Origin of the sequence: Variovorax sp. H27-G14, from assembly GCF_046156345.1 — a bacterium.
Taxonomy (GTDB): domain Bacteria; phylum Pseudomonadota; class Gammaproteobacteria; order Burkholderiales; family Burkholderiaceae_C; genus Variovorax.
This window is the reverse complement of the sequence record NZ_JAYLVN010000019.1, coordinates 1-110,633: the sequence shown is the minus strand read 5'-3', so window position 1 is coordinate 110,633 and position 110,633 is coordinate 1. Positions and strand designations below refer to the sequence as shown.

Genomic DNA, 110,633 nt, shown 5'->3' with positions numbered 1-110,633 from the left:
AACCGGTATCTTGAGGTGCGACGGCTGGACGATGTCGTGCTGTTGTAGCAACATCGCGCCTATGCCGAAGTTTCGATGGTCATGTCTCGCTTGCGGAGAGACCAATTCGAGTGAGATTGAGTTTTGCGCTGCTTGCCAGTGCTCTGCCCGACCGACGTCTGCACAGGTCACCGCGAACCGAACTAGACATGTTGCGCGAGGTGGTCAACTTCTGGGGGAGGCGGCGGTCAGCGCTTCAGGAGATCTCTCTGCTGTTGAGGTACTCGTCAAGCCGCTGATCTTCTTCCTCTTTGGTTGGTGGCCGGGCAAACGGCCTTAGCCTCAGCTTGGCACCCAGCGATGCGGAAGTAGTTCGTCGATGCGGCTGTTCAGCTGCGTTGGCATGCGCGTGAGCACCTCTTTGAGGTAAGCCCACGGGTCATGTCCGTGCAGCTTGGCCGACTGCACGAGGCTCATCACGATCGCAGCGCGTCGGCCCGCCAGCTCGCTGCCCGCGAACAGCCAGGCCTTTCGTCCCATCGCCCAGGGCCGCACAAGATTCTCGATGCTGTTGTTGTCTATGCTCACCTCGCCGTCGAGCAGATGGTGAGTGAGCGTTGCCCAGTGGTTGAGGCTGTAATCGATCGCCTTGGCCGTGGCACTCCCATCGGGCACGCGACCTCGCTCCAGCCCAAGCCACACATGCAGCCCCTCCCACAGCGGCCGCGTGCCGTTGCGCCTTCCTGCCAGCCGTTCCTCTGCTGTCATCGACGCCAGCTCCCGCTCGACCCTGTAAATCCTGGCGATGTGCTGCAGGGCCTCGGTCGCGACGGCGCTCTTGCCGCCGTCGCGCAGCAACTCATCGAACTTGCGCCGCGCATGCGCAAGGCATCCGGCCGCGAGGCGATCGGGCGCCGCGCTCATCACGCTGTCGTAGGCCTTGTATTCGTCACGCACAAGCGTGCCACACCAACTTCGCCCGCCATCTTCCGCTGCGCCGAGGAACACGATGGGGAACCGCGCGCCTCGCCCGATGCAGAAGTCGTAGATCACACCGGGTACCGCGTCGAAGGCGCCGCGGGCATAGGCCCAGACGTAGGCACGCCGGGTCTTGCCCGCGCCCGGGTCGAGCATCGCTACCGGCGTCTCGTCGGCATGCAACACGCGCGCAGACAGCACGAAGCGCTTATGGGCTTCGTAGAGCGGCTCCAGAGCCGCGCCGGCCTGACCGGACCAGCTCGCCAGCGTCGAGCGTGGCGTGTGCACATTGGAGCGCGCATTGATCGCTTCTTGCCGGTAGTAAGGCAGGTGGTCGACGAAGCGACTGATCAACGTGTGCGCTACGAGTCCGGCCGCAGGCATGCCACCATCAATGACCTGCGGCAGAGCACCTTCCTGCACCAGGCACTGGCAGCAACGGCACGCCCACTTGCCGTAGATGTGGCGGTGCACGAAGAACTCCGCGGGCACGATGTCCAGGCGCTCGCTGATGTCCTCGCCCACGCGCGTCATCAGCTTGCCGCACTCCACGTTCGGGCAGTTCGTGTTGTCGGGCTCGTGGTGGTGCTCTACGCGGCGCAGGTGATCGGGGAGCGGCCGACGACGTGGCTTACGTTGGTTGTCGCTGGCCCCGGGCGGTGGCGCCGGCTCGCCCCTGGCTTGCTCCAGTTGCGCTTGCAGGCTGGCCTCGTCCTCGGCCAGCGTCTCCTCGAAGAGGCGACGCTGCTCGGCGCTCATCGCCTCGGTCTTTGCGCCGAACTTCCAGGCTTTCAGCCGTGCGAGCTGGAAGGTGATCTTCTCGATCTTGGCATCCCTGAACCTGATCTCGCTGTCCTGCTGGCGCAGGCGCTGAAGCATCTGCTGTGCGAGCGCTGCGACAGCCTCGGGACCCAGACCTTGCAGGTCTTCGTCCTTCAGATCGTGCAACGCTTGCATGCATGAATCATGCAGATTCCAGCGGCCTGTCGCCACTCGGGGATGCGCTGTCAACGCACCCGCCGCAGGCTCATCGTCAGAGCCGTGTGATTGTGCTCATCTCGGGCAGGCGCTGCCATGGCAGTCCGACCACGAGGGCGTCGAACTGCGCTTGCGTCAACGCGATTGGTGGATGCTTTACCGTACCGACCTCTGCATCGATCTCGCGCGGCCACACGAAACGTCCGACGTTCAACCTTCTCGCAGCACACCATACGCCGAAGCCGTCGTGCACGATCATCTTGATGCGTGTCGCTCGTGCATTGGCAAACATGTAGCCGTGATGGGCGTTCGCGCTGCCCAGGGCATGAACCACATGCGCGAGCAGGCGCTCGGCGCCAGCGCGCATGTCCACGGGCTTCGTGCACAGCCACAGCGCGTCGATGCGAATCATCGCAACACCTCGCGCAGCCACGCTGCGCAGTCGGCGGCGGCCGAGACCGGCCAGGTCACGCTCACACCGAGCGCACCGCGCTTGAATTCAAGGCGGATCGCATCGGCAGCGACAGGAGCAACCGCTGGCGCCGGCGCTGAGGGCGGTGCTGAAGGCGGCGGTGATGGCGGGGGCAACGACAGCGCGATGAACTGGGGCGCCGACTCGGCAAGCGTCGTCGATGTTGCCGATGAGGCTGGACTCGCCCCGCGTCCGCGGCGCCATTGATGCACCAGGTTGTCGTTCAACTTGAACGACAGCGCGACTGCGGCAACAGATGCTCCCGGCTCTGCGCAGGCAGCAAGGACTTGCGCCTTGAACTCTGCGCTGTGACGGCGCCGTTGCTTCGGGTTGACGTCCATTGATGCTGTCCAGCTAACTTAGATGGACAGCATCGTCTCCGGCTTGGCCTCAGTTCTCAAGGTGGGGTGGCTGGCCGCTTACGATCCAAATTCCCGCTGCGACACCCATTGGCGGTTGTTGGCCGGCCACTGAAGCCTAGCCTACGAGTCGTAGCTTTCACACGGCAGATTTGGCATGACTGCTCACGGACAAGAAACCTGCCCTCAGAGGCCTCGAAAGCTCCCTGCGTTGTGGGTCGTCCCGCCGGAAACCCCTCAAAACTTCTGCGAACGCAGCGGAACAGCCTCGTTGACTGGCATCCCTATTCAACGCGGCAATTCGCCTGAGCGCGAATCCCGATTGACCTCGACGATTCCGCCGACACCCGGCCCATCGGGAAAGAAGAAGGCGTAGCGGTTGCGCCCCGCGGCCTTGGCGTTGTAGAGCGCCGCGTCAGCCCGCGCCAGCAGTTCAGCCGCGCTGATGGCCGTATCGCGCGCGCGCTGGTAAGCAATGCCGATGCTGGTCGAGACTTCGATACGCGCGCCCTCGACCATGAAGGGTGGTGCGTTGATCTGCTCGACGATCTTTGCCGCCACAGTGGCGATAGCGTCGGGTGAACCGATGTCTTCCATCACGAGCACGAACTCGTCGCCGGCCAGCCGCGCCACCATGTCGGTGCCGCGCACGTTGGCCTGTAGCCGGCGCGCGTATTCGACCAGCACGGCGTCGCCATGTGCGTGGCCGAGCGTGTCGTTGATCGCCTTGAAGCGGTCGACGTCAAGGAACATCAGCGCGATCGACGCGCCGTCCTGGCGCGCCCGCGCGACTGCGGCCGGCAGGTACTCGTTGAAGGCCAGGCGATTGGGCAGGCCAGTGAGCGTGTCGATGCGCGCGAGCTCGAACAGTTGCCGCTCCACCACCTTGAGCCGCGTGATGTCCAGGGCGAGCGAGAAGATGCCGTGCGTGACGCCGTCGGCACGTGTGTCGGGCACGTAGATCACCTGCGTGACGCGGTCGTGGCCCGGGCTCTGCGTGCTGGTCTCAAATTCGACGCGCTCGCCGGCCAGAGCGCGCGCGAGCATGGGCTTGCGCTGATCGTACACCTCGGTGCCGGCCACATCCCTGAAATGGCGACCCAGTATCTTGGAGGGCGTCTGACCGAACCAATCGCCGCTGGCCGCGTTGATAAAGGTGATGTTCTCGCTGCGGTCGATGTACGTGATCAGCGCCGGCATGTTGTCGGAGATGGAGCGCAACCTCAACTCGCTCTCGGCCAAGCGCAGCTCCGTCTCCATCCGAGTCGTGATGTTGAAGCTCATCAGATAGAAGCCCAGCACCTCTCCCTGCACATTGCGGTCAGGCACGATGTTGACTTGGAAATGGCCCTGCTTGTCGCGCAAAGGCGCGCGGACCGGGAAGTGCACCGGCTTGCCGGCCATCACCTCGGGCAGGTGCGGGGCGATCTGCTCGTAAACCGAGTCGCCTAGTGACGAGCGCAGGGTCACACCTATCATCGGTCCGTCGCCCAGCTGTGCCATCTGACGCGCGCGGCTGTTGCCGTAGTGGCAGTTCAGTTCGCGGTCGAAATAGCCCACCAGCGCCGGCATGTTGTCGGTCACGTCGCGCAGGCGCCGCTCCTGCTGCGCCAGCGCGCGTCGCATGTTCACTTCCTCTGTGACGTCGAAGGTCATCGCGAACACCCCGCGCACCACTCCCTGGGCGTCGATGTCGGGGATGTAGTGCGCCTTGAAGATGCGATCGCCGTGACCGCGTGCCGCATCGCCGGCCTTCTCGACGATGCAGGTCTCGCCGGCCAGCGCACGGCGGTAATAGGGCTCGACCAGCGCGAAATCGGCCGCGCCTCGCGCATCGGGCATTGACTTGCCGACGAGGGCGTCGCCCTGCAGGACGCCGCGGACGTGCGCATTGGTGAACGTGTAGTGCAGCGACGCGTCGACGTGCGAGACCAACGCCGGGATGTTGTCGGCGATGGTGCGCACCTGCGCCTCACTGTGCGCGAGACTCTGCTCGACGCGCCGTCGTTCGGTGATGAGCTGGTCGAAGGTCCGTGACAAGTCGCCTATCTCGTCGTTGGCGTAACTGCGCGGGCGCGCGGGGCCTTCGAGCCCGGCCGGTCGACTCTGCGCAAAGCGCATGTGCTCGTGGAGTTCGCCCAGCGGATTGAGTTGACGCCGCACGACAACCAGCGCGAGCGCGCCGGCCGCGAGGCCAAGGATCAGCGCGCCAATCCAGGTGCCGCGTTCGATCGCCTTGATGCTCGCGAAGGCCTCGTCCTGCGGGTACATCGCGCCGACCACCCAGTCGGTCTGGCGGATGTGCTTAAACGCAAAAAGAGCAGGCCGGCCGGTCTCATCAATGCCATAGGTCGAACCCTCGAAGCCGGTGCTCACAAGCCGCGTCTCAGCCCTGTCGCTGCCGTACTCTCCAACGTTGTGAAGAATGCGCGCGGTCAACGGGTGGTCGACCACAGTGCCGTCCGTGGTGGCGATGAACAGGTAGCCGCTGTGGCCGAACTTCACGTCGGCCAGTGAGCCCAGGATATTGCGATCCTGCAGGTTCACAGCGCCTGACATCACAAACCTGACTTGCCCGGTGCTGTCGAACAGCGGCTCGGTAATTGCCACCTGTGCGAGGCCATTGATGCGATTGCGATAGGGCTGGGACACAACACCGACTTTGGTGGCGATGGTGCGCAGGAAATAGTCGCGGTCCTTGAGGTTGACCGCGCCGATTTGCTGCGAGCCGTTGAGGTTGGCGACCAAGTTGCCGTTGAGGTCTATCACCGCAACGTTGTCGAATGCCTGCTTGAGCGGCGGATGCTTTTCCAGGAACGGCTGGATCTGCGTGGCGTCCTTGAAGCCCTGCGTCTCGATGCTGTCGCCGAAGGTCTGCAGCAGCGTGCGGCGGCTGGCAAACTTTTCGTCGATCGCTTCAGCGATGTTGGTGACGCTGGCCATTTCCTCGGCACTGATCGAGGCCTGCATGCGGTTCTTCACTAGCTGCAGAGCGACTGTCGCGATAGTTAGCGTCGCGGCCATCACCACCGCGGCCACACCGAGGCTCATGCGAGCCTTGAGCCCATAGCGGCGCTGTCGAGTGGTGGCCTCGACGGATGGGTGATCAGGCAAAGGTGTGATGTGTGGCAACAGTGAAAGATCCATTGTGGAACAGCATCCGGTTGGAACACTGCCGAAACACGAACGACGCAGCCCAGCGAATCGATTAATGCACAACGCAGCGCCTCGACCGTCGCTGCCGTACGTCTACTCTGAGCAAAATCTCCGATTTCCGTCGTGCTATCAGTCGATCGGAGGTTGGGTAGTGCCAAATTCCGGCGCGAATTTTTAAATTTTTAGTACCTCTTGGACAGCGGGTCCAGGCTGCAAGCGGAACTGCCAGTTGGTCAATACGTGATGGCTTGTCGCTTAACCGTCCAGCGCAAGGTGTATGGGGCGCTGAATGAGAATTTCACGGCTGGTCCTGGAGCGCGAATCTGATGTGCTGTTTTGTGCGTATTCCCAAGTGCGTCGCCAAATCCGCCTTGCTGCAAAATCATGCTCCCCTTGACCTTCCTTCTTCGGCTTAACCATTCGACCCTCCCTGCAATCGTCGATTGCGGAGAAGACATACGGTTCGTTTCAATCCTCAAGGCGACTGGTCTGATTGAGGCCAAGATCGCGCCGGCACGCGGTGCAACGGGGAGCTATATGCGCGCTCCTGAGGCCGTCGTCATGTGCATAACCGAAGAGGGCTACGCTGAAATCGCCAGAATTCATTTTGAGGCGGCGCGAGCGTCTATCGCAGCGTCATCCTTCGTTTCGGGTTGATGGCTCGGGCGCGACCAGGCAAAGTCGGCTTGAAGGATCAGTCCCGATGTTTTTGGTTCAGCGCGCAGGGCGAGGCTCTATGGGAAACCGTCTGGGCTCGCTCGACTCCGCCAGTATTGCTGGGCCACATCGTTGACTGCAAGGCCAACAAGCACTTGCTTCGCGAAGCGCCGAGGTACGTTACGGGTAGGTAATCTCATGCGGGTGAAATGGCAGCCCGGCCTCCCTATCCCGCAGCCTGACCCGTACAAAATCACCGCTCATGCCCGTGATGATTCCTGGTTGTCCATCGATTTTGACCGCGCGGCCCCGTCGTGCTGGCACGCCAAACTTTTCGCGAATCGCACTCAGGTTGTCAGTTTTTTTCATGTTGTCCAATTTTTATGGCTCGGGAACAGCTGAACCTTTGAGTCCAGGTCTCCCGCAACTCTTTCTTAATAATTGAATCCAAAGTACTACTATTCGTGACTACCCGGAGTCAGACAAGCACCTGTTGCGATGTGATTCAAATTGTCCGAGCTGGAGCCACTTCTCCATGAACCGCCGGCAATGACTCGTACGTGCTTCTTGATGTCTGCGGGTACACGTCGTCAACTCGGAAGCCAGCGATACGCAAACGAGTAAGTCGAGGCACCTTGTGGCTCCGGAGGTGCTCAGCGCGAGCGTGCGAAGTAGTGCTTGAACTCACCCAAGCGGTCGGCCCAGCCTATGGCTGCGCAGCCCACCGCCGCGGTGGCTCTTTCAGCGGCGCCGTCTGTTCGCGCCTCCCGGTACAGTAGACCCCCGATTTCCCCCAAGGCTACCCAGTCCTCAGAGGGCCGATTGCGTGCCACGTTCATCCACGCGGCCAAGTTGGCAATCGCATCGTCAAGACGTTCGCTGCTAGCCTGGATGTCGAGCAGCTCTGCTCTCTGTTGGAAGAGCTGGATGGTGGTGAATCATCCGTGGACTGTGCGCTATGGCGATGGCAGATGCAATGCGCAAACTTCGTCTCGCAGTCCAGGATGGGCTTCTTCGATGCTGCTCGTAGCGCAACCGATCTAGGTCGTGATGCCTTGCAGCCAAGAGCGGCATTCGGAATGTTAGAGCCACCCTTTGGACCACATGCTTTCCAGGTCCGTATCGCGTGTGTGGGGACGCGTGTACGAGCCTGCAATCCACGCGTTGCACAGAGCACGAAGCACGGCGATCACATCCCAGTCCCGTGGCCGATGCTGAGTGATCAGCGTTTTGTAGAGCAAACAATCCGCAAGGCGGACTTCCGCCGAGCCAGTGACGTACCCGTCTTGATCTCGTGAAACAAAATAAGAAATGTCCCACACGTCCAGCGACTTTTGGTGGGCGGCATTCGGCTTGTAAATCACTTCATTTAAGCATCGGCAGCTAGGACAGGCGGCATTGACCCGTGATGCGCGGGTCGACCGACTTTACGCGTCCGTTAGTGGCGATGTGCTCGCGAAGCAGGGTCGCCTTGACCGCTTTGGGCGAGGCCTAGCTGTCGGTGGCGTGAGTAGGGTTGGACCTTCGCGCGTGCTTTCATGGGGTTATTTGTATGCCGAGCAAGCGCAACTATCTATAGACCTACTATCAACTCGCGCGACGACCGTGTGTGTAGGACATCGGCTATCCGCCGTGGAATTTGGCCAACGGATTCCACGGACCCATCGAACGATGAGCTCGTTGACGCTCGCCGAATCGCGTTCCGCTAGAGCATCTGAGCATTGGTAATGCTGAGACCTCGGCGTTGATCAACTCGTGCGACGTCATACCCTTTCTTCGCGTGCAAAATAGTTTTGGCGCGCGGGAGTTGGGAGGAATGGATTCGTTCTCACCAAGTCGCCGAAGAACTCCAACGCAGAAGATTGGCGTACATCGGTTGGGTTGTCGCGTGACCAAATTTAGCTGAGCGTCGTGTTCAGAAAAATTCAAGGCTTACTCAGATGACCTCTCAACACGGGATCCGCTATGCCACCAGCCCCTTGCTCGCGAGCAAGACGCCGGTGTGGCGCAGCAAGTTCATCGTTGCCGGCATCGCGCTGGGCTTCGTCATGCTGGCGGGCCGGGCCGCGTACGTGCAGGTGCTCAACAACAGCTTCTTCCAGCGCCAGGGCGAAGTGCGCTTTGCGCGCACGCTGGAGCTGCCGGCCAACCGCGGCCGCATCCTGGACCGCAACGGCCTGATCCTCGCGTCCAGCGTGGTGGCACCCAGCATCTGGGCCATTCCCGAAGACATCGAGCGCGACGACCCCGAGGTGCGCGCCAAGCTCAAGCAGGTGGCCAAGCTGCTCGAGATGCCGCAAAAAGACTTCGACAAGAAGCTCGAGGACGAGGACAAGACCTTCGTGTGGGTCAAGCGCCAGGTCGACGAGCCCATTGCCAAGCAGATTGCCGCGCTGGGCATCAAGGGCATCTACCAGCGCCGCGAATACAAGCGCCAGTACCCCGAAGGCGAGGCCGCCGCGCACGTGGTGGGCTTCACCAATGTGGAAGACAGCGGGCAGGAAGGCATCGAGCTCGCATTCAACAAGGACCTGGCCGGCAAGGCCGGGTCGCGCCGCGTCATCAAGGACCGCCTGGGCCGCGTGGTCGAGGGCGTGGGCGACACCGTGCCGCCGCTGGACGGCAAGGACATTCAGCTCAGCGTGGACAGCAAGGTGCAGTTCTTCGCCTACCAGAAGCTGCGCGACGCCGTGACGGCCCGCAAGGCCAAGGCCGGCAGCGTGGTGGTGCTCGACAGCATGACCGGCGAAGTGCTGGCGCTGGCCAACTACCCGAGCTACGTGCCCGACAAGCGCCAGAACCTCACCGGCGAGCAGTTGCGCAACCGCGCGCTCACCGACACCTTCGAGCCCGGCTCCACCATGAAGCCCATCACCGTGGCCATGGCGCTGGAAGCCGGCCGCGTGAAGCCCTCCACGCTGATCGACACCAGCCCCGGCCGCCTTCAAATGGGTGGCTTCACCATCAGTGACACGCATAACAACGGAACGTTGACGGTCGAGGGTGTCATCCAGAAGTCGAGCAACATCGGGGCGTTGAGGGTTGCGCAGCGCATGACCCCTAACGAAATGTGGGACACCTTCGCAGCCATGGGCTACGGACAGAAGCCATCCATCGAATTTCCCGGCGCCGTCACCGGCCGGCTGCGCCCCTGGAAGACCTGGAAGCCGGTCGAGCAGGCCACCATGGCCTACGGCTACGGCCTGTCGGCGTCGCTGTTCCAGATGGCGCGCTCGTACACGACATTCGCACATGAGGGTGAAATCATCCCCGTGACCATGCTTAGGTCAGATGCAAGAGCCACCGGTGTGCGTGTGTTCTCACCGGAGAATGCACGGGCGGTTCGCAAGATGCTTCAGATGGCCGCAGGTCCTGGAGGAACTGGGCCTTTGGCACAGACGGCTGGCTACTCGGCCGGAGGAAAGTCTGGTACGGCGCACAAGCAGGTCGGCCGCGGCTACGCCAGCAACAAATACAGGGCTTGGTTCACCGGGCTCGCCCCGGTCGAAAACCCTCGCATCATCGTTGCCGTCATGATTGATGAACCAAGCGATGGCAAGTACTTCGGTGGGATTGCCGCAGCTCCTGTGTTCAGCGAAGTCGTCCAGCAGACTCTTCGGCTGATGAACGTCGTGCCTGACCTGCCGGTCAAGGCGTTGATCCTGACCAACGGTGTTGCCGAAAATCTATGAAAGTTCGGCGCAATCTACAGCCGAACCAATACCAGCACCGAGCCACTGCCGAGAGGCAGGCTGGGTGAGCTGAGCGAATTCAGAAATCCGTGTAGGAGTTTTGCGGAACGATACCGCTGCAACCTTCGTCGTGAATGCGGTTCGCTAGGAGCACGCGCTGGGTTTCAAACGCTAAACCAAGACGAATGAACTCCTTCGAGCGGGGCTGCACGTGCGCGACGCAGTTGCCAACGGCGTCCGTGCGCGCGAACATTCGCGGAGACACTTGTCGTTCGCGCAGTGAAAAAAGATCGGGCTGCTCTGGGCCCAAGACATCGGGGTGTGCGAGATGGCTCGCCGTATCGGACGCAGCCCGTCACCGGTCTCAAGCGAGCTGAGACGTAACGCTGCAATTCGTGGCGGAAAGCTCGAATATCGGGCTTTGGTTGCGCAGTGGAAGGCGCAACTGGCCAGAAGACCCAAGCCGGCGAGGCTGTTGACTAACTCGCAGCCGCGTGCGTACGTCCAAGACCGCTTGGGCAAGATGCGTCAGAGGTTGGTGGAATCCAGCAGGTAGTTGAAAGGGCGAATGGAAGCATACGAGCATGACGCACATCTAGCTTTTCTGTACCTGTATTGTGATCAGCGCTGATGAAGTGTTCCCGAAATGATCGAACATTCGTGAAGCGCTCTACCTATGCAAGAGCCACGCCAGCAGTTCCGTTGCCCGCACCGCAATCAAATGCGGCAGATCTGGCCATTGCGCGAGCACGACGAGCATAGCAACCACAATAAAGACTACATGGACTGCCCCGCGGATTTGCGCCAATACACGCTTCTGACGCCGCACCCGCGCCTCGAGTTCTTGGAAAAGGCCGAGTACGCCCTCGGAGATTTCTGACGGCTGATCAGCAAGCTTCTTGCGACGCAGTTCGATCTCCCCAGCAATGGCGTCGATCGAACTCTGCTGATTGGCGACGAGTTGTCTGATCACCCACATGAAAATTCCGACGCCCAACAAGACCGGCAGATTTGTGCTCCAGCTGTTCCCTTTAATAGCGGCGCCCGCTGCCAGCAAAGCAGCCGGCAGGGCTAGCAGTTGATTCTGAATATCTGAGAAAGTCTTGTTCAGGCGAAGAGTGTCTTCTCGATTCTGTTTATCGACCTCAGACCGCAATTTCTCAAACGAGAAACCCTGCGTGTACAACGTGTAAGAACTGCGCACGCGGTCAGCAAAATCGATGAACGAAAAAAGAAGTTCGGCGAACCGGACACTCGGCTTGTTCTTGAATACCTCGAGAAGCGCTGCGCGCACAATATTGCGCTTCTGGTCTTTGTGGTGATCGTCCTCGAAATATTGCTTCGCGAAGTCCTTCAGCCTGGGAAGCAACTGTAGGTCGGCGGCGACATAGTCGGCAGTAAGCCAGAGCTTTGAGTCGAATGCCTTTATGAATAGCAGGTGGGATCCGCCGTCCCTCTCGTGATCGGCGAAGCTTGCCATGCACTTCCAGAGTTGAACCGCATCAAGATAGTACTGAACCACTGGCGGTACCTCTTGTGCCCGCCCATGGGTATATCCCAGCTCTCTGACCGTGAAGAGCGAAGGAACGTTGCGTTTGCGGGGTCCATCGACCAACTCTTGAAAGGTCTGATAAACCGACCCGTTCTTCGGCTTGAACTCGATCCTTCGAGTCGCGCCGTCCACCATCGCCTCAAGCGCTGGGGGTATCGTCTGCGTGATCGCGTTGAAACTCCATTCGTCCGGAAGCCTGCCCTCCCAGTTTGGCCCGACATTCTGAAGTCCCTGCAGCCGCTCCAGCAGCCACACGGCCCAGTCATGCGGGTTCGTCGGCAGGTTGTCCATTTTCCTTTAGAGTTTGCTTCAAGCTTTCAGGGGGGTTCAAGAGCACAACGGCGTCCAACTGTTCATCGTACCGGACACGCTCTTCGCGCACATCCTCGACGTCGAATGCAACCTGCACTGTGCCGAATCGCGCCTTGACGCGATGCAGCCTTTGGAACGTAGGTCGATGGGGTTTGAACCTGTCATCGATGTGGTAGCCCCCGTCTGCGGCCTTAACCCTGATGTGATCAACGAAATTCTGCGGGTCGTTGGGGTGGACCGCGGCCGCAACCGTGATCAAAGGAACCTCGACCAAATTGACCGAGAGGCAATCGTAAAGCCGCTGACGCATGGCGATCCGCTCGACTTGTTTTCCTCCTATGTCGAGATCTGCCCTTGCATTAACAAATTCATCGGCCGCCCGCAGGACAGCTTCGGTGTGGTGCTTGGAATCAGTGAAGCCAGTGCACGCCAGAGCCTTGCGAAAGTACTCGCTGACGTCATTTGCACTAGACCGACCTTTGATGAACGTTAGATAGGGCTGCTGCCCGCCTAGCCACCGAGTGACATTGATACGTGCCGCCTCGTGCAGATGATCAAGATCGATGTTGAGCGTTTTCGTCAGGCTCAGGGTGGCGGCATCAATTCCGGCTCCGGCTTTCAATTTCAGCATCACCACCAGCAACATATCGTACTCGTCTATCGAGTATCGGAGGAAGAGCGCATACCCGCCTGTCGAAAGGAAAGACTCTTGCATCTGGGCCTTCAGAATGCCCAACACGTCGTGCGTGAAAGGAATGAATTTAGTTTGGCCCTCGACGTAGGACTTCAGGTGCAAAGGAAAGCGGTGCTCTACGGGATCTTGCCCCAGCGTGCCATTGCTGTTGGCGTGGCGGGTGTACAGATCGATGAGCGCCTGGCACAGGTTAGCCAGCACTTCGTCCTTCGGTAAACACTCCTGCCGGGCGTTGAGCGTGACACTGTCCTCATCCTTCGTCTGGGCTGCTTTGTTGATCTGGTGAATGGTGGCGTCGGTTATCTGAATGGGCATAGCTGGCCAGTCTCGACCTCGATAGGAGTTGGGCAAAAATCATCCTCCTCCTACCCGCAGCGGGTGCCATTCATGCCGGGGTGCACCGCGCGTGCTCTAGAAGAGCAGATGGAAATGTGACAACAGTAACAGAAGCGAGCTCGATCGCCGCCCCACACTTCCCCCGAGGCGGAGAAAATACATCCGCGCTAATTTCGTGAATGCTCGCGGAGTAGATTGATCGATTTTGGATGCCCGCTCCGTCGCGGACTGCATGCGCGCATTCGCTCGATCACCGGGGCAGCCACTTCATTCGACCGACCCGTCCACTTATCTCAAATGGGCGCCTCAAGCTTCGACGATTTGCTTTCCAAAAACAAAGCCGCTGCTCGGACGAGCGGTGGCTCTATGTGGGTTTTTATGTGGGACTAAAACAAAAAATCGGCTTAAGCTGTTGATTTTTATAGAGAATCGGCGGAGAGTGTGAGATTCGAACTCACGGACGCTTTCACGTCGGCAGTTTTCAAGACTGCTGGTTTAAACCACTCACCCAACTCTCCGGAACCGCCGATTTTATGCCGACGGCGCTGCCCTACTCTTCATCGGGCAGGAACATCGTCTGCAGATCGCTCAAAAAGTCCAGCCCGCGCTCGGTCGGCCACACGCGAAACAGGTCGCGCGCCAGCAGCCCCTTGCGTTCCGCCTCTTCCATTCCGCGCTGGATGGCGGTCATCGCCAAGCCGGTGCGTTCGCTGAACTGGGGCAGCGTGAAGCCCTGCTTCAGCCGCAGCGCGTTCAGCATGAACTCGAACGGCAGGTCGGCCAGCGACACCTCGTCGCTCTGCGACACCGCGGCGCCCGCGCGGGCGTTGTCCATGTACAGGCGCGGCTCGCGGTAACGCACCTGCCGCACGATGCGGTGCGCAAAGCTCAGCTTGCTGTGCGCGCCGGCACCAATGCCCAGGTAATCGCCAAACTGCCAGTAGTTCAGGTTGTGCTGGCACACGTGGCCGTCGCGCGCATAGGCCGACACCTCGTAGCGCGACATGCCCTGCACGCCGGTGCGCTCGGTGATGCGGTCGAGCATGGCGTAGGCAATGTCGTCCTCCGGCAGCGTGGGCGGAAACTTGGCGAACCACGTGTTGGGCTCGATGGTCAGGTGGTAGATCGACAGGTGCGGCGGCGCCAACGCCAGGGCCTGGGTCAGGTCGGCGTCGAGGTCTTCCATGCGCTGGCCCGGCAGCGCGTACATCAGGTCGAGGTTGAAGGTGTCGAACGCGTGCGCGGCCTCCTCCAGCGCGGCAATGGCCTGCGCGCCGTCGTGCACGCGGCCCAGGGCCTTCAGGTGCTCGTCGTTGAAGCTCTGCACACCCACCGACAGCCGGGTGACGCCGGCGGCGCGGTAGGCGCGAAAGCGGTTGCGCTCGAAGGTGCCGGGGTTGGCCTCCAGGGTGATCTCGCAGTCGGGCGCAAGCTTCAGGCGCGCGCGCACGTCGCCCAGCAGCCGGTCGATGGCCTGCGGCGAGAACAGGCTGGGCGTGCCCCCGCCGATGAACACGGTGTGCACGGTGCGGCCCCAGATGAGCGGCAGCGCGGCGTCCAGGTCGGCAATGAGCGCATCGATGTAGGCCTGCTCGGGCACGCCGTTAATGTCGGCCGCGCTGGTGGCGCGCCATTCGTGCGAGTTGAAGTCGCAGTACGGGCACTTGCGCAGGCACCACGGCAGGTGGATGTACAGCGACAGCGACGGCAGCGCCGACAGTTGCAGCGGCCCGGGCCGCATCCAGTGCAGCACGTCGTTGGCCTGCACGGCATTGGCTTGGCCCGTGGGCTGCGCCGGCTGAATGGGGAAGACGGTGGCCATTACAGCCAGCGCTCGCGCATCAGCGCCAGCATGGCCTGCGCGGCGCGGCCGCGGTGGCTGTTGGCGTTTTTCACTTCGCTCGGCAGCTGGGCAAAAGTCTTGCCGAAGCTGGGCAGGTACATGACGGGGTCGAAGCCAAAGCCGTTGTCGCCGATGGGCGCGCCGGCAATTTCGCCGACCACGCGGCCCACGGCAATGAGCGGCTCGGGGTCGTCGTGGCTGCGCAGCGCCACCAGCGTGCTGACCAGCGCGGCGCGGCGGTTGACCACGCCGCTCAGTTGTTCGAGCAGCGCGCGCACGTTGTTGGCGTCGCCCTTGTCGTAGCCGAACTGGGTGGCGTAGTAGGCGGTGTCCACGCCCGGCAGGCCGCCGAAGGCATCGACGCACAGGCCTGCGTCGTCGGCCATGGCGGGCAGGCCGGTGGCGGCGCTGGCGTGGCGCGCCTTGGTGAGCGCGTTTTCCACGAAGGTGCGAAAGGGTTCTTCAGCCTCGCCCACGCCCAGCGCCGACTGCGGCACCAGCGTGACGGACAGCTCGGCAAATAGCTGCTGGAGTTCGGCGAGCTTGCCCGCGTTGTTGGAGGCCAGAACCAGTTTCATAAACAATCAAAAAGTGGCTGTAACGCACGCCGGGCGCGCGCCATTGGCTGTGGGTCAGTTCGAGGCCAAGGCCTGCTGCTGCAGGACGACGAGTTCGCCGATGCCCTTCTCGGCCAGGCCGAGCAGGAGGTTCATTTCTTCGCGCGTGAAAGCCGCGCCTTCGGCAGTGCCCTGCACTTCGACGAAATGGCCGGCGCCGGTCATGACGACGTTCATGTCGGTGTCGCAAGACGAGTCTTCGGTGTATTCGAGGTCGAGCAGCGGCGTGCCCTTGACGATGCCCACTGAAATGGCGGCCACGTGGCCCTTGATGGGCGAAGCCTTCAGGGTGCCGGCGGCCAGCAGCTTGTTGACGGCGTCCTGCGCGGCCACAAAGGCGCCGGTGATGGCCGCGGTGCGCGTGCCGCCGTCGGCCTGCAGCACGTCGCAGTCGAGGTGGATGGTGCGCTCGCCCAGGGCGCGCAGGTCGAAAACGGCGCGCATCGAGCGGCCGATGAGGCGCTGAATTTCCTGCGTGCGGCCGGTCTGCTTGCCCTTGGCGGCTTCGCGGCTGCTGCGGGTGTGGGTGGCGCGCGGCAGCATGCCGTATTCGGCGGTGACCCAGCCTTCGCCGCTGCCCTTCTTGTGCGGTGGCACTTTTTCTTCGACCGACGCGGTGCACAGCACGCGCGTGTCGCCAAACTCGATGAGCACCGAGCCTTCGGCGTGGATGGTGAAGCCGCGGGTGATGCGCACCGCGCGCAGCTGGTCGGCGGCACGGCCGCCGCTTCGTGTGAAAGCAGTCATTGTTTTCTTGAAAACCGGAAAGAGAAAAAGGGAACGGGCGGCGCGCTCAGCTCTTGCGTGCGGCCGAGCGGCGAATGGCTTCGTTGATCTCGGCGATCGAGCGCTCGATGGCGTCTTCGTCGAGGTCGTCGGTCTCGTTGTCGGAGGGCATGCCGGCCTGGATGGTGGAGGCGAACACGCCGTCTTCGATGGTTTCGGTGGACACGCCGCTGCGGTCGTCGCTGGTGGCGCTGTCGGGCATTTCCCATTCGAGCGCAATGAGCGTGACGTTGTCGCTGTGGGCGCCGCCCTTGCGCAGCGCCATTTCGGCAAGGTCAGGTGCGGCGTCGGACACGGGCTTGCCGGAGGACAGGGTGTGCACGATGAGCTCGTCGTCCAGCACGCCCCACACGCCGTCGGAGCACAGCATGATGCGGTCCCCGCGCTGCAGCGCCATGGGCGGTGCGACGTCGAACAGCGGCGTGGTCGGCGAGCCGAGGCAGGTCAGCAGCAGGTTGCGGTTGACGGGCGCGTCGGAGGCATTGGGCTTGGGGCGCTCGGCATGCGAATGGTCGCGCGTGCGCACCAGCAGGCGGCCGTCGCGCACGACGTACAGGCGCGAGTCGCCACAGTGCATCCAGGTGGCGGTGGAGTTCTGCAGCACGGCCGCAACCACGGTGGTGCGCGGGGTGTCGAGCATGGCCTTGTGGCTGGCGTACCGCATGATTTGCTGATGCGCGGCCATGGCCGATTCGGCCAGGAAAGACTTGACGTCCTTCACGGTGGGGCGTGCCTCGCGCTGGTAGAGCGCGGCAATGGTCTGCAGCGCCAGCTGCGCCGCCACCTCGCCTTCGGGGTGGCCGCCCATGCCGTCGGCCAGCACGAACAGGCCCGACTCCCGCGTGTAGCAATAGCCCATGCGGTCTTCGTTCTTGACGCGACCGCCCTTGCGACTGACCTGGAAGACGGAGAATTTCATGATGTCATGCGGGGCGCGTGGTGGGCGCGGCAGCCTTGGGCAGGCTCTTCTTGTCGAAGGAGCGGATGTTGTCGATCGACAGGCGCACTTTCTCGCCCACCGTGAGCTTGGTGTAGCGGCGCTCGCCTTCGCGGCTGAGCTCTTTCTGCAGCGCAAAGACCGATTGCGGGCGCGACAGCGGGTCGAGCGACATGCACCACTCGACCACCTCGATGAGGTTGTCGGAGTACACGCCGCGCAGGCGCGACAGCGACAGGCTGAGCCGGTCTTTCTCGATGCGCCGCGGCGCGTCGTTGGGCGGATAGCCCTGCATGCAGGCGTAGATGCAGGCGCCAATGGCGTAGATGTCGGTCCACGGGCCCATGGACGAGTCGCGCCGGTACATCTCGGGGGCCGCGAAGCCGGGGGTGTACATAGGGCGGATGAAGATGCCTTCCTTGCTGAGCACTTCGCGCGCGGCGCCAAAGTCGATCAGCACGGCGCGGTCGTCGTCGGTGACGAAGATGTTGGCCGGCTTGATGTCCAGGTGCAGCATCTTGTACTGGTGCACGATGCGCAGGCCGCGCAGGATTTCGTCGAACAGCGAGCGAATGGTCGACTCGCGGAACACCTTCTGCTTTTTCAGGTCGCGCGCCGTGACCACAAAGTCCTGCAGGGTCGCGCCCTCCAGGTAGTTCATGACCATGTAGACGGTCTCGTTCTCACGAAAGAAATTGAGCACGCTGACCACCGAGGCATGCGAGATCTGCGCGAGCGAGCGGCCTTCTTCGAAGAAGCTCTTCAGGCCGAGCCGGTAGAGCGACAGTTTCTCGGGCGGCACCTGCGGCGCAAGCTCGCCGGGGCCGCGCGTGGCCAGCGACGAGGGCAGGTATTCCTTGATGGCAACCTGCTGGCCGTTGGAGTCGATGGCGAGGTAGACCACGCCGAAACCGCCGGCGGAAAGTCGGCGAATGACGCGATAACCGCCAATGGCCGTATCGGGCTGCAGGGGCGTAGGCTTGACCTTTGACATAATCCGGGAGTTTCGCCCGAAGGCGATGGTGCGGCAAGCGAACGCCGTGCCGACGCCTCAGTGCATGCAAGCAAAAACCACAGTGAGGCGCAATGCCAGTTTACAGCATGACCGGCTACGCCAGCGGCCAAAACGGGTCCGCAGGCAGCCACTCCGAAGCCGAGGCACGGCCTGCCGCCGCAGGCCGACTCGGGGTAGAAATCCGCTCGGTCAATAGCCGCTTTCTCGACCTGACTTTCAAGCTGCCGGAAGAACTCCGCCAGCATGAAACCGCCCTGCGCGAGCTGCTCACGGGCAAGCTCAAGCGCGGCAAGGTCGAAGTGCGCGCGGCCATCGAGAACACGGCCCAGGCCGGCGTCGTCGAGCCCTCCGTCAAGCTGCTCCAGCGGCTCAACGGGGTGCAGGACAGCGTCAAGGCCTGGTTGCCCGGCGCCAGGGAGCTCAGCGTGGCCGACGTGCTGCGCCTGGCCGGCGGCGACAGCGCAGCCCGCGGCGACTGGGGCCCCGACCTGCTCGAGGTGACGGGCAAGGCGCTCGACGCCCTGATGTCGGCCCGCCAGCGCGAAGGCGCCCGGCTGGCCAAGATGCTCGACGCCCATCTGGGCCAGTTGCGCCTTCTGGTGCAGCAGGCCGGTCCGCTGGTGCCACAGCTGGTCGAACAGCAGCGCACCCGTTTCCTGGAGCGTTGGCAGGAGGCCATGGGCCTGACCGCCGGCACGGGCGGCACGCTGCCCGAAGCCGCCCAGGACCGCGCGCTGACCGAAGCCACCGCCTTTGCAATTCGCATCGACGTGGCCGAGGAGCTGACTCGGCTGAACTCGCACCTCGACGAAATCGAGCGGCTGCTCAAGAAGGGCGGCGAGATCGGCAAGCGCCTCGACTTCCTGATCCAGGAGCTGCACCGCGAGGCCAACACGCTGGGCTCGAAGTCGGCGGCGCTGGAGCTCACGCGCATCGGCGTGGACATGAAGGTGCTGATCGAGCAGATGCGCGAGCAGGTACAGAACATCGAATGACGAGCCCAAGAATGGACTACCCCGGCAATATCTTCGTGGTCGCGGCGCCCAGCGGCGCTGGCAAATCGAGCCTGGTGAAGGCGCTGATGGAGCTGGATTCGGCCGTCCAGCCGTCGGTGTCGCACACGACCCGGTCGCCGCGCGGGCAGGAAAAGCACGGCCGCGAGTACTTTTTTGCCTCGCCGCCGGAGTTCGACGCACTGATTGCAGCGGACGGCTTCGTGGAATGGGCCAATGTGCACGGGCACCGCTACGGCACCTCGAAGCGGGCCGTCGAAGAGCGCATCGCCCAGGGGGCGGATGTCATTCTGGAGATCGATTTCCAGGGTGCGTTGCAGATCCGCAAGACGTTTGCCAACGCGGTGATGATCTTCATCCTGCCGCCGAGCTGGGAAGAGCTGCGCTCGCGGCTCGAGCGCCGCGGCGAGGACAGCGCCTCGGTGATCGAATTGCGCCTGAAGAACGCCGCCGAAGAGATGGCTCGGGCGGGGGAATTCGACTTCGTTATAATCAACGAGTTATTTGAGCGCGCGCTTTTCGATCTCAAGGCGATCGTCCACGCTCAGCGGCTTCGGTACTCTGCACAGCGCCGTGCACGTGCCGACACATTCGCCGCACTGAACATCCCCTGATATCCGAGTTCATCGCTCACTGACAGAAAGATTCTCATCATGGCCCGCATCACCGTCGAAGATTGTCTGCTTCAGATCCCTAACCGCTTCCAGCTCGTGCTGGCCGCCACGTACCGTGCGCGCATGCTGAGCCAGGGCCACGCACCCAAGATCGAGAGCAAGAACAAGCCCGCCGTGACCGCCCTGCGCGAAATCGCCGAAGGCAAGATCGGCATTGAAATGCTCAAGAAGGTGCCGGGCTGATCTGACGCAGCCCTGCAACGAAAAGGCACCGCAAAGCGGTGCTTTTTTTATGCCCGGACGCGTCCATACAGCGGTCACGCTAAAGTGATAGACATGAGCGCGGTAGCCAAACATCAGTCCCAAGCCCCCAAAGGCCCGCCGAAGCCGAGCCCGGCGGCGCTGAACGCCGCAGCAGCAAGCTTTGCCGCATTGACGGCGCGTCTCGATTACCTGAGCCCGGAAGACACCGAGCTGGTGCGGCGCGCGTACCGCTTTGCCGACGAGGCCCACCTCGGCCAGTTGCGCAACAGCGGCGAGCCCTACATCACGCACCCCATTGCGGTGGCGGCGCAATGCGCCGAATGGAAGCTCGACGCGCAAGCGTTGATGGCCGCCCTGCTGCATGACGCCATCGAAGACTGCGGCGTCACCAAGCCCGAACTCATCGAGCGCTTTGGCGCGCCGGTGGCGGAGCTGGTCGACGGCCTCACCAAGCTGGACAAGCTGCAGTTCAACACGCGCGAAGAAAACCAGGCCGAGTCGTTCCGCAAGATGCTTCTTGCCATGGCGCGCGACGTGCGCGTCATTCTGGTCAAGCTGGCCGACCGCACGCACAACATGCGCACGCTGGCCGATGCGCCGCGCGAAAAATGGGCTCGAATTTCGCGCGAAACGCTCGAAATCTACGCCCCCATCGCACACCGGCTCGGGCTGAACCAGACCTACCGCGAACTGCAGGAGCTTTCGTTCCGGCACATGAAGCCCTGGCGCTATGCCACGCTCTCAAAGGCGGTGGCCAAGGCACGCGGCCGTCGGCGCGACCTGATCCAGAAGGTGCAAAAAGAGGTCGAAACCGCTTTCTCGGCCGCCGGCATGACGCTGCGGATCGCGGGGCGCGAGAAAACGCTGTATTCCATCTACCGCAAGATGGAAGACAAGCACCTGAGTTTTGCGCAGGTGACCGACATCTACGGCTTTCGCCTGATCGTGCCGAACGTGATCGCCTGCTACACCGGCCTGGGCATCCTGCACCAGATGTACAAGCCGCTGCCGGGCAAGTTCAAGGACCACATCGCCATTGCCAAGCTCAACGGCTACCAGTCGTTGCACACGACGCTGGTGGGCCCGGCGGGCGTGAGCGTCGAGTTTCAATTGCGAACCGAAGCTATGCACGTGGTGGCCGAATCCGGCGTGGCGGCGCATTGGCTGTACAAGGCCGCCGAACCGAATGCCGCCAGCAACGACCGGCTGGGCACCAAGTGGCTGCAGTCGCTGCTCGACATTCAGGACGAAACACGCGACGCCGCGGAGTTCTGGGACCACGTCAAGGTCGACCTGTTTCCAGACGCCGTCTACGTGTTCACGCCAAAGAGCCAGATCATGGCGCTGCCCCGCGGCGCCACGGTGGTCGACTTTGCGTACGCCATTCACAGCAACATCGGCGACCACACCTCGGCCGCGCGCATCAACGGCGACCAGGTGCCACTGCGCACCGAGCTCAAGAACGGCGACGTGGTCGAGGTCATCACCGCGCCGGTGTCCACGCCCAATCCGGCGTGGCTCGGTTTCGTGCGGACCGGGCGCGCCCGCTCCAAGATCCGTCATTACCTGAAGACCCTGGCGCATGCCGAATCCGAAGGCCTGGGCGAAAAGCTGCTGGCCCAGGCGCTGCGCGCCGAGGGCCTGAGCAAGCTGCCCGACAACGACGACGAACATCAACCGCTGTGGGAGAAGCTGCTGCGCTTCACCGGCAGCCGCACGCGCTCCGAGTTGCTGACCGACATCGGGCTGGGCAAGCGCATCGCCAGCATCGTGGCCAAGCGGCTGGTCTCCATGCTCTCCGAACTCGGTGAGCGACCCGACGCCCTGCTGCTGAGCCGCGAGCGCTTCATTTCGCATGAAACGGTGTCGCAAGGCGCGGTGACGCTGGACGGCAGCGAGAACTCGTCGGTGCGCTTTGCCCTGTGCTGCCGCCCCATTCCAGGGGACCAGATCGTCGGCTATCTCGGGCACGGCGAGGGCCTGGTGGTGCACACCGAAGACTGTGGCGTCGGCCAACGCCTGCGGCACAAGGACAGCGAACGTTTCTTCGCGGTCGAGTGGGCGGACGAACCCACGCGCTCCTTCGAAACCGGCGTGGTCATCACGGTGCGCAACGACAAGGGCGTGCTGGCACGTGTCGCGGCCACGCTGGCGGATGCCGAGGCCGACATCACGCATGTGGAAATGGCCGACGAAACACCGCAAGACTCGACCGACCTGCGCTTCGTGATCGCTGTGCGCGACCGCGCCCATCTGGATGCGGTGCTGCGCGCTGCCCGCCGGACCTCTTCGGTGCTGACCGCCTCCCGGACGGTGCCCGCGCCCTGACGCGTTCAGCCTCTAGGTTGGTGCGGGGCGCGGTGTGGGATAGCTCACCGACAGAATCTCGACTTCGTGCGCGCCACCCGGCGTCACGAGCTTCACAACATCGCCTTCGCGCGACTTGAGCAGTGCCCGAGCGATCGGGGAAATCCAGCTGACCTCGGCCTTCGCGCTTTCTGCCTCGTCGATGCCGAGAATCGTGACGCTGCGCTCGTCGCCCGTTTCGTCGACATAGCGAACTGTGGCGCCAAAAAAGATCTGGTCGCGACCGTGGTGCACCGACGGGTCGGTGATTTCAGCGATCTCCAGGCGCTTGGTGAGAAAGCGGATGCGCCTGTCGATTTCGCGCAGGCGCTTCTTGCCGTAGAGGTAATCGCCATTTTCGGAGCGGTCGCCGTTCTTGGCGGCCCAGTGCACCGTTTCGACGATCTTCGGGCGCTCTTCGTCCATCAGTTGCAGCAGCTCGTCGCGCAGCCGCGCGTAGCCGTCGGGGGTGATGTAGTTCTTGCTGCCCGCGGGGAGTGGAGGCAACGCGCCGTCGGCGCCGTCGTCATCCCCATCGGAATCCGTTTCCTTGGTGAATGCCTTGCTCAACGCAAAATCCTCCAAAAAAAGAAAAAGGCCCGCAACTTTCGTTGCGGGCCTTTTATGTAGTGGTGCGGCTGGCAGGAATTGAACCCACGACCCCTTGGTTCGTAGCCAAGTACTCTATCCAACTGAGCTACAGCCGCACAGCTTGCAATTATAGCCCGCTTTTTTCGGCCATTTAAATTTAACTGGCCGAATGCAGGCGGATGACTCACGAAAGACCAAAAGAAAAATGCCCGGGAGACGAATCTTCCGGGCATCTTCAATGTTGGTGCGGCTGGCAGGAATTGAACCCACGACCCCTTGGTTCGTAGCCAAGTACTCTATCCAACTGAGCTACAGCCGCTGAGCCTTCGATTATATCCCGTTTCAAGCAGCATCCCCAAAGCGATGCAAAAAACTTGATTCGGCATGAAGCAGTGGTAGGCCGTGATGGGCTTGAACCATCGACCAACGGATTATGAGTCCGCTGCTCTAACCAACTGAGCTAACGGCCCACGCGGCACGATTCTATTCGCGACGCGCAGCCTACTTGCGATGACTCAGCGCGTTGCCCACCAACCGCGACGTGATGTCGACGATCTGGATCATGCGTTCATAGGGCATGCGCGTCGGGCCGATCACGCCCAGCGTACCCACCACCTGCCCGTCGACCTCGTAGTTCGCGCTGACGATGGAGAGCTCCTCGAAGGGCACCACCTGGCTTTCGCCGCCGATGAAGATGCGCACGCCCTCCGCCTTGCTCGACACGTCGAGCAGCCGCATGAGCTGGGCCTTCTGCTCGAACAACTCGAAGGCGCGGCGCAGCTGGCCCATGTCGCTGGAGAAGTCGCTGACCGCGAGCAGGTTGCGCTCGCCGGAAATCACAACGTCGTCTTCCTGCGCCTCTGTCAGCACGTCGGAGCTGGCCTGCACCGCAGCCTGCATCAGCGCGGCAATTTCGCCGCGCAGCGTCTCTATTTCAGACTGCAGCTTGTCGCGCACCTGCTCGATGGTCAGGCCCGCATAGTTCGCATTGATGTAGTTGGAGGCTTCGACCAGTTGCGACTGCGAATAGTCGGCCTCCGGAAAAATCACCCGGTTCTGCACGTCGCCGTCGGGCGCCACGATGATCACCAGCAGGCGCTTGTCGGACAGCCGCAGAAACTCGATCTGCTTGAACACCGACGCACGCCGCGGCGCCATCACCACACCCACGAACTGCGACATGTTCGACAGCAGGTTGGCGGCGTTGGCAATCACCTTCTGGGGCTGGTCGGGCGGCAGGCTCGGCGTGGTCATGTGCTCGCGCTGGGCGGTCAGCATGGTGTCGACGAACAGCCGGTAGCCGCGGTGGGTGGGAATGCGGCCGGCCGAGGTGTGCGGGCTGGCAATGAGCCCCAGTGCCTCGAGGTCGGACATGACGTTGCGGATGGTCGCGGGAGACAGGTCGAGCCCCGGGGCGCGAGACAACGTGCGTGACCCGACGGGTTGCCCGTCGGCGATGTAGCGCTCGACGAGCGTCTTGAGCAGCAACTTGGCACGGTCGTCCAGCATTGCAAGATTTTAGTGTTGTAATTTGTGAAATATGACCTCTCGCTTTCGTCACGTCGCCCTGATCGGCAAATACCAGGCTTCCGGCGCCAGAGCGCAGGCGGATGCACGCGACGGTGCAATGGAAGGCATTGGCGCCTTTCTGGAGTCGCAGGGCTGCACGGTGTTCGTCGAACGCTCCACCTGCAAAGAGGACGAGGAAGACGAAGGTGCCCCCGCCCATCCGCGCTATGAGGCCCTGTCGGTCGAAGAAATCGGCCAGCGCTGCGACCTCGGCCTGGTGGTCGGCGGCGACGGCACCATGCTGGGCATTGGCCGGCAGCTCGCCAGCTACGGCATTCCGCTGATCGGCATCAACCGAGGCCGGCTCGGTTTCATCACCGACATTCCGCTCGACAACTACCAGGCCACGCTCATTCCCATGCTGGCCGGTGAGTACGAGGAAGACCACCGCAGCCTCATTCATGCGCGCGTCATGCGAGACGGTGTCTCGGTGTTCGACGCACTCGCCATGAACGACGTGGTGGTCAACCGCGGCGCCACCTCCGGCATGGTCGAGCTGCGCGTGTCGGTGGGCCGCCACTTTGTGGCCAACCAGCGTGCCGACGGCCTGATCATTGCCACGCCCACCGGCTCGACCGCGTATGCGCTGTCGGCCGGCGGGCCGTTGCTTCATCCGGCGGTGCCGGGCTGGGTGCTGGTGCCGATCGCGCCGCACACGCTGTCCAACCGCCCGGTGCTGCTGCCCGATGCCGACGAGATCGTCATCGAGCTGGTGGGCGGGCGCGACGCCAGCGCCAATTTCGACATGCAGTCGCTGGCCTCGCTCGCAATCGGCGATCGCGTGGTGGTGCGCCGCTCCGACTTTCGCGTGCGCTTTCTGCATCCGCGCGGCTGGAGCTATTTCGACACGCTGCGCAAAAAACTCCATTGGAACGAAGGGGGCTCCTGACATGGCGCTGAGACGCATCGCACTGCGCGACTTCGTGATCGTGCGATCACTCGAACTCGACCTGTCCGGCGGCTTCACGGTCTTGACCGGTGAAACCGGCGCGGGCAAATCCATACTGATCGACGCACTGCAACTGGCACTGGGCAACCGCGCCGACGCAGGCGCGGTGCGCGAAGGCGCCGAGCGGCTCGACGTGAGCGCCGAGTTCGACGCCGACGCGGCCCTGGCCCCGTGGCTCGACGAAGGCGGCTTCGAAGCCGGCGACGCCCTGCTGCTGCGCCGCACCGTCGACCTGCAAGGCCGCAGCCGCGGCTGGATCAACGGCAGCCCCGCCACCGCCACGCAGTTGCGTGAACTGGGCGACCACCTGCTCGACATCCACGGCCAGCACGCCTGGCAAAGCCTGACGCGGCCCGAGGCCGTGCGCGGCCTGCTCGACGCCTATGCAGGCGTGCGCACCGATGCGCTCGATGCTGCCTGGCACGGCTGGCGACAAGCGCTCTCTTCGCTCGAACGCGCGCGTTCCGCACAAGACTCGCTGCAGCGCGAGCGCGAACGGCTGCAGTGGCAGATCTCCGAAGTCGCCAAGCTCGCACCGGGCGTGGACGAATGGGAAGAGCTGTCCGCCAACCACTCGCGCATCTCCAATGCGCAAGCCTTGATCGACGCGGCGCACGGCGCCAGCCAGGCGCTGGAAGACGACGACAACGGCGCCCTTGCCGCCCTCACCCGCGCGGCCACGCTGCTGCAGAACTGCGAGCACATCGAACCGGAGTTTCGCAACCTGGGCGAGGTGCTGGCCTCTTGCGTGGCACAGGCCTCCGACGCGGCGCATTCGCTGCACGGCTATCTGCGCGACACCGATGCCGATCCACGCGGCCTAGCCGACCTGGACGAACGCATGGGCCTGTGGATGTCGCTCGCGCGCCGCTACAAGCGCACGCCGACCGACCTGCCGGCATTGCTGGCCGGCTGGCAGGCCGAGCTGCAGGCGCTCGACGCGCAAAGCGACCTCGAAGCCCTGGAGCGCGCGGAAGAAGCCGCGCAGCAGGTCTACATGAAGGAGGCCAAGTCGCTCGGCAAGCTGCGCAAGCAGGCAGCGCCGCGCCTCGGGCAAGCCGTCACGCAAGCCATGCAGGGCCTGGGCATGCAGGGCGGGCGCTTCGAGGTCGAGCTGCAGCCGCTGGCGCAACCCGGCCGCGCCGGGCTGGAAGAAGTGGCCTTCCTGGTGGCGGGCCACACCGGCAGCACGCCGCGCGCCATCGGCAAAGTCGCCTCAGGCGGCGAGCTGTCGCGCATTGCGCTGGCCATTGCCGTCACCACCAGCCAACTGGGCGCCGCGCAGACGCTGATCTTCGACGAGGTCGACGCTGGTGTGGGCGGTGCAGTTGCGGAAACGGTCGGCCGCCTCATGAAGCAGCTCGGCCGCGACCGGCAAGTGCTCGCCGTGACCCACCTGCCCCAGGTGGCCGCCTGCGCCGACCATCACCTCGTGGTTGCCAAGCGCCAGACGGCGGCCAGCGGCAAGGACGGTCCGCGCACCGAAAGCGGCGTGTCGCGCCTGGACGACGACAGCCGCGCCAAGGAAATCGCGCGCATGCTGGGCGGCGAAAAGGTCTCGCAGACCTCGCTGGCCCACGCACGCGAAATGCTCGGCCACAAGACCTCGGCAACCGCCTCATGAACCTCGATCTTGTGCTCATCACGGGCATGTCGGGGTCCGGCAAATCGGTGGCCCTGCATGCGCTGGAAGACGCGGGCTACTACTGCGTCGACAACCTGCCGCCCGAGCTGCTGACGGCGTTCATCGCCTTGCAGCACGAGCAGCAGACGCCGCGCGTGGCCATTGCCATGGACGTGCGCACCGGCGTGTCGCTGCCGATCGTTCCGCAGCAGCTCGAGGCGTTGCGGCGCGACGGTGGCATCTCTCTGCGTTCGCTGTTTCTCGACGCAACCACCGACGCCCTGCTGCGCCGCTATTCGGAAACCCGGCGCCGCCACCCGCTGTCGCGGCAGGAAGGCCGCACCGACGTGCCCGAGCAGCACCGGGTGCTGATGCAGGCCATTGAGCTGGAGCGCGAGCTGCTGGCCGACCTGCGCGACGGCGCCGACGTGATCGACACCAGCCTGATTCGCCCGGCGCAGTTGCAGAGCTACATCAAGTCATTGATCTCGGCGCCGCAGAACGCGTTGACGCTGGTATTCGAGTCTTTCGCGTTCAAGCGCGGCGTGCCGCTCGATGCAGACTATGTGTTCGACGTACGCATGCTGCCCAACCCGCACTACGTGCCCGCGTTGCGCCCGCTCACGGGCCGCGACGAGCCGGTGATCGAATGGCTGCGCGAGCACGACGACGTGGCGCGCATGTACGACGACATCGAGCAGTTTCTGTCGCACTGGCTTGATGCGCTGGCGCGCGACCACCGCAGCTATGTGACGGTGGCGATCGGTTGCACCGGCGGGCAGCACCGCTCGGTGTTTCTGGTCGAGCAGCTGGCGCGTTCTTTCGGGGCGCGCTGGGGCGCGCTCAAGCGGCACCGCGAACTCGACGCGAACTGACGCGCGGGGTTCGCGGGGTTCGCACGGTTCAGGCCTCGCTGCCTTCCAGCAGCTTGCGCATCGGCGCCGGCAAACCCAGTTGACGCCATTCCTGCGCCGCAACCCAGCGCGCGCCCTCGCCTTGCGGCTGGCCGCCCTGGAGCTGCATGGGGTGCAGGTGCAGGTCCTTGTGGGTCAGCACATGCATGAAGGCCGGCAGGTCCTGAACACCGCCTTGTGCAGCGGCAGGCAAGGCGGCCAGCAGTTCTTCACGGCTGTCGAACACGGGCAGGCAATACAGCCCCGCCCAGATGCCCTTGGCCGGGCGCTTCTCCAGCCAGACACGTCCCTGCGAATCGCGCGCCAGCAGCACCCAGAGCGACTGGGCGCTGCGCTTGAGCTTGCGGGTCTTCACGGGATAGCGCTCGGGCGCACCCTCGCGCAACGCAATGCAACTCTTCTCGACCGGGCAGAGCATGCAGCTGGGCTTGCGTGGCAGGCACACGGTGGCGCCCAGGTCCATCAGCCCCTGGGTGTAGTGCGCAATGGCTTCGCGCTGCTCGGCCGGCGGCAGCAACTGCGTCGCCAGATCCCAGAGCGCGCGCTCTTGCGCCGTCGACGACATGTCGCCCGCAAAGCCGAGCACGCGCGTCAGCACGCGCTTGACGTTGCCGTCGAGGATGGCCACGCGCTCGCCGAAGCAGAAGGCGGCAATCGCGGCAGCGGTCGAGCGGCCGATGCCGGGCAGGGTCACGAGGTCGGTGGCAGTGCGAGGAAACTCGCCGCCGAAGCGCGCGACCACGTCCTGCGCGCAGCGGTGCATGTTGCGCGCCCGGCTGTAGTAGCCCAGGCCGCTCCACAGGCCGAACACCTCGTCTTCGGTGCCGGCGGCCAGCGCCTTCACGTCCGGAAAACGCTCGAGAAAACGCGCGAAATAACCGAGCACGGTGGAGACCTGCGTCTGCTGCAGCATCACTTCGGACAGCCACACGCGGTACGGGTCGCGCGTGTTCTGCCACGGCAACTGGCTGCGCCCGTGGCTGCGCTGCCAGGCCACGATCTGCGCGGCGAAATCGGGAGGCAGTGGCGGGGCTGCAGCCGCCACCACGGCGGAACGTTCAGGCCGCACGCAGTGCGCCGGCAGCAACCGGTACCTCAGCCGCGCCCGAGGGCGTTGGCTGCGGCGCAATCAGCGACGTGAATTCGCGCAGGCGCACATGCAGCTCGGCCATGTCGCGCTCCTGCGCGGCCAGCTCGACCAGCCGCTCGTCCAGGTTGCCCGCCGCGCTTTGAATGCGCTCGATGGCCTCGATGCGCTTGCTGAAGTTGCGCCGACGCTCCTTGAGCTGTGCGTCGATCTGCGCGCTCGCACCTTTGCTCCAGCGCTCCACCTCGGTCATGGCGGCTTCGTTGACCAGGCGCAGCCGGCTGGCCAGCGCGCGCACCAGCTTGTCGCAGAAGTCGGCCTGCGCCAGCTTCAGCAGGTTGCCCACGCCCAGGTAGTGGATGTGGCTGCGCTCGATCTGGCTGAGCTCCTGCTCGAAGCCGGTGAGGTCGGGCTCGGCCGGCGCCTGCAGCGTGAAGCCCTGCTCTGCGTTGAGCTGGCGGAAGGTGGCGTGCAGCATCGACTGGATCTCGGCCGTGGTCGCCTGCACTTCGCGCAGGTTGTTGCGCAGCGAGTCGAAGGTCTCGGCGTACACCTTGCGCACGTTGAGCTTGATGCCGGGGCGCTTGAGCGCGGCCGACAGCCGCACCATGTCGGCCTTGAGCGCGGTGCGCCCGAGCACGGCATACACCTCGCGCAGCAGCTTGCCCTGCACCGAGCGCAGCGCCAGGATGCGGGTGTTGCTGCCCTCGAACTCGGCATGCTCCTGGTCGATTCGCGCACGCATGTGGCGAATCACGGAAACGTTCTTGCCGCGCAGCCCCTGCAGCTCGAGCGCCTGCTCGGACAGGTCGCGCTGGCGCACCTTGAGGATGCGCTCGGCCTCGGCGCGCAGCGCGGTCATGCCCGCGTCGACAGCCAGGCGCAGCATGGTCTCGCGCTTGCCGAGCACGCCTTCGCCCAGCAGTGCTTCGAGCGCCGGCAGGCGGCTGGCCTGCAGCAGTTGCGCGTCGCACTGGATCTTCGCCTGCAGCCCCTTCTGCGCGGACACGGGCAGCACCTGCGCGAGCGGCACTTCGAGCAGCCGCGCCGCGCCTTCGCGCTGGCGTTCGATCTGCTGCTCGATCTGTGCGGGCGTGCTCAGCGTGTCCCACATGGTGTCGATCTTGTTGAGCACCACGAAGCGCGTGTCGCTGCCTTCGTCTTCGGTGATCAGGTGTTCGCGCCAGATCGACAGGTCGGAGCGCGTGACGCCGGTCTCCGCGCCCAGGATGAACACCACGGCATGCGCTTGCGGAATCAGGCTCACCGTGAGCTCGGGCTCGGCGCCAATCGCGTTCAGGCCGGGGGTGTCCAGAATGACCAGCCCCTGCTCCAGCAGCGGGTGCGGCATGTTCAGCACGGCGTGGCGCCAGCGCGGAATTTCGACGCGGCCTTCGCTGTCCTGCACCGGGTTGTCGTCGGGCGTGTCGTCGTTCCAGAAGCCCAGCGCGCGTGCTTCTTCCTTGCTGACCCAGCGCACCTCGGCCACCTTGCCCATGGCCTGGGCGAGCTGCTCCGCGTTGCCGACATCGATGGCGATCTCGGTCCAGCGGGTGGGCTTTTCACGCCAGTGGGCCAGCGAGTGCGGCTCCAGACGGGTTTCGATGGGCAGCAGCCGCAGCTTGGGCGCCAGCGCGGCGTCATAGCCCAGCTCGGTCGGGCACATCGTGGTGCGCCCGGCGCTTGCCGGCATGATGCGCCGCCCGTAGCCGGCAAAGAAGATGGCGTTGATCAGCTCCGACTTGCCACGAGAGAACTCGGCCACGAAGGCGACCATGACCTTGCTGGTACGAATCTGCGTTTCAAGCCCGCGCAGCCGCTCGGCCACGGACTGGTCGAGCAGCTCGTTCTCCGTCAGCCAGCGGGACAGCCACTGCAGCCGGCGAGCGAAATTGCTTCGCCACGCGCCGTGCTGATCGAGTTGTTGGTTGAAAGAGCGGCTCAAGGGAAATTTGTAAGTAATAGCTTACAAATATAGCATCGGGAGGCCCGCAACAACCGTTTCGCGGGTATTCCGTTCACGGTGTTGGCCGCGACCCACGCTTACGCCTACTTCTGGCACTGGGGACAGTAATAGGTGGAGCGCTGCCCCTGGCGCAACAGCCGGATTGGCGTTGCGCAAACCCGACACGGCTCGCCGGCACGGCCGTACACCGTGGCCTCTAGCTGGAAGTAGCCGCTCTTGCCGTCCACGTTGGAAAAGTCGCGCAGCGTGCTGCCGCCCTTCTCCACTGCGCGCGCCAAAATCTCGCGCACGGCCGCATGCAGCTTGGCCGCGCGCGGCCGGCTGATGCGCGCCGCCGACAGCGTCGGGCGAATGCCCGCCTGAAACAGCGCTTCCGACGCATAGATGTTGCCCACGCCCACCACCACGTCGCCCGCCAGCAGCACCTGCTTGACGGCGCTCTTGCGCTTCTTCAGGCCGGCATGGAACGCGTCGAGGTCGAAGGCATCGCCCAGCGGCTCCATGCCCAGGCCGCCGAGCAGCTTGATGGCCCAGGGCGCGTCTTCGTGATCGACATAGACCACGGCGCCAAAGCGGCGCGGGTCGTTCAGCCGCAGCGTGCCGCGGTCTGTCACCAGGTCGAAGTGATCGTGCGTGCCGGGCGGCGGCAATGCCAGGTCGAAGCGCAGGCTGCCCGACATGCCCAGGTGCAGCAGCAGGATGCCCCGGTCGAGGTCGATCAGCAGGTACTTGCCGCGGCGGCGCACCTGCAGCACCTGGCGCCCGACCAGCGCCTCGGGCAGCACCATGAGCGCCCAGCGCAGCGGCTTGCCGATGCGCACCGCGTCGATGCGCGCGCCGGCAATGCGGTCGGCAAAACCGCGCCGGGTGACTTCGACTTCGGGTAATTCGGGCATGAAAAGTAAATCTCCTGCAAACACCCGCGGCGGCGAAGCCCCCGCGTGGCGCTCGTTCAAAAGCCTGGATTATTATGGTCAGATGAATCTTTCGCCCCGCCGACACCGCCTTGCGGCGGCCGCGTCTCTTGCCTTGCTGGCTTGTGCCGCGCACGCACAAACCTCCGATCCCGCAGCCCCCACCAGCCCCGCGCCGGTCATCGAGCGGTCCGCGCCGCCCAAGCCCGCGGCCAGGCCCCGGGTGGCAGCAGCCAAGCCGGCAAGCGAGCCCGACGCACTGGCGCAGCCCTCGGCGCTCACCGCCGACCTGTTCTACGAAATTCTGATGGGCGAGCTGACCACCCGCACCGGCGACCCCGGCTCGGGATACGCGCTGGTGCTCGATGCCGCCCGCCGGCTGCGCGACGGCAAGCTGTTTCAGCGCGCGGTCGAGATCGCCCTGCAGTCGCGCTCCGGCGACGCCGCGCTCGCCGCGGCCCAGGCCTGGCAGGAAGCGCTGCCGACCTCGCGCGATGCACGGCGCATCGAGCTGCAGATCCTCATTGCGCTGAACCGCATCAGCGAAACGGTCGAGCCGTTGCGCGCCGAAGTGGCGGCCACGTCGCAGATCGAGCGTCCGTTGCTGATGGCCGTGATTGCGCGCAACTACTCGCGCGCCGCGGACAAGAAACTCGCCGCCTCGGTGGTCGAGCAGGCCCTGGTCGACGAACTCAAGAGCCCCACCACCGGCGGCCTGGCGTGGGCCACGGTCGGTCGGCTGCGGCTGAACGCGGGTGACGCTTCAGGCGCGCTGGAAGCCGCGCGCAAGGGCCAGGAGGTCGATCCGGCTTCCGACGCACCGGCTGCGCTGGCGCTCGAATTGATCGACCCCGGCCAGCCGCTGGCCGAGCCGATCGTCACGCGATTCCTCAACAACAACCCCAAGGCCTCCCCCGACCTGCGCGTGGCCTACGCGCGCGTGCTGGTGGAGAACCGCCGCTTCAACGACGCCAGCACGCAATTGCAGGCCGTCACCACCTCGCGGCCCGACCTTGCCGAGCCGTGGCTGCTGCTCGGCAGCCTGCAGATGCAGGCCAAGCAGGACGCGGCGGCCGAGGCCTCCATCAAGCGCTTCATCGAACTGTCGGGCAGCCAGGCCAACAAGGACACGGATGCCGCCGACCGCAAGCGCAGCGTGGCGCAGGCGTACTTTGCGCTGTCGCAGCTGGCGGAACGGCGCAAGGACTACGCCGCCGCCGAGCGCTGGCTCTCGCGCGTGGACGGTGCCGACGAAATGGTGGCGGCGCAAACCCGCCGCGCCGCCTTGTTGGCCCGCCAGGGCAAGCTGCCGCAGGCGCGCGAGGTCATTCGCAACCTGCCGGAGCGCACCGCGGAAGACAAGAAGCAGAAGTTTCTGGCCGAAGTGCAGCTGCTGCGCGACGCAAAGCAATACCAGGCGGCCTACGACATGCTCGCCCAGGCCTCCGCGGCGTCGCCGAACGACAGCGACCTCGTCTATGACCAGGCCATGGTCGCCGAGAAGCTCAATCGCCTGGACGACATGGAGCGCCTGCTGCGCCGGCTGATCGAGCTCAAGCCCGAAAGCCAGAACGCGTACAACGCCCTGGGCTATTCGTTCGCCGATCGCAAGATCCGCCTGGACGAAGCACGCACGCTCATTCAAAAGGCCGTGCAGCTGGCGCCGGAAGATCCGTTCATTGCCGACAGCCTGGGCTGGGTCGAGTTCCGGCTCGGCAACACCGACGAAGCCATTCGCGTGCTGGAAGCCGCCTACAAGACGCGCCCCGATCCCGAGATTGGCGCGCACTTCGGCGAAGTGCTCTGGAGCGTTGGCCAGAAGGACCGCGCGGTAACGATCTGGAAAGAAGCGTTGCTGAGCGACGCCGAGAACGAGACCCTGCAGGAAACGCTCAAGCGCCTGCGGGTCAAGCCGTAGCATGGCGCGGGCAGGGGCGCTGGTGCCAGCGCCGGCAGTGGTCGACCACGGGCGCCGCACCCTTCTGGCAGCAGGTGGCGCAGCGCTTCTCTTGATGGCGGGTTGTGCCCAGCTGTCAGGCGGCTCGTCCACACCGAAGACATCGGACAGCTGGAGCGGGCGCATGTCGCTGCGCATCGAGAGCGAACCGGTGCAGACCTTTGCCGCGCTGTTCGAGCTTCGCGGGTCCGCCGAAACTGGCGACCTCACGCTCACCACGCCGATCGGCAGCACGCTGGCCCAGCTGCATTGGGCACCCGGCGAGGCCCTGCTGAAAGACGGCAGCCGCACGCGGCGCTTCGATTCGGTCGACGCGCTGATCGAGGCGGCCACCGGTGCCGCCATTCCAGTGGGCGCATTGTTTGGTTGGCTCGAGGGCCGCAACGACCCCGTGGCCGGCTGGAAGCCCGACCTGGGGCAGCTCGGCAACGGGCGCCTGCAGGCCCTGCGCGAATCGCCGAGCCCGCGCGCGGACCTGCGCATCGTGTTCGAGCGGTCATGAAGGCCATCTACGACCTTCCCGCGCCAGCCAAGCTCAACCTCTTCCTTCACATCAACGGCAGGCGCGACGACGGCTACCACCTGCTGCAGTCGGTCTTCATGCTGATCGACTGGTGCGACACGCTGCACGTCGAACTGCGGCGCGACGGGCAACTGAGCCGCGAAGACCTGACGACCGCGCTTCCGGCGGACGACCTTGTCCTTCGCGCTGCCAGAGCCCTTCAAATGCATGCGGCGCCCGGCCAGGGCGCGCACATCGGTGTGGCCAAGCATGTGCCGGCGCAAGCGGGCATGGGCGGCGGATCTTCTGACGCGGCCACTTGCCTGCTCGCGCTCAATCGGCTCTGGGGACTGAATCTTTCACTGTCGCGCCTGGCTCACATCGGGCTGAAGCTTGGCGCCGACGTGCCTTTTTTTCTGGGTGGACACAATGCGTGGGTCGAGGGCGTGGGAGAGCAACTGACTGCGGTTACACTGCCCTCCGCGCTTTTCGCGGTGGCCAAGCCCCCCGAAGGACTCGATACCGGATTAATTTTTTCAGCAACAGATCTTGAACGTTCAACTCCTGTTGCTATAATCACAGGCTTTGCTGCAGAGAGCGAATCGCTCGAAGCCACAAACCTGAAAAGCTCGGTTCTGAGTGACTCGGTTTTCGACTTCGGCCACAACGATCTGCAGCCGGTTGCCCAGCGACTTTGCCCCGCGGTCACCGACGCCATCGAATGGCTCGGCGCCCAAGGACTGAAGGCACGGATGACCGGATCAGGAAGCGCGGTGTTCGCAAGAATGCCGCAAGCGCCGCAAGAAGCGGAACTGCTGAATGCCCCCAAGGGCTGGCAGGTTCGTCAATGCAGCAACCTGGAAGTTCATCCACTGTGTGGATGGGCAAACTGAAGATAGTCGAACGGTTCATTCGGTTCGACGCGACATATATCGGTTGATGGTGAAAACCATCGACCCGTGTAGGGGAGTCGCCAAGCTGGTTAAGGCACTGGATTTTGATTCCAGCATGCAAAGGTTCGAATCCTTTCTCCCCTGCCAAATCTTCAAAGACTGCGGCCCAACGGCCGCAGTCTGCATTTGCAGCCCACCCGCTGCAATAATCGGCGGCTTACCGGCCGCCACGCATCACCAACCTTTTGGCGGCTTCCTCAGCCAATTCGCTCAGCCGGGACGCGCTCATGCAGGCTAATCACCCTGACTTCATGGTTTTCACCGGCAACGCCAACCCTGGCCTTGCAGCGGAAATCGCGCACAACCTCGGCACCTCGCTGGGTGCTGCTCGCGTCGGTCGCTTCTCGGACGGAGAAGTCACCGTCGAGATCAACCAGAATGTGCGGGCGCGCGATGTGTTCGTGGTGCAGTCGACCTGCGCTCCGACCAACGAAAACCTGATGGAACTGCTGATCATGGTCGACGCGCTCAAGCGCGCTTCGGCCGAACGCATCAGCGCCGTGATCCCCTACTTCGGCTATGCCCGCCAGGACCGCCGCCCGCGCTCCAGCCGCGTGCCGATCTCGGCCAAGGTGGTGGCCAACCTGCTGGAAACCGTCGGCGTCGAGCGCGTGCTCACGATGGACTTGCACGCCGACCAGATCCAGGGCTTCTTCGACATTCCGGTCGACAACATCTACGCCTCGCCCGTGCTGCTGGGCGACCTGCGCGCCAAGAACTACGAAGACCTGATCGTGGTCTCGCCCGATGTGGGCGGCGTGGTTCGTGCCCGTGCGCTGGCCAAGCAACTGAACTGCGACCTCGCCATCATCGACAAGCGCCGCCCGAAGGCCAACGTCAGCGAAGTCATGAACGTGATCGGCGAGATCGACGGGCGCAACTGCGTGATCATGGACGACATGATCGACACCGCAGGCACGCTGGTCAAAGCGGCCGAAGTGCTGAAGGAGCGCGGCGCCAAGAGCGTCTACGCCTATTGCACGCACCCGATCTTCTCGGGCCCGGCCATCGAGCGCATCACCCAGGGCTCGGCCCTGGACGAAGTGGTCGTGACCAACACCATTCCTCTTTCCGATGCGGCCCTGGGCTGCGGAAAGATTCGCCAGCTCTCCGTGGCACCGCTGATCGCCGAAACGATCCAGCGAATTGCCAAGGGCGAGTCGGTGATGAGTTTGTTCTCGGACCAGGACAACCTGTTCTGATCTGAGCAAAAAGTGGGCGCCCCTCCCGTTGCGGACCGGCGCCCTTGTTGAACCGGAGTCGCACTGGTCGCGGTGGACTCTTACAGGAGCTAATTATGAAATTCGTCGCTTTTGAGCGCGCCAAGCAGGGCACGGGTGCGAGCCGCCGTCTCCGCATCTCGGGCAAGACCCCCGGCATCGTCTATGGTGGTGACACCGAGCCGCAAATGATCGAAATCGATCACAACGCGCTCTGGCACGCCCTGAAGAAGGAAGCCTTCCACGCCTCCGTGCTTGAAATGGACCTGGGCGGCAGCGTCAGCAAGGTTCTGCTGCGCAACGTGCAATACCACCCGTTCCGCCAGCTGGTGCAACACATCGACTTCCAACGCGTCGATGCCAAGACCCGCATGACCATGAAGGTGCCTCTGCACTTCAAGGGCGAGGAAGAGTCCGATGCCGTCAAGCTCGAGCACAACCTGGTCAACCACGTCACGACCGAACTGGAAGTGAACTGCCTGCCCGCAGAACTGCCTGAGTTCATCGAAGTCGACCTGTCGGGTCTGAAGAAGAACGGCACCGTCACGCTGAAGGACATCAAGCTGCCCCGCGGCGTGAAGTGGGTCAGCCACGGCAAGGTCAACCCGGTGCTGGCTTCGGCCGTCGCTCCGGCCGCCGAAGAAGTCGAAGTGCCCGCCGAAGGTGCAGTTGCTGCCGACGCAGCAGCGCCCGCAGGCAAGGGTGGCAAGCCTGCCGCCAAGACCCCGGCCGCCAAGACCCCTGCTGCCAAGACCGCCAAGAAGTAATCAACTTCCTTGCGTTTGTCGGTATGAAGGCCCGCCCCGTGCGGGCCTTTTGCTTTTGGCGGACGGGATAATCCATGACCATGATCAAGCTGTTCGTCGGCCTCGGAAATCCGGGCCCAGAGTACGAAGCCACGCGCCACAACGCGGGCTTCTGGTGGATCGACGCCCTCGCGCGCGACTGGAAACTCAACCTCGTGCCAGAGCGCAGCTACCACGGCTTCGCGGCACGCACCACCGTGGGCGGCCAGAGCATCTGGCTGCTCGAGCCGCAGACCTTCATGAACCTGTCGGGCAAGTCGGTGGGCGCCCTCGCCCGCTTCTTCAAGATCGCGCCCGAAGAAATTCTGGTGGTGCACGACGAGCTCGACGTGGTGCCCGGCCAGGCCAAGCTGAAGTTCGGCGGCAGTCATGCCGGCCACAACGGCCTGCGCGACATCCACGCGCAGCTTGGTACCGGCGACTACTGGCGCCTGCGCCTGGGCATCGGGCACCCCGGCGTGAAGTCGGAGGTCGTCAACTGGGTGCTGAAGAAGCCGCTCAAGGAACAACGTGAAGCCATCGACGACGCCATCGTGCGCACCCTGCATGCGGTTCCCGCGCTGATCGCGGGTGAGATGGAGAAGGCGACGCTGCTGATTCACACGAGCAAACCGCCCCGGCCCAAACCGCCGCGGCGGGAGCCCGGCGACGGGGGCACGCCTGCCGCCACCTAGCCGGCCACCGGAGTGCAGGGAGGGAGAGAAATAAAAATGAGCAACAGCAAGAAGAAAACGGCAAGAACGAATGCCGCAAAGAACGGGGTCGCTATTCTTTTAGTAGCGATTTCCACTTGTTCGACGGGCGTGTTTGCCCAGCATGGCGCGCAGACCTGGCGTTGTGGCAACACCTACGCCGATCGCCCCTGCGAAGGCGGCAAGACGGTCAAGGTGGACGACCCGCGCAGCGAGCAGGACCGCCGGGCGGCCGACGCCGGCGCACGCGGTCTGCAAGCCCAGGCCGACCAGCTGGAGCGCAACCGGCTGTCGCAGGAAAAAGCCGCCCACGACCGCGACCACCGGGCCGCACGCGAAGCCCGAAGCGACGCACTGGCCGAAAGGCGCCTCGCCATGTCGGAGCAGAGAGAGCGGGAGCGCGCGCGCAAGGCGGCCAGCGAGCCGCGCAAGTCCAGCATGAGTTTCAGCGGTGGCCCGAGCGCGAAGGCGGCGGGCGATGCGCCGGAGCGCAAGAAAAAGAAGCGAAAGCCAGCCGCGGACTGAATGTGACCTAGACGCCGGTGGGGGGCACCGTTGCGGCAGCCGCCGTCGTCACCTTGATTGCCGTGAGCCGCTCGTACTTCTGCATGAGCGTCTCACGGCTTTCCGCATGCTCGGGGTTCAGCGGAATGCACGCTACCGGGCAAATCTGCACGCACTGCGGCTCATCGAAGTGGCCCACGCATTCGGTGCACTTGTGCGGATCGATCTCGTAGTACTCCGCGCCCATGTAGATTGCATCGTTCGGGCACTCGGGCTCGCAGACATCGCAGTTGATGCATTCGTCGGTGATCATGAGGGCCATCTCCCGATTATCGCGGGGCCGCACGCGCAGCCCGCCGGTGAATGACAAAGGCCACATTCAAGGCACATTTGTTGCACGAGTCAGTTATGCTGCGCCCCGCCCCATGAGTCTGTTTCTACTAAAGCGCCTTGCCACGCTGATCGGCACGTTGATCGGCGCCTCGGTCATCGTTTTCCTCGTCCTCGAGATACTGCCCGGCAATGCCGCGCAGATGCTCATGGGCCCCGACGCCTCGCCTGACGCCGTCGCAGCCCTGGCCACGAAGCTCGGCCTCGACCAGCCCGCCTGGACGCGCTACTGGCACTGGATAGGCGGCCTGCTCACCGGCAACCTCGGCGACAGCTATGCCTACAGCTCGCCCGTGCTCGACCTGATCCTGGAGCGACTCGCGCTCACCGTGCCGCTCGCCATGATGGCGATGGCCCTCACCGTGGTCATTGCGCTGCTGGTGGGTGTGACCGCCGCAGCGCGCCACAACAAGCTCGGCGACGTGGGCTTGATGGGCATGGCCCAGGTCGGCATTGCCATTCCGAATTTCTGGTTCGCGATTCTGCTGATCCTCGTGTTCTCGGTGAAGTTGCAGTGGTTCTCCGCGGGCGGCTTCGAGGGCTGGGGCGAAGGCTTCTTCGCGGGCATCAAGTCGCTGCTGCTGCCTGCGCTTTCGCTCGCTGTCGTTCAGGCCGCGATCCTCGCGCGCATCACGCGATCCGCCGTGCTCGAAGTGATGCGCGAAGACTTCGTGCGCACCGCGCGCGCCAAGGGCGTGTCGCAGCGCATGGTGCTTTGGACCCACGTGCTGCGCAACGCCATGATTCCCGTCATCACCGTGATGGGCATGCAGTTCTCCGAGCTGCTCGCCGGCACCATCGTGGTGGAGAACGTGTTCTACCTGCCGGGCCTGGGCCGGTTGATTTTCCAGGCCATCAGCAACCGCGACCTGATCGTCGTGCGCAACTGCGTGATGCTGCTCGCGGCCATGGTGGTCATCGTGAACTTCGTGGTCGACGTGCTCTATGCCGTGATCGACCCGCGCATCAAGGCCAGCGACATATGAACGCCACCACTGCAACTGTCGCTCCCAGCGCCGCCGCGCTCCAGGTGCCGGGCTTCTGGCGCCGCGCGCTGCAGCACCGCAGCTTTGTGCTGGGCGGCGTGCTCACGCTGCTGCTGCTGCTGGCCGCGGGCGTCTCGCTGGTGTGGACGCCCTGGTCGCCCTACGACATGGACATGGCCAACAAGCTCAAGCCGCCATCGGGCGCGCATTGGCTGGGCACCGACACCTACGGGCGCGACGTGGGCTCGCTGCTGCTGGTGGGTGCGCGCGCCTCGATTCTTGTGGGCATGATCGCGGTCGGCATCGGCCTGGTGGTGGGCACCGCGCTGGGCCTGCTGGCCGCGGCCCGGCGCGGCTGGATCGAAGAAACCATCATGCGGCTGACCGACTTCACGCTCGCATTCCCCGCGATTTTGTCGGCCATCATGCTGACCGCCGTGTTCGGCGCGGGCATCGTCAACGCGATCATCGCGATCGGCATCTACAACATTCCGACCTTCGCGCGCATCACGCGCGCATCGGCCAACGCCATCTGGTCGCGCGAGTACGTGGCCGCCGCGCGCGCCTGCGGCAAGGGCAGCTTCGCCATCACCATGCAGCATGTGCTGCCGAACATATCGGCCGTGCTGATCGTGCAGATCACCATCCGCTTCGCCATCGCCATCCTGGCGGAAGCCGCTCTCTCGTACCTGGGCCTGGGCACGCAGCCGCCGCAGCCTTCGTGGGGCCGCATGCTCAGCGAGGCGCAAACGATGATGTTCCAGTCGCCGCTGCTCGCAGTGTTCCCCGGCATGGCGATCGCGTTCGCGGTGCTCGGGTTGAACCTGCTGGGCGACGGGCTGCGCGACCTGCTCGATCCGCGCCTGGCCCGCGCCCGGTGAACGAGGCAAGCCGAATGCCCCTTCTCCAAGTCAAAGACCTGCACATCGAGCTGCAAACGCAGCGCGGCCCCGCCGAGGCCGTGCGCGGCATCGACTTCACCCTGGAGCGCGGCGAAACGCTGGGCATCGTGGGCGAGTCGGGCTGCGGCAAATCGATCACCGTGATGTCGCTCATGGGCCTGCTGCCCTCCACCGCCAAGGTTACGGGCAGCATCCGCTTCGACGACACCGAGCTGATCGGGCGCGACGAAAAGCAGATGTGCCAGATCCGCGGCAACCGCATCGGCATGATCTTTCAGGAGCCGATGACCGCGCTGAACCCGGTGCACACCATTGCGCGCCAGGTGGGCGAGCCGCTGCGGCTGCACCGCGGCCTGTCGAAGGCCGACACGCGCAAGGAGGTGCTTGCGCTGCTGGAGCGCGTGGGCATTCCCGACGCGGCCTCGCGCCTCGATGCGTATCCGCACCAGTTCTCCGGAGGGCAACGCCAGCGCATCGGCATTGCCATGGCACTCGCCTGCGGGCCCGACCTGCTGATTGCCGACGAGCCCACCACCGCGCTGGACGTGACCATCCAGAAGCAGATTCTGGAGCTCATCCAGAGCCTGGTGGCCGAGCGCGGCATGGCGCTGATCCTGATCTCGCACGACCTGGGCGTGATCGCGCAGACGGTCTCCAAGATGCTGGTGATGTACGGCGGCAGCGTGGTCGAGAGCGGCCCCACCGAGGTCGTGTTCGCGCGCCGTGCGCACCCCTACACCCAAGGCCTGTTCGCCGCGCGCCCCGCCATCGGTGCGCCGCGCGGCCTGCGCCTGGCCACCATCCAGGGCAGCGTGCCCGAGCTGGTCGACCTGCCGCCGGGTTGCCCGTTCGCGGGCCGCTGCAGCTACACGGTGGACGCCTGCAAGATCATGCGGCCCCTGGCCACCATGCTGCCGAACGACCACGCGGTGCGCTGCATTCGGCTCGAAGAAATTGCCACGCAAGGGGCCATCGCACCATGAGCGAGACGACCACGCCGCTGCTGCAGGTCACGGACCTGGTGCGCCACTACGCGTTGCCGCGCGAAAAACTCTTCGGCCCGCCGCCGACCGTGAAGGCGCTGAACGGCGTGAGCTTTCAGGTCGAGGCCGGCAAGAGCCTGGGCATCGTGGGCGAATCGGGCTCGGGCAAGTCGACCATCGCGCGCCTGGTGATGGCGCTGGACACGCCCACCTCGGGCAACGTGCGCCTCGAAGGCCGCGACCTGCACACGCTCTCCAAGGCCGAGCTGCGCACCGCGCGGCGCGACTTTCAAATGGTGTTCCAGGACCCGTACGGTTCGCTCGACCCGCGCCAGACCGTGTCGCGCATCGTGGCCGAGCCGCTCGAAGCCCTGGCCGAAACCAGCCGCGCCGAACAGCGCGAACGCGCGTCGGAAGCACTGGCCGCCGTCGGCCTGCGCACCACCGACATGGGCAAGTACCCGCACGAGTTCTCGGGCGGGCAACGCCAGCGCATCGCCATCGCACGCGCACTCATCACGCGCCCCAAGCTCATCGTGGCCGACGAACCGGTGAGCGCGCTCGACGTGTCGGTGCAGGCGCAGGTGCTCAACCTCATGCAAGACCTGCAGCAGCAGTACGGCATCAGCTACCTGCTCATCAGCCACGACCTTGCGGTGGTCAACCACCTGTGCGACGACGTGTGCGTGGTGTGGAAGGGCAAGATCGTGGAGCAGGGCCCGCCCGCCGAACTGTTCCAGCATGCGCAGCACCCCTACACGCGCACGCTGCTCGACGCCGTGCCACGCACGCCCACCGGTGGCACGCTGCTGCCCGTCTGACACCGAAGCGTCGCCTGCCGTCCTTAGGATGAGTGGGTCATAAGCATCTGGTTGCGCGCGCACCCCGGTCTCGCGGATGATGCTTGCCCCTGGTTCGGAGGACCTCGCTTCATGCTCAAAAGACGCACCCTGCTCGCCACCGGCGCCGCAGCCCTCACCCCGCTGGCCCTGCCGACCTCGGTCTTCGCGCAGCGCAAGAAAGACGCGCTGGTGATCGGCCTCACGCTGGAGCCGACCGGCCTCGACCCCACGGCCAAGGCTGGCGCCGAGATTGCCGAGGTGGTGCTTTACACCGTCTTCGAGACGCTCACCAAGATCAACTCCGACGGCAGCGTCACGCCGCTGCTGGCCGACAACTGGGACATCTCGCCCGACCTGAAGACTTACACCTTCAAGCTCAAGCGCGGCGTGAAGTTTCAGAACGGCGAGCCCTTCAACGCGCAGAGCGTGAAGTTCTCGTTCGAGCGCGCGGCCGCGGCCAACAGCACCAACAAGGACAAGCGCACCTTCACCAACATCGCGACGCAGGTGCTAGACGAACACACGGTGGTGCTGATCAACAAGGAGATCGAGCCCGACCTGCTGTTTCTGCTGGGCCAGGCCTCGGCCATTCTGGTGGAGCCCAAGACGGTCGACACCAACGCCACCAAGCCGATGGGCACCGGCCCCTACAGGCTCGACAGCTGGGCCAAGGGCTCGAGCATCGTGCTGGCCAAGTGGGACGGTTATCGCAATGCCGACACGGTGCAGATCCGCAAGGCGAGCTTTCGCTTCATCTCGGAGCCGGCCGCGCAGACCGCCGCGCTGCTGTCGAACGACGTCGACCTGTTCCCGCATGCCTCGGTGTCGCGCAGCCTGTCGCAGTTTCAGAACGACAAGCGTTTTCAGATCGTCTTCAACGCCTCGCGCGGCAAGACCATCCTGGCCATCAACAACAAGCGCAAGCCGCTGGACGACGTGCGCGTGCGCCGTGCCATTGCCGCGGCCATCGACCGCAAGGCCGTGATCGAGGCTGCGGCGGACGGGCGCGGCGTGGCCATCGGCAGCCACTACGTGCCGGGCGCGCCGGGGTTCGTCGACACCACCGGCATCAACCCCTTCGACATCGAGAAGGCGAAGAAGCTGCTGGCCGAGGCCGGGGTGAAGACGCCGCTGGAGCTCGACCTGGTGCTGCCGCCCCCGCCCTATGCGCGCCAGGGCGGCGAGCTCATTGCCGCGCAGCTGGCCAAGATCGGCATCGTCGCGAAGATCCAGAACGTGGAGTGGGCGCAGTGGATCAGCGGCACCTACGGCAACAAGAACTACGACCTGTCGCTGATCCTGCACGTCGAGCCCTTCGACCTGGTGAACTACACCAAGCCCGAGTACTACTGGGGCTACCAGTCGGCCAGGTTCAACGAAGTGTTCGACAAGGCACGCAACGCCGCGCGCCCGGCCGACCGGCTGCGCTACCTCGGCGACGCGCAGCGGCTGCTGGCGGAAGACGCGGCCAATGTGTTCCTGTTCCAGCCGCAGTTCATTACCGTGGCGTCGCGCAACCTGCGCGGCCTGTGGAAGGACACGCCGATCTTCGTGAACGACATCGCGGCGCTGTCCTGGGGCTGAGCCGGGACTGACCCGCAACTGAAGCTCGACTGAAGCAAGCCAGCGCGCGCGCAGCGCCGCGCCCTACGGGAAGCTCCCGAGGAAAAACCGCCTCGGCCCCCGTGCCGCGGCCGTTTCGCTGCGAGAGAATGACCGGCTGTGCACGTGGCATCTTTCGTGCTGCGTGTGGTGTCTCTCGCGGCGTTGCGCCTCCCTTCGGGGCACGGTGCGCGCCGCAGCAGACATTCGACCCAGGCCCCCCGTTTTTCCGGAGATCACACGTATGTTGAACCGCCGCACCCTCCTTACCACCGCTGGCGCCACCGTTGCGCTGGCCACCCCGCTCGCCGGCATGGCGCAGGGCAGGAAGGACGCCATCGTGATCGGCATGGCGCTCGAACCGCCGGGCCTGGACCCGACCTCGGGCGCCGCCGCCGCCATTGCCGAGGTGGTGCAGTACAACATTCTGGAAACGCTCACCAAGATCAATTCCGACGGCAGCGTCACGCCGCTGCTGGCCGACAGCTGGGAGGTTTCGCCCGACCTGAAGACCTACACCTTCAAGCTCAAGCGCGGCGTGAAGTTCCAGAACGGCGAGCCCTTCAACGCCGCCACCGTCAAGTTCTCGTTCGACCGTGCCGGCGGCGAGAAGAGCACCAACAAGGACAAGCGCACCTTCGCCAACCTGAGCACGCAGGCGGTGGACGACTACACGGTGGTCGTCATCAACAAGGAGATCGACCCCGACCTGCCCTTTGTGCTGGGCCAGGCCACGGCCGTGATCGTCGAGCCCAAGAGCGCCGACACCAACGCCAACAAGCCCGTGGGCACCGGCCCCTACAAGCTGGACGCCTGGGCCAAGGGCTCGTCGCTCACGCTGAGCAAGTGGGAGGGCTTTCGCAGCCCCGCCACCGCGAAGATCAACAAGGTGACGTTCCGCTTCATCTCCGACACGGCCGCGCAGGCCGCGGCCATGCTGTCGGGCGACGTGGACGTGTTCGCGCGCATCGGCACGCGCGTGGTGCCGCAGTTCAAGATGAACCCGCAGTTCCAGACCATCCTGGCCGGTTCGCGCGCCAAGACCATTCTGGCGATCAACAACCGCAAGAAGCCGCTGGACGACGTGCGCGTGCGCCGCGCCATCCTGGCGGCCATCGACCGCAAGGCGGTGATCGAAGGCGCGGCCGACGGTTTTGGCGTGCCCATCGGCAGCCACTATGTGCCGGGCGCGGCGGGCTATGTGGACACCACGGGCATCAACCCGTTCGACATCGAGAAGGCGAAGAAGCTGTTGGCCGAGGCAGGCGTGAAGACGCCGCTGGAGCTGAAGATGACCTTGCCGCCGCCGCCGTATGCGCGCCAGGGTGGCGAGGTGATCGTGGCCCAGTTGGCCAAGATCGGCATCGTGGTGAAGGTGCAGAACGTGGAGTGGGCGCAGTGGCTCAGCGGCACGTACGGCAACAAGGACTACGACCTGTCGATCGTGTCGCATGTGGAGCCTTTCGACCTGGGCAACTATGCCAAGGCGGATTACTACTGGGGTTACCAGTCGAAGGCTTTCGACACGTTGTTCGACAAGATCAAGAGCACGGGCAACGCGGCCGAGCGCAACAAGCTGTTGGGCGATGCACAGAAGCTGCTGGCCACGGACGCAGCCAACGGTTTTCTGTACCAGCCGCAGTTTCCGACGGTCGCGAAGAAGAACGTCAAGGGGATCTGGAAGGACAACCCGATCTTTGTGAACGACCTGTCGGCGCTGTCCTGGGGCTGAATTGGCTGGCCCTGAACGGTGGGTTTGTTCAGGGCTTGCTGTTTCAGGGCGCCTTGTTCGAGGCGCGCTGTTCAGGGCGACGCTCACGAGGGCGGGGTACCTTGCTCCGCGAATGTCCCCCGGGGCTGCGCCCCTCCTCCTTTATTTCGCTGCGCAAGGCACCCCACCCTCGTGAGCGTTTTCAGAGCAGTGGTTGATCGCGCGATCACCGACAGCGTGCCCAGGTGCACAGGGCGTCGGGTGCTCCCCGCAGCGAAATAAAGGAGGAGGCCGCAGGCCGGGGGACATTCGCGGAGGGGAGCACCCGGCGGCCTGTGCACACGCCCTGAACAACGGCAGCCGAAACGGCAGCCAAACAAGGCTCAAGTAGCAGCGTACCGCCCCGGCTTGTGATTGACCCACAAGAACAGCCCCATGACCACGGCGGCTACCACGGACCACCCCACACGCTCCGGTGGAATCACGAACAGCGCGAAGAGAACCACCGTGCAGTCGATGCCGATCTGCACCTTGCCTGCCGGCCAACCGCGCTTCTCCTGAAGGTACAAGGTCAACACCGTCGCACCACCCAGGCTCGCCCGGTGACGCGCCAGAAAAAGACAACCCGTGCCCAGCATCAGCCCACCCAGCACCGCCGCAAACGCCGGGTGCAGCAACCCGATCGACAGATAGCGCGGCGCCCAGTCGGTCATCACCGACAACAACGCAATGGCCGAGAAAGTCTTGATGGTGAACGCGCGCCCCATGTGACGCCACGCGAACCAATAGAACGGCAAGTTGACCAGGAAGAACAGCTTGCCGAAGCTCACGCCGGTGGCGTAGTGAAGGATGAACGCGACACCCGCCGTGCCGCCCGTGAGCAGCCCCGCCTGGGCAAACAACATCATCGCAATGGCGACGAACAGCGTGCCAGAGAAGATCGCCTGCGCATCGTCGAAACGGGAATGGCGCAGCCAGTTGGGGGGCGAAGCTGCAGAGTCGGGGGGTGGCGCCTCCATGGAATGACTGACGCAAATCTCGCGCCAACCGCACCAACCGCGCCAACCTCACCACTCCGGCTCCAGGCTTATGCCAACTGCGTGGCGAGCAGCTCCCGCGCCCGGGTCACGAACGCCGTTTCGCCCCGGCGCCCGGGCAAAAACTCGAAGGCGACACGCGGCAAGGCCGGCAGCCCGTGCGGTGTGGTCAGCCGCGCCACGCCCTCGCTGACCGCCGACTCGTTCAGGCAGGCCACGCCCAGCCCCGCAGCCAGCGCCGACTGCAACCCCGCCACGCCAGACGCCACATGCGCCAGCGTGTACGGCACGCGCCGGCGCCGCAGCAGCGCCACCGTGAACTGGTGCAGGGAGCAGGTGTCCGGCAGGGCCAGCAGCCGCAGCGGCTCGCCGCGCACGGGCCGCATGCCTGTTGCGCCGAGCCACGCCAGCGACTCCCTGCGGATCACCGACGCGCGCGGCTGAGCGGCGGACACGCCCGCGATGTTCATCGCCAGCCCCACGTCGAATTCGCCCTGCGCATAGGCCGCGCGCATCGCATCGCTCTTCAAGATGCTCACGTGCAACCGCACGCGCGGATAGCTCTCGCCCAGGCGTGCCAGCAGTTGGGTCAGATCGCCGGGCCGAAAGTAGTCGGTGACGGCCAGACTCAGTTCGCCCTGCAGTGTTTCACCATGCAGGTCGCGAAACGCCTCGTCGCTCATCGCCAGGATGCGCCGCGCATAGGCCAGCAAGCGCAGCCCCGCTTCGGTGGGCGCGACGCCCGCCTTGCTGCGCGTGAGCAGCGACTGCCCCGCACGCGCTTCCAGCTTGCGAATCTGCTCGCTGACCGACGACTGCGACAGAAACACACGCGGCGCGGCGGCCGTGAGGCTGCCCGCGTCGACAACCGCCACCAGCGTGCGCAGTTGCTCCAGATCGAAACCTTGCATGACACATCCATCCGTTTAATCGATGGAAGCCATCATATCTTCCCGCTTTTCCGATGGTGGCCGAGTTCCCACAATCACCCCATCTGCCACCCATTCATTCATTCAGGAGCCACCATGCCGCACATCGTTGTCCACCTCTCCGGCGAGCCCGACGCCGCCCTCGCCCGCCAGACCGTCGACACCGTCGCCGAGCTCACGCAGCAGGTGCTGGGCAAGAAGCTGCCGGTGATCGCCATCACCGTGCAGTACATCGCCGCCGACGCCTGGTTCATCGGCGGGCAGTCGCTGGCCTCGCTCGACAAGTCGGCCTTTCACCTGGACATCAGCATCACCGACGAAACCAACACCAAGGCCGAGAAGGCGCGCTATCTGCGCGAGGTGCACGCGGCCATGGCCCGGCTGCGGCCCGACCTGCACGAGGTGTCTTACATCCATGTGATCGACGCGCGCGGCGCGGCCTACGGCTACGGCGGCAAGACGCAGGAGCACCGGCACCAGCAGGCCGGCGTCTGATGCGTTGAAGCCATGGCGAGGGCATGGCACCATGCCGCCATGCCCCTCGGAAATTCGCTCGTCGCCGACAGCCTCGGCAACCCCCTCACCCTCGACGACCCCGCCAGCTTGCCGCGGGTCGACGATTTCGTCATGGGCTTCATCTCGACCGAGGCACGCGCGGTCAACCTGATTGCGCTGGCCGACACCGATGCGAGCCCCATCGTGCAGGCCTACTGCGCCACGCTGCACCTGTTTGCCGAGTCGCGCGAGGCCGTGGCCAACGCGCGGCCGTTCCTGGCCAAGGCCCGTGCCGGCGCCGCGCGTGCCACGCCGCGCGAGCAGCGCTACATCGCGGCCATCGAGGCCTGGGCCGACGGCGACATCGCACGGGCCATCGCGCTGCATGCGGAGCAGGCGCGCGAACACCCGCGCGACCTGGTGTCGGTCAAGCTGGGCCAGTACCACTGCTTCAACACCGGCGACTGCCCGGGCATGCTGCGCCTGGCACTCGCCGTGCTGCCGCATGCGAGCGAGGTGCCCTATGTGCACGGCATGGCGGCCTTCGGCTACGAACAGTGCCACCTGATGCGCGAGGCCGAGGCCAGCGCGCGCCGGGCCATCGGCCTGTGCCGCAAGGAGCCGTGGGCACACCATGCGCTGGCGCATGTGATGCTCACCGAAGGCCGGCTCGCCGAAGGGCTGGCGTTCATGCAGAGCGTGAGCGACACGTGGAGCGGGCTCAACTCGTTCATGGTCACGCACAACTGGTGGCACGTGGCGCTGTTCCTCATCGACCTGGGCCGCGACGCCGAGGCGCTGGCGGTGTACGACGCGCATGCCTGGGGCGTGGCGAAGGACTACTCGCAGGACCAGATCGGCGCGGTGTCTCTGCTGGCGCGGCTGGAGCTGGCGGGCATCGACGTGGGGGCGCGCTGGGACGACGTGGCGCACTACCTGCTGCAGCGCCAGGCCGACCATGTGCTGCCCTTTCTCGACCTGCAGTACCTCTACGGCCTGGCACGCGCCGGCCGGCCCGAGGCCGATGCGCTGTTGCGCAACATCGAGGCCTTTGCACCGACCGCGCCGCCGTCGACCCGCGCCGCCTGGCAGCGCGTGTGCGTGCCGGCCGCGCACGGCCTCGTGGCGCATGCGCGCGGCAACCTGGCGGCAGCGGTCGAGGGGCTGGGCGTGGCGCTGCCGCGCATGATCGAAATCGGCGGCAGCCATGCGCAGCGCGACCTGTTCGAGCAGTTGTACCTCGACGCGCTGGTGCGCACCGGCACCCCGGCCACGCTGACCGGTGCGCAAGGCATCCTGCAGCAGCAGCTCAACGGGCAGCCGGAGTCGCTGCGTTTGCGGCGGCAGGCGGGCGCGGTGTACGAGAAGCTGGGGCTGGGCGCGCTGTTGCGTGCGCCGCCAAATACCTGAGCGCGCTGCTTGGTACCTGCGCGCGCCGGTCGCGCCTCAGTCCTTGTTCAGGTGGCGCGTCTGGTCGTAGGTCGGCTGCGGCGGCAGGTCGGCCAGGTGGCGCGTGTCGGCCCAGTCGACGATCTCGATGTCGCTCGGGCGGCCCGGGTCGGCCATGCGGATGCGGTTGAAGCCCGCATTGGGAATGTCGCTGTGCCGCGGCCCGCTCAGGCTCAGGCCCTGCGCGGTGCGCCACACCATGTCGAGCACGCCGCCGTGCGTGACCACGATCAGCCGCTGGCCCCGGTGCGCGGCGGCGATGGTGCCCAGCGCCGCAATGATGCGCGTGTGAAATTCGCGGGCCGTCTCGCCCTCGGGCATGGCGTGGTCCTCGCGGAACTCCAGCCACTCTTCCCAGGCGCGCGGATGCAGGGTCTGTATTTCGTCGGAGCGCATGCCCTCGACCACGCCGAAGAACTGCTCGCGCAACCCCGCCGAGGTGACCACCGGCAGCGACAGTTGCAGCGCGGCGGGCGCGGCGGTCTGCTGCGCGCGCATGAGGTCGCTGCTGACAATGTGCTGAACCGCGGTCTCGCTGGCCAGCCGCAGGCCGAGGCGGCGCGCCTGCTCGTGGCCGATGTCGTTGAGCGGCACATCGGCATGGCCCTGGAAGCGCAGCTCGCGGTTCCACGCGGTTTCGCCGTGGCGGATCAGGATCAGGTCGGTGGTGGTGTCGGGTTTAGGCGTTGGCATTGCCGCCCATTTTCCACCGTGCGGGCCGGGCTCAGGCTCTGGCAAAAGCCAGCTGTTGCACGGCCACCACCGCATCGGCCGCGGGCAAGGCGCCCAGTCGCACCGGGGACGGCGTGAGCAGCGACAGCACCCAGGCCATGGTCAGGCCGCCGACCATGGCGCACACCACCACCACGGCGGTGTAGGCAATGGCCTTGTCGCCCGGGCACTTCATGAGCACCGGCAGGCCGGTGTAGAGCAGGTACACGCCGTACAGCGCCGCCAGCGCACCAATGACCGACAGCGACGGCAGCAGGCTGAAGATGCCCCCCACGAAGGCGGCCGTGCTGGCATAGGCCGACAGCTTGAGCGCACCGATCTGGCTGCGGGTGCCCTCGAAGGTGGGCGCCATCGCGTCGATGATGAGCGCAAGCAGCAACACCATCACCAGCGACAGCACGTAGCCCACCACCATGTTGGCGATGCCCGAGGAAATCGGCACGCGAAAGCGCATGCCGAAGGCCCCCAGCCCCACGAACGACAGGCCGATGAAGCTCGCCACCGCCGGAATGAGCGCGAGGATCATCACGTAGTTCTTGTAGATGGAGGCGGCATCGGCCGGCTCCTCGTCGATGGCCAGCCAGGTGAGCTTGGGCCTGAGCAGGATGGACTGGACGCGGTCAACCAGGTTCATGAGGGGTCCTCGGCATGGATGACAAAGTATGTCGAGCCCGGCCCAGGCTGGCTGCTGGCCAGGAAGCCTATGCCATGGCCTGTGTCGCCACACTGGCGTGCGCCTTCGCGCAGAATCGATCTCCATGCCAAACCTCGTCCTTCTGCCCGGCCTCGCCTGCGATGCACGCATCTGGGAAGCCCAACTGCCCGCCCTCCCCGCCGCCTTCAACGCCCGCGTGAGCGACACCCAACTGCACAACGACACCATCGAGGGCATGGCCGCGGCCGTGCTGCGCGACCACCACGGCCCGCTGGTGCTGTGCGGCGCGTCGATGGGCGGCATGGTCGCCATGGAGGCGGCCCGCCAGGCGCCCGAGCGCATTGCCGGCTTGGCGCTGCTGGGCACCAGCGCGCGGCCAGAAACACCCGACATGTTCACGCTGCGCGAAGGCGCCATCGAGTGCTTCGAGCGCGGCGAGGTGCGCGAGATGATCGAGCCGAACGTGTTCTTCGCGTTTCACCCCACGCAGGCCGCCGACCCCGTGATGGTGCAGCGCTACCTCGACATCGTGCTGGGCGCGGGCGCCGAGCAGCTCATTCGCCAGAACCGCGCGGTGATGCGCCGGCCCGACGCGCGCCAGCACCTGCCCCTGCTGCAGGCCCCGGTGCTGCTGATGTGCGGCGACAGCGACCGGCTGGCCGCACCCGAGTGCACGCGCGAAATGGCGGCGCTGCTGCCGCGACGCGAGGTGGTGTGGATCCCCGAATGCGGCCACATGCTGACGATGGAAAAGCCCGACCTGGTGAATGCCGCGCTCAACGCCTGGCTGGGCCGGGAGTTTCCCGCAGCCTGAGCCCGTTCAGGGCTGTGTGCCCTGAGCCGGTTCAGGGCCGCGCGCCCTGGTCTGCGAACCGCGCGACCGCGAACTCGACGAAGGCCAGCACCGACTTCTGCATCTGCTGCCGGCTCGGGTAGAGCAGCGACAGGCTGACCGACGACTGCCCGTAAGCAGGCAGCACGCGCCGCAGCCGCCCTGCGTCCAGGTCGCCCCGGATCACCACTTCGGGCAGCAGCGCTATGCCCAGCCCCTCGACGGCCGCGTCGCGCAGCAGGCCCATGGCGTTGGCGCAAAAGCGGCTGCGCACCGCCAGGCGGGTTTCGCCGTCGGGCCCGGTGAGCACCCAGTCGCGCTGGCTCTGGTTGGGCGCGCTGCGCAGCGTGAGGCAGTCGTGCACGGCCAAGTCTTCCAGGCTGCACGGCACGCCGTGCTCGCACAGGTACGCGTCGCTGGCGGCCAGCACCACGGCCGTGCTGGCGAGCAGGGTGGCGATCAGGCGGGAGTCTTCGAGCTTGCCGGCGCGAAACGCAATGTCGATGCCGTCGCCGATCACGTCGACCAGCGCGTCCTGCGCGAATATTTCGAGCCGCACTTTGGGGTGCAGCGCACGAAACTCCTTGATCCAGCGCAGCGGAAACCAGTCGAAAAAGTCCGACGGCGCCGCAATGCGCAAAGTGCCGCTGACCACCGACACGCCGTCCAGCACCTCCTGGATCACGTCGCCAATGGCGCTGAAATGCGCTTCGCAGCGCGCCAGCAGCAGCTGGCCGGCCTCCGTGAGCATCAGGCGCCGGGTGGAGCGCTGCATGAGGCGCACGCCCAGCTGGGCCTCGATGTTCTGCACCTGGCGGCTCACGGTGCTGGCGGGCATGCCCAGCGCCTCCCCGGCCCGGGCAAAGCTGCCGAGGCGGGCCACCTGCAGAAAAAGAGCCAACTCGTTGAGGTCCACGAAGGACCGTTTGCCAAAGCTCAGCAAGCTCAATTTCAGGTTCCGGAAAGATCGACGAAGCAACAAAGCACCGCACGGGGCCACACATCATTTCCATAATGCCCCAGCCGCCTCCCGGCAGACACCGCGCCGCGCTGTGGGGCAACAGCGCGTCATTCAGCAATTCGATTCAGCGCTTTTCTGGAAGTCTCTCGTGCACAAAAAGCTCTAATTTCCTGTTCAACACGGCCGATAGAAGTAAGTAATGCGTTTTACAGGGCTTGTACCGGGTGTGGGCTTTCGGTGCATTGGCATGGCTTTCTTCATCAACTTCATCAACTACCGTGAAAAATCTAAAAATCAGTGCGCGTCTGGGTCTGGTGTTCGGGCTGCTGCTGCTGCTGCTGGCCGTCATTGCCTTCGTGGGCATCAACCGGCTGCGCTCCCTGGACGCCAACACCACCCGCATCACCTCGAACATCTCGCCCAAGATCGAGGCGGCGCGCGAGATGTCCTATGTGGCGATGGACATCGCCCGGATCACGCGCAACCTGCTGCTCACCCAGGGCGCTGAGCAAAGCGCCAACCGCGCAACGATGGACAAGGCAAGGGCCGACACCGACAGGCAGGTGGCCGCGCTCGACCAGCTCGTCAACACCGACCGCGGGCGCACACTGCTGGCCGCGGTGAAGGCCACGCTGAACGACTACAGGGCCTTCACCAACACGGTGGTCGAGCTGGCCATGGCCAACCGCACGCAGGAAGCCACGCAGGCGCTCTATGGCGAGCGCCTGAAGACCCAGGCCGCCTACTTGGCCTCCTTGCGCGAGCTGGTCGAGTTCCTGAGCAAGCAGATGGAAGACGCCGCGCTCGCGGCCCACGACTCCGCTGAAACCGCCACCAGCCTCATGGTGGCCGCGGCGCTGCTGGCCGGGCTGATCGGCGTGGTGTCAGCCTGGCTGATCACCCGCTCGATCACCGTGCCGCTCGCACACGCCGTCGAGGCGGCCGACCGCGTGGCTGGCGGCGACCTCAGCGCGGCCATCGTGGCGCGGTCCACCGACGAAACCGGCCAGATGCTCGCGGCGCTGCAGCGCATGCAGGAAAGCCTGGCGCGCACCGTGGGCCTGGTGCGTGGCAATGCGGAGGGCGTGGCCACCGCCAGCGCGCAGATTTCTCAGGGCAACGAAGACCTGTCTTCGCGCACCGAGCAGCAGGCCAGCTCGCTGGAGCAGACCGCCGCGTCCATGGAAGAGCTGACCTCCACGGTCAAGCAGAACGCCGACAACGCCCGCCAGGCCAACCAGCTGGCGGTGTCGGCGTCGGAGGTGGCGGTGAAGGGCGGCGACGTGGTGGGCAAGGTGGTGTCGACCATGGCGTCGATCGATGCGTCGTCGCGCAAGATCGTGGAGATCATCGGCACCATCGACGGCATTGCGTTCCAGACCAACATCCTGGCGCTGAACGCCGCGGTGGAAGCCGCGCGCGCGGGCGAGCAGGGGCGCGGCTTTGCGGTGGTGGCCTCCGAGGTGCGCAACCTGGCGCAGCGCTCGGCGGCGGCGGCCAAGGAAATCAAGGACCTCATCGGCGACTCGGTGAGCAAGGTGGACGCCGGCACGGCGCTGGTGGGCGAGGCCGGCCGCACCATGGGCGACATCGTGGGCAGCGTGCGCCGGGTGACGGACATCATGGGCGAGATCACCGCGGCCAGCCAGGAGCAGACCTCGGGCATCGAACAGATCAACCAGGCCATCTCGCAGATGGACCAAGTGACGCAGCAGAACGCGGCGCTGGTGGAAGAAGCGGCCGCCGCGGCGGCGTCGCTGCAGGACCAGGCGGGCGGCTTGCTGCAGGCGGTCAGCGTGTTCACGCTGGAAGAAGGCCGACCAGGCAGCGCTCCCGTGGCGGTGGCACCGCTGGCCAGGCCCGCGCTCCACACGAAGCAGAAGGCGGCCCCCAAGGGCATGCCCCTGGCCGGTGCGCGCTTGAGGACTGCGGCCGCTTCGCCCAAGATGGCCATGGCGAACACGGCGCCAGGGGACTGGGAACAGTTCTGAGGCGGGGCCCGCGCGGCCTCAGTGCAACTGGCCGCCGGTCTCGCGCACGTCGTGCTTCACCGCGAGCGCGGTGGTCACGGTGATGCGCAAGGCGTTGACCAGCATGTCGAGCGGCAGGCTCGGCGCACCCGCAAAGCGTGCGGCCTGCTCGGGCAGGTAGGGAATGTGGATGAAGCCGCCGCGCACGCCCGCGTCGGCGTGCAGCGCAATGCGGTGCATCAGCCCGTAGAAGAGGTGGTTGCACACGAAGGTGCCCGCGCTGTTCGACACCGAGGCCGGTACGCCAGCCGCGCGCAGTTCGCGCACGATGGCCTTGATGGGCAGCGTGGAGAAATACGCCGCCGGCGCGCCCGGCACCACCGGCACGTCGATGGGCTGGCGGTGGTGGTTGTCGGGCACGCGCGCGTCGTCGATGTTGATGGCCACGCGCTCGGGTGTGAGTTCCGCGCGCCCGCCGGCTTGGCCAATGCACACGACCAGCCGAGGCTTCAGCTCGTCCATCGCGCGGTTCAAGGTGTCGAGGGCGTCACCGAAAACGCAGGGCACCAGCCGCGCATGCACCGTGGCCGGCCCGGTCTTCCAGCCGTCGAGCATGCGCACCGCTTCCCAAGAGGGGTTGATCGCTTCCTGCTCGAAGGGCTCGAAGCCCGTCAGCAGCACGTTGAGCGGCTTGGCGGCCACGGCCATGGTCCGGTCTGCGCGTGTGGGGCCGTCAGGCCAGCGCCTGGACGGCAATGCCTTCCTGCTGCAGCCGCTCGCGGATGCGGCGCGCAAAGGCCAGGGCATGGGCGCCGTCGCCGTGCAGGCACACGCTCTGCGCGTTGACCGGCACGGTGCTGCCGTCGATGGCGGTCACGCGGTGGTCGCGCACCAGCGACAGCGTTTGTGCGATGGCCTGCGCTTCGGTCTCGATCAGCGCGCCCGGCTGGCTGCGCGGCACCAGGCTGCCGTCGGGCATGTAGCCGCGGTCGGCAAACACTTCTTCCACCGGCGTGAGGCCGGCGCGGCGGGCCGCGTCGATCATGTGGCTGCCCGCGAGGCCGAAGAACTTGAGCGTGGGGTCGAAGCGGCGCACCGCCTCGCACAGCGCCTGCGCGAGCTCGGGCTCCTTCACGGCCTGGTTGTAGAGCTGGCCGTGCGCCTTCACGTGCGACAGCGTGCCGCCCTCGGCCTTCACGATGGCCGCCAGCGCGCCCACCTGGTAGAGCACGTTGGCCACGATCTCGTCGGGCGGCAGGTGCATGGTGCTGCGCCCGAAGTTCTCGCGGTCCGGAAAGCTCGGGTGCGCGCCAATGGCCACGCCGTTCTTCAGCGCCCAGCGCACGCACTGCTGCATGGTCTTGGCGTCGCCGGCGTGCCAGCCGCAGGCGATGTTGGCGGAGCTCACCAGCGCGAGCAGTTCTTCGTCGCTGCCGGCGCCTTCGCCGAGGTCGGCATTGAGGTCGATTTGCATGGGGAATGTCCTTCCGGGGGGCCGTTTTGCAAAGTCTATGCCGCACCCGGCCAGCCTGCAGCGGCCAGGCCTTGCGCCACCTGCGCCAGGTAGCGTTGCTGCGCGGCCCAGGCGGCCAGCGCCTGCGTCGGGTCGACCTGCACCAGGCGCAGCCTGCCGTTGAGCGGCGCCTGCGCCAGCTTCCACAGGTCGGCGCGAATCACCACGCCGATGCGCGGGTAGCCGCCGGTGGTCTGCGCGTCGCCCATCAGAATGATCGGCTGGCCCGAAGGCGGCACCTGCAGCGTGCCGGGAATCACGCCCGACGAAAGCATGTCGCCGCTGCGCTTGCGCTTGAGTTCGGCGCCCGCAAGGCGGCTGCCCATGCGGTTGCTTTGCGGCGTGATGCGCCAGCGCTCGGCCCACAGCTGCTCGCGCGCGGCCAGCGTGAACAGCTCGAACTCGGGGCCGGGCAGCACACGCAGCGCGATGGCGCCGTCGGGCTCATCCGTGCCCGTGCCGCCGTCGGGGCCGCGCACGCCGAACGCCCGGCGCTCGCGCTGCGCGGCGCTCAGGCGCGACGCACCCAGCGGCAGACGGTCGCCCTTGCGCAGCGCGCGGCCTTCATGCCCGCCGAAGCCGGCCTTCAGGTCGGTGCTGCGCGAGCCCAGCACCGGCGCCACGTCGATGCCGCCCGCCACCGCGAGCCAACTGCGCAGGCCGACCTTCTTCGCACCCGGCGCGTTGGCGCCAGAGAGCTTCAGCGTCTGGCCGGCCGCCACGGACACGCTCCAGCAGGGCCACAGCGGCACGCCGTCGAGGCTGGCGCTGAAGTCGTCGCCGGTGAGCGCGATGCGGGTGTCGGTGTCGAACTGCAGCTCGCAGCCGCCCATGGTGAGCTCCAACCCCGCCGCGCCGTCGGCATTGCCCACGAGCCGGTTGGCCAGCGTGAGCGAGAGCACGTCGAGCGCGCCGCCCGGGCAGATGCCCAGCTCGCGATGGCCGTGCCGGCCCAGGTCCTGCACCGACGCAAGCAGGCCGGGTTTGCGGATGACGATCATGTCTGCACGCTCTCGACGACAAAACGCACGCGGTCGCCGGGGCGCAGCAAGGTGGGCGGTTCGGCCTTCGGGTCGAACAGTTCGAGCGAGGTGCGCCCGATGAGCTGCCAGCCGCCCGGCGACACCAGCGGATAGATGCCGGTCTGCTCGCCGCCGATGCCCACGGAGCGCGCCGGCACCGCGGTGCGCGGCTCCGCGCGGCGCGGCGTGGCCAGCTCGGGCGGCAGGCCGCCCATGAATGCGAAGCCCGGCAGAAAGCCGAGCAGGTAAACGATGTATTCGCCGCCGCTGTGGCGCCGCACCACCTCGGCCGGCGTGAGGCCCGTGTGGGCGGCCACGTCGGCCAGGTCGGGGCCGTGCTCGCCGCCATAGGCCACGGGGATCTCGACCAGGCGGCCCTCGATGGCGCCGACCGACAGCCTGGGCCAGGCCTGGAGCACGTTGGCTGTGAGCGTGTCGAGGTCGATTGCGGTCGGGTCGAAGGTGAGCGTGAGGTTGTTCATGCCCGGCAGCGTTTCGCCGACGCCGGGCCATTGCCGCGCATGCTCGGCCAGGGCCCAGATGCGCTGCTGCTGCGCCAGCGTGGCGGGCGCGGGCAGTTCGCACAGCAACGCCGCATCGCCCAGCAGATGAAGCCGGGGAGGTGGGGTGCCGCTCATTGCGGCTTATTCACGACCGAGGCTGCGGACCTTGGCGGCCAGCTTCTGCTCCACGTTGGGAGAGACGAACTTGTGGACCTCGCCGCCGAGCATCGCAATCTCGCGCACGAAGGTGCTGGAGATGAACTGGTACTTGTCGCTGGGAGTCAGAAACACGGTTTCGACGTCGGGCATGAGCGAGCGGTTCATGCCCGCAAGCTGGAACTCGTAGTCGAAGTCGGTCACGGCGCGCAGGCCGCGCACCATGGCCTTGCCGCCGCGCGCCACGACGAAGTCGCGCAGCAGGCCGGAGAAGCTCTCCACGGTGACCTGGTCGCTGTAGGGCTTGACGGCCTCGCAGGCCATGTCCATGCGTTCGGTGAGTGTGAACAGCGCCTTCTTGTGGTGACCGGCCGCGACAGCGACGATCACCTTGGAGAAGAGCTGGGTTGCGCGCCGCACCACGTCCTCGTGACCGAGGGTGATGGGGTCGAAAGTGCCGGGGTATACCGCGATCACGTTGCTGGCCATGGTTGCTTCTTCCTCATGCTGCCGGTGCGGCTTGTTCGGCGGATTATGCAGTCCCCTGCGACACGGGCCGCAGCAGATGGGCGTGCACGGCGCCGGCCTTCAAATAGCGAAAACCGACCAGGCCGAACACGGCCAGTTCCTCGTCGCTCCAGCGGCGCGGCGCCTCCAGGTACACCGAGCCACCGGCACGCACCGCACGCGCCGCGGCACGCAACGAAGGCTCGTAGAGCGCGGTGCTTTCGAAGGGCGGGTCGAGGAACACGGCGTCCAGGCTGCCCGCGGGCACGCGCTCCAGCGCGGTGAGGCCGTTGCCGCGCTCGATGCGCACGGCCTCGGCCGAGAGCTTGGTCTTTGCGGCCTGCAGCTTTGCGGCCAGTTCGGCGTCCTGCTCGCACAGCAGCACATTGGCCGCGCCGCGCGAGGCGGCCTCCAGGCCCAGCGCGCCGGTGCCCGCGAAGGCGTCGACGCACTCCCAGCCCGGCAGCAGTCCGCCGCCGACACCGGCCAGGCTGGCAAGCCAGTTGAAGAGGGTTTCGCGCACGCGGTCGGGCGTGGGGCGCAGGCCGGGCTTGTCGGCCACGGCAAGGCGGGTGCGCTTCCATTCGCCGCCGATGATGCGCACCTCGCTGGGCTTGGAGGGGGCCTTTGGCTTGCCGGGGGTGCCGGGCTTGGCGGATTTTGCGGATTTGGCCGACTTGGTCGGCTTGGCGGGCTTGCCGGACTTGGCCGCTTTGGCGGAAGGGCCAGGTCGGGCTGAGGAAGTGCGGAGGGCGGAGGCGGCTTTCTGAGGCATGCGGCGAGCTTAACGCCGCCGCATGCGCAGAAATGTCAGAGCCCGCTGAGCGCGCGCCGCGCCAGCATGGCGGCCAGCACGAGCATGGTGCCGCCGATCAGCGCGTCGAGCATCTGCCAGGCGCGCGGCCGGGCGAACACCGGCGCGAGCAGCCGCGCACCGAAGCCCAGCGCGGTGAACCACAGCACGCTGGCCGTGGTGGCGCCCGCCACGAACCACAGCTTGAGCAAGCCCGGGTGCTGCGCGCCCGCGCTGCCCACCAGCAGCACGGTGTCCAGGTAGACGTGCGGGTTCAGCAGCGTGAAGCCGGCCGCCTGCGCCACCACCGCCGCGCGCGACAGCGATGCGCCCTGCGCCACGGCCTGCAGCGCAACGGTCTGGCGCGAGCGCCACAGCGCCTTCAGCCCGTAGGCGCAGAGAAAGGCTGCGCCGAGCCCCGCGAGCGCGGTGGCCAGCATCGGGCGCCCCTGCAGCGCCTGCGCCATGCCGGCCACGCCGGCGCCGATCAGCACCGCGTCGCTGGCCGCGCAGAACAGCACCACCGCGCCCACATGCTCGCGGCGCAGGCCCTGGCGTAGCACATAGGCGTTCTGCGCGCCGATGGCGACGATGAGCACCAGGCTCATGAAGAGCCCGTGGAGGAAGGTGGTGGTGGTGATTTCGGCAGACATGGTGCGAGCTTGCCGTTCGCCGCCAGTTAACTCAAACTAAACCTTCTAACTTCGATTCAGTTCAACTTAATTCCATATGCTCGACTACGCCGCCCTGAACGCCCTTGCCGCCGTGGTGCGCGAGGGCAGCTTCGAGCGCGCCGCGCGCGCGCTGAACGTCACGCCCTCCGCGGTGTCCCAGCGCATCAAGCAGCTGGAGGAGCGCACCGGCGGCGCGCTGCTGGTGCGCGGGCAGCCCTGCGTGGCCACCGAGGCGGGGCTGCAGCTGTGCCGGCATGTGGAGCGCGTGGGCATGCTGGAGCACGAGCTGCGCGACGCCCTGCCGGCGCTGGGCATGGACAGCGGCAGCGGCCAGGCACACGAGCGCGTCACGGTGCGGGTGGCGGTGAACGCCGACAGCCTGGCGACGTGGTTCGTCTCAGCCGCGGCGGCCTTCACCCTGCAGGAGCCGGCCGCGCTGCTCGACCTCACGGTGGACGACCAGGACCACACCGCCGAGCGGCTGCGCAGCGGCGCGGTGCTGGCGGCGGTCACCGCGCTGGCGCAGCCGGTGGCGGGCTGCAACAGCGAGGCGCTGGGCACGATGCATTACGTGGCAGCAGCCAGCCCCGACTTCGTGCGCATGCATTTCGCCAAGGGTGTGGGCGCCCGCACGCTGGCGCAGGCGCCCAGCCTGGTGTTCGACCGCAAGGACCGCCTGCAGGCACGCTGGGTGCGGCGCATCTGCCACCGCAATGTGGAGACGCCGCGCCACTGGATTCCGTCGCCCAACGCCTTCGTCGAGGCGGCGTGCGCGGGCATGGGCTGGGGCATGCATCCGGCCAGCATGGTGGCCGATGCAATTCGGCAGGGCGCGCTGGTGGCGCTGGTGCCCGGCTCCACGCTGCCGGTGCCGCTGTATTGGCAGCAGGCGCGCGCGGCGGCGCGCATGCTCGAGAAACTGGGGGCCGCGGTGCGCGCGGCCGCCCGCCAGGGCGCGCACGCGCTGACCTGAACGCCCCTGATCAGGCCTTCAGGGCTGCGCCTTGGCGGTCTTGGCGTCCTTGCCGCCCACCACCACCGTCACCATGCGCTCGGGCTGCAGCTTGCGCTGAAACGCCGCCTTGATGTCGGCCGCCGTGACCGCGTTCATGCGCGCGGTCCAGGTGTCGAGGTAGTCCAGCGGCAGGTCGTGCCAGGCGATGTTGGCCACGTTGCCGATCAGCTTGCGGTTGCTGTCCAGCAGCAGCGGAAAGCCGCCTATCACGTTGTCCTTGGCGGCCTTCAGTTCGCTGGCGGTCGGGCCTTCGGCCACGAATTTGGCGAGCACTTCGCGCGACATCTTCACGGCGTCGTCGGCCTGGTCGGGCCGGGTCTGGAAGCCGATGCGAAACGCACCCGCCTCGAGCCCCGGCGCAAAGCCGCTGTAGATGCTGTAGGTCAGGCCGCGCTTTTCGCGCACCTCGTTGGTCAGGCGCGAGACGAAACCGCCGCCGCCCAGCACATAGTTGCCCAGCGTGAGCGCGAAGTGGTCCGGGTCGTTGCGCGGGTAGCCGGGCTGGCCGATGAAGACGTGGGCCTGGGCCGAGTCGAACGCAATGCGCTCGTCCTTCGCCGCGGTCAGCGCAGCCACAGGCGCAATGGCCGGCAGCGGCGGGCAACTTTGCGTGGCGGGCAGGCGCGACAGCAGCGCCGTCGCCAGCGTCTCGGCCTCGGCGCGCGTGACCGCGCCCACGATGCTGAGCTTGGCGCGGCACGGCACGATGAGCTGCTCGTAGCGCTGGCGCATGGCGGCGGTGTCGATGCGCGCCAGCGTTTGTTCCGTCACCTCCTGGCCGTAGGGATGCACGCCGTACACCGCCTGCGCGAAGGCACGGCCCGCAATGGTCGCGGGCTTGGTGTTGGCCTCCTTGATGGCGGCGTTGATGCGTTCGCGCTCGCGCTGCCACACGTCGTCGGGGAAGGCCGGCTCGCCGATCTCGCGCGAGGCCAGCGTGACGGCCTTGTTCAACAGCGCCGGGTCGGACAGCGAGCGCAGCGAGTAGCTGGTGCGGTCGGTGCCCGCGCTCACGTCGAAGCTGGCGCCCAGGTCGGCCCAGGCTTCGCCCAGGGCGTTCTGGTCGAGCGCGGGTTCGCCGTTCTTGCCGGCGCGCACGCCCTTCTCGACCATGGCCGAGGCGGTGCTCGCCAGGCCGGCCTGCGCCGCCGGGTCGCGGCGGCTGCCGGCGTCGAAGTCGACCTGCACGTCGACGATCGGCAGCGCATTGGTGGCCACCAGATAGATCTTGGCACCGTTGGCCAGCGTCCAGTGCTGAATGGGCAGCGCGGCCTGTGCGCTCGTCATGCCGAAAAGAGCAGTGGCGCTCGTCAGCAGTGCGTACCGGGCTATTTTTTTGAGAGTGAACATGAAATTCGTACCTTTCAGCGCAGTTCGCCTGCGGGGGCCGCAAAGCCGCGGCCGCGCTTGGCTTCGGGCGGAAGGGGCCGCAGCGTGGCCACCGTGAGCTGGTCGTCGCCGAAATACTTGGCGGCCACGGCCTGCACCTGCGCGGCCGTCACGGCCTGCAGCCGCGCGACGATGCGCTCGCTGGCGTCCAGCGGCAGGCCCTGCACCCAGTTGCTGCCGAGTTCGCGCGCCTGCGCCATCACGGAGTCGCGCTTGTAGGTTTCGCTGGCCACCCATTGGGTCTTGACGCGGGCGAGTTCGGCCTCGCCCACGCCGTCTTTCGCGACACGGGCCACCTGCGCACGCAGCGCGGCCTCGACCACCTCGGCGCTCTTGCCGGCGGCAGGCACGCCGTCGAGCACGAACAGCTGCGGACCGCGGCCGACAAAGCCCGAATAGGCGCCGGCCGAATCGGCCACGCGGTCGGGGCCTTGCGTGAGCGCGCGGTCCAGCCGCGCGCCGGCGTAGCCGTCGAGCACGGCCGACAGCACCACCAGCGCCCAGGCGTCGCTGTTGGCGTCGTCGATGCCGGCGAGCTGCGGCGCGCGGAAGGCCAGCGACACATAGGCCTGCTCGGCCGGGGCCTTGAACTCGATGCGGCGAACGCCGCGCTGCACCGGCTCCACGCGCGGCTTGCGCGCGGGCACGGCGCGCGCGGGAATGCGGCCGTAGTACTTGTCGGCCAGGGCGCGCACCTGCGCCACGTCGACGTCGCCGGCCACCACCAGCACGGCGTTGGCGGGCACGTACCAGCGCTTGTGGAAGTCGCGCACGTCCTCGGGCGTCATGGCGTCCAGGTCGCTCATCCAGCCGACCACCGGGCGGTGGTAGGGCGAGGCGATGAAGGTGGCGGCGTTCTGCTGCTCGCCGAGCAGCGCGCGCGGCTGGTCTTCGGTGCGCAGGCGGCGCTCTTCCTTGACCACCTCGATCTCGCGCTTGAACTCGTCGTCGGGCCACAGGTTGTTGGCGAAGCGGTCGGACTCCAGCTTCATCACCTGCTCCAGGCTGCCGACCGGAATCTGCTGGTAGTAGCCGGTGTAGTCGCGCGTGGTGAAGGCGTTTTCCTGGCCGCCCAGGGCCGCCACGCGGCGCGAGAACTCGCCGGGCTTGATGTCCTTGGTGCCCTTGAACATCATGTGTTCGAGCGCATGTGCCACACCGGAGGTGCCGTCGACCTCGTCCATGGAGCCGACGCGAACCCACACCATCTGCACCGCGGTGGGCGAGCGCCGGTCGGGCTGCACGATCAGCGTCATGCCGTTGGCCAGGGTGAATTGCTGCGGGCCCGGCGCGGCCGCGGTGGCGGTGGAAGCCGTGGAAGCCGTGGAAGGGGCGGTGGAGGAAACGGCGGGGGCCGAGGGAGATTGGGCCTGCGCAGGCATGGTCCACGACGCGAGGAGCGTCATTGCCAGCACCGCACCAGACGCAGCACGGCGTGGCGGGAGGTGTTTCATAGAATGGGTCCGATTGTAAAAAGCTCCTGATGTTCAGTTTCTTCAAGAAAAAACCGCCTGCCGAGACCCCCGACACACCGGCGCCCCCCTTGCCCGAGGCGCAGGACAGGCCGGCCGCGCCTGCCCCGCAGCCCGCGCCCACGCGCTCGGTGTTCTCGCCTTCGAGCTGGTTCGGCTCGAAGCCGGCGGCGGAAGAAGCGCCTGCGGTGGTGCCGCCTCCGCCTGCACCGCCGCCACTTTCACCTCCTCCAACTGCACCGCCGCCCCCTCCTGCGCCGGTGCTGCCTCCTGCACCCGCGCCTGCACCTTCTTTCTTCTCGCCCGCACCGCCCCCCGCGCCGGTCGCCGCACCGGTAACAGCCCCGCCCGCGGTGGCAGCACCTGTTGCGCCAGCCCCCACGCCGGCTTTCTTCGCGCCGCCTGCACCAACAGCCGCCCCGGCGCCCGTGGCCGCACCCGTCGCCGTGCCGGCTACGCCGCCTGTCGTTGCACCTGTTCCGGTACCTGTTCCGGTACCTGCGCCAACACCCCTGCCGGCCCCGATCCCGGCACCGGCCCCCGCGCCCGTTGTCGCCGCCGAGCGCAAGGGCTGGTTCGACAAGCTCAAGACCGGCCTGCGCAAGACCGGTACGGGCATTCAGGCCGTGTTCGTCAACGCGCAGATCGACGACGCGCTCTATGAAGAGCTCGAGTCGGCCCTGCTGATGGCCGACACCGGCGTGAAGGCCACCGAATTCCTGCTGGAAGACCTGCGCGGCCGCGTCAAGCGCCAGATGGCCACCAACGCCACCCAGGTGAAGGCGCTGCTGGCCGACGCCATCACCGACCTGCTCAAGCCGCTGGAAAAGTCGCTGGTCATCGGCGAGTTCACACCCACCGTGATCATGGTGGCCGGCGTCAACGGCGCGGGCAAGACGACCTCCATCGGCAAGCTCACCAAGCACCTGGCCACCGAAGGCGCCTCGGTTTTGCTGGCTGCGGCGGACACCTTCCGCGCGGCGGCACGCGAGCAGTTGCTGGTCTGGGCCGACCGCAACACGGTCGAGATCGTGAGCAACGAAGGCGGCGACCCGTCGGCCGTGAGCTTCGACGCGGTGAAGGCCGGCAAGGCACGCTGCAAGGACGTGGTGCTGGTCGACACCGCCGGGCGGCTGCCGACGCAGTTGCACCTGATGGACGAGCTCAAGAAGATCAAGCGCGTGGTCGCCAAGGCCGACGCCACCGCGCCGCACGAGGTGCTGCTGGTGATCGACGGCAACACCGGCCAGAACGCGCTGGCGCAGGTTCGGGCCTTCGACGAGACGCTGGGCCTCACCGGCCTGATCGTGACCAAGCTCGACGGCACCGCCAAGGGCGGCGTGCTGTGCGCCATTGCGCGCGAGCGGCCGATTCCGGTCTACTTCATTGGCGTAGGCGAGAAGCTGGAAGACCTCGAAACCTTCAACGCGCGCGAGTTCGCGCAGGCGCTGCTCGGCTGACGCAAGCAAGCCCCCCATGAAAAAACGGCCCCCGCTTGCGCTGGGGCCGTTTCTCTTTTCTTCTTCTCTCCCTTTCTCCCTGCCCCCGTTTTCTCTCGCTCCTGTGGCGAACGGATGGTCGTTCGCCCTTCTCTCTCTTTTCTCTTCTCTCTTTTTGGTCGGGAGCCGTACGGCCCTGGGTGCAGGGCAGGTCCGGTTCTCGAATACATCGAAGTTAAATGGCGCCAGACGCCCTCGCCAGTGCCAAAAGTCATGACATCTGCAGGCTATGGCATGCATCGGCGGCCAAGTTAATACCAACGGGCTCATTGAGCCGCCGCAGACCGCCAGCAGCTACCTGGCGACGGCAACCTCGGTCATCGCGCGCAGCAGCGCATCGGCGGCGACGGGCTTGAACAAGACCGGCACGCGCGACGCGCGCACACGCTGCAACCGGTCGGGCGAGGTTTCGCCCGTGATGAGCAGCAACGGCATCCCCGCGCCCTCGCGCTCGCCCTGGCTCAGGCGCAAGCCCGCATCGAGCCCGTCGGCGCCGTCGGCCAGCCGGTAGTCGCACAGCAGCAGGTCGAACGGACGGCCTTCCGCCCGCGCCCATTGCAGCGCCGCGGCGGCTGCCGCTTCGCTGCCCACGGCGTGCGCGTCGACGGCATGCGAGCGCAGCAGGCCGACCATGGCCTCGCGGATCTCCAGTTCGTCGTCCAGCAGCAGCACGCGCCCTGGCAGCGCCGGCCCGGACATGCCGCGCCAGGCGGGCGATGCCTCGGACGAAAACGCTGGCGCGCCCGGCGCCGGGTCCGCACCGGCCGTCGCGGCAACGCCCGGCAGCACCACGCGAAAGAACGTGCCCCGCCCCGGCCGCGACCGCATCTGCACCGGATGGCCGAGCAGCCGCGACAGCCGCTGCACGATCGACAGACCGATGCCCAGGCCCCGCGAACGGTCGCGCCCCGGGTTGTCGACCTGGTAGAACTCTTCGAAGATCCGGCTCGACTGCGCGGGCGCAATGCCGATGCCGCTGTCGCGCACTTCGATCCACACCGCGTCGCCCCGCGCGCGGGCCGTCACGGTCACGCCGCCGCGCGCGGTGTACTTCAGCGCGTTGTCCATCAGGTTGGACAGCATGCGGTGCAGCAGTTGCGGGTCGCTGTGCACCCACAGCCCGCTGGCCCGCACGCGCAGCTGCAGCTGCTTGTGCTCCGCGCGCGCGGCAAAGGTGTGGTTGAGCGGCAGGAACAACGCATCGAGCTGCACCGGTTGCAGCGCCGGCGTGATCACGCCGGCGTCGAGCCTGGAGATGTCGAGCATGGTGTCGAGCGAAGCGCCCAGCGCGTTCACCGCGCGCATCAGGCGCTCGGCGTTGCGGCGCTCGGGCCGGTCGCGCAGCTCGTTTTCGAGCGCGGCGCCAAACAGCGCAATGGCGTGCAGCGGCTGGCGCAGGTCGTGACTGGCGGTGCCCAGGAAGCGGGTCTTTTCTTCGCTGGCGCGCTCGGTGGCGGCAATCTGCTCGCCCAGCCGTGCGGCGAGCGCCTCGTTCTCGAATCGAAGCATCAGCGAGCCGGTCAGCAGCTTGTGCTGGCCCACGCCTGCATGCAGCGTCAGCAGCAGGTAGGCCGCGCCGGCCGCCGCCAAAAACAGGTGCAGGCCGTCGCCCTGCCAGGCCAGCGCGGTGATCATGCCCATCGACATCGGCATCGTGTAGCCGAACAGCGCCGGCTTCAGCGGCCACAGCGACTGCGCCGCCCGCGCGCAGCTGCCCACGATGACGGCCATCAGCAGCGACGTCATGGGCAGGTTGTCGTGCGGCACGATGAGCCAGGGCACCACCGCCGTGACCATGCTCAGCAGCGTGACCATGCGCGAGATCTTGCGCGCCCAGTAGCTGCTTTCGTGCGCGGGGCGCTCGGGCGTCCAGCGCGGCGTGCAGAGCACGTAAAGGTCGACGGCCAGGAGCGTGCCGGCCCAGAACAGCAAGCTCGGGTCTTTCAGGCGCGAATAGATGATGGCGCCGAACACGACCACGAAGACCATGTGGGTCAGCGTGGAGGCGATATAGGTGCTGTAGACCGAGGCAATGCTCTCGCGCAGCACCCGCTGGCCGAGCGCGTGGTCGGCCAAAGGGTCGCTCGGCGCCACGGTCGGTGCGCTCAAGTCAGTGCAGGGTGCTGATCAGCTGGGCGCGCGAACGCATGCCGAACAGCAGCAGCAGGGTGGAGACATGGTTCTTCACGGTACCTTCGCTCAAGCTGGCGAGCTGCGCGATTTCCTTGTTCGCCTTGCCTTCGAGCACCCACTGCAGCACCTGCATCTGGCGCGGCGTGAGTTCCTGCCAGGCGCTGGCATGCGCGAACTCGGCGTAGCCGGCAAGCGGCTTGGGCAGCGCCGCAGGCTGCGGTTCGGCTGCGCCGGGCGCCGAGGGATCGAGCAGGCCGCAGGCGCGAATGAAGCTCACCACCTCCTTCAGGTCGGCCGACTTGGGCAGGAACGCAGCGGCCCCCAGCGCGAGCACGCCCTGCGCCAAGGTGCTGTTGCCGGTGCCCGAAAGCACGACGATGCGCGCACCGGGAAACCGCAGGCGAAACTCGGCCAGGCCGCTCAAGCCGTGGGTGTCGGGCAGCGCCAGGTCGAGCAGCACAAGGCCGATGTCGGCCTGGTGCGCCTCGTACAGCGCCAGCGCGTCGGCGACGTTGCCGGCTTCGAACACCTCGATGCGCGCGCCCGACGAGGCGGTCTGGGCCTGGGCCTGCACCAGCGCACACACGCCCAGTCGCAGCAGGTCGTGGTCGTCCACCACGAGGATCGCCGTGGGAGCGCGAGCGGCCGGGCTGCTCTGCGCTGCCGGCAACAAGGGAGCGGGGGCAGAGTCGATGGGTTGCACGCGCCAATCTTAGCGGGGCCACATTGTGTTAACAGTGCAAAAAGTCATGGGACCCCAAGCGGCTGTAGTGCTTAATGCTACTTTATTGATAGCAATTTCGCATCGCTTGCGCGCTTGCCATCGCGCTTTTCTGTGGGCACCATTCGAATCCTTGCCGCACACCCGCACCGAACGGCACCCACGGAGACTTCGCATGACCCCCACCGTTGCCGCCCCGCTGGCACCGAGCGACCGCAAGGTCGACCGGCTGCTGGCCCACTACGAAGAGAGCCACCGCAACCCGACCAACGAGCTGATTCACTTCGTGGCCATCCCGGCCATCATGTTGAGCATCGTCGGGCTGCTGTTTTCGATTCACCCCTGGGTGGCCTATGGCTTCGTGAGCGCCAGCCTCGTCTACTACGCCTTGCTGCGCGCGCCCACCTTCCTGCTGACGATGGCAGTGCTGACCGTGCTGTCGCTGGCGCTGGTGCATGCGATGGGCGGCCTTGTATTGCCGATTTCAACCGCTATGTTTGTAGTGGCCTGGGTCTTTCAGTTCGTTGGCCACAAGATAGAACGCAAGAAGCCGTCGTTCTTCGAAGACATCCAGTATTTGTGGGTCGGCCCGCTGTTCGTGCTGTCCAGGCTTTTCCTAAAGCTGGGCATGCGCTGGTAGCCCTTGGCTATCCTGGCGATAGAAATTCAAGGGAACCCTTGGTTTAGCACTCCCTCTAACCGAGTGCTAATATGGCCTTTACTAAGGAGTTTCCCCTGATGACAACGCTGTCTGGAGTCTCTGCCAACCAGCTGGCCGTCGCCAATCCATGGTCGATGGTTCCCCCGCTGGGCAACCTGGATGCCTACATTTCGGCCGCCAATCGCCTGCCGCTGCTCACGCTCGAAGAAGAGCAGGGCTTTGCTCGCAAGCTGCGCGACCAGAACGACCTCGAATCCGCCGGCGCGCTCGTGCTGTCGCACCTGCGGCTCGTGGTTTCCATTTCCCGCCAATACCTGGGCTACGGGCTGCCGCACGGCGACCTGATCCAGGAAGGCAATGTCGGCCTCATGAAGGCTGTGAAGCGTTTCGACCCCGACCAGGGCGTGCGGCTCGTGAGCTACGCCATGCACTGGATCAAGGCCGAAATTCACGAGTACATCCTGAAGAACTGGCGCATGGTCAAGGTCGCGACGACCAAGGCCCAGCGCAAGCTGTTCTTCAATCTGCGCTCGATGAAGCAAAGCTTCAAGGCCGACTCGGCCGCGGCCGACAACGGCACGCACCGCGAAACGCTGAGCCCCGACGAGGTGTCGCAGATGGCGACCCGGCTCAACGTCAAGCCCGAGGAAGTGCTCGAGATGGAAACCCGCCTGTCGGGCGGCGACGTGATGCTCGATCCGGGCCCGACGGACGACGGTGACGAGGCCTTCGGCCCCATCGCCTACCTGGCCGACGCCACGCAGGAACCTACCGCCCTGCTCGAATCGCAGCAGCGCGACCGCCTGTCGAGCGACGGCATCGCCACCGCGCTCGAAGCGCTGGACGACCGCAGCCGCCGTATCGTCGAAGAGCGCTGGCTCAAGGTGAACGACGACGGCTCGGGCGGCATGACGCTGCACGACCTGGCCGCGGTGTACGGCGTGAGCGCCGAGCGCATTCGCCAGATCGAAGTCGCGGCCATGAAGAAGATGAAGAAGGCGCTCGCGGACTACGCGTAAGCCTGTCAGTGCTCAACAGAAAAAAGCCCGGCGTTGCCGGGCTTTTTTCATTTGGAGAGCGTTCGCAGCGCCCGCTTCGCGATGTAGCGGGTTTCGGGCACGTCCGATTGCGCCACCCACCGCGCGCACAGCGTGTCGACCCATTCACCCTGGCTCTTGCTCGCGTCGTTGAGCCAGTTGGCCACAGAGTTCTGCACATAGCGGCTCGGGTCGGCGCGCAGCGGCTCCAGCAGCGGCAGCGCACGCCACGGCTCTTTCTTCAGCGCGTCGATCTGCGCGCACCACACGCCGCGCGGGCGCGTGAGTTCGCTCGCAAAGCGTCGGATATTCGGATCAGGGTCGGCTACCCACGGCTGCAACAGCGCGAGTGCTTCGTCGAGCGACGCGATGGCCGCATCGCGCACCGCCATCCAGGCGATCTCGCGCACGCCGAAATGCGGGTCGGCGGCAAAACGACGCACGGCTTCCAGCTGCGCCGGCAGCGGCAGGCCCGACAGCGCGACCCACTGCGCCGCCCAGCAGCGCGCAACGTCGCTCGCATGCGTGGCCAGCCTGTGCGCGACGGCATCGCGCTCGCCATGCAGCGAAGCCAGGTCGTACAGCGCGCGCGCAATGTGGCCGTGCCGCTGCATCGGCTTGAAGGCGCTCAGCATGGCCAGCGTGTCGACCAGCCGTTCGCTCTGCGCATCGAGCCCGATGTGCCCCGCCACGCTGCGTGCCAGCTGCGGCAGTTCCAGCGCCATGAATTCGTTGAGGTTGACGGTTTCGAGCAGGCCGTCGTTAAGGGCGCGCAGCACCTCGGGCGGGATCAGCGCGATGCGAAATGCGCCCTTGCGCCCTTTCAGATGCCCGACCCCGGACGAGCCGGCCAGCGCCACCCCTGCGTCCATGTGACGCCCCGCCTCAGGCGGCCAGCAGCGTTTTCAGGTCCGCCACCATCGGCGCCACGCCCGCGCCATAGCGTGCGTACAGCCGCAGCCGGCCCTGCGTGTCATAGATGTAGCTGGCGGCCGAGTGGTCCATCGAGTAGCTCGTGGGCGTCTTGCCGTCGACCTTCTTGTAATAGACCTTGTAGTCCTTCGCGACCGCGGCGAGCTCGTCGGCCGTCGGGATCAGCGCGACAAAACTCGGGTCGAATGCGCCCATGTAGGCCTTCAGCACCTCGGGCGTGTCGCGCGCCGGATCGACCGTGAGAAACAGCACCTGCAGCTTGTCGCCGTCCTTGCCGAGCTGCTGCTTGACCTGCGCCATCTCGGTCATGGTGGTCGGGCAAACGTCGGGGCATTGCGCGTAGCCGAAGAACAGCACCACCACCTTGCCCATGAAGTCGGCCATGGTGCGGACCTTGCCGTCTGCGTCCTTCAGCGAGAAATTCTTGGCGTAGTCGGCGCCTGTGATGTCCACGGCATTGAAGTTCTGCTTGGTCTCGCCGCTGCAGGCCGAAAGGCCCAGGCCCAGGGCCGCGGTGGCGCCCACCCAGCCGGCGCTCGTGGCAATCAGCTTGAGGGCGTTGCGCTTGTTCATGGAAGTGGGGTTCAACGAAGGTAGTGGTCGATGAGCAGCGCCAGGAACAGCACGCTCAGGTGAATCAGCGAGAAGCGAAAGGTCTTGCGTGCCAGCGCGTCCGAGTAGTTGCGCCACAGCGCGAAGGCATAGCCGGTGAAGCCCACGCTCACCGCCACGGCCACCGCCAGGTACAGCCAGCCGCTCATGCCGTAGATGAAGGGCATCAGGCAGGCCGCGAAAAGAATGAAGGTGTACAGCAGCACCTGCAGCCGCGTGAATTCGTTGCCGTGCGTCACCGGCAGCATCGGCAGGCCGGCCTTGCGGTAGTCCTCCACGCGGTACAGCGCCAGCGCCCAGAAGTGCGGCGGCGTCCACAGAAAGATGATGAGGAAAAGAATCAGCGCCTCGGGGCCCACGTCGCCGGTCATGGCGGCCCAGCCCAGCACCGGCGGCATCGCGCCCGAGGCGCCGCCGATCACGATGTTCTGCGGCGTGAGCGGCTTCAGGATCACGGTGTAGACCACCGCATAGCCCACGAAAGTGGCAAAGGTGAGCCACATGGTGAGCGGATTGACCGTGAACCACAGCAGCACCGAACCCGAGGCGCACAGCAGCGAAGAAAAAGCCAGCGCCTGCATGTCGCTGAGCTGGCCGCGCGCCGTGGGGCGCCAGGCGGTGCGCTTCATCTTGGCGTCGATGCCCTTCTCGACCAGGCAATTGAACGCCGCCGCCGCACCGGCCACCAGCCAGATGCCGATGCAGGCCAGCACGGCGCGCTGCACGTCGGCCCACGACGGCAGGCCGGGCACGGCCAGCACCATGCCGATCAGCGCACAGAACACGATCAGCTGCACCACGCGCGGCTTGGTCAGCGCGTAGAACTGGCGCAGCACATTCGCGGTGCTGGTGTGCTGAACGGGGATCGGGGTGCTCATTGAAAAATCTTCACACTGCGCGCTGCGGCGTTCGCCTTGGGAACGCCCGGCGGCTCACGCGGTGGCCTTCCTTGGGTTGTTGTTGTGACCGGCTGCATTGTCGTTGGCAGGCGAGGTCTGGGCTGCGGCATTGCGGCGGCTCTCGCACAGGGCCCAGGTGAGCACCACGGCCAATGCCGCGGCGCCGCCGGTGTGCAGCACGGCCGCGGCCAGCGGCCAGCCGAGCAGCACATTGCCCAGGCCCGTGGCCAGCTGCAGCAGCGCCAGGCCTGCGAGCCAATGCGCTTGCGGGCGCAGCGCGCCGATGCGGCGCAGCCGCCATGCAAGCACGCCCAGCGCCACGAACACGGCATAGGCCATGAGCCGGTGCGCGTAATGAATGGCGGTGAGGGCCGAGAAATCGAGCGGCTGGCCTTCGCCGGTCACGCCCAGATGGCGCCAGATTTCGAAGCCTTGCGCGAAGTTCATCGCCGGCCACCAGCTGTTCTGGCAGGTCGGGAACTGCGTGCACGCCAGCACCGCGTAGTTGGTACTGACCCAGCCGCCCATCGCAATCTGCAGCACCAGCAGCGCCGTGGTCAACACGAGGCCGTTGCGCAGCGCGGGCGACACCGGCGTGGGCAGCCGCTGCGCCGCAGCCTGGCGGTAGTGCACGGCCTGGATGCACAGCAGCGCCAGCAGCACCACGGCGCCGAGCAGGTGCAGCGTGACGATGGCGGGGAACAACCTCCATGTGACGGTGAGCGCACCGAAGGCACCCTGCAGGCACACCCACACCAGGGTGAAGGCCGGCCACCAGGCGCTGAGCGTGGCGTGGTGATCCGCACCTTCGCCTTCTTTCGAGGACGGCGGCGGTGCGCGGCGCTGGCGGCGGCGCACGATCCAGGTCGCGCCCGCGAGCGTGAGAATGAGCACGCCAACGCCCGTGGCCAGGTAGCGGTGAACCATCTCGACCCAGGCCTTGCCGTGCGTGACGGGGCCGGTCGGCTGCGCGGCCTGCGCCATGGCGATTTCATGGCGCGCGCCAGCCGGGCTGGCGTTGCCGTAGCAACCGGGCCAGTCGGGGCAGCCCAGGCCCGAATCGGTCAGGCGCGTGAAGGCGCCGAACAGCGTGAGATCGAAAGTGAGAAACAGCGTGAGCACCGTCAGCGCATGCAGCCGGCGCGCCGGCCCGGCGCCCGCGTTGCGCCGCCACACCCACACCAGCGGGCCAAGCGCAATCAGCACGCCGGCGGCCATGAGCCAGACGATGGGCGTCAGGTCGTAGAGGGAGCTGGTGTCCATACGATCGGTCTCAGCGACCCGGTTCGTCCCACGAGGCCGAGGCACGCAGCAGGCGGTCGAGGTCGCGCTTGGCGCGCCCGGCGCCGGCCGCGTCCATGCGGGCAGGGAAACGCATCATCCAGTTGCCCATCGGGTCGACCACGTAGAGGTGTTCGGCCAGCGTGTGACCCGACACCGGCGCGAGCCACTTGGCCAGCTCGTCGGCGGGCACGCGCAGCACGGTGGCGCCGTGCAGGCCGTTGTCCAGACGCTCGGGCACGGGGGCAGCGTCGCTCACGAGCCAGACGCGGTCCATGCGGTCTTTCTCGCGGCCAAGGCTCTCGCGCAGCTGGCGCTGCAGATAGAGCTGCTGCTCGCACAGCGCATTGCATGCCGCGTCGGCCACGGCCACCAGCAGCCATTGGCCCTTGAGCGTGGCGAAGTCGACCGGCGCGCCGTTGCGGTCGGTGGCGATCAGCTTGGGCAGCTCGTGCTGCGGATCGATCAGCTCGCCATAGACGCTGCGGCCCTCGGGCCGGACCACGTAATAGGTGAAGTACGAGGCAATGACCGGCGCCGCGCACATCAGCATCACGGCAATCATCTTCCAGCGCCCGGAAAGCGTGCGACGGCCCTCCCCTTCGTCGAGCGCCTGGCTGGGCGACGGCATCGAATGCACCGTCAGGCCCAGGGGCTCGTCAGAAGCGGCCATTGCGTGCGCGTCGCCTTGAGCGGAGGAAGGGTGTGATGAATTGGAACCAGACATAGAGGATGACGACGAGGGCCGAGAGGCCGAACCACTGGAATGCGTAACCGTAGTGCCTTTCCAGGCCCAGCGCCGGGGCCGGCCAGTCGCGCTGCAGGCCCTCGGAGGATGCGCCGCTTTGCTGCAGCGACACGTCGGTGCGCAACGGCTGCTTGGTCTCGGCGCGGAAGGCCTCCAGGTCGAGATTTTGCCGGATGGGCGAATACCCTTCGACCGCCGGTGCCAGGGTGGCAGGTGCGGCCGGGGCCGAGGCCGCAGCAGCGGGTGCCGACGCGACGGGCGCCGCGGCCCCCAGCTCCAGCAGGTGGCTGGGCGGTGGCTCGATCAGGCCCGTGACCTCCACGATGCCGGCCGGCGTTTCGACCGCGCCCAGCTGCGTGCGGTCCACAAAATTGCGCTGGATCCAGCCGCGCTGCACCATCACCGTCTGCTCGGTGCCCTCCAGAGCGAAGGGCGTCAGCACGTAGAAGCCGGGCATGCCGTGCATCTGGCGGTTGTCGAGATAGATGGTCTGCGGCGTGAGCCACAGGCCGCGCAGGCGCACCGGGCGATGCAGCGCGTCGCTCGCCTTGTCCATGGCCAGAAACTCGGCCTGGCTCAGCGGCGGCTTGAGCTTCTGGGCGTCGATGCTGGCCTGGAGCGCTTCCTTCTGGGCGGCGCGCGAGAGTTGCCAGCGCCCGAGCGACACGGTGGCCGCCAAGGTCAGCACGGCGGCGAGGGTGATCACCCAGAAGCGGCCCGGGCGGCGCCGTTCTTCGGGGTACAGGGGTTCGGGAGTCACTGGAGTAGGCGAGGCCTGCGGCCGATAATGCGGGTCATGAATTATTTCGTCGCCCTGGTGTTCGTGGGCATCTTCGCGAGCCTCGCGTTTGCCCTGTACTTCATGCTGAAGGACGGGCGCGACGGGCGAGCCAAGAGCGGCGGCATGGCGCGCGCCCTCACCTTTCGGATCGGCCTGTCGGTGTTTTTGTTCCTCTGCATGCTGCTCGCCTGGAAACTCGGCTACATCCAGCCCACCGGACTCCCGCTCGGCAAGTAGGTGGTGCTCGTTCCACGAGAACCATGAAAAAGGCGCCTTCCGGCGCCTTTTTTGTGGAATGCCGCGGGGTTCGCTCAAAGCCAGTACACCAGCATGTAAAGGCCGAGCCAGACCACGTCCACAAAGTGCCAGTACCAGGCCGCGCCCTCAAAGCCGAAGTGGCGCTCCGGCGTGAAGTGGCCCTTCTGCAGGCGCAGCGTGATGAACAGCAGCATCAGCATGCCGATGAACACGTGCAGGCCGTGGAAGCCGGTCAGCATGAAGAAGGTCGAACCGTAGGTGCCCGAGCTGAGCTTGAGGTTCAGTTCGGTGTACAGATGGTGGTACTCGTAGCCCTGCACGCCCAGGAAGACGATGCCCAGCAGCACGGTGAGCCACATGAAGCGGATGGTCTGCGCACGGTGGCCGGCACGCAGTGCGTGGTGGGCAATGGTGAGCGTCACGCCCGAGGTCAGCAACAGCGCGGTGTTGATCGTGGGCAGCCAGAACGGGCCGACGGTCTCGAACGGCTCGACGATGCCGGCCGGCGAACCGGTGGCACCGGCGGCCATGCTGGGCCACACGGCCTTGAAGTCGGGCCAGAGAATGGCGTTGTCCAGGCTGCCGAGCGCGGGCAGCGAGTGGGTGCGGGCCCACCACAGCGCGGTGAAGAAGGCGCCGAAGAACATCACTTCCGAGAAGATGAACCAGCTCATGCTCCAACGGAACGACAGGTCGATCTTGTGGCCGTACTGGCCGCTCTCGCTCTCGGCGATGGCGGTGCGGAACCACACGAACAACGTACCAAGCCAGACCACCATGCCCACCAGCAGCGACCAGGCGCCCCATTCGTGGCCGTTGATCCACTGCGCGGCGCCCAGGATCACGAAGAACAGGCCGATCGCGGCCGAGACCGGATAGGCCGACGGTCCGGGCACGAAGTAGTAGGGCGTGGTGCCGTGGGTGGTTGAACTCATATCAGCTCCTGGCTTTCTTTCTTCTCTCGATTCAGGGAATTGCGCTTGTCGTGGGCGGTTTGCATCGTCGTCAGGCCGCGACCACATGGCGCACCAGCACCACCAGCCCGAGCACGAAAACGATCACTGCCACGAACGCCACCGCAATGATGTGCAGCGGGTTCAACTTGCCCAGGTCTTCCTGGTAGGCACTGTTCTTTCGCACGCCGAAAAACGACCACCCCACCGCCTTCACCGTGTCCCACAGCGAAGCCTTCGGCCGGGTCGAGGGATCGGTCACGAGCGCGGCTCATTGGCGGAGCTGGCAGCGGCGGCCACAGGCGCCATATTCGAAACGGCGGCCACAGGTGCCGCAGGCGTCTTGCCGCCCACCTCGAAGAAGGTGTACGACAGCGTGATGGTCTTCACGTCCTTCGAAATCTTGGGGTCGATCACAAACGCGACCGGCCACTGCTTCTTCTCGCCCGCCTCCAGCGTGTACTGGTTGAAGCAGAAGCACTCCAGTTTGTTGAAGTACGGCGCGGCCTGCTGCGGCGCGTAGCTGGGAATGGCCTGCGCGGCCATGCGGCGGTTCTGCACGTTCTGAAACTCGTACATCACCGTGTTGAGCTGGCCCGGGTGCACCTGCAGCGTGCGCTCCGCGGGCTTGAAGTCCCACAGGCCGCCGCGCACGTTGGAGTCGAACTCCACCGTGATGGTGCGGGTCATGTCGACCTGCGTGTTGTCGGGCACGCGCACGTTCTTGCCACCACTGGCACCGCCCGGCACCTCGAGCTCCGACAGCGCGAGGATGTTGATGCCCGTCATTTCGCAGATGGCGCGGTACATCGGCACCAGCGCATAGCCGAAGGCGAACATGCCGCAGGCCACGACGGCCAGCTTGCCGACCATGCGGACATTGGCCTTGCGAATGCGTTGACCGAGGCTCATGCGCGTGCTCCCGTTCGTTGCGTGCGTGGAGAGGTGTTCACTGGCGGTTCAGCTGAGGCTCAGCGGCCGCTGAACCAGACCATGCGAACGATGAAGCCGACGAAGAACACCACCGCAATGGAGGCCAGCGTGAGCCCCATGCGGCGGTTGTTGCGTTTCTGTTCGGGTGTCATCGTGCGGGTTGTACTGGGGGCAAAGCGATCAACCGATCACCCTGGAGGCGGTCGCGTCGAGCTTGGGCGGGGTCTCGAAGGTGTGGAACGGGGCCGGCGACGGCACTTCCCACTCCAGGCCTTCAGCGCCTTCCCATGGCTTTTGCGTGGCCTTCTCGCCCTTGCCGCGCATGGTGGGCAGCACCACGAACAGGAAGAAGTACACCTGGGCAAAACCGAAGAAAAACGCACCGACGGACGCTACCGCGTTGAAGTCGGCAAACTGCATCGGGTAGTCGGCATAGCGGCGCGGCATGCCCGCCAGGCCCAGGAAGTGCATCGGGAAGAAGGTCACGTTGAACGAGATCAGCGACCACCAGAAGTGCACCTTGCCGCGCGTTTCGTTGTACATCACGCCGGTCCACTTGGGCACCCAGTAGTAGAAGCCCGAGAACATCGCAAACAGCGAGCCGGCCACCAGCACATAGTGGAAGTGGGCCACCACGTAGTAGGTGTCCTGCAGCTGCGTGTCGATCGGCGCGATCGCAAGGATCAGCCCGGTGAAGCCGCCCATCGTGAACACGAAGATGAAGCCGACCGCAAACAGCATGGGCGTCTCGAAAGTCATCGAGCCCTGCCACATCGTCGCGATCCAGTTGAAGATCTTCACGGCCGTGGGCACGGCGATCAGCATGGTCGCGTACATGAAGAACAGCTGGCCCGTGAGCGGCATGCCGGTCGTGAACATGTGGTGCGCCCACACGATGAACGACAGGATGGCGATCGACGAGGTGGCGTACACCATCGACGCGTAGCCGAACAGGCGCTTGCGGGCAAAGGCCGGCACCACCTGGCTGATGATGCCGAAGGCCGGCAAGATCATGATGTAGACCTCGGGGTGGCCGAAGAACCAGAAGATGTGCTGGTACATCACCGGGTCGCCGCCGCCGGCGGGGTTGAAGAAGCTGGTGCCGAAGTGGCGGTCGGTCAGCGTCATGGTGATGGCGCCTGCGAGCACGGGCATCACGGCAATCAGCAGGTACGCGGTGATGAGCCAGGTCCAGCAGAACATCGGCATCTTCATCAGCGTCATGCCGGGGGCGCGCATGTTCAGGATGGTGACGATGATGTTGATCGAACCCATGATCGACGAGGCGCCCATGATGTGCATCGCAAAGATGCCGGCGTCCATCGACGGGCCCATCTGCAGCGTGAGCGGTGCGTACAGCGTCCAGCCGGCCGCAGGTGCGCCGCCGGGCATGAAGAACGAACCCACCAGCATCAGCGCCGCCGGAATCAGCAGCCAGAAGCTGAAGTTGTTCATGCGCGCGAACGCCATGTCGGAGGCGCCCACCTGCAGCGGAATCATCCAGTTCGCGAAGCCCACGAAGGCCGGCATGATGGCGCCGAACACCATGATCAGCCCGTGCATGGTGGTGAACTGGTTGAACAGCTCGGGGTTCACCAGTTGCAGGCCGGGCTGGAACAGCTCGGCGCGAATCAGCAGCGCCAGCACGCCGCCCACCATCAGCATGGTGAAGCTGAACAGCAGGTAGAGCGTGCCGATGTCCTTGTGGTTGGTCGCGAACACCCAGCGGCGCCAGCCGGTGGGCGCCCCGTGATGCTCGTCGTGGCCGTCGTGTGCATGGCCATCGTGTGCGTGGTCGCCAGGGGCGTGACCGTGGGGGTCGAGGACTGCGCTCATGTCGTTGTTCCTTGCAATTTCTTCTTCGCGGGGCGCTGCGGTGTCACTTGCCGCGCAGGGCCAGCACTTCGGCCGGCTGCACCAGCTGGCCCGTCTTGTTCGACCAGCTGTTCTTGGTGTACGTGGCCACGGCCGCGAGATCGGTGTCGCTCAGTTGCTTCCAGGACGGCATGGCGCCGTTGTTCTGGCCGTTGAGCAGCACATGCAGTTGCACCGAGTGGTCGGCGTCGAGCACCTTCACGTCGCCGTCGAGCGCCTTGATCGGGCCCGCGCCCTTGCCGTTGGCCTGGTGGCAGGCGGCGCAGTTGGCGGCATAGACCTTCTCGCCGCGCACCAGCATGTCGGGCAGCGTCCAGACCTTGGTCGGGTCGTCCAGCTTGGCGGCGGCTTCCTTGCGCTTGGTGGCGACCCAGCCCGTGTAGTCGGCGGCCGAGACCACCTTCACGTGGATCGGCATGTAGGCGTGTTCCTTGCCGCACAGTTCCTGGCACTGGCCGTAGTAGTCGCCCACGGTCTCGGCGCGAAACCAGGTGTCGCGCACGAAGCCGGGAATGGCGTCCTGCTTGAGGCCCAGTTGCGGCACGGCGAAGGCGTGGATCACGTCATTGGCCGTGGTGATGATGCGCACCTTCTTGTTGACCGGCACCACCAGCGGGTTGTCGACCTTGAGCAGGTAGTCGTCGGGCATCACGCCCTTGGCGCCGGCGTCGGACATGGCGCGCTGCGAGCTGTCCAGCGTGGAAATGAAGGCCAGGCCCTCGCCTTCGCCGTTCAGGTAGTCGTAGCCCCACTTCCACTGGTAGCCGGTGGTCTTGATCGTGAGGTCGGCGTTGGTGGTGTCCTTCTGGGCCACCAGCACCTTGGTGGCGGGCAGCGCCATGACGATCACGATCAGGAAGGGCACGATGGTCCAGATGACCTCGACCACCACCGACTCATGAAAGTTGGCCGCCTTGTGGCCGACCGACTTGCGGTGCTTCCAGATCGAATAGAACATGACCGCGAACACGGCAACGAAGATGACCGTGCACAGGATCATCATGATCGTGTGCAGGAAATGCTGTTCCTGCGCGATCTTGGTCACCCCGACCGGAAGATTCAGCTGGCGCACCGAAGGTCCACCGGGCAGATCGTTGACTGCGTGCGCCGCGCTGCTGAAAGCCGCGCCGGCCGCCAGCAACAGATTCGCCGGCCTGTACGTATTGCGCCAAATGCTCTTCATCGTGTTCACGTTTCTCAATTTTTTCGACAAACCCAACCGTGCGGCACTGCGCGAGCCCCCTCAGGCGCCGCGCAACGCCATGCGAATCTCGCGGGCCAACGCGGCACGCAACTCCGGGCGTACATAGCGCCCCACCCTGACCGATCGACCCTGCCCCGAGACCTCGATCAATGAGCGATCGCCGGTCTGCGGTTCGATCCGCACCTGGTGCGGAAGAAATTCCGTGCGCTCGTAGTGCCCGCCGTTCTCGAGCTCCACGACAAGTCGTCCTTCCTGCAGCGCGATCTTTTCCCCGTCGGTCGCGTGCCGTGCGTACACCATGAACGCCACACCGACCGCGGCCAGCTCGAGCCAGGCGAAAGGCAGCACCAGGGGCGCACCGTGCAGCCAGAACAAGGTGCCGATGCCGAGCGATACCACGCACAGCGACGCGTAGAGCCAGCCCAGCTGGCTCGGCGTCACCGAGCAGTTTCGCTTCAAAAACCAGTGGATGTTCTGGCCTGAAACGGTGGCAAATCGAAAGACGGAATTCGGCACGGGCGAGTTCAGCAAATCGGTGCGTCGACGGTGGCCAAACCCCTCGTACAAACAGGATTCGACACCCCTCGTTCACGGGACAGTACCCGCGAGTTCCACGCAACGGCGGATTGTAGCGGGTAGATACCGGCGTCCGAGTGCCCTGTGGGACCCCTACGGGTCACCCCTAGTAGGCAGAAAACGCGCTGTGCGACAAGCGTTTTTGCGGTGCGATCCGCCAGCGATCAGCCGCCCGGCCGACCCCGTTGCAGCATGGCGCGCATCTCGCGCAGCGAGACCGCGCTTTCGGCCGACAGCGACACGCGCGGCGCGGGCTTGAACGCGTGGCCGTAGATGACCTCGAAGGTCAGCGCGATGCGCCCGGCACCCTCCCCGCTTTCAGCGCCGTTTTCAGCCGGTGCCAGCTCGGGCAGCGCCTTCTTCAGCGACTGGTGCCACGCCTTGCCACGCAGCCCGGGGAAGCGCGCGGGGTGCAGGTTGCGGCCCAGCCCGCGCAGCTCGGCCAGCGCCGCCTCGGGCGTGGCCCAGGTCAGCACGATGCGCTCCATGTCCATCACCGGCTCGGCAAAGCCGGCGTGCACCAGCATGTCACCCCAGTCGTGCATGTCGGTGAACTCGTGGCCCGCGGCGGGCCAGCCCAGGCGGGCATGCAGCGCGCGCAGTTCGCGCACGGTGTCGGGGCCCAGGCAGGAGAACATCAGGAAGCCGTCGGTCGCCACCAGCTTGTGCCAGTGCGAGATGAGCGCCTCGGGGTCGGCCGCCATGTGCAGCGACATGTTGGCCCAGAGCAGGTCGACGCCGTCTTCGGGCGGGGCGTCGAAGCGCGCCTTGCCGCCTTGCCAGCGGCGCGCGCTCCACCACGGAGCGCTGAGCGCCTGGCCGGTGAGGGTGGCCAACGCGGCTTCGGGCTCGATGACGAACGACGCGGCGTCCTTGTAGCGGCGCGCCACCAGCTCATGGGCCTCGAGGCCGCCGCGCAACGGAGCCCAGTCGGCCCACGTGCGGGGCTGGGCCTTGATCCATTGCAGGCGGTCTTCCATCCGGCGGCCGATTTCTTCGTGCAGCCAGGGGGAGGCGTCGGCGGGCGCGAGCCGACGCCAGCGGGCGGCCGCCGTGGCATCGATGGTCGGCGGTCGTCTTGTGGGGTCGGTGGCCATGGGGCCGTGAGTATATTGAGACATGCGCAGCCATCGGGCCCTGTGGCCTTTCCTGTCTTTCTCGTCGTTCTCCCCTTTCCGGCCCCTCGCCTCGCTGCTTGGCTCTGTGCTTTCGCGGCTGCCCAGCCAATGCGCGGTCTGCCGCGCCTGGCCGTCGCGACCGGTGTGCGACGCCTGCGTGGCCCGCTTCGCCCCGCCCACCGCACGCTGCGGCGGCTGCGCCCTGCCGCTGCCCGAGGGCGTGAGCCGCTGCGGCGATTGCGTGAAGCACCCGCCGCCGCTGGACGCCTGCCTGGCCGCCTGCACCTACGCCTGGCCGTGGCCGGACGCCATCGCCGCCTTCAAGTTCCACGGCGACGCCGGCCGGGCCGGCCCCTTCGCCACCCTGCTGCGCAGCGCGCCCTGGGTCGAGCTGGCGCTGGAGCAGTGCGACCTGGTGCTGCCGATGCCGCTGTCGCCCGAGCGGCTGCGCGAGCGCGGCTTCAACCAGGCGCACGAGCTCGCGCGGCGGCTCTCGCCCGCCAGGACCGACCCCGCACTGCTGCTGCGCACCCGCGACACGGTTGCCCAGAGCGGCCTGCCGCGCGCCGAACGGCTGCGCAACCTGAGCGGCGCCTTTGCCGTCGAGCCACTGCGCGCGGACGCAGTGCGGGGCAAGCGCATCGTGCTGGTCGACGACGTGATGACCAGCGGCGCCTCGCTGTTTGCCGCGGCCCAGGCGCTGCGGCTGGCCGGCGCGGCGCACATCACGGCGGTGGTGCTGGCCCGCACAGACCCGCCGCGCTGAGACCGCCGAGTTACGGCCACCGAATTCGCATTGCCCGCCGACCGGCACCCCCGCCCCGCCGACAATCGGCGCATGTTCCATATCGTCCTGGTCCACCCCGAGATTCCGCCGAACACCGGCAATGTCATCCGCCTCGCGGCCAACACAGGCTGCACGCTGCACCTGGTCGAGCCGCTGGGTTTTTCCATGGACGACCGCCTGCTGCGCCGCGCCGGCCTCGACTACCACGAGTACGCCGAGGTCAAGCGCCACGCCGACTGGCAGGCCCTGCTCGCCACCGAGCAACCCGCCGCCGAGCGCATGTTCGCCCTCACCACGCGCGGCACGCGTGCGGTGCACGACGTGCGCTTTCAGCCGGGCGACTGGCTGGTGTTCGGCTCGGAGACCAGCGGCCTGCCGCCCGCGGTGCGCGACGGTTTCGCCGAGCCACAGAAGCTGCGCCTGCCGATGCGCGAGGGCCAGCGCAGCCTGAATCTGTCGAACGCGGTGGCGGTCACCGTGTTCGAAGCCTGGCGGCAAAACGGCTTCGGCTGACAACTGGAAACAAGCTCGCCACGCCTTGGGGCGGAGAGAGTGCATCCGATCGGCCGGGCGCGCCGTATGGAAAGACATGCAGGCCACACATCGCGGTCTGCATCCGGTCCATTCAAAGTTTTGCCACAAGGAGTCTCGCCATGAACGCCAAGTCGATTGCTTTTGCCGCCTTCGCCACGCTCGCCCTCGCCAGCGGCGCCCAGGCCTTCCAGGGTGAACAGAACCCGCTGCCGCCGCAGCCCTTCCAGTCGACGCTGTCGCGTGCGCAGGTGCAGGCCGACGCGCGCCAGCCGTTCAGGATCAGCAATGGCGGCACCGGCGTGCAGCAGGCCCGCAACGGCAGCACCGACCGCAACGCCGTGCGCCAGAGCGCGCTGAGCATCACCCGCCAGGGCGCGGCCACCTACGGTGAAGTGACCGACCGTCCCATGTAAGCAAAGAAGAAAGCCCCGCGAGCGGGGCTTTCAGGGGCCGTTCAAGGGTAGCGGCGCGCCACCGACTCGGCCACGCAGGCCGGCTTGGCGGCACCTTCGAGCTCGATGGTGACCTCCCAGGCCATCTGGACGCCGTTGTCGGCAATCGGGGCCGAGCTCAGCAGCTTCATGCGCGCGCGCAGCCGCTTGCCGACTGGCACCGGCGACATGAAGCGCACCCGGTTCATGCCGTAGTTCACGCCCATGCGCGACTCCACCACCTCGATCGTTTCCTCGAAAAAGCGCGGCAGCAGCGACAGCGTGAGAAAGCCATGGGCAATCGGCGCGCCGAAGGGGCCGGCCTTGGCCCGCTCCACGTCCACGTGGATCCACTGGTGGTCGCCGGTCGCCTCGGCGAACAGGTTCACCTGCTCCTGCGTGATGGTGATCCAGTCGCTCACGGCGACTTCCTGGCCGACGCAGGCGGAAAGATCCTGAAGGGTCTGGAATGTCTTTTTGGTCATGCGGCGCATTCTGGCGCGTGGGGTGTTCGGCCGGCTGTCGGCCGTGCGACAACCGGGCTCAGGGAAAACCGGGGGGCGGCAAAGCATCCGGCCGTTGTGGCGCTCAGGCGTCCAGCCACTCGCAAAGGGGTTGCCACTGGTCCAGGTCGCGTTGCACGCGGCCCGGCGCAATGTCGAACAGCGTGAGCCCGCGCGCGGCCAGCTGCACATAGTTCTGCGTGTCGCGCAGTTCGCCGATCACCGGCACGCCCAGCCCCGCAATGAACTCGTGCAGCCGGTCAGCCGCCAGCGTGCGCGCATTCACGCGCATGCCGACCAGCCCGATCTTCGTCTTCTCGGCGCGGCGGCTTTCCAGCAGGCGGTCCAGAAAGTCGCGCGTGGCGTAAATGTCGAAGATGCTCGGCTGCAGCGGCACGATGACCCGGTCGGCCAGTGCCAGCACCTCCTTGAAGCGCCAGCCGTGCAGGCCGGCCGGCGTGTCGAGCACCGCGTGCGTGGTGCCGCGCGGCGGCCTGACCACAGAACTGTCGCCGGCCGCCTCCCAGGTGGCGATGGGCCGCGCCTGCGGCGGGCGCAGCCCCAGCCACAGCCGCGAAGACTGCTGCCTGTCCACGTCGCCGAGCATCACGGCGTGGCCGCGGCTTGCGAAGTAACCCGCGACGTTGGTCGCGATTGTCGACTTGCCTACGCCACCCTTGGGGTTGGCGACCAGAACCACCGGCATGAGCGTCTCCTCCAGAACTGGAACGGGCTCCATGGTAGTGGCTGACTCCCTTTTTGCCCGGCGAATCCGCCGCGACTAGGCTATGTTCGCGGGATGACTACAACAACATCCTCGGGAACACCGGCCGCCGAAAGCAGCGGCGTCTACGTGCTTGCCGCCCACCCGCACTGGCGCGATTCGCGCGTCAACCGCCGCATGCTCGCCGCCGCCCGCGCCGTGCCCGGCGTCGAGGTGAACGACCTCTACGGCAGCTACCCCGACTACGCCATCGACGTCGAAGCCGAGCAGGCCCGCCTTGCCAAGGCCCGGCTGGTGGTGCTGCTGCACCCGATTCAGTGGTACTCGATGCCCGCGCTGCAAAAGCTCTGGCTCGACGACGTGCTCGCCTACGGCTGGGCCTACGGCCCCGAAGGCAACGCGCTGCAGGGCAAGGACCTGTGGCTGGTCGCCACCACCGGCAGCCCGGAGTCCAGCTACCACCCGCAGAACTACCACCGCTACTTCTTCGACGCCTTTTTGCCGCCGTACGAACAAACCGCCGCGCTGTGCGGCATGCGCTTTCTGCCGCCGCTGATGCTCCATGGCGCGCGCAGCGCCACCGAGGCCGAGGTGGCCGCGCATGTGGCCACCTTTGCGCAGCGCCTGGGCAGCTACCCCGACTGGCCCGAGATCGAGGAGATCGACGCCTGCGTGGCCTGCCCCGTGCCCGAGAGCGACCGGCCGGCCGACGACGACTTCGGCAAGGTCACGGGCAACGCCTTCCATGCCGCCATGACCCGCGGCCTGGCGGTCGCCTCCGCGCAGAAGGTGGCCTGAGCATGGAACACGCACCCGCCTGGCTGACCAGCAGCCTGATCTACCTGGGCGCCGCCGTGCTGGTCGTGCCGCTGTCCAAGTTCCTCGGGCTCGGCTCCATCATTGGCTACCTGGTGGCCGGCATCGCCATCGGGCCCTGGGGCCTGGGCCTGGTGTCCAGCGTGGAAGACGTGCTGCACTTTGCCGAATTCGGCGTGGTGCTGATGCTGTTTCTGGTGGGCCTGGAGCTCGAACCCAAGCGCCTGTGGAACCTGCGCCGGCCCATCTTCGGCTGGGGCGCCGCGCAGGTGCTGAGCTGCGCCGCCGTGCTGTTTGCCGCGGGCTATGCAGTGGGGGCAGAGTGGCGCGTAGCGCTGGTGGCCGCGCTGGGGCTGGCGCTGTCGTCCACCGCCATCGCGCTGCAGGTGTTCGGCGAACGCAACCTGCTGAAAACACCCAGCGGGCAGGCCGGCTTTTCGATCCTGCTGTTCCAGGACGTGGCGGCCATCCCCATCCTGGCGCTGCTGCCGCTGCTCGCGGGCGCCACCGCGGCCGAACAGGCCATCACCGGACTCGACCGCGCGCTGGAGGCCGCCAAGATCATCGGCGTGATCGGCGGCATCATTCTGGGCGGCCGGCTGCTGCTGCGCCCGGTGCTGCGCTGGATTGCGCGCAGCAACACGCCCGAGATCTTCACCGCCGCCGCGCTGCTGCTGGTGGTGGCCATTGCCGCGCTGATGCAGCTGGTCGGCCTGTCCATGGCGCTGGGCGCCTTTCTGGCCGGCGTGCTGCTGGCGGAAAGCGAATACCGGCGCGAGCTGGAAACCGACATCGAGCCCTTCAAGGGCCTTCTGCTGGGCCTGTTCTTCATTGCCGTGGGCATGTCGATCAACTTCGGCGTGCTCATTGCCAGCCCCTGGGTCATGGCGGCGCTGGTGCTGGGCTTCATGGTCATCAAGCTGGTGGTGATCTACACGCTGGCCAAGGCCATGGGCATCGCCTACCAGGAGCGCCCCGTGTTCACGCTGCTGCTGGCGCAGGGCGGCGAGTTCGCTTTCGTGGTGTTCCAGGCGGCGGGGCCCGACGTGCTGCCGCCTGAAATCACCTCGCTGCTGATTGGCGGCGTGGCGCTGTCGATGCTGCTGTCGCCGCTGCTGCTGGTGCTGCTCGACAAGTTCGTGCTGCCGCGCTACAGCCGTCACACCGGCCCGCAGATGGACGAAATTTCCGAGCAGCAAGACGCCAAGGTGCTCATCTGCGGCTTCGGTCGCTACGGGCAGATCGTGGGGCGCATGCTGATGTCCCAAGGCCTGCGCGTGACCGTGCTCGACCATGACGCCGACACCGTCGAAGGCCTGCGGCAGTTCGGCTTTCGGGTGTTCTACGGCGACGCCACGCGGCTCGACCTGCTGCGCACCGCGGGCGCCGGCACGGCCAAGGCCATCGTGGTGGCGGTGGACGACATCGAGCAGTCGCTCGAAATTGTCGATCTGGTGCGCGAGCACTTTCCGCAGGCCCGCATCATTGCGCGCGCACGCAACGTGACGCACCTGTTCCAGCTGCGCGACCGCGGCGTGGTGGACGTGGAGCGCGAGGTGTTCGAGTCGTCGCTGCGCAGCGCGCGCGCCACGCTCGAGGCGCTGGGCTGGCCCTCGCACGAGGCGCGTGAATCGGCCATGCGCTTTCGCCGAAGAAACATCGCGCTGAGCGACGAGATCTATCCGCACTACAAGGACCGCGCCAAGCTCATCGCGGCCAACAAGGCGGGCCGCCAGCAGTTCGAAGAGCAGATGGCGCGCGAGCGCGAAGAACGCCAGCGGCGACTGGGGCGCGACTGGGAGCGGATGAACGGGGAAGAAGACCAGGCGCCTTGACCCGTGCCCCGGCGCCTGTAGCGGTCCCGCCTAGAGTGGCACCGTCAGGTACACGCCCTCGCGGCCCACCAGCGCCGCGCGCGTGGGCATGAAGATGGTGCAGTCGTCGCAGGGCGAGCGAATCTCCTCGCCCGCGTCGACCGCGATCAGCTCGCCCTTGTGGAAGGTTTCGAAGCCGAGCACCGGCCGCGCAAAGGCAAAGCCCTCGGTCTTCACCATGTGCACTTGAAGCAGGCGGAACCGGCGCGCAGGCGCCTTGGCAACGGTCGAAGCCACCGGCTCGGTCAACCCGAGGTGCGCCAGAAAGCGCAGCGTGACGTCGGTGGCCAGGTCGGCCGCAGACTGGCTGAAATGCTGGCCACATTCCACGACCACCGCACCGCCGTCCACCCCCGGCTCCCCATGGCGGCCATAGCCCGTCACGCCCGTGCCGGGTGCGCCGCCCACGGGCATCACCAGGTGCACCAGCGGGTTGCCGATGGCCAGCGCCAGGCCCGCATTGCGCTCGAACTCCGGGTACACCCAGAAGGGCTGCACCGGCGCGCGCGTCGAGTGGATGTCCAGCACATAGTCGGCCGCGTCCAGCACCGGGCGCAGCTCGCGTGCGCGCTTCAGCTCGGGGCTTTGCTCGGTGCCGTCGAGCATCGCCTTCGACCAGATGCGGTTCAGGTTGTGCACCAGCTGGCGGTTGTCGTAGGGCCGCTCGATGTCGAAGGCGTTGTAGGCCTCCACATGCGCGAAGCTCACCGTGAGCGTGCCCAGCTTCGGGCGCACGCCCGCGTCCAGCAGGTGCGTGGCGGCGACCATGCCGCAGATCTCGTTGCCGTGCGTCAGTGCATTGACCAGCACATGCGGCCCGGGCCGGCCCGATTCGAAACGGTGCACGTAGTCGATGCCCGTGTTGCCCTGGCGGTAGGAGGAGATGTCGCGCGGCAGCACCTCCAGCGGCGCGGTGTCGGGGGCGAACGATGCGTCTGTCATGGCCTTACTCGCCACGGATGCCGGCACGCCGGACCATCTCGCCATAGGTCGCGAGCCGCTCCGACATCATGGCCGTGAACTGCGCGGGCGATTGCACCTCGGGCGTGAGCGAGCCACGCGACAGCAGCGCCTCGGCCATGGCCGGCTGGTCGGCCACCGAGCGCACCGCCTTGTGCAGCGCGGCAATCACTTCAGGCGGCGTCCTGGCGGGCGCGGCCAGGCCGATCCACGAGGTGGTGTTGAGCACCGGGTAGCCCAGCTCGGCAAAGGTCGGCACATCCGGCAGCGCGGCAACGCGCGCCGGCGCGGCCACCGCCAGCGCACGCAGCTTGCCGGCCTGAATGTGAGGCAAAAAGGGCGCGAGGTTGTCCAGGCCGAACTGCACCTCGTTGGAAATCAGCGCCGTTACCAGCGGGCCGCCGCCACGGTAGGGCACGTGCGTGGCATTGAGCTGCAGCTGCGACTTCATCAACTCCACGTTGAGCTGGCCCATGCTGCCCGGCCCGGCGCTGCAAAAGTTGAGCTCGCCGGGGCGCGCCTTCACCAGCGCCACAAACTCCTTGAAGGTCTTGGCCGGCACGGCCGGGTTCACCAGCAGCACGTTGATGGAGCGCGCCAGCTGGGTGATGGACGCGAAGTCCTTGATCGGGTCGTAGCCCGGGTTGGCCTGTGTGAGCGGGTTGGCCAGGTGCGAGCTTTGCGACGACACCACCAGCGTGTAGCCGTCGGGCTTGGCGCGCGCCACCTGCGCGCTGGCGATCGAGCCGCCGGCACCGCCGCGGTTGTCGATGACCACCGGCGTGCCCAGCGCCTTGGAGAGCGGTTCGGCGTACAGCCGCGCAATCAGGTCGACCGAGCCACCCGCCGGAAACGGCACCACCAGCGTGACCGGGCGCGACGGCCAGTCCTGCGCACGCGCGGCCAGCGGCAGCATCGCGGCAAGGCCGGCACCGAGCACCGCGCGGCGGCGCAGGGCGGAAACTTGAAAGGTGGGGCTCATGGTGCTCATCGGGTGGCGTCCTGGTCCGGATTAAAAGTGCGCGCATTGTTGCAAGACCATTTGTTTTTTGCAATGACCATTGCAAAATTGGGGCTGACACGACTCCGCATGCAGAATGCCCGCGACCATGAATCTGAACCAACGCATCTCGGGTTACGGCAAGAAGCTCACCAAGAGCGAGCAGCTCCTCATCGAGGAACTGCAAACGCGCTACCCCCAGGGCCTGCTCGAATCTGCAACGAGCCTTGCAAAAAAGGTGGGCACCAGCGCCTCCACCGTGGTGCGCCTGCTCGCCAAGCTGGGCTATGACAGCTATGCGCAGGCGCAGATGGAGGCCCGCTCCGAAGTCACCGCGCGGCTGTCGTCGCCCGCCACGCGCGCCGACGCAGTAATGGGGGACGACACCTCCGTGCGCACCTGCCTGGCCAACGCGCTGCTGCACGACCAGCACAACCTGGCCGCCACCTTCGCGTCGCTCGACGTCGCGGCCTTCGAGGCGGCGGTGCGCCTGCTGGTGCAGCGCAAGGCACGCGTGCATGTGCTCGGGCAGCGGCACGGTGCCGCGCTGGCCAGCCACCTCGCGCTGCACCTGAACATGTGCCTGCCCGACGTGCGGCCCCTGGCGGCCTCCGGCCCGCTGCCGCTGGAAGACCAGCTGCTGTGGGTGGACGACCACGACGTGCTGCTGGCGGTCACTTTCCGGCGCCACTCGCTGGCCATTGCGCGCGCGGCCAGGTACTTCAGGCAGAAGGGGGCGCGCGTGATCGTCATCACCGATGGCGCCTCAGTGCCCGCCGCGGCCTCGGCCGACCATGTGATGCAGGTGCGCACATCGAGCGCATCGCCGTTCGACTCGTACACGGCGGCGTTCACGCTGTGCAATGCGCTGGTGGCCGCGGTGGCGCAGCGGCGCAAGAAAGAACTGGGCGCGGCGCTCGAACGCGGCGACGCGCTGTGGGAGCAGCACTGGAACGACGCGGCCGCGCAGGCCGGTCGTTCGCGCAAGGCGTCTTCAGCCGGCTGAAGGGGCTGTGACAGGTGCCGCAGCGGGCGTGTCCAGCCGCAGCAGCCGCACCGCATTGCCCTTCAAAATGCCCGGCATCACCTCGGGCTTGAAGCCTGCCGCCTCGAAGTCGCGCATCCAGCGGTCGGGCGTGATCAGCGGGTAGTCGCTGCCGAACAAGATGCGGTCTTTCAGCAGCGTGTTGGCGTACTGCACCAGCTGCTTGGGAAAGTACTTCGGGCTCCAGCCCGACAGGTCGATCCACACGTTGGGCTTGTGCGTGGCCACGCTCAGCGCCTCGTCCTGCCACGGAAAGCTGGGGTGCGCCATCACGATCTGCATGTCGGGAAAGTCGATGGCCACGTCGTCCAGGTGCATCGGGTTGCTGTACTCCAGCCGCAGCCCGCCGCCGCAGCGCATGCCCGAGCCGATGCCGCTGTGGCCGGTGTGGAAGATGGCCGGCAGGCCGTACTCGGCAATCACCTCGTACAGGGGCCAGGCCATGCGGTCGTAAGGGTGGTAGCCCTGCACCGTCGGGTGAAACTTGAAGCCCTTCACGCCGTGCTCCTCGATGAGCCGGCGCACCTCGCGCGCGCCCATCTTTCCCTTGTGCGGATCGACGCTGCCAAAGGCAATCATCATGTCGCTGTTCTTCGCCGCGGCCTCGGCAATCTCCTCGTTGGGGATGCGCCGGCGGCCCATGTTCGATTCGGCGTCGACCATGAACATCACCAAGCCGATTTTCCTGTCACGGTAGTACTGCACGCTCTCCGCAATGGTGGGCCGGCCGCTGGAGCCGAAGTACTTGTCGGCGGCGCGGTCGTATTCCTCGCCGTAGTTGTCGAACGGGTTCCAGCAACTCACCTCGGCGTGGGTGTGGATGTCGATCGCAATCAGGTTCTGGTGGTCCATGTCTGTTGTCTCCGGTACGGGTAAGTCCCTAGGTTCGGGGGGCCTCAAGTGCCTTGAATTGATTATTTCTCATAACCATAATCCAACGCAACCCCGAACACCATCATGACCAATCCAGACCTGCACATCGACATCCGCGACGAAGTCGCCATCGTCCGCCTGACGCGCGGTGCCAAGCGCAATGCGTTGTCCGACGGCCTGATCTTCGCGCTGCGCGACGCCTTCGAAAAGCTGCCCTCCACCGTGCGCGCCGCGGTGCTCGACGGCGAAGGCCCGCACTTTTGCGCCGGCCTCGACCTGAGCGAGCTGAAGGAGCGCGACGCCGGCCAGGGCATGCAGCACTCGCGCACCTGGCACGCGGCTTTGGACCTGATCCAGCACGGCCCGGTGCCGGTGATTGCCGCGCTGCACGGCGCGGTGGTCGGCGGCGGGCTGGAGCTGGCCAGCGCCTGCCACATTCGCGTGGCCGACAGCAGCACCTTCTACGCACTGCCGGAAGGCTCGCGCGGCATCTTCGTGGGCGGTGGCGGCTCGGTGCGCATTCCCAAGCTCATTGGCGTGGCGCGCATGACCGACATGATGATGACCGGGCGCGTCTACAACGCAGAGGACGGCGAGCGCGCCAACTTCGCGCAGTACCTGGTGGCCGAGGGCACCGCCTTCGACAAGGCCCTGGAGCTCGCCAAGCGCATCGCCACCAACGCACCGCTGACCAACTACGCGCTGATGCACGCACTGCCGCGCATCGCCGAGCAGTCGGCCGACCACGGCTTCTTCACCGAGGCCCTGATGTCGGGCATCGTGCAGGCCGCGCCCGAAGCCAAGGCGCGCGTGCGCGACTTCCTCGAAGGCCGTGCGGCCAAGGTGAGCAAAGGATGACCGCCGCTCCAGCAGCTACCGCGGTTCGCTACCGCCCCCTGGCCTTCGGCGTCACGCGCGCCACGCTGCGCGACGGCGCGCCGGGCACTCGGTACCTGAAGGCCGAGACGCAACTCGATGCCTACCGCGAGCGCATGACCGACCGCCTGGCCTACTGGGCCGAACACGCGCCCGATCGCACCTTCATCGCCCGCCGCGAACGGCTGGCCGACGGCAGCACCGGCGACTGGCTGCGCGTGAGCTACGCGCAGGCGCTGGAAGAAGCACGCAGCATCGGGCAGGCGCTGTTGAACCGGGGCCTGAGCGCGGAGCGACCGGTCGCCATCCTCAGCGAGAACGGCATCGAGCATGCGTTGCTCGCACTCGGTTGCCTCTACGCCGGCGTGCCCTACTGCCCGGTGTCCCCGCCCTACTCGCTCGTGAGCCAGGACTTCGAAAAGCTGCGTCACGTGCTGGACACGCTCACGCCCGGCCTGGTGTTCGCCACCGACGCCGCGCGCTACGGCCGCGCCATTGCCGCCGTCGTGCCTGCGGACACCGAGGTGGTCATAGCCGAAGGCACGCTCGAAGGCCGCGCCGTCACCGCGTTCAACGCACTGGCCTCCACACCGACCACGCCCGCCATCGACGAAGCGATGCGCGCCACCGGCCCCGACACCATCACCAAGTTTCTTTTCACCTCGGGCTCCACCAAGATGCCCAAGGCTGTGATCAACACACACCGCATGTGGTGCGCCAACCAGCAGCAGTTGCGACAGTCGATTCCCGCGCTGGGCGACGAGCCGCCGGTGCTGGTCGACTGGCTGCCCTGGAACCACACCTTCGGCGGCAACCACAACGTGGGCATCGTGCTGGACAACGGCGGCACGCTCTACGTGGACGACGGCAAGCCCACGCCCGCCGGCATGGCCGAGACGCTGCGCAACCTGCGCGAGATTGCGCCCACCATCTACTTCAACGTGCCCACCGGCTTCGAAGCCATTGCGCACGCCATGGAAACCGACGCCGTGCTGCGGCGCAACCTGCTGTCGCGCGTGAAGATGTTCTTCTACTCGGGCGCCGCGCTGTCGCAGCCCGTGTGGGACAGCCTGCACAAGACGCAGGAGTCTGAAGTGGGCGAGCGCATCGTCATGGGCACCGGCCTGGGCATGACCGAGTCGGGCCCGTTCGCGCTGTACGTGACCGGCCCCGACGTGAAGTCGGGCGACGTGGGCCTGCCCGCGCCGGGCATCGAGCTCAAGCTGATCGACGTGGACGGCAAGACCGAGGTGCGCTACCGCGGCCCCAACATCACGCCCGGCTACTGGCGCGCGCCGGACGCCACCGCCGAGGCTTTCGACGAAGAAGGCTTTCTTTCCACCGGCGACGCGGTGCAGTGGATAGACGACGCCAACATTCACCGCGGCCTGCGCTTCGACGGCCGCATTGCCGAAGACTTCAAGCTGGCCACCGGCACCTTCGTGAGCGTGGGCCCGCTGCGCGCGAAGATCATCGCGGCCGGCGCGCCTTACGTGCAGGACGCGGTGCTCACCGGCATCAACCTGAAGGAAGTGGGCGCGCTGATCTTCCCGACGCAGAAGGTGCGCCAGCTCGCGGGCCTGGGCGCCGACGCCACGATGCAACAGGTGCTCGAAAGCACGCCGGTGCAGGCGCACTTTCAGCAGGTGGCCAACGAACTGTCCGCCACGGGCACCGGCAGCGCCAACCGCATCGCGCGGCTGCACCTGATGGCCGAGCCGCCCTCCATCGACAAGGGCGAGGTGACCGACAAGGGCTCCATCAACCAGCGCGCCGTGCTCAAGCACCGCGCCGCGCTGGCCGATGCGATGCACGGCGGCACGCTGCCTTTCACCCTCACACCACGTCAATAAGCATTTCAGGAGACCACACACCATGAACATCGAAGGACAAGCCGCCCTCGTCACCGGCGGCGCATCGGGCCTGGGAGAAGCCACCGCGCGCGAGCTCGCACGGCTGGGCGCCAAGGTCGCGGTGCTCGACCGCAATGCCGCGCTCGCTGAAAAAGTAGCCGCAGAGATTGGCGGCATCGCCTGCGTCTGCGACATCACAGACACCGACAGCGTGAACGCGGCGCTCGACAAGGCCGAAGCCGCCCACGGCCCCGCGCGCATTCTGATGAACGTAGCCGGCATCGGCAGCGCCAAGCGCATCGTCGGCAAGGACGGCAACCCCGCGCCGCTGGAAGACTTTGTGCGCGTGGTCAACATCAACCTGATCGGCGGCTACAACATGGCGCGCCTCTTCGCGGCGCGCTGCGCCAAGCTGGCCGCACTCGACAACGGCGAAAAGGGCGTGATGCTCTTCACCGCTTCCGTAGCAGCCTTCGACGGCCAGGTGGGCCAGCAGGCCTACAGCGCCTCCAAGGGCGGCCTGGTCGGCATGACGCTGCCGATGGCACGCGACCTGGCACAGCACGCCATTCGCGTGTGCACCGTCGCACCCGGCCTCTTCGCCACGCCGCTGCTGCTGGAGTTGCCCGAAGCCGTGCAGCACTCGCTGGCCGCGTCCATTCCCTTCCCGCCGCGCCTGGGCAAGCCTTCGGAATTTGCCGAGCTGGCCTGCCATGTCGTTACCAACGGCCACCTCAACGGCGAAGTGATTCGCCTGGACGGCGCGCTGCGCATGGCGCCGCGCTGAGCCATCTTTCGTTCTTTCGTTCGTTACCGCTTCGCAGATTCAACAAGACCCATCAGGAGACACCGATGACCTTCAAGAAGACCACCCTCGCCGCCGTGCTGGCGCTCATGGCCATGGGCTTGGCCCATGCCGACATCACCATCGGCGTGGTGCAGCCGCTCACCGGCCCGGCCTCGGGCCTGGGCATTCCGGTGAAGAACGGCATCGCCATCTGGCCCAAGACCATCGCGGGCGAAACGCTCAAGGTGGTGGTGCTCGACGACGCCACCGACCCGACCACGGGCGTGAAGGACGCGCAGCGCCTGGTGACGGAAGACAAGGTCGACGTGATCGTCGGCTCCAGCGCCACGCCCGTCGCCATTCCCATGGCCGACGTGACCGCCGAGGCCGGCACGCCGCAGATCTCCACCGCGCCGGCCGGCCTGCCGCCGGGCAAGGACAAGTGGTTCTTCCGCCTGCCGCAGTCGAACGACGTGATGGCCTTCGCGGTGGTCGCGCACATGAAGAAGCAGAACGTGAAGACCGTCGGCTTCCTCGGCTACACCGATGCGTACGGCGAGCTGTGGCTCAAGGCGCTGACCGCCGAGGCTGCCAAGAACGGCATCAAGATCGTTGCGACCGAGCGCTTTGCGCGCGCCGACACCAGCGTGACCGGCCAGGTGCTGAAGCTCACCTCGGCCAACCCCGACGCAATTCTCATCGTGGCCTCCGGCAGCGGCGCCGGCATGCCGCAGAAGGCGGTGATGGAGCGCGGCTACAAGGGCAAGGTCTACCAGACGCATGCCGCCGCCACGCAAGACCTGATGCGCACGGCAGGCAAGGACGCCGAGGGCACCTTCGTGGTGTCGGGCCCCGCCACCGTGGCCGAGCAGTTGCCCGACAGCCACCCGTCGAAGGCTGCTGCAGTCGCCTTTGTGCAGGGCTATGAAAAGGTCTACGGCCCGGGCTCGCGCAACCAGTTCGCGGGTCACTCGGCCGATGCGCTCACGGTGCTTGAAAAAGCGATTCCGGTCGCGCTCAAGAAGGCCAAGCCCGGCACGCCGGAGTTCCGCGCCGCGCTGCGTGATGCGCTGGAGACCATGGGCCGCACGGTGCTCGCGCACGGCGTGCTGAACTGGACGGCGCAGGACCACTGGGGCTACACGACCGAGACCGGCGTGATGCTCAAGGTGGTGAACGGCGCCTTCAAGGTCGAGCAGTAATTTTCTTCAGCCTCAGCAGCCTGCACCTCACGCCATGGATTTCTCAATCGCCAGCATCCTGACGCTGGACGGCCTCACCAACGGCGCGATCTATGCCCTGCTGGGCATGGGCATCGTGCTCGTCTTCACGGTGACCCGCGTCATCTTCATTCCGCAGGGCGAATTCGTGGCGTACGGTGCGCTGACGCTGGCGATCTTCCAGACCGGCAAGACGCCGGGCACGGTGTGGTTGCTGCTGATACTGGCCGGCGTGGCAGCGCTGATGGACCTGGTCACGACCTGGCGGCACCGCGGCAGCGCGGTGGCCGGGCTGATGGCGGCGCTGCGCACCTTCGCGCTGCCAGCCGTCATCTGCGCGGTGTCGGCCTGGGCCGGGCCGCGCAACCTGCCGTTGATGGTGCAGGCGGTGCTGACCGTAGCCATCGTCACGGCTTTCGGGCCGCTGGTGTACCGGGTGGCTTACCAGTCGCTGGCGGGCGCGAGTTCGCTGGTGCTGCTGATCGTTTCGGTTGGCGTGCACTTTGCGATGACGGGGCTGGGCTTGTTGTTCTTTGGCGCGGAGGGTTTTCGCAACCCGCCGTTCTGGGACGAGCGCATGGCGGTGGGGCCGCTCAACGTGAGCGGGCAGGCGCTGATCATCTTCGGCATGTCGGGTGCGTTGATCGTGTTGCTGTACCTGTTCTTCGAGCGCAGCCTGTACGGCAAGGCGTTGCGTGCGACGGCGGTGAACCGGTTGGGTGCGCGGCTGATGGGCATTTCCACGCAGGCGGCGGGTCAGCTAACGTTCGCCATGGCCGCGCTCATCGGTGCGTTGTCGGGGCTGTTGATCGGGCCTACGACCACGGTGTTTTACGACTCGGGTTTTCTCATCGGTCTGAAGGGGTTCGTTGCTGGCGTGATCGGCGGGCTTGCGAGTTACCCGGGGGCCTTGTTGGGTGCGTTGGCCGTGGGGGTGATCGAGGCGTTCGGGTCGTTCTGGGCCAGTTCGTTCAAGGAGGTGATCGTGTTCACCATCATTCTTCCTGTGCTGCTGTGGCGCTCTTTGCGCAGTGGGCATTCGGATGAGGAGCATTGATGGTGTTCTGTCCTTCTTGCTGTGCCTTGGGTGCTTCAGGGCGACGCTCACGCCGACGGGGTGCCTTGCTCCGCGAATGTCCCCCGGGGCTTCGCCCCTCCTCCTTTATTTCGCTGCGCAAGGCACCCCATCGACGTGAGCGTTGTACAGAGAAGTGGCTGATCGCGCGATCACCAGCGGCGTGTCCAGGTGCGAAGGGCATCGGGTGTCTCCCGCAGCGAAATAAAGGAGGAGGCGAAGCCGGAGGACATTCGCGGTGGGAGACACCCGGTGGCCTTCGCACGCGCCCTGAACAGCACCAGGAACGGCACCAGGAACGGCACCAGGAACGGCACCAGGAACAGCACCAAGAACACAAGCAACTGGCGAAACAAAACGCCATGGACGACAACTGACATGGAAGCGCTCCTCAACCCTTCTTCAACCCAGGCGCCAGACAAGAGTCTGCTGCGCACCTGGGGCCCGCTCGCGCTGATCCTTGTGTTGATCGCGTTGCCGCTGCTGCCGCTGCCCGACTTCTGGATCATTCAGCTCAACTACATCGGCATCTACACACTGCCCGTGCTGGGCCTGGTGCTGCTCACCGGCGTGGGCGGACTCACCTCCTTCGGCCAGGCCGCGTTCGTCGGCATTGGCGCGTACACCACCGCCTACCTCACCGTGAACACCGGCCTGTCGCCATGGGTCACGCTGTTCATCGGCCTGGCGTTCACGGGCTTGAGCGCCGCGCTCATCGGCGCCATCACCCTGCGCATGTCGGGCCACTACCTGCCGCTGGCCACCATTGCGTGGGCACTGGCGCTGTACTACCTCATGGGCAACCTCGAGGCGCTGGGCAAATACGACGGCATTCTGGGCGTGAAGGGCCTGTCGCTGTTCGGCTTCGAGTTTGGCCAACAGCGACTGTTCTACGGCGTCGTCTGGGCCTTTGCAATTTTGGCGTCCTTCGCGGTGATCCGCCTGCTCGACTCGCGCAGCGGCCGCGCCATTCGCTCGCTGGCCGGTGGCTCGCAGATGGCCGAGGCCATGGGCGTGAACACGCTGCGCTTCAAGATCGGCATCTTCGTGCTGGCCGCCATGCTCGCGTCCATCTCGGGCTGGCTGTTCGCGCACTTCCAGCGCACAGTCAACCCGTCGCCCTTCGGCCTGAAGATGGGCATCGAATACCTCTTCATGGCCGTGCTCGGCGGTGCGGCCCACGTGTGGGGCGCCATTGCCGGCGCGGGCGTGGTCAAGCTGCTCGAAGACCAGCTGCAGGTGCTGCTGCCCAGGCTCATCGGCACGGCAGGCAGCTACGAGCTGATCGTGTTCGGCATCATGATCGTGCTGGTGCTCAAGTACCTGCCCGAAGGGCTCTGGGCCTTCGTCGACCGACGCCTGCCGCGCCCGCGCCGCAGCGTCGACTGGCAAGGCGCCAAGGACCTGCCCGCGCGCGCCAAGCCGGCCCCCGGCGAAGTGGTGCTCGACGTGCAGGCCATCCGCAAGACCTTCGGCGGGCTGGTGGCGGTGAACGACATCAGCTTTCAAACCCGCGCCGGGCAGATCGTGGGCCTGATCGGGCCGAACGGCGCGGGCAAGTCGACCACCTTCAACCTGGTGACGGGCGTGTTGGGCCTGTCGGGCGGCGCGGTGCGTTTCCGTGGCGAGGCCATCGGCGGGCTCGGTGCGCGGCAGATTGCGCAGCGCGGGGTGTCGCGCACCTTTCAGCACGTGAAGATGGTGGCGGACATGACGGTGCTGGAGAACGTGGCGCTGGGTGCGCACTTGCGTGGGCGCAAGGGCGCCGTTGCAGCCATGTTGCGCATCGACCGTGCCGAAGAGCGCGCGCTGTTCCGCGAGGCGGAGCGTCAGTTGCAGCGCGTGGGCATGGGCGACTATCTGCACGAGATTGCAGGCAACCTGGCGATGGGTCAGCAGCGTCTGCTGGAGATTGCGCGCGCGTTGTGCGCCGACCCGGCGTTGCTGTTGTTGGACGAGCCTGCTGCAGGTTTGCGTCACAAGGAAAAGGAAGCGTTGGGCAAGGTGCTGCGGCAGTTGCGCGGCGAGGGCATGAGCATCTTGCTGGTCGAGCACGACATGGGGTTGGTGATGGACATATGCGACCACATCGTGGTGATGGAGTTCGGCACGCACCTGATGGAGGGCACGCCGGCAGAGGTGCAGGGCAGCGACAAGGTGCGTGCGGCATACCTTGGGACGGAGCACTAGATGCGTGTCATCTGTTCGTTGCGTCGCGCTGTGTCTGCGGGGCGCTGTTGTTCAGGGCGCGCCCCCGCCGACGGGGTGCCTTGCTCCGCGAATGTCCCCCGGCCTTCGGCCTCCTCCTTTATTTCGCTGCGCAAGGCACCCCATCGGCGTGTGCGTTATTCGGAGCAGTCGTTGATCAGCGGAACACCCAGAGCGTGCCCAGGTGCACAGGGCGTCGGGTGCTCCCCGCAGCGAAATAAAGGAGGAGGGGCGAAGCCCCGGGGGACATTCGCGGAGGGGAGTACCCGGCGGCCTGTGCACGCGCCCCGAACACGAGCTCCAAACAACCGACCCAAACAACCAAAGCACCCAGCAGCGCAGCAACCGACATGACGAACACCCCTCCCCTGCTACGCATCCGAGACCTGCACGTCGGCTACGGCCGCGCCGAGGTACTGCACGGCATCGACCTGCAGGCCGACCAGGGCAGCGTCGTCACCGTGATCGGGCCGAACGGCGCCGGCAAGTCCACCCTTCTCAATGCACTGATGGGGGTGTTGCCTTCGAAGGGTGTCATTGAATTCAAAGGCCAATCCATTTCGGCCCTTTCGCTCGAAGAACGCGTGATGCTCGGCATTGCACTGGTGCCCGAGAAACGCGAACTGTTCGGCACCATGCCGGTGGAAGACAACCTCGTGCTCGGCGCGTTTCGCCAGGTGCGCCTGCGCAACAAACAATGGCGCGACCGCATCGACGAGGTGTACACGCTGTTCCCGCGCCTGAAAGAACGCCGCGCGCAACTGGCCGGCACGCTCTCGGGCGGCGAACGGCAAATGCTGGCCGTGGGCCGCGCGCTCATGTCGCGCCCCACCCTGCTCATGCTCGACGAACCCAGCCTGGGCCTGGCCCCGCTGGTGGTGCAGGAGATCTTTCGCACCGTCGATGCACTGCGCGCCACCGGCGTGACCATCCTGCTGGTGGAGCAGAACGCACGCGCCGCGCTCGAAGTGGCCGACCACGGATATGTGCTCGAAATGGGCAGCGTGAGCCTGGAAGGCGAAGCCAGGAAACTGGCTGTCGATTCGCGCGTGATCGACACCTACCTGGGTGCGGCCAAGAAGGCCGCCTGACCACAAAGCAAAGCCGCGGCTCGCGCGGCAAGGAGACGACATGACACGACAGCGCCACCTTCACCTGGGCCTGTGCGCCACCGCGCTCGGCGTTGCCGCATTGCTCGCGGCCTGCGCGGGCCAACCCACCACGCAGCGCGCGCCGCACGCGCCCCTGGCCGCCGCACGCCCCGGCACGCTGCAGACCTGCACCGACCTTGCAGCCCGCGCCGCGCTGCCGGGCACCGTCTACACATCGGCCACCGAAGTGCCCGCCGGCACCGTCACGGTCGGCGGCGTGGCCATGAGCGCGCCGGCGCACTGCCTCGTGCAGGGCCGCATGAACGAGCGCACGAGCCCGGCCGACAACCAGCGCTACGCCATCGGCTTCGAAATGCGGCTGCCCATGGCATGGAACGGCCGCTTTTTCTATCAGGGCAACGGCGGGCTCGACGGCGTGGTGGTGCCCGCACTGGGCGGCGTGGGCGTTGGCGGGCCGCGCAGCAGCGCGCTGCAGATGGGCTTTGCCGTCATCAGCTCCGACGCCGGCCACGCGGGCGCGATGGGACCGCGCTTCGGGCTCGACCCGCAGGCGCGGCTCGACTACGGCTACAACGCCGTCGCGCAGCTCACGCCCATGGCCAAGAACCTCATCGCCAAGGCCTACGGCCGCGCGCCCGACCGCTCTTACTTCGGCGGCTGCTCCAACGGCGGGCGCCATGCGATGGTGGCCGCGGTGCGCTCGGCCGATCAGTACGACGGCATCCTCGCGGGCGACCCCGGCTTCAATCTGCCGAAGGCGGCGGTGGCGCAGCTCTATGGCGCGCAGCAGTACGCTGCCGTGGCCAGCGCGAAAACGCCGGCCGGCCAGCCCGACACGCAGAGCGCCTTCACACCCGCGGAGATGACACTGGTCGCCGACAAGGTGCTGCAGCGCTGCGACGCGCTCGACGGCCTGGCCGACGGCATCGTGTCGAACGTGCAGGCCTGCCAGACGCGCTTCGACATCCAAACTGCCGTGCCCACCTGCGCCGCGGGCGTGCGCGACGGCCAGTGCCTCAGCGCGCCGCAGAAGACGGCCCTGGCCAATGTGTTCAAGGGCGCGCGCAACAGCGCGGGTCAGCCGATCTACAGCAGCTTTCCGTTCGACGCGGGCGTGAGCGGCAGCAACTGGCGCGACTGGAAGTTCGCCAGCCCGCAGACGCGCGACGCCGGCGCGGTGGCCTTCATCTTCAGCACGCCGCCGCTGGCCGACCGGGCGCAAGGCCTGCCCTTTGCGTTGGGCTTCGACATGGACCGCGACGCACCGCGCATCGGAGCGACCGACGGCGTGTTCGGCGTGTCGGCACTGTCGTTCATGACACCGCCGGACGCGGCCAACCTGGGCGCGCTGCGCGACAAGGGCGGCCGCATGATCGTGTACCACGGCACCAGCGACCCGGTGTTCTCATCGAACGACACCGCCGCCTGGTACGAGCGCGTGCAGGCCGCCAACGGCGGCGATGCCTCCGCCTTTGCGCGCTACTTTCCCGTGCCCGGCATGAACCACTGCGCGGGCGGCCCGGCCACCGACCAGTTCGACATGCTGAGCGCGCTGGTCGACTGGGTCGAGCAGGGCAAGGCGCCCGCATCGGTCACCGCTTCCGCGCGCGGCGCGGGCACGCCGGTGCCCAATGCCGAGGTGCCGGCCAACTGGTCGGCGCAACGCACGCGGCCGCTGTGTCCCTACCCGCAAGTCGCGACCTACACCGGTGGCGACACCGAACGCGCGAGCAGCTTCGCCTGCAAGCTCCCAACCCCCTGAAACCCTGATCGGTTGAAGACAACAAGCGCCTCCATGGACTACCAGCCCCGCCCCGACGACGTTCGCTTTCTGCTCAACGCCGTGCTCGACGCGCCCGCGCGCCTGGCCGCGCTCGCGCCCTTTGCCGAGGTCGACGAGGCACTGCAGTCGCAGGTGCTCGAAGAGGCGGGCCGCTTCGTCGGCGCGGTGGTGGGACCGCTCAACCGGGGCGGCGACGAAGTCGGCTGCCGCTTTGCAAATGGCGATGTCGTGTCGCCGCCGGGCTTTCGCGAGGCCTACCAGGCCTTCGTCGATGGCGGCTGGCCCGCGCTCTCGGCCGCGACCGAAGACGGCGGACAAGGCCTGCCCGCGGTGCTCGAAGCCGTGCTCTACGAATGGCTCAGCGCGGCCAACCACGGGTTCACGATGGCGCCCGGCCTGCTGCACGGCGCCTATGCCTGCATCAAGCACCACGGCAGCGACGAGCTGAAGCAGCGCTACCTGTCGAAGATTGCCACCGGCGAATGGCTCGCGACCATGTGCCTCACCGAAGCCCACGCCGGCAGCGACCTGGGCCAGGTGCGCACGCGCGCCGCGCCGCAGGCCGACGGCAGCCTGCGGTTGAGCGGCGGCAAGATATTCATTTCCGGCGGCGAGCACGACCTCACGCCGAACATCGTGCACCTGGTGCTGTGCCGATTGCCCGATGCACCGGCCGGCCCCAAGGGCCTGTCGCTGGTGCTGGTGCCCAAGCTGCTGCCCGACGGCACGCGCAACACAGTGCACTGCGAACGCATCGAAGAAAAAATGGGCCTGCACGGCAGCCCCACCTGCAGCCTGCGCTTCGACGACGCCACCGGCTGGCTGGTCGGCGAGCCCGGCCGCGGCCTGGCCGCGATGTTCGTGATGATGAATTCGGCGCGTCTGCATGTGGCGCTGCAAGGCATCGGCCTGCTCGACGCCGCCTGGCAGAAGGCCGATGCCTATGCCGCCGAGCGCCGCCAGATGCGCGCGCCCGGCCCGGTGCCCGCGAGCCGCGGCGGCGAGAGCGCCGACCTGATTGCCGAGCACCCCGCGGTGCGCCGCATTCTGGACACGCAGCGCGCCTGGATCGACGGCACGCGCACCCTGGCCTACCGCAGCGCGCTGATGCTCGACGTGGCGGTGCACGACACCGACCCCAAGGCGCGCGAGCGCGCGCAGCGCTGGTGTGCGTTCGTCACGCCGGTGCTCAAGGCCGCGTGCACGCAGCAGGCCTTTCTGGGCGCGAGCGAATGCCTGCAGGTGTTCGGCGGCCACGGCTATGTGCGCGAATGGGGCATCGAGCAGGTGGTGCGCGACGCGCGCGTGACCATGATCTACGAGGGCACCAACGAGATCCAGGCCATCGACCTGCTGGTGCGCAAGGTGCTGCCCGATGGCGGCGCGGGCATGTCGGCGGTGCTGCTCGAACTGCGCGACACGCTGGACGCCTCGCGCGAGGCCGATGCCGACGTGCAGCGCCGCCTGGCGCAACTGCGCTACCTGGGCACCACGGTGGCGATGGCCGCGCATGCCAACCCGGTGCTGCCGTATGAGGTGGCGGACGACTACCTGCGCGTGACCGTGCTCACGCTGATGGCGTGGGCCTGGGCGCGCATCGAGGCTGCGGTGCCGCAGGATGCATCGAAGGCCCGCGCGGCGGCCGCCTTCCGGCGCTGGGTGCTGCCCGAGTTCGAGATGCGCCTGGGCATCGTCAAGAAGGCCTGCGAGACGGTGGCGCTGACGCATGCGGCGGCGCAAGCAGCGGCCCCCACGGCCGAGGCCAAGTAGCCCTGCCTGCCCCCGTTCTGCACTTGCCGCAAGTTACGCTCACCCCATGCCCTCTTCCCCGAAATCCGCTGCCGCCAAAGGCCCCTCAGCCGTGGCGCCGCAAGGCAAGCCGGACCGGCTCGACGCCCGCATGCTCGAAGCCCTGGTCGGCTACAACGCGCGCCGCGCGTGGCTGGTCGTCAGCGCCTTCTTCGCGGAGCGCATGGCGCCCTACGGGCTCAAGCAGATCGACTTCTCGGTGCTCTCGCTGCTGGCGCACAACCCCGGCGCCACGTCGCGCCAGCTGTGCAATGCGCTGGACATCCTGCCGCCGAACCTGGTGAGCCTGGTGGCCACGCTGGACAGCCGGGGCCTCATCGAGCGCCGCCCGCATCCGCACGACGGCCGCGCCGTGGGCCTGCACCTCACGCCCGCCGGCGACACGCTGGTGCGCGAGGCCGAGCAGGCCGTGGTGCAGCTGGAGGCCGACGCCAGCGCCAAGCTCAGCGCCCGCGAGCGCGAGACGCTGATCAAGCTGCTGCAGAAGATGTATCTCTAGCCGGTAGCGGATGCGGAGGCTGTAGCGGCCTCAGAGGCCTCGCTCGACCATGTCGATCAGCTGCTGGCCAAGCCCGTGCGCCGCATCGGCCGGCAGCTCGCGCAGCGGCCCGTCGATGATGAGCAGCGCCAGCCCGTGCACCGCCGACCACGCGAGGTATTCGGCATTGCGCCGCCGCGCCGGGTCGAGCACGCCGGCCGCCACCAGGCTGTCGACCGCCTGGCACAGCAGCTGGAACGGGTCGAGCCCACCCGCACCGGCCTTGTCGGGCCCAAGGGCGCCGGCACCCTCGTCGGAAATGACGAACGCGGTGCGGAACAGCCCGGGCTCGGCCTGCGCGAACCGCAGGTAGGCGGTGCCCACGGCGCGCAGTTGCGCGCGTGCGGCATCGGCGGGCGGCTGGTCGGCCGGCAGCACGGCCAGTTCCTGTTCCATCGCGCCGGCGGCGGTGGCCAGCGCGGCCTCGCGCACGGCCATCAGCAGTTCGCGGCGGCTTGCAAAGTGGCGGTAGGCCGCGTTGGGCACCACGCCCGCGCGCCGCGTGGCTTCGCGCAGCACCACCGCGTCGGGGCCGCCGTCGCGCGCCAGCTCGATGCCCGCGTCCAACAAGGCCCGGCGCAGGTCACCGTGGCGGTAGGTGCTGCGGGCGGGCGGCAGGCTTTCGGGGACGTTGTTCAGCTTCATCGAAATTCCATGTGGACACTGTCCATTGTCCTTGCTATTCTTTGTGTACGGTGTACACAAGGTAATCAGATTGTTTGCGGGCCAATACACCGGCGGGCTTACCGCACACCTCACTCCGCTCAAAGGAATTGCCATGAAAGTCCAGTCATATCTCTCGTTCGAAGGCCGCTGCGACGAGGCCATCGGCTTCTACAAGAAGGCGCTTGGCGCTGAAGTCGTCCAGCTCATGCGCTACAGCGATGCGCCTGCGCAAGCCCCGTCGGGCAATGCCGACGAAAGCTGCAGTGGCACCATGCCGTCGCCCGACAAGGTGATGCATGCGGTGGTGCGCATCGGCGAGACCGAGGTCATGGTGTCCGACGGCCGCTGCTCGGGCCGGGCCGAGTTCAAGGGCGTGATGCTGGCGCTCACCGCCAACACCGACGCCGAGGCCCACCAGTGGTTCGACGCGCTGGCAGATGGCGGCCAGGTGCTGCAGCCGCTGATGAAGACCTTCTTCACCTCCAGCTTCGGCATGCTGAACGACCGCTTCGGCGTGGCCTGGCTGCTGGTGGTGGCCCAACCGAGCTGACGTTGCGCCGCGCCATCATGAATGAAGCGCAGCTTTGGCGGCACGGCCAGCGGCAAGGGCGCCACCTGTGCGTGGGAGGGCAACAGCCAGGCGGGCGCGGGACGCATGGAAATCGTCGAGTCGGTGCCTTCGTCGAAGGTGGCGATCAAGCTCGACTTCGTCCAGCCCTTCGAAGGCCACAACATGGCCGACTTCACGCTGCAGCCCATCTGAAGACGGCCACCGAAAAGTAACTCTCCAAGGAAACCTCATGTCCCCCATTCACGCCTACCTCACGTTCGACGGCAACGCAGCCGAGGCCATGCGCTTCTACGAGAAGACGCTCGGCGGCACCCTGCACACGATGATGACCATGGCCCAGGCGCCCGGCGCCGAGCAGTTCCCGCCCGGCGCGGCGGACCGCATCATGCATGCCGCGCTGACTTATGGCGACGGCATGCTCATGGCCTCCGACACCATGCCCGGCCAGCCCTACGAAGGCATGAAGGGCTTTGGCGTTGCGCTGACGCTGGACACCGTGGCCGAAGGCCAGCGCGTGTTCGACGCTTTCGCCGACGGCGGCAAGGTGACCATGCCCTTCGGCAAGACCTTCTGGGTCGAGGTCTTCGGCATGGTGACCGATCGCTTCGGCACGCCCTGGCTCGTCAACGGCGGCAAGCCCCTGCTGTGACGCGCATGAGCGGCACGCCCGACAACCGCAAGCGCTGGCTCGCCCTGATGGTGCTGTGCCTGGGCGTTCTGATGATCGTGCTCGACACCACCATCGTGAACGTGGCGCTGCCATCCATTCGCACCGACCTGGGCTTCAGCGAGACCTCGCTGGTGTGGGTGGTCAACGCCTACATGCTCACCTTCGGCGGCTTCCTGCTGCTGGGCGGGCGGCTGGGCGACCTGTACGGCCACCGCCGCGTGTTTCTCGCGGGGCTGGTGCTGTTCACGCTGGCCTCGCTGGCCTGCGGCGTGTCGCGCTCGCAGGGCCTGCTGGTGGCCGCGCGCGCGGTGCAGGGCCTGGGCGGCGCGGTGGTGTCGGCCGTGTCGCTATCGCTCATCATGAATCTGTTCACCACGCCCACCGACCGCGCCAAGGCCATGGGCGTGTACGGCTTCGTGTGCGCGGGCGGCGGCAGCATCGGCGTGCTGCTGGGCGGCCTGCTCACGAGCACGCTGAGCTGGCACTGGATCTTTCTGGTGAACCTGCCGATCGGCGTGGCGGTGTATGCGCTGTGCGTGGCGCTGCTGCCCGCCGCGCGCGGCCAGGCGCACGGCGAAAAGCTGGACGTGGCCGGCGCGCTCAGCGTCACGCTGTCGCTCATGCTCGCGGTGTACGGCGTGGTGAATGGCAACGAGGCCGGCTGGGCCTCCGCGCAAACGCTGGGGCTGCTGGGCGCGGCCGTGGCGCTGCTGGCGGTGTTCATCGCCATCGAGTCGCGCGTGCGGCACCCGCTGATGCCGCTGGGCCTGTTCCGCCTGCGCAGCGTGTCGGTGGCCAACGTGGTGGGCGTGCTGTGGGCCGCGGCCATGTTCGCGTGGTTCTTCATCTCGGCGCTGTACATGCAGCTGGTGCTGAACTACACGCCCATGCAGATCGGCCTGGCCTTTCTGCCGGCCAACATTCTCATGGCGGTGTTCTCGCTCGGGCTGTCCGCGAAGATCGTGATGCGTTTCGGCATTCGCAAGCCGCTGGCCGGCGGGCTGTGGCTGGCGGCCATCGGGCTGGCGCTGTTTGCGCGCGCGCCGGTCAGCGGCAGTTTTGTGGCGGACGTGCTGCCCGGCATGGTGCTGCTCGGCCTGGGCGCGGGCATGGCACTGAACCCGCTGCTGCTGGCGGCCATGAGCGAGGTGCGCCCCACCGACTCGGGCCTGGCCTCCGGCGTGGTCAACACCGCTTTCATGATGGGCGGCGCGCTGGGCCTGGCCGTGCTGGCCAGCGCCGCGGCCGCGCGCACCGCGTCGATGGAAGCGGCCGGCGCGCAACTGCCGCTGGCGCTCACCGGTGGCTACAACCTGGCGTTTCTGCTGGGGGCCGCGTTCGCGGCGATGGCGGGCCTCATCGGTGCGTTGCTGCTGCGCCCCGCCGTGCCGGTGCTCACGCAGAGCGAAGAAGAAACGGCAACCGATGGAGCGCCGGCTTCGTGAGCGGCACGCCATGGCGGCGGCTTCACGCCCGTCACCACCTTGCGACGCTCAGGCCAGGAACCCGTCGTACACCAGCTTCAGTCCGGTCAGCAGCATGCCCAGGTACACGAAGCGATAGAACCAAGTCGCGTCGATGCGCCGCGCAATGCGAATGCCGACCCACACGCCGAACGGCGCGATGGGCATCAGCACCAGCGAGGTGGCCAGCGTGCGAAGGTCGATCAGGCCGAGCCAGGCGTAGGGAATCCACTTGCTCAGGTTCACCACGAAGAAGAAGTACGCCATGGTGGCCGTGAACACCACCGGCGTGAGCCGCAGCGGAATGACGTAGGCATTGATCGGCGGGCCGCCCGCGTGCGCAATGAAGCTGGTGAAGCCAGACACCGTGGTCAGCACCGCGCCCATGCCGCGCGAAGGCAGCGGGTCGTTGGGCTTGGGCGGGAACAGCAGGCGCTGCGCCAGAAACACCAGCGTGAACACACCCACGATGCCCGCCACCGTGTGCGCCGACAGCATGCGAAACAGCAGCGTGCCGATCACCGTGCCCAGCAGCCCGAACGGAATCAAAAACTTCAGCAGGGAGCGGTCGAAGTCGCGCCGGAACGCGGCCAGGCCCAGCACGTCCATCAGCAGCAGCAAGGGCATGAGGATGGCTGCCGCCTGCGGCACGGTGACGGCCAGCGCCATCATCGGCACCGCGAGCGAACCGAAGCCCGCGCCAAAGCCGCTCTTGCTGATGCCGAGCAGCAGCACGGCGGGAATGGCGACCGCGTAGAAGTGCGGGTCGGTGATCAGGGGAAAGGCCATGGGAATGAACAGCGCGAAAAAAAGCCCACCGGGTCGGCAGGCTTGGCGAGGGTAGCAGGATGAGGCGGGGCCCGCTGGTCTCCTCGAAGAGCTCAGCAGGGTCAGCGCGTGGGGTTCAGCACAAAGTCGAAGTCCAGCCGCCACCGCCCATTGGCCTGCCGGGTCCACGGCGCCACCAGCGACTGGCGCACCGCGAACACCGCGTCGGAGTCGAGCCACTCGTCGCCGTCGCGAAACACGTGGGTAATGAGCCGCTCGTAGCCCGGCGCCTCGATCTTGAAATGCAGGTGCGCGGGCCGCCACGGGTGGCGCTTGGTGGCGCGCAGCAGGTCGCCCACGGGGCCGTCGACCGGTATCGGGTAGGCCACCGCCACCACGCTGCGAAAGTGCAGCGAGCCGTCGGCGGCGGTGCGCAGCGTGCCGCGGTTTTCCGCATGGTCGAGCCCGGCGTGCTGCACGTCGTAATGGCCGCCGGCATCGGCCTGCCACACGTCGACGACCGCATCGGCCACCGGCTCGCCGCCGAGCCCGCGCACGGTGGCGTACACGTCGCAGGGCTCGCCCTCGGCGCCGTTGGCCACGTCGTCGCCGTGTTCGTATTCGGGCGCGCCGTCGAAGTAGAAGGGGCCGAACACGGTGGCCTCGGTGCAGCCGGCGGGCTTGTCGTTGTTCATGGCGATGGTGAGCATCGACAGGCCCAGCACGTCCGAAAGCAAGATGAATTCCTGGCGCTTGTCGTCGCACTTCTGGCCGGTGGCGGTGAGGTACTGCACGCCCTGAAACCACTCTTCCTCGGTGAGCTTCACCTCGCGGGCGAAGGCGTGCACATGCTGCACGAGGCTGGTCATGATCTCGCGCAGCCGCGGGCTGGGCGTGTCGGCAAAGCGTGCGAGCACGGCCTGGGTGATGTTGTCCTGGTCGAGGTTGCGCATCGTGGCGTCTCCGTGTTGTCTCTGGTGTGTAGGGGGCACTTTGGGGCCCACTGTAGGCCGCATGCCGCGCCCATGAAAGCACCCGGGGCGCAAATGATTTTTCCGCCCAGCGGAACGGTCGTGCCCGGCTGCGCCAGAATTGCC

Annotated in this window: 107 protein-coding genes, 5 tRNA genes and 1 pseudogene; 52 read left to right on the top strand and 61 right to left on the bottom strand. The window is 66.5% G+C overall.

Annotation, left to right across the window (positions count from 1 at the left end):
* Positions 1–321: 321 nt before the first annotated feature.
* The 5 genes from tnpC to VLK31_RS29855 all read right to left on the bottom strand — a co-directional run bounded on the left by tnpC (position 322) and on the right by VLK31_RS29855 (position 6,948).
* Positions 322–1,914, bottom strand: a complete 1,593-nt coding sequence (gene tnpC, locus VLK31_RS29875; protein ID WP_409172102.1) for an IS66 family transposase — start codon at positions 1,912–1,914, stop codon at positions 322–324.
* Positions 1,915–1,990: 76 nt separating this feature from the next.
* Positions 1,991–2,347, bottom strand: a complete 357-nt coding sequence (tnpB, locus tag VLK31_RS29870; RefSeq protein ID WP_409172101.1) for an IS66 family insertion sequence element accessory protein TnpB — start codon at positions 2,345–2,347, stop codon at positions 1,991–1,993.
* On the bottom strand, positions 2,344–2,748 hold the full coding sequence (tnpA, locus tag VLK31_RS29865) for an IS66-like element accessory protein TnpA (RefSeq protein ID WP_409172100.1): 405 nt from the start codon (positions 2,746–2,748) through the stop codon (positions 2,344–2,346). The genes tnpB and tnpA overlap by 4 nt, the downstream gene beginning before the upstream one ends.
* Before the next feature lie 306 nt (positions 2,749–3,054).
* Positions 3,055–5,913, bottom strand: a complete 2,859-nt coding sequence (locus tag VLK31_RS29860; protein ID WP_409172099.1) for a PAS domain-containing protein — start codon at positions 5,911–5,913, stop codon at positions 3,055–3,057.
* A gap of 846 nt (positions 5,914–6,759) precedes the next feature.
* A complete protein-coding gene (locus VLK31_RS29855) occupies positions 6,760–6,948 on the bottom strand; it encodes a hypothetical protein (RefSeq protein WP_409172098.1) in 189 nt (62 codons plus the stop codon).
* A 1,571-nt stretch (positions 6,949–8,519) separates the two neighbouring features.
* On the opposite strand from VLK31_RS29855, the gene VLK31_RS29850 reads away from it, so the two are divergent.
* The gene (locus VLK31_RS29850; protein ID WP_409172097.1) at positions 8,520–10,271 is read left to right on the top strand and encodes a peptidoglycan D,D-transpeptidase FtsI family protein; all 1,752 of its coding nucleotides are present in this window, start codon (positions 8,520–8,522) and stop codon (positions 10,269–10,271) included.
* Between the two features lie 253 nt (positions 10,272–10,524).
* A pseudogene (locus VLK31_RS29845) lies at positions 10,525–10,788 on the top strand (helix-turn-helix domain-containing protein); the annotation flags it as partial.
* A 153-nt stretch (positions 10,789–10,941) separates the two neighbouring features.
* On the opposite strand, the gene VLK31_RS29840 reads toward VLK31_RS29845, so the two are convergent.
* The 8 genes from VLK31_RS29840 to VLK31_RS29805 all read right to left on the bottom strand — a co-directional run bounded on the left by VLK31_RS29840 (position 10,942) and on the right by VLK31_RS29805 (position 18,342).
* Positions 10,942–12,114: a hypothetical protein gene (locus tag VLK31_RS29840; protein WP_409172096.1), complete on the bottom strand. Its 1,173-nt coding sequence runs from the start codon at positions 12,112–12,114 to the stop codon at positions 10,942–10,944.
* Positions 12,086–13,144 carry a nucleoid-associated protein gene (locus VLK31_RS29835; RefSeq protein ID WP_409172095.1) on the bottom strand — a complete coding sequence of 353 codons (1,059 nt, stop codon included), beginning with the start codon at positions 13,142–13,144 and terminating at the stop codon, positions 12,086–12,088. Before VLK31_RS29835 ends, VLK31_RS29840 begins: the two co-directional genes overlap by 29 nt.
* Positions 13,145–13,598: 454 nt before the next feature.
* Positions 13,599–13,683 (bottom strand) — tRNA-Ser (locus VLK31_RS29830).
* A 32-nt stretch (positions 13,684–13,715) separates the two neighbouring features.
* Entirely contained in the window at positions 13,716–14,987 is a 1,272-nt protein-coding gene (gene hemW, locus VLK31_RS29825) for a radical SAM family heme chaperone HemW (RefSeq protein WP_409172094.1), read from the bottom strand.
* Positions 14,987–15,586 (bottom strand): non-canonical purine NTP pyrophosphatase, encoded by a 600-nt coding sequence (locus VLK31_RS29820; protein WP_409172093.1) that lies wholly within the window; start codon positions 15,584–15,586, stop codon positions 14,987–14,989. Before VLK31_RS29820 ends, hemW begins: the two co-directional genes overlap by 1 nt.
* 54 nt (positions 15,587–15,640) lie before the next feature.
* Positions 15,641–16,372, bottom strand: a complete 732-nt coding sequence (gene rph / locus VLK31_RS29815; RefSeq protein WP_409172092.1) for a ribonuclease PH — start codon at positions 16,370–16,372, stop codon at positions 15,641–15,643.
* A 46-nt stretch (positions 16,373–16,418) separates the two neighbouring features.
* Complete coding sequence (locus VLK31_RS29810) at positions 16,419–17,330, bottom strand: PP2C family protein-serine/threonine phosphatase (protein ID WP_409172091.1); 912 nt, start codon at positions 17,328–17,330, stop codon at positions 16,419–16,421.
* Positions 17,331–17,334: 4 nt separating this feature from the next.
* On the bottom strand, positions 17,335–18,342 hold the full coding sequence (locus VLK31_RS29805) for a serine/threonine protein kinase (RefSeq protein ID WP_409172090.1): 1,008 nt from the start codon (positions 18,340–18,342) through the stop codon (positions 17,335–17,337).
* 92 nt (positions 18,343–18,434) lie between these two features.
* Between VLK31_RS29805 and VLK31_RS29800 the strand changes: the two genes are divergently transcribed.
* The 4 genes from VLK31_RS29800 to VLK31_RS29785 all read left to right on the top strand — a co-directional run bounded on the left by VLK31_RS29800 (position 18,435) and on the right by VLK31_RS29785 (position 22,582).
* Positions 18,435–19,358 carry a YicC/YloC family endoribonuclease gene (locus VLK31_RS29800; protein WP_409172089.1) on the top strand — a complete coding sequence of 308 codons (924 nt, stop codon included), beginning with the start codon at positions 18,435–18,437 and terminating at the stop codon, positions 19,356–19,358.
* Between the two features lie 11 nt (positions 19,359–19,369).
* Positions 19,370–19,990: a guanylate kinase gene (gene gmk / locus VLK31_RS29795; RefSeq protein WP_409172088.1), complete on the top strand. Its 621-nt coding sequence runs from the start codon at positions 19,370–19,372 to the stop codon at positions 19,988–19,990.
* Positions 19,991–20,029: 39 nt separating this feature from the next.
* Positions 20,030–20,233, top strand: a complete 204-nt coding sequence (rpoZ, locus tag VLK31_RS29790; protein ID WP_021009011.1) for a DNA-directed RNA polymerase subunit omega — start codon at positions 20,030–20,032, stop codon at positions 20,231–20,233.
* A gap of 93 nt (positions 20,234–20,326) precedes the next feature.
* Complete coding sequence (locus tag VLK31_RS29785) at positions 20,327–22,582, top strand: RelA/SpoT family protein (protein WP_409172087.1); 2,256 nt, start codon at positions 20,327–20,329, stop codon at positions 22,580–22,582.
* 12 nt (positions 22,583–22,594) lie between these two features.
* Here the strand turns inward: VLK31_RS29785 and greB are convergent, their stop codons facing one another.
* The 5 genes from greB to hrcA form a co-directional block, all read right to left on the bottom strand.
* Positions 22,595–23,170: a transcription elongation factor GreB gene (greB, locus tag VLK31_RS29780; protein WP_409172126.1), complete on the bottom strand. Its 576-nt coding sequence runs from the start codon at positions 23,168–23,170 to the stop codon at positions 22,595–22,597.
* Positions 23,171–23,230: 60 nt separating this feature from the next.
* Positions 23,231–23,307: transfer RNA gene (locus VLK31_RS29775), tRNA-Arg, on the bottom strand.
* A 126-nt stretch (positions 23,308–23,433) separates the two neighbouring features.
* Positions 23,434–23,510: transfer RNA gene (locus VLK31_RS29770), tRNA-Arg, on the bottom strand.
* Between the two features lie 74 nt (positions 23,511–23,584).
* Positions 23,585–23,661, bottom strand: a tRNA-Ile gene (locus tag VLK31_RS29765).
* A gap of 31 nt (positions 23,662–23,692) precedes the next feature.
* A complete protein-coding gene (gene hrcA, locus VLK31_RS29760; RefSeq protein WP_409172086.1) occupies positions 23,693–24,700 on the bottom strand; it encodes a heat-inducible transcriptional repressor HrcA in 1,008 nt (335 codons plus the stop codon).
* Between the two features lie 31 nt (positions 24,701–24,731).
* Between hrcA and VLK31_RS29755 the strand changes: the two genes are divergently transcribed.
* The 3 genes from VLK31_RS29755 to rapZ are packed head-to-tail and all read left to right on the top strand — an operon-like array spanning position 24,732 to position 28,208.
* Positions 24,732–25,649, top strand: a complete 918-nt coding sequence (locus VLK31_RS29755) for an NAD kinase (protein ID WP_409172085.1) — start codon at positions 24,732–24,734, stop codon at positions 25,647–25,649.
* Between the two features lies 1 nt (position 25,650).
* The gene (gene recN, locus VLK31_RS29750) at positions 25,651–27,333 is read left to right on the top strand and encodes a DNA repair protein RecN (protein ID WP_409172084.1); all 1,683 of its coding nucleotides are present in this window, start codon (positions 25,651–25,653) and stop codon (positions 27,331–27,333) included.
* Positions 27,330–28,208 (top strand): RNase adapter RapZ, encoded by an 879-nt coding sequence (rapZ, locus tag VLK31_RS29745; protein WP_409172083.1) that lies wholly within the window; start codon positions 27,330–27,332, stop codon positions 28,206–28,208. Before recN ends, rapZ begins: the two co-directional genes overlap by 4 nt.
* Before the next feature lie 28 nt (positions 28,209–28,236).
* Here the strand turns inward: rapZ and mutY are convergent, their stop codons facing one another.
* The 3 genes from mutY to mutM form a co-directional block, all read right to left on the bottom strand.
* Complete coding sequence (gene mutY / locus VLK31_RS29740; protein WP_409172125.1) at positions 28,237–29,271, bottom strand: A/G-specific adenine glycosylase; 1,035 nt, start codon at positions 29,269–29,271, stop codon at positions 28,237–28,239.
* A gap of 34 nt (positions 29,272–29,305) precedes the next feature.
* On the bottom strand, positions 29,306–31,279 hold the full coding sequence (locus tag VLK31_RS29735; protein WP_409172082.1) for a dynamin family protein: 1,974 nt from the start codon (positions 31,277–31,279) through the stop codon (positions 29,306–29,308).
* 104 nt (positions 31,280–31,383) lie between these two features.
* Positions 31,384–32,196 carry a bifunctional DNA-formamidopyrimidine glycosylase/DNA-(apurinic or apyrimidinic site) lyase gene (gene mutM / locus VLK31_RS29730; RefSeq protein ID WP_409172081.1) on the bottom strand — a complete coding sequence of 271 codons (813 nt, stop codon included), beginning with the start codon at positions 32,194–32,196 and terminating at the stop codon, positions 31,384–31,386.
* Between the two features lie 82 nt (positions 32,197–32,278).
* Here mutM and VLK31_RS29725 point away from each other — a divergent pair, with 82 nt between their 5' ends.
* From VLK31_RS29725 to VLK31_RS29690, 8 genes are all read left to right on the top strand, one after another.
* Positions 32,279–34,132, top strand: coding sequence for a tetratricopeptide repeat protein (locus VLK31_RS29725; protein WP_409172080.1), 1,854 nt, complete (start codon positions 32,279–32,281; stop codon positions 34,130–34,132).
* A gap of 163 nt (positions 34,133–34,295) precedes the next feature.
* Positions 34,296–34,673, top strand: a complete 378-nt coding sequence (locus VLK31_RS29720; RefSeq protein WP_409172079.1) for a lipoprotein insertase outer membrane protein LolB — start codon at positions 34,296–34,298, stop codon at positions 34,671–34,673.
* Complete coding sequence (gene ispE / locus VLK31_RS29715; RefSeq protein ID WP_409172078.1) at positions 34,670–35,566, top strand: 4-(cytidine 5'-diphospho)-2-C-methyl-D-erythritol kinase; 897 nt, start codon at positions 34,670–34,672, stop codon at positions 35,564–35,566. The genes VLK31_RS29720 and ispE overlap by 4 nt, the downstream gene beginning before the upstream one ends.
* Before the next feature lie 70 nt (positions 35,567–35,636).
* Positions 35,637–35,713, top strand: a tRNA-Gln gene (locus tag VLK31_RS29710).
* A gap of 140 nt (positions 35,714–35,853) precedes the next feature.
* Positions 35,854–36,828 carry a ribose-phosphate pyrophosphokinase gene (locus VLK31_RS29705; RefSeq protein WP_093132507.1) on the top strand — a complete coding sequence of 325 codons (975 nt, stop codon included), beginning with the start codon at positions 35,854–35,856 and terminating at the stop codon, positions 36,826–36,828.
* A 95-nt stretch (positions 36,829–36,923) separates the two neighbouring features.
* The gene (locus VLK31_RS29700; RefSeq protein WP_409172077.1) at positions 36,924–37,613 is read left to right on the top strand and encodes a 50S ribosomal protein L25/general stress protein Ctc; all 690 of its coding nucleotides are present in this window, start codon (positions 36,924–36,926) and stop codon (positions 37,611–37,613) included.
* Between the two features lie 80 nt (positions 37,614–37,693).
* Complete coding sequence (gene pth, locus VLK31_RS29695; RefSeq protein WP_409172124.1) at positions 37,694–38,326, top strand: aminoacyl-tRNA hydrolase; 633 nt, start codon at positions 37,694–37,696, stop codon at positions 38,324–38,326.
* A gap of 36 nt (positions 38,327–38,362) precedes the next feature.
* Positions 38,363–38,869, top strand: a complete 507-nt coding sequence (locus VLK31_RS29690) for a hypothetical protein (protein WP_409172076.1) — start codon at positions 38,363–38,365, stop codon at positions 38,867–38,869.
* 7 nt (positions 38,870–38,876) lie between these two features.
* Here the strand turns inward: VLK31_RS29690 and VLK31_RS29685 are convergent, their stop codons facing one another.
* Positions 38,877–39,170, bottom strand: a complete 294-nt coding sequence (locus VLK31_RS29685; RefSeq protein ID WP_409172075.1) for a YfhL family 4Fe-4S dicluster ferredoxin — start codon at positions 39,168–39,170, stop codon at positions 38,877–38,879.
* Positions 39,171–39,273: 103 nt separating this feature from the next.
* Here VLK31_RS29685 and VLK31_RS29680 point away from each other — a divergent pair, with 103 nt between their 5' ends.
* From VLK31_RS29680 to VLK31_RS29655, 6 genes are all read left to right on the top strand, one after another.
* Positions 39,274–40,224 carry an ABC transporter permease gene (locus VLK31_RS29680; protein ID WP_409172074.1) on the top strand — a complete coding sequence of 317 codons (951 nt, stop codon included), beginning with the start codon at positions 39,274–39,276 and terminating at the stop codon, positions 40,222–40,224.
* The gene (locus VLK31_RS29675) at positions 40,221–41,105 is read left to right on the top strand and encodes an ABC transporter permease (protein WP_409172073.1); all 885 of its coding nucleotides are present in this window, start codon (positions 40,221–40,223) and stop codon (positions 41,103–41,105) included. The genes VLK31_RS29680 and VLK31_RS29675 overlap by 4 nt, the downstream gene beginning before the upstream one ends.
* Before the next feature lie 14 nt (positions 41,106–41,119).
* Positions 41,120–42,109, top strand: coding sequence for an ABC transporter ATP-binding protein (locus VLK31_RS29670; protein ID WP_409172072.1), 990 nt, complete (start codon positions 41,120–41,122; stop codon positions 42,107–42,109).
* Positions 42,106–42,930, top strand: coding sequence for an ATP-binding cassette domain-containing protein (locus VLK31_RS29665; RefSeq protein WP_409172071.1), 825 nt, complete (start codon positions 42,106–42,108; stop codon positions 42,928–42,930). Before VLK31_RS29670 ends, VLK31_RS29665 begins: the two co-directional genes overlap by 4 nt.
* Before the next feature lie 111 nt (positions 42,931–43,041).
* Entirely contained in the window at positions 43,042–44,535 is a 1,494-nt protein-coding gene (locus VLK31_RS29660; protein ID WP_409172070.1) for an ABC transporter substrate-binding protein, read from the top strand.
* Between the two features lie 262 nt (positions 44,536–44,797).
* Entirely contained in the window at positions 44,798–46,285 is a 1,488-nt protein-coding gene (locus VLK31_RS29655) for an ABC transporter substrate-binding protein (RefSeq protein ID WP_409172069.1), read from the top strand.
* Between the two features lie 362 nt (positions 46,286–46,647).
* Here VLK31_RS29655 and VLK31_RS29650 read toward each other — a convergent pair whose 3' ends face one another.
* Positions 46,648–47,283, bottom strand: a complete 636-nt coding sequence (locus VLK31_RS29650) for a YitT family protein (RefSeq protein ID WP_409172068.1) — start codon at positions 47,281–47,283, stop codon at positions 46,648–46,650.
* 68 nt (positions 47,284–47,351) lie between these two features.
* Positions 47,352–48,212: a LysR substrate-binding domain-containing protein gene (locus VLK31_RS29645; RefSeq protein WP_409172067.1), complete on the bottom strand. Its 861-nt coding sequence runs from the start codon at positions 48,210–48,212 to the stop codon at positions 47,352–47,354.
* A gap of 114 nt (positions 48,213–48,326) precedes the next feature.
* On the opposite strand from VLK31_RS29645, the gene VLK31_RS29640 reads away from it, so the two are divergent.
* Both VLK31_RS29640 and VLK31_RS29635 read left to right on the top strand, forming a co-directional pair.
* Entirely contained in the window at positions 48,327–48,725 is a 399-nt protein-coding gene (locus VLK31_RS29640; protein ID WP_409172066.1) for a tautomerase family protein, read from the top strand.
* A gap of 39 nt (positions 48,726–48,764) precedes the next feature.
* Positions 48,765–50,135 (top strand): tetratricopeptide repeat protein, encoded by a 1,371-nt coding sequence (locus tag VLK31_RS29635; protein WP_409172065.1) that lies wholly within the window; start codon positions 48,765–48,767, stop codon positions 50,133–50,135.
* A 36-nt stretch (positions 50,136–50,171) separates the two neighbouring features.
* Here the strand turns inward: VLK31_RS29635 and VLK31_RS29630 are convergent, their stop codons facing one another.
* Complete coding sequence (locus VLK31_RS29630) at positions 50,172–50,867, bottom strand: histidine phosphatase family protein (RefSeq protein ID WP_409172064.1); 696 nt, start codon at positions 50,865–50,867, stop codon at positions 50,172–50,174.
* Between the two features lie 31 nt (positions 50,868–50,898).
* Positions 50,899–51,540, bottom strand: coding sequence for a Yip1 family protein (locus VLK31_RS29625; protein WP_409172063.1), 642 nt, complete (start codon positions 51,538–51,540; stop codon positions 50,899–50,901).
* A gap of 124 nt (positions 51,541–51,664) precedes the next feature.
* On the opposite strand from VLK31_RS29625, the gene VLK31_RS29620 reads away from it, so the two are divergent.
* On the top strand, positions 51,665–52,375 hold the full coding sequence (locus tag VLK31_RS29620; RefSeq protein WP_409172062.1) for an alpha/beta fold hydrolase: 711 nt from the start codon (positions 51,665–51,667) through the stop codon (positions 52,373–52,375).
* Positions 52,376–52,406: 31 nt separating this feature from the next.
* On the opposite strand, the gene VLK31_RS29615 is transcribed toward VLK31_RS29620, so the two are convergent.
* Positions 52,407–53,309 carry a LysR substrate-binding domain-containing protein gene (locus tag VLK31_RS29615; RefSeq protein ID WP_409172061.1) on the bottom strand — a complete coding sequence of 301 codons (903 nt, stop codon included), beginning with the start codon at positions 53,307–53,309 and terminating at the stop codon, positions 52,407–52,409.
* 323 nt (positions 53,310–53,632) lie between these two features.
* Here VLK31_RS29615 and VLK31_RS29610 point away from each other — a divergent pair, with 323 nt between their 5' ends.
* The gene (locus VLK31_RS29610) at positions 53,633–55,345 is read left to right on the top strand and encodes a methyl-accepting chemotaxis protein (RefSeq protein WP_409172060.1); all 1,713 of its coding nucleotides are present in this window, start codon (positions 53,633–53,635) and stop codon (positions 55,343–55,345) included.
* A gap of 18 nt (positions 55,346–55,363) precedes the next feature.
* Here the strand turns inward: VLK31_RS29610 and pcp are convergent, their stop codons facing one another.
* The 7 genes from pcp to VLK31_RS29575 are packed head-to-tail and all read right to left on the bottom strand — an operon-like array spanning position 55,364 to position 60,471.
* Positions 55,364–56,032 carry a pyroglutamyl-peptidase I gene (gene pcp, locus VLK31_RS29605; RefSeq protein ID WP_409172059.1) on the bottom strand — a complete coding sequence of 223 codons (669 nt, stop codon included), beginning with the start codon at positions 56,030–56,032 and terminating at the stop codon, positions 55,364–55,366.
* A gap of 25 nt (positions 56,033–56,057) precedes the next feature.
* Positions 56,058–56,798: a 5-oxoprolinase subunit PxpA gene (gene pxpA, locus VLK31_RS29600; protein WP_409172058.1), complete on the bottom strand. Its 741-nt coding sequence runs from the start codon at positions 56,796–56,798 to the stop codon at positions 56,058–56,060.
* Between the two features lie 35 nt (positions 56,799–56,833).
* Entirely contained in the window at positions 56,834–57,838 is a 1,005-nt protein-coding gene (locus tag VLK31_RS29595) for a biotin-dependent carboxyltransferase family protein (protein ID WP_409172057.1), read from the bottom strand.
* Complete coding sequence (pxpB, locus tag VLK31_RS29590) at positions 57,835–58,497, bottom strand: 5-oxoprolinase subunit PxpB (protein WP_409172056.1); 663 nt, start codon at positions 58,495–58,497, stop codon at positions 57,835–57,837. The genes VLK31_RS29595 and pxpB overlap by 4 nt, the downstream gene beginning before the upstream one ends.
* Positions 58,498–58,503: 6 nt before the next feature.
* Positions 58,504–59,007 (bottom strand): pantetheine-phosphate adenylyltransferase, encoded by a 504-nt coding sequence (gene coaD / locus VLK31_RS29585; protein WP_409172055.1) that lies wholly within the window; start codon positions 59,005–59,007, stop codon positions 58,504–58,506.
* Positions 59,008–59,050: 43 nt separating this feature from the next.
* A complete protein-coding gene (locus VLK31_RS29580) occupies positions 59,051–59,800 on the bottom strand; it encodes an RsmD family RNA methyltransferase (protein ID WP_409172054.1) in 750 nt (249 codons plus the stop codon).
* 35 nt (positions 59,801–59,835) lie between these two features.
* Positions 59,836–60,471 (bottom strand): LysE/ArgO family amino acid transporter, encoded by a 636-nt coding sequence (locus VLK31_RS29575; protein ID WP_409172053.1) that lies wholly within the window; start codon positions 60,469–60,471, stop codon positions 59,836–59,838.
* Between the two features lie 76 nt (positions 60,472–60,547).
* On the opposite strand from VLK31_RS29575, the gene VLK31_RS29570 reads away from it, so the two are divergent.
* Positions 60,548–61,465 carry a LysR family transcriptional regulator ArgP gene (locus tag VLK31_RS29570; RefSeq protein ID WP_409172052.1) on the top strand — a complete coding sequence of 306 codons (918 nt, stop codon included), beginning with the start codon at positions 60,548–60,550 and terminating at the stop codon, positions 61,463–61,465.
* Between the two features lie 18 nt (positions 61,466–61,483).
* Here VLK31_RS29570 and VLK31_RS29565 read toward each other — a convergent pair whose 3' ends face one another.
* Together VLK31_RS29565 and VLK31_RS29560 are read right to left on the bottom strand one after the other, a co-directional pair.
* On the bottom strand, positions 61,484–62,857 hold the full coding sequence (locus VLK31_RS29565) for a M16 family metallopeptidase (protein WP_409172051.1): 1,374 nt from the start codon (positions 62,855–62,857) through the stop codon (positions 61,484–61,486).
* A gap of 14 nt (positions 62,858–62,871) precedes the next feature.
* Positions 62,872–64,302, bottom strand: coding sequence for a M16 family metallopeptidase (locus VLK31_RS29560; protein ID WP_409172050.1), 1,431 nt, complete (start codon positions 64,300–64,302; stop codon positions 62,872–62,874).
* Positions 64,303–64,379: 77 nt separating this feature from the next.
* Here VLK31_RS29560 and ftsY point away from each other — a divergent pair, with 77 nt between their 5' ends.
* The gene (ftsY, locus tag VLK31_RS29555; RefSeq protein WP_409172049.1) at positions 64,380–65,828 is read left to right on the top strand and encodes a signal recognition particle-docking protein FtsY; all 1,449 of its coding nucleotides are present in this window, start codon (positions 64,380–64,382) and stop codon (positions 65,826–65,828) included.
* A 333-nt stretch (positions 65,829–66,161) separates the two neighbouring features.
* On the opposite strand, the gene VLK31_RS29550 is transcribed toward ftsY, so the two are convergent.
* Positions 66,162–67,976, bottom strand: a complete 1,815-nt coding sequence (locus VLK31_RS29550; RefSeq protein ID WP_409172048.1) for an ATP-binding protein — start codon at positions 67,974–67,976, stop codon at positions 66,162–66,164.
* A 1-nt stretch (position 67,977) separates the two neighbouring features.
* Entirely contained in the window at positions 67,978–68,703 is a 726-nt protein-coding gene (locus tag VLK31_RS29545) for a LuxR C-terminal-related transcriptional regulator (RefSeq protein WP_409172047.1), read from the bottom strand.
* 193 nt (positions 68,704–68,896) lie between these two features.
* Here VLK31_RS29545 and VLK31_RS29540 point away from each other — a divergent pair, with 193 nt between their 5' ends.
* Together VLK31_RS29540 and rpoH are read left to right on the top strand one after the other, a co-directional pair.
* The gene (locus tag VLK31_RS29540) at positions 68,897–69,361 is read left to right on the top strand and encodes a DUF962 domain-containing protein (RefSeq protein WP_409172046.1); all 465 of its coding nucleotides are present in this window, start codon (positions 68,897–68,899) and stop codon (positions 69,359–69,361) included.
* Between the two features lie 98 nt (positions 69,362–69,459).
* Positions 69,460–70,401 (top strand): RNA polymerase sigma factor RpoH, encoded by a 942-nt coding sequence (rpoH, locus tag VLK31_RS29535; RefSeq protein ID WP_409172045.1) that lies wholly within the window; start codon positions 69,460–69,462, stop codon positions 70,399–70,401.
* Positions 70,402–70,448: 47 nt separating this feature from the next.
* On the opposite strand, the gene VLK31_RS29530 is transcribed toward rpoH, so the two are convergent.
* Genes VLK31_RS29530 through VLK31_RS29505 form a run of 6 tightly spaced genes read right to left on the bottom strand, consistent with a single transcriptional unit; the run spans position 70,449 to position 75,652 of the window.
* Positions 70,449–71,291: a DNA alkylation repair protein gene (locus tag VLK31_RS29530; protein WP_409172044.1), complete on the bottom strand. Its 843-nt coding sequence runs from the start codon at positions 71,289–71,291 to the stop codon at positions 70,449–70,451.
* 13 nt (positions 71,292–71,304) lie between these two features.
* The gene (locus tag VLK31_RS29525) at positions 71,305–71,925 is read right to left on the bottom strand and encodes an SCO family protein (protein WP_409172043.1); all 621 of its coding nucleotides are present in this window, start codon (positions 71,923–71,925) and stop codon (positions 71,305–71,307) included.
* An 11-nt stretch (positions 71,926–71,936) separates the two neighbouring features.
* On the bottom strand, positions 71,937–72,842 hold the full coding sequence (gene cyoE, locus VLK31_RS29520) for a heme o synthase (RefSeq protein WP_409172042.1): 906 nt from the start codon (positions 72,840–72,842) through the stop codon (positions 71,937–71,939).
* A gap of 54 nt (positions 72,843–72,896) precedes the next feature.
* Positions 72,897–74,126 carry a COX15/CtaA family protein gene (locus VLK31_RS29515; RefSeq protein WP_409172041.1) on the bottom strand — a complete coding sequence of 410 codons (1,230 nt, stop codon included), beginning with the start codon at positions 74,124–74,126 and terminating at the stop codon, positions 72,897–72,899.
* A 10-nt stretch (positions 74,127–74,136) separates the two neighbouring features.
* A complete protein-coding gene (locus tag VLK31_RS29510; RefSeq protein ID WP_409172040.1) occupies positions 74,137–74,817 on the bottom strand; it encodes an SCO family protein in 681 nt (226 codons plus the stop codon).
* Complete coding sequence (locus VLK31_RS29505) at positions 74,804–75,652, bottom strand: SURF1 family protein (protein ID WP_409172039.1); 849 nt, start codon at positions 75,650–75,652, stop codon at positions 74,804–74,806. The genes VLK31_RS29510 and VLK31_RS29505 overlap by 14 nt, the downstream gene beginning before the upstream one ends.
* 27 nt (positions 75,653–75,679) lie before the next feature.
* Between VLK31_RS29505 and VLK31_RS29500 the strand changes: the two genes are divergently transcribed.
* Complete coding sequence (locus VLK31_RS29500; RefSeq protein WP_409172038.1) at positions 75,680–75,910, top strand: twin transmembrane helix small protein; 231 nt, start codon at positions 75,680–75,682, stop codon at positions 75,908–75,910.
* Between the two features lie 74 nt (positions 75,911–75,984).
* On the opposite strand, the gene VLK31_RS29495 is transcribed toward VLK31_RS29500, so the two are convergent.
* From VLK31_RS29495 to VLK31_RS29460, 8 genes are all read right to left on the bottom strand, one after another.
* Positions 75,985–76,866, bottom strand: a complete 882-nt coding sequence (locus tag VLK31_RS29495; protein WP_409172037.1) for a cytochrome c oxidase subunit 3 — start codon at positions 76,864–76,866, stop codon at positions 75,985–75,987.
* Positions 76,867–76,936: 70 nt separating this feature from the next.
* Entirely contained in the window at positions 76,937–77,146 is a 210-nt protein-coding gene (locus VLK31_RS29490) for a DUF2970 domain-containing protein (protein ID WP_409172036.1), read from the bottom strand.
* On the bottom strand, positions 77,143–77,796 hold the full coding sequence (locus VLK31_RS29485; protein ID WP_409172035.1) for a cytochrome c oxidase assembly protein: 654 nt from the start codon (positions 77,794–77,796) through the stop codon (positions 77,143–77,145). The genes VLK31_RS29490 and VLK31_RS29485 overlap by 4 nt, the downstream gene beginning before the upstream one ends.
* Before the next feature lie 59 nt (positions 77,797–77,855).
* Complete coding sequence (locus tag VLK31_RS29480; protein ID WP_286516058.1) at positions 77,856–77,969, bottom strand: cytochrome oxidase small assembly protein; 114 nt, start codon at positions 77,967–77,969, stop codon at positions 77,856–77,858.
* Positions 77,970–77,997: 28 nt separating this feature from the next.
* A complete protein-coding gene (gene ctaD, locus VLK31_RS29475) occupies positions 77,998–79,653 on the bottom strand; it encodes a cytochrome c oxidase subunit I (protein WP_409172034.1) in 1,656 nt (551 codons plus the stop codon).
* A gap of 43 nt (positions 79,654–79,696) precedes the next feature.
* Positions 79,697–80,875, bottom strand: a complete 1,179-nt coding sequence (coxB, locus tag VLK31_RS29470) for a cytochrome c oxidase subunit II (protein ID WP_409172033.1) — start codon at positions 80,873–80,875, stop codon at positions 79,697–79,699.
* A gap of 60 nt (positions 80,876–80,935) precedes the next feature.
* Positions 80,936–81,412 carry a DUF2244 domain-containing protein gene (locus tag VLK31_RS29465; RefSeq protein ID WP_409172123.1) on the bottom strand — a complete coding sequence of 159 codons (477 nt, stop codon included), beginning with the start codon at positions 81,410–81,412 and terminating at the stop codon, positions 80,936–80,938.
* Positions 81,413–81,636: 224 nt separating this feature from the next.
* Positions 81,637–82,569, bottom strand: a complete 933-nt coding sequence (locus VLK31_RS29460; RefSeq protein ID WP_409172032.1) for a biotin synthase — start codon at positions 82,567–82,569, stop codon at positions 81,637–81,639.
* Positions 82,570–82,591: 22 nt separating this feature from the next.
* Here VLK31_RS29460 and VLK31_RS29455 point away from each other — a divergent pair, with 22 nt between their 5' ends.
* The 3 genes from VLK31_RS29455 to VLK31_RS29445 all read left to right on the top strand — a co-directional run bounded on the left by VLK31_RS29455 (position 82,592) and on the right by VLK31_RS29445 (position 84,324).
* On the top strand, positions 82,592–83,356 hold the full coding sequence (locus VLK31_RS29455; protein WP_409172031.1) for a phosphoribosyltransferase family protein: 765 nt from the start codon (positions 82,592–82,594) through the stop codon (positions 83,354–83,356).
* A gap of 72 nt (positions 83,357–83,428) precedes the next feature.
* Complete coding sequence (trmL, locus tag VLK31_RS29450; protein ID WP_409172030.1) at positions 83,429–83,890, top strand: tRNA (uridine(34)/cytosine(34)/5-carboxymethylaminomethyluridine(34)-2'-O)-methyltransferase TrmL; 462 nt, start codon at positions 83,429–83,431, stop codon at positions 83,888–83,890.
* Between the two features lie 140 nt (positions 83,891–84,030).
* Entirely contained in the window at positions 84,031–84,324 is a 294-nt protein-coding gene (locus VLK31_RS29445) for a DUF4148 domain-containing protein (protein ID WP_409172029.1), read from the top strand.
* A 41-nt stretch (positions 84,325–84,365) separates the two neighbouring features.
* Here the strand turns inward: VLK31_RS29445 and VLK31_RS29440 are convergent, their stop codons facing one another.
* A complete protein-coding gene (locus tag VLK31_RS29440; protein ID WP_409172028.1) occupies positions 84,366–84,836 on the bottom strand; it encodes a MaoC family dehydratase in 471 nt (156 codons plus the stop codon).
* A gap of 94 nt (positions 84,837–84,930) precedes the next feature.
* Positions 84,931–85,551 carry an AAA family ATPase gene (locus VLK31_RS29435; protein ID WP_409172027.1) on the bottom strand — a complete coding sequence of 207 codons (621 nt, stop codon included), beginning with the start codon at positions 85,549–85,551 and terminating at the stop codon, positions 84,931–84,933.
* A 93-nt stretch (positions 85,552–85,644) separates the two neighbouring features.
* Here VLK31_RS29435 and VLK31_RS29430 point away from each other — a divergent pair, with 93 nt between their 5' ends.
* Both VLK31_RS29430 and kefC read left to right on the top strand, forming a co-directional pair.
* Complete coding sequence (locus VLK31_RS29430; RefSeq protein ID WP_409172026.1) at positions 85,645–86,367, top strand: NAD(P)H-dependent oxidoreductase; 723 nt, start codon at positions 85,645–85,647, stop codon at positions 86,365–86,367.
* Positions 86,368–86,369: 2 nt separating this feature from the next.
* On the top strand, positions 86,370–88,220 hold the full coding sequence (kefC, locus tag VLK31_RS29425) for a glutathione-regulated potassium-efflux system protein KefC (protein ID WP_409172025.1): 1,851 nt from the start codon (positions 86,370–86,372) through the stop codon (positions 88,218–88,220).
* Positions 88,221–88,250: 30 nt separating this feature from the next.
* On the opposite strand, the gene VLK31_RS29420 is transcribed toward kefC, so the two are convergent.
* Both VLK31_RS29420 and VLK31_RS29415 read right to left on the bottom strand, forming a co-directional pair.
* Positions 88,251–89,201, bottom strand: coding sequence for a succinylglutamate desuccinylase/aspartoacylase family protein (locus VLK31_RS29420; RefSeq protein WP_409172024.1), 951 nt, complete (start codon positions 89,199–89,201; stop codon positions 88,251–88,253).
* 4 nt (positions 89,202–89,205) lie between these two features.
* A complete protein-coding gene (locus VLK31_RS29415; protein ID WP_409172122.1) occupies positions 89,206–90,201 on the bottom strand; it encodes a Bug family tripartite tricarboxylate transporter substrate binding protein in 996 nt (331 codons plus the stop codon).
* A gap of 127 nt (positions 90,202–90,328) precedes the next feature.
* Here VLK31_RS29415 and VLK31_RS29410 point away from each other — a divergent pair, with 127 nt between their 5' ends.
* Entirely contained in the window at positions 90,329–91,225 is an 897-nt protein-coding gene (locus VLK31_RS29410) for a MurR/RpiR family transcriptional regulator (protein WP_409172023.1), read from the top strand.
* Here the strand turns inward: VLK31_RS29410 and VLK31_RS29405 are convergent.
* Positions 91,214–92,116, bottom strand: coding sequence for an amidohydrolase family protein (locus VLK31_RS29405; protein ID WP_409172022.1), 903 nt, complete (start codon positions 92,114–92,116; stop codon positions 91,214–91,216). The two genes, VLK31_RS29410 and VLK31_RS29405, sit on opposite strands and share 12 nt — an antisense overlap.
* Before the next feature lie 105 nt (positions 92,117–92,221).
* Here VLK31_RS29405 and VLK31_RS29400 point away from each other — a divergent pair, with 105 nt between their 5' ends.
* The 5 genes from VLK31_RS29400 (at position 92,222) to VLK31_RS29380 (ending at position 97,930) form a co-directional block, all read left to right on the top strand.
* Positions 92,222–92,995, top strand: coding sequence for a crotonase/enoyl-CoA hydratase family protein (locus VLK31_RS29400; protein WP_409172021.1), 774 nt, complete (start codon positions 92,222–92,224; stop codon positions 92,993–92,995).
* Positions 92,992–94,866, top strand: a complete 1,875-nt coding sequence (locus tag VLK31_RS29395) for a feruloyl-CoA synthase (RefSeq protein ID WP_409172020.1) — start codon at positions 92,992–92,994, stop codon at positions 94,864–94,866. Before VLK31_RS29400 ends, VLK31_RS29395 begins: the two co-directional genes overlap by 4 nt.
* Positions 94,867–94,888: 22 nt before the next feature.
* Entirely contained in the window at positions 94,889–95,653 is a 765-nt protein-coding gene (locus tag VLK31_RS29390) for an SDR family NAD(P)-dependent oxidoreductase (protein WP_409172019.1), read from the top strand.
* A 65-nt stretch (positions 95,654–95,718) separates the two neighbouring features.
* The gene (locus tag VLK31_RS29385) at positions 95,719–96,855 is read left to right on the top strand and encodes an ABC transporter substrate-binding protein (protein ID WP_409172018.1); all 1,137 of its coding nucleotides are present in this window, start codon (positions 95,719–95,721) and stop codon (positions 96,853–96,855) included.
* Between the two features lie 34 nt (positions 96,856–96,889).
* Positions 96,890–97,930: a branched-chain amino acid ABC transporter permease gene (locus tag VLK31_RS29380; protein WP_409172017.1), complete on the top strand. Its 1,041-nt coding sequence runs from the start codon at positions 96,890–96,892 to the stop codon at positions 97,928–97,930.
* Between the two features lie 170 nt (positions 97,931–98,100).
* Here VLK31_RS29380 and VLK31_RS29375 read toward each other — a convergent pair whose 3' ends face one another.
* On the bottom strand, positions 98,101–98,328 hold the full coding sequence (locus VLK31_RS29375; RefSeq protein ID WP_409172016.1) for a hypothetical protein: 228 nt from the start codon (positions 98,326–98,328) through the stop codon (positions 98,101–98,103).
* Between VLK31_RS29375 and VLK31_RS29370 the strand changes: the two genes are divergently transcribed.
* The 5 genes from VLK31_RS29370 to VLK31_RS29350 all read left to right on the top strand — a co-directional run bounded on the left by VLK31_RS29370 (position 98,327) and on the right by VLK31_RS29350 (position 105,359).
* Entirely contained in the window at positions 98,327–100,138 is a 1,812-nt protein-coding gene (locus tag VLK31_RS29370) for an ABC transporter permease subunit (protein ID WP_409172015.1), read from the top strand. The genes VLK31_RS29375 and VLK31_RS29370 overlap by 2 nt on opposite strands.
* Before the next feature lie 368 nt (positions 100,139–100,506).
* Positions 100,507–101,247 carry an ABC transporter ATP-binding protein gene (locus VLK31_RS29365; protein WP_409172014.1) on the top strand — a complete coding sequence of 247 codons (741 nt, stop codon included), beginning with the start codon at positions 100,507–100,509 and terminating at the stop codon, positions 101,245–101,247.
* Between the two features lie 40 nt (positions 101,248–101,287).
* Complete coding sequence (locus tag VLK31_RS29360; protein WP_409172013.1) at positions 101,288–103,030, top strand: tannase/feruloyl esterase family alpha/beta hydrolase; 1,743 nt, start codon at positions 101,288–101,290, stop codon at positions 103,028–103,030.
* A 33-nt stretch (positions 103,031–103,063) separates the two neighbouring features.
* Entirely contained in the window at positions 103,064–104,821 is a 1,758-nt protein-coding gene (locus tag VLK31_RS29355; RefSeq protein WP_409172012.1) for an acyl-CoA dehydrogenase family protein, read from the top strand.
* A 46-nt stretch (positions 104,822–104,867) separates the two neighbouring features.
* Positions 104,868–105,359, top strand: a complete 492-nt coding sequence (locus VLK31_RS29350) for a MarR family winged helix-turn-helix transcriptional regulator (RefSeq protein WP_409172011.1) — start codon at positions 104,868–104,870, stop codon at positions 105,357–105,359.
* Between the two features lie 30 nt (positions 105,360–105,389).
* On the opposite strand, the gene VLK31_RS29345 is transcribed toward VLK31_RS29350, so the two are convergent.
* A complete protein-coding gene (locus VLK31_RS29345) occupies positions 105,390–106,043 on the bottom strand; it encodes a TetR/AcrR family transcriptional regulator (protein WP_409172010.1) in 654 nt (217 codons plus the stop codon).
* Between the two features lie 133 nt (positions 106,044–106,176).
* On the opposite strand from VLK31_RS29345, the gene VLK31_RS29340 reads away from it, so the two are divergent.
* From VLK31_RS29340 to VLK31_RS29325, 4 genes are read left to right on the top strand one after another with little or no spacing between them, the layout of a single operon-like run.
* Positions 106,177–106,614: a VOC family protein gene (locus VLK31_RS29340; RefSeq protein WP_409172009.1), complete on the top strand. Its 438-nt coding sequence runs from the start codon at positions 106,177–106,179 to the stop codon at positions 106,612–106,614.
* 21 nt (positions 106,615–106,635) lie between these two features.
* On the top strand, positions 106,636–106,827 hold the full coding sequence (locus VLK31_RS29335) for a hypothetical protein (RefSeq protein ID WP_409172008.1): 192 nt from the start codon (positions 106,636–106,638) through the stop codon (positions 106,825–106,827).
* A gap of 37 nt (positions 106,828–106,864) precedes the next feature.
* Positions 106,865–107,284, top strand: coding sequence for a VOC family protein (locus tag VLK31_RS29330; RefSeq protein WP_409172007.1), 420 nt, complete (start codon positions 106,865–106,867; stop codon positions 107,282–107,284).
* Positions 107,285–107,289: 5 nt separating this feature from the next.
* A complete protein-coding gene (locus tag VLK31_RS29325; protein WP_409172121.1) occupies positions 107,290–108,750 on the top strand; it encodes a DHA2 family efflux MFS transporter permease subunit in 1,461 nt (486 codons plus the stop codon).
* Between the two features lie 48 nt (positions 108,751–108,798).
* Here the strand turns inward: VLK31_RS29325 and VLK31_RS29320 are convergent, their stop codons facing one another.
* Together VLK31_RS29320 and VLK31_RS29315 are read right to left on the bottom strand one after the other, a co-directional pair.
* Positions 108,799–109,557 carry a sulfite exporter TauE/SafE family protein gene (locus VLK31_RS29320; protein WP_409172006.1) on the bottom strand — a complete coding sequence of 253 codons (759 nt, stop codon included), beginning with the start codon at positions 109,555–109,557 and terminating at the stop codon, positions 108,799–108,801.
* A gap of 101 nt (positions 109,558–109,658) precedes the next feature.
* A complete protein-coding gene (locus tag VLK31_RS29315) occupies positions 109,659–110,489 on the bottom strand; it encodes an intradiol ring-cleavage dioxygenase (protein WP_409172005.1) in 831 nt (276 codons plus the stop codon).
* Positions 110,490–110,633 lie beyond the last annotated feature (144 nt).

Coding starts and splice junctions, on each gene's coding strand:
- VLK31_RS29410 (WP_409172023.1), top strand. CDS start 90,329: ATGAATCTGAACCAACGCATCTCGGGTTACGGCAAGAAGCTCACCAAG.
- VLK31_RS29330 (WP_409172007.1), top strand. CDS start 106,865: ATGTCCCCCATTCACGCCTACCTCACGTTCGACGGCAACGCAGCCGAG.
- VLK31_RS29430 (WP_409172026.1), top strand. CDS start 85,645: ATGACTACAACAACATCCTCGGGAACACCGGCCGCCGAAAGCAGCGGC.
- VLK31_RS29725 (WP_409172080.1), top strand. CDS start 32,279: ATGAATCTTTCGCCCCGCCGACACCGCCTTGCGGCGGCCGCGTCTCTT.
- VLK31_RS29595 (WP_409172057.1), bottom strand. CDS start 57,838: ATGATCGTCATCCGCAAACCCGGCCTGCTTGCGTCGGTGCAGGACCTG.
- VLK31_RS29400 (WP_409172021.1), top strand. CDS start 92,222: ATGACCAATCCAGACCTGCACATCGACATCCGCGACGAAGTCGCCATC.
- kefC (WP_409172025.1), top strand. CDS start 86,370: ATGGAACACGCACCCGCCTGGCTGACCAGCAGCCTGATCTACCTGGGC.
- rph (WP_409172092.1), bottom strand. CDS start 16,372: ATGACTGCTTTCACACGAAGCGGCGGCCGTGCCGCCGACCAGCTGCGC.
- VLK31_RS29390 (WP_409172019.1), top strand. CDS start 94,889: ATGAACATCGAAGGACAAGCCGCCCTCGTCACCGGCGGCGCATCGGGC.
- VLK31_RS29440 (WP_409172028.1), bottom strand. CDS start 84,836: ATGCGCCGCATGACCAAAAAGACATTCCAGACCCTTCAGGATCTTTCC.
- VLK31_RS29565 (WP_409172051.1), bottom strand. CDS start 62,857: ATGTTCACTCTCAAAAAAATAGCCCGGTACGCACTGCTGACGAGCGCC.
- VLK31_RS29580 (WP_409172054.1), bottom strand. CDS start 59,800: ATGCCTCAGAAAGCCGCCTCCGCCCTCCGCACTTCCTCAGCCCGACCT.
- VLK31_RS29340 (WP_409172009.1), top strand. CDS start 106,177: ATGAAAGTCCAGTCATATCTCTCGTTCGAAGGCCGCTGCGACGAGGCC.
- VLK31_RS29420 (WP_409172024.1), bottom strand. CDS start 89,201: ATGACAGACGCATCGTTCGCCCCCGACACCGCGCCGCTGGAGGTGCTG.
- ftsY (WP_409172049.1), top strand. CDS start 64,380: ATGTTCAGTTTCTTCAAGAAAAAACCGCCTGCCGAGACCCCCGACACA.
- cyoE (WP_409172042.1), bottom strand. CDS start 72,842: ATGAGCACCCCGATCCCCGTTCAGCACACCAGCACCGCGAATGTGCTG.
- VLK31_RS29850 (WP_409172097.1), top strand. CDS start 8,520: ATGACCTCTCAACACGGGATCCGCTATGCCACCAGCCCCTTGCTCGCG.
- VLK31_RS29380 (WP_409172017.1), top strand. CDS start 96,890: ATGGATTTCTCAATCGCCAGCATCCTGACGCTGGACGGCCTCACCAAC.
- VLK31_RS29575 (WP_409172053.1), bottom strand. CDS start 60,471: ATGTCTGCCGAAATCACCACCACCACCTTCCTCCACGGGCTCTTCATG.
- coxB (WP_409172033.1), bottom strand. CDS start 80,875: ATGAAGAGCATTTGGCGCAATACGTACAGGCCGGCGAATCTGTTGCTG.
- VLK31_RS29705 (WP_093132507.1), top strand. CDS start 35,854: ATGCAGGCTAATCACCCTGACTTCATGGTTTTCACCGGCAACGCCAAC.
- VLK31_RS29540 (WP_409172046.1), top strand. CDS start 68,897: ATGACCCCCACCGTTGCCGCCCCGCTGGCACCGAGCGACCGCAAGGTC.
- VLK31_RS29640 (WP_409172066.1), top strand. CDS start 48,327: ATGCCGCACATCGTTGTCCACCTCTCCGGCGAGCCCGACGCCGCCCTC.
- VLK31_RS29395 (WP_409172020.1), top strand. CDS start 92,992: ATGACCGCCGCTCCAGCAGCTACCGCGGTTCGCTACCGCCCCCTGGCC.
- VLK31_RS29350 (WP_409172011.1), top strand. CDS start 104,868: ATGCCCTCTTCCCCGAAATCCGCTGCCGCCAAAGGCCCCTCAGCCGTG.
- VLK31_RS29675 (WP_409172073.1), top strand. CDS start 40,221: ATGAACGCCACCACTGCAACTGTCGCTCCCAGCGCCGCCGCGCTCCAG.
- VLK31_RS29570 (WP_409172052.1), top strand. CDS start 60,548: ATGCTCGACTACGCCGCCCTGAACGCCCTTGCCGCCGTGGTGCGCGAG.
- VLK31_RS29445 (WP_409172029.1), top strand. CDS start 84,031: ATGAACGCCAAGTCGATTGCTTTTGCCGCCTTCGCCACGCTCGCCCTC.
- VLK31_RS29820 (WP_409172093.1), bottom strand. CDS start 15,586: ATGAAACTGGTTCTGGCCTCCAACAACGCGGGCAAGCTCGCCGAACTC.
- VLK31_RS29370 (WP_409172015.1), top strand. CDS start 98,327: ATGGAAGCGCTCCTCAACCCTTCTTCAACCCAGGCGCCAGACAAGAGT.
- VLK31_RS29435 (WP_409172027.1), bottom strand. CDS start 85,551: ATGCCGGTGGTTCTGGTCGCCAACCCCAAGGGTGGCGTAGGCAAGTCG.
- VLK31_RS29360 (WP_409172013.1), top strand. CDS start 101,288: ATGACACGACAGCGCCACCTTCACCTGGGCCTGTGCGCCACCGCGCTC.
- VLK31_RS29485 (WP_409172035.1), bottom strand. CDS start 77,796: ATGAGCCTCGGTCAACGCATTCGCAAGGCCAATGTCCGCATGGTCGGC.
- tnpA (WP_409172100.1), bottom strand. CDS start 2,748: ATGGACGTCAACCCGAAGCAACGGCGCCGTCACAGCGCAGAGTTCAAG.
- VLK31_RS29860 (WP_409172099.1), bottom strand. CDS start 5,913: ATGGATCTTTCACTGTTGCCACACATCACACCTTTGCCTGATCACCCA.
- VLK31_RS29840 (WP_409172096.1), bottom strand. CDS start 12,114: ATGGACAACCTGCCGACGAACCCGCATGACTGGGCCGTGTGGCTGCTG.
- VLK31_RS29855 (WP_409172098.1), bottom strand. CDS start 6,948: ATGAAAAAAACTGACAACCTGAGTGCGATTCGCGAAAAGTTTGGCGTG.
- VLK31_RS29800 (WP_409172089.1), top strand. CDS start 18,435: ATGCCAGTTTACAGCATGACCGGCTACGCCAGCGGCCAAAACGGGTCC.
- VLK31_RS29670 (WP_409172072.1), top strand. CDS start 41,120: ATGCCCCTTCTCCAAGTCAAAGACCTGCACATCGAGCTGCAAACGCAG.
- VLK31_RS29315 (WP_409172005.1), bottom strand. CDS start 110,489: ATGCGCAACCTCGACCAGGACAACATCACCCAGGCCGTGCTCGCACGC.
- VLK31_RS29650 (WP_409172068.1), bottom strand. CDS start 47,283: ATGGAGGCGCCACCCCCCGACTCTGCAGCTTCGCCCCCCAACTGGCTG.
- VLK31_RS29510 (WP_409172040.1), bottom strand. CDS start 74,817: ATGGCCGCTTCTGACGAGCCCCTGGGCCTGACGGTGCATTCGATGCCG.
- VLK31_RS29560 (WP_409172050.1), bottom strand. CDS start 64,302: ATGACGCTCCTCGCGTCGTGGACCATGCCTGCGCAGGCCCAATCTCCC.
- VLK31_RS29495 (WP_409172037.1), bottom strand. CDS start 76,866: ATGAGTTCAACCACCCACGGCACCACGCCCTACTACTTCGTGCCCGGA.
- rapZ (WP_409172083.1), top strand. CDS start 27,330: ATGAACCTCGATCTTGTGCTCATCACGGGCATGTCGGGGTCCGGCAAA.
- rpoZ (WP_021009011.1), top strand. CDS start 20,030: ATGGCCCGCATCACCGTCGAAGATTGTCTGCTTCAGATCCCTAACCGC.
- coaD (WP_409172055.1), bottom strand. CDS start 59,007: ATGGCCAGCAACGTGATCGCGGTATACCCCGGCACTTTCGACCCCATC.
- pxpB (WP_409172056.1), bottom strand. CDS start 58,497: ATGAGCGGCACCCCACCTCCCCGGCTTCATCTGCTGGGCGATGCGGCG.
- VLK31_RS29630 (WP_409172064.1), bottom strand. CDS start 50,867: ATGCCAACGCCTAAACCCGACACCACCACCGACCTGATCCTGATCCGC.
- ispE (WP_409172078.1), top strand. CDS start 34,670: ATGAAGGCCATCTACGACCTTCCCGCGCCAGCCAAGCTCAACCTCTTC.
- pth (WP_409172124.1), top strand. CDS start 37,694: ATGATCAAGCTGTTCGTCGGCCTCGGAAATCCGGGCCCAGAGTACGAA.
- rpoH (WP_409172045.1), top strand. CDS start 69,460: ATGACAACGCTGTCTGGAGTCTCTGCCAACCAGCTGGCCGTCGCCAAT.
- VLK31_RS29365 (WP_409172014.1), top strand. CDS start 100,507: ATGACGAACACCCCTCCCCTGCTACGCATCCGAGACCTGCACGTCGGC.
- VLK31_RS29455 (WP_409172031.1), top strand. CDS start 82,592: ATGCGCAGCCATCGGGCCCTGTGGCCTTTCCTGTCTTTCTCGTCGTTC.
- VLK31_RS29355 (WP_409172012.1), top strand. CDS start 103,064: ATGGACTACCAGCCCCGCCCCGACGACGTTCGCTTTCTGCTCAACGCC.
- VLK31_RS29460 (WP_409172032.1), bottom strand. CDS start 82,569: ATGGCCACCGACCCCACAAGACGACCGCCGACCATCGATGCCACGGCG.
- trmL (WP_409172030.1), top strand. CDS start 83,429: ATGTTCCATATCGTCCTGGTCCACCCCGAGATTCCGCCGAACACCGGC.
- ctaD (WP_409172034.1), bottom strand. CDS start 79,653: ATGAGCGCAGTCCTCGACCCCCACGGTCACGCCCCTGGCGACCACGCA.
- VLK31_RS29835 (WP_409172095.1), bottom strand. CDS start 13,144: ATGCCCATTCAGATAACCGACGCCACCATTCACCAGATCAACAAAGCA.
- VLK31_RS29690 (WP_409172076.1), top strand. CDS start 38,363: ATGAGCAACAGCAAGAAGAAAACGGCAAGAACGAATGCCGCAAAGAAC.
- VLK31_RS29530 (WP_409172044.1), bottom strand. CDS start 71,291: ATGGACGCAGGGGTGGCGCTGGCCGGCTCGTCCGGGGTCGGGCATCTG.
- pxpA (WP_409172058.1), bottom strand. CDS start 56,798: ATGCAAATCGACCTCAATGCCGACCTCGGCGAAGGCGCCGGCAGCGAC.
- VLK31_RS29625 (WP_409172063.1), bottom strand. CDS start 51,540: ATGAACCTGGTTGACCGCGTCCAGTCCATCCTGCTCAGGCCCAAGCTC.
- VLK31_RS29375 (WP_409172016.1), bottom strand. CDS start 98,328: ATGTCAGTTGTCGTCCATGGCGTTTTGTTTCGCCAGTTGCTTGTGTTC.
- pcp (WP_409172059.1), bottom strand. CDS start 56,032: ATGGCCGTGGCCGCCAAGCCGCTCAACGTGCTGCTGACGGGCTTCGAG.
- hemW (WP_409172094.1), bottom strand. CDS start 14,987: ATGGCCACCGTCTTCCCCATTCAGCCGGCGCAGCCCACGGGCCAAGCC.
- VLK31_RS29385 (WP_409172018.1), top strand. CDS start 95,719: ATGACCTTCAAGAAGACCACCCTCGCCGCCGTGCTGGCGCTCATGGCC.
- VLK31_RS29755 (WP_409172085.1), top strand. CDS start 24,732: ATGACCTCTCGCTTTCGTCACGTCGCCCTGATCGGCAAATACCAGGCT.
- VLK31_RS29515 (WP_409172041.1), bottom strand. CDS start 74,126: ATGGACACCAGCTCCCTCTACGACCTGACGCCCATCGTCTGGCTCATG.
- VLK31_RS29680 (WP_409172074.1), top strand. CDS start 39,274: ATGAGTCTGTTTCTACTAAAGCGCCTTGCCACGCTGATCGGCACGTTG.
- VLK31_RS29810 (WP_409172091.1), bottom strand. CDS start 17,330: ATGAAATTCTCCGTCTTCCAGGTCAGTCGCAAGGGCGGTCGCGTCAAG.
- VLK31_RS29720 (WP_409172079.1), top strand. CDS start 34,296: ATGTCGCTGCGCATCGAGAGCGAACCGGTGCAGACCTTTGCCGCGCTG.
- tnpB (WP_409172101.1), bottom strand. CDS start 2,347: ATGATTCGCATCGACGCGCTGTGGCTGTGCACGAAGCCCGTGGACATG.
- VLK31_RS29525 (WP_409172043.1), bottom strand. CDS start 71,925: ATGAACAAGCGCAACGCCCTCAAGCTGATTGCCACGAGCGCCGGCTGG.
- VLK31_RS29655 (WP_409172069.1), top strand. CDS start 44,798: ATGTTGAACCGCCGCACCCTCCTTACCACCGCTGGCGCCACCGTTGCG.
- VLK31_RS29480 (WP_286516058.1), bottom strand. CDS start 77,969: ATGACACCCGAACAGAAACGCAACAACCGCCGCATGGGGCTCACGCTG.
- VLK31_RS29665 (WP_409172071.1), top strand. CDS start 42,106: ATGAGCGAGACGACCACGCCGCTGCTGCAGGTCACGGACCTGGTGCGC.
- VLK31_RS29620 (WP_409172062.1), top strand. CDS start 51,665: ATGCCAAACCTCGTCCTTCTGCCCGGCCTCGCCTGCGATGCACGCATC.
- recN (WP_409172084.1), top strand. CDS start 25,651: ATGGCGCTGAGACGCATCGCACTGCGCGACTTCGTGATCGTGCGATCA.
- VLK31_RS29700 (WP_409172077.1), top strand. CDS start 36,924: ATGAAATTCGTCGCTTTTGAGCGCGCCAAGCAGGGCACGGGTGCGAGC.
- VLK31_RS29685 (WP_409172075.1), bottom strand. CDS start 39,170: ATGGCCCTCATGATCACCGACGAATGCATCAACTGCGATGTCTGCGAG.
- VLK31_RS29415 (WP_409172122.1), bottom strand. CDS start 90,201: ATGAGCCCCACCTTTCAAGTTTCCGCCCTGCGCCGCCGCGCGGTGCTC.
- VLK31_RS29325 (WP_409172121.1), top strand. CDS start 107,290: ATGAGCGGCACGCCCGACAACCGCAAGCGCTGGCTCGCCCTGATGGTG.
- gmk (WP_409172088.1), top strand. CDS start 19,370: ATGGACTACCCCGGCAATATCTTCGTGGTCGCGGCGCCCAGCGGCGCT.
- VLK31_RS29660 (WP_409172070.1), top strand. CDS start 43,042: ATGCTCAAAAGACGCACCCTGCTCGCCACCGGCGCCGCAGCCCTCACC.
- hrcA (WP_409172086.1), bottom strand. CDS start 24,700: ATGCTGGACGACCGTGCCAAGTTGCTGCTCAAGACGCTCGTCGAGCGC.
- tnpC (WP_409172102.1), bottom strand. CDS start 1,914: ATGCAAGCGTTGCACGATCTGAAGGACGAAGACCTGCAAGGTCTGGGT.
- VLK31_RS29500 (WP_409172038.1), top strand. CDS start 75,680: ATGCGGGTCATGAATTATTTCGTCGCCCTGGTGTTCGTGGGCATCTTC.
- VLK31_RS29645 (WP_409172067.1), bottom strand. CDS start 48,212: ATGCAAGGTTTCGATCTGGAGCAACTGCGCACGCTGGTGGCGGTTGTC.
- VLK31_RS29785 (WP_409172087.1), top strand. CDS start 20,327: ATGAGCGCGGTAGCCAAACATCAGTCCCAAGCCCCCAAAGGCCCGCCG.
- VLK31_RS29320 (WP_409172006.1), bottom strand. CDS start 109,557: ATGGCCTTTCCCCTGATCACCGACCCGCACTTCTACGCGGTCGCCATT.
- VLK31_RS29405 (WP_409172022.1), bottom strand. CDS start 92,116: ATGGACCACCAGAACCTGATTGCGATCGACATCCACACCCACGCCGAG.
- VLK31_RS29635 (WP_409172065.1), top strand. CDS start 48,765: ATGCCCCTCGGAAATTCGCTCGTCGCCGACAGCCTCGGCAACCCCCTC.
- mutM (WP_409172081.1), bottom strand. CDS start 32,196: ATGCCCGAATTACCCGAAGTCGAAGTCACCCGGCGCGGTTTTGCCGAC.
- VLK31_RS29335 (WP_409172008.1), top strand. CDS start 106,636: ATGAAGCGCAGCTTTGGCGGCACGGCCAGCGGCAAGGGCGCCACCTGT.
- VLK31_RS29805 (WP_409172090.1), bottom strand. CDS start 18,342: ATGTCAAAGGTCAAGCCTACGCCCCTGCAGCCCGATACGGCCATTGGC.
- VLK31_RS29345 (WP_409172010.1), bottom strand. CDS start 106,043: ATGAAGCTGAACAACGTCCCCGAAAGCCTGCCGCCCGCCCGCAGCACC.